The 112,760-nt window shown below is 65.0% G+C and carries 105 protein-coding genes, 3 tRNA genes and 1 other RNA gene; 63 read left to right on the top strand and 46 right to left on the bottom strand.

All coding sequences use genetic code 11. The annotated features are described in order from the left end of the window. Positions 1 to 102: 102 nt before the first annotated feature. Both BH683_RS06015 and BH683_RS06010 read right to left on the bottom strand, forming a co-directional pair. A complete protein-coding gene (locus tag BH683_RS06015; RefSeq protein WP_084834498.1) occupies positions 103 to 1,323 on the bottom strand; it encodes an acetyl-CoA C-acetyltransferase in 1,221 nt (406 codons plus the stop codon). Between the two features lie 334 nt (positions 1,324 to 1,657). After that, positions 1,658 to 2,341: a TetR/AcrR family transcriptional regulator gene (locus BH683_RS06010; RefSeq protein ID WP_084835356.1), complete on the bottom strand. Its 684-nt coding sequence runs from the start codon at positions 2,339 to 2,341 to the stop codon at positions 1,658 to 1,660. Positions 2,342 to 2,473: 132 nt separating this feature from the next. On the opposite strand from BH683_RS06010, the gene BH683_RS06005 reads away from it, so the two are divergent. Further along, positions 2,474 to 4,057: an MFS transporter gene (locus tag BH683_RS06005; protein WP_246833211.1), complete on the top strand. Its 1,584-nt coding sequence runs from the start codon at positions 2,474 to 2,476 to the stop codon at positions 4,055 to 4,057. Positions 4,058 to 4,151: 94 nt separating this feature from the next. On the opposite strand, the gene BH683_RS06000 is transcribed toward BH683_RS06005, so the two are convergent. From BH683_RS06000 to BH683_RS05975, 6 genes are all read right to left on the bottom strand, one after another. Then, a complete protein-coding gene (locus tag BH683_RS06000) occupies positions 4,152 to 4,874 on the bottom strand; it encodes a sirohydrochlorin chelatase (RefSeq protein WP_084835354.1) in 723 nt (240 codons plus the stop codon). Then, positions 4,871 to 6,166, bottom strand: coding sequence for a GTP-binding protein (locus BH683_RS05995; RefSeq protein ID WP_084835353.1), 1,296 nt, complete (start codon positions 6,164 to 6,166; stop codon positions 4,871 to 4,873). Before BH683_RS05995 ends, BH683_RS06000 begins: the two co-directional genes overlap by 4 nt. Beyond that, complete coding sequence (gene cysD, locus BH683_RS05990; RefSeq protein ID WP_084835369.1) at positions 6,166 to 7,104, bottom strand: sulfate adenylyltransferase subunit CysD; 939 nt, start codon at positions 7,102 to 7,104, stop codon at positions 6,166 to 6,168. The genes BH683_RS05995 and cysD overlap by 1 nt, the downstream gene beginning before the upstream one ends. Further along, the gene (locus tag BH683_RS05985; protein WP_084835352.1) at positions 7,101 to 7,832 is read right to left on the bottom strand and encodes a phosphoadenylyl-sulfate reductase; all 732 of its coding nucleotides are present in this window, start codon (positions 7,830 to 7,832) and stop codon (positions 7,101 to 7,103) included. Before BH683_RS05985 ends, cysD begins: the two co-directional genes overlap by 4 nt. Further along, a complete protein-coding gene (locus BH683_RS05980) occupies positions 7,829 to 9,529 on the bottom strand; it encodes a nitrite/sulfite reductase (protein WP_094647277.1) in 1,701 nt (566 codons plus the stop codon). Before BH683_RS05980 ends, BH683_RS05985 begins: the two co-directional genes overlap by 4 nt. Positions 9,530 to 9,875: 346 nt before the next feature. After that, positions 9,876 to 10,433: a potassium channel family protein gene (locus BH683_RS05975; protein WP_084835350.1), complete on the bottom strand. Its 558-nt coding sequence runs from the start codon at positions 10,431 to 10,433 to the stop codon at positions 9,876 to 9,878. A gap of 72 nt (positions 10,434 to 10,505) precedes the next feature. On the opposite strand from BH683_RS05975, the gene hemW reads away from it, so the two are divergent. Next, positions 10,506 to 11,678: a radical SAM family heme chaperone HemW gene (hemW, locus tag BH683_RS05970; RefSeq protein WP_084835349.1), complete on the top strand. Its 1,173-nt coding sequence runs from the start codon at positions 10,506 to 10,508 to the stop codon at positions 11,676 to 11,678. Here hemW and BH683_RS05965 read toward each other — a convergent pair. Continuing rightward, complete coding sequence (locus BH683_RS05965; protein WP_246833210.1) at positions 11,590 to 12,027, bottom strand: type II toxin-antitoxin system VapB family antitoxin; 438 nt, start codon at positions 12,025 to 12,027, stop codon at positions 11,590 to 11,592. The genes hemW and BH683_RS05965 overlap by 89 nt on opposite strands. Before the next feature lie 68 nt (positions 12,028 to 12,095). On the opposite strand from BH683_RS05965, the gene hrcA reads away from it, so the two are divergent. From hrcA to BH683_RS05900, 13 genes are all read left to right on the top strand, one after another. Next, positions 12,096 to 13,130, top strand: a complete 1,035-nt coding sequence (gene hrcA / locus BH683_RS05960) for a heat-inducible transcriptional repressor HrcA (RefSeq protein WP_084835348.1) — start codon at positions 12,096 to 12,098, stop codon at positions 13,128 to 13,130. Between the two features lie 69 nt (positions 13,131 to 13,199). After that, on the top strand, positions 13,200 to 14,354 hold the full coding sequence (gene dnaJ / locus BH683_RS05955) for a molecular chaperone DnaJ (protein WP_084835347.1): 1,155 nt from the start codon (positions 13,200 to 13,202) through the stop codon (positions 14,352 to 14,354). A gap of 9 nt (positions 14,355 to 14,363) precedes the next feature. Further along, a complete protein-coding gene (locus BH683_RS05950) occupies positions 14,364 to 15,137 on the top strand; it encodes a 16S rRNA (uracil(1498)-N(3))-methyltransferase (RefSeq protein ID WP_084835346.1) in 774 nt (257 codons plus the stop codon). Beyond that, entirely contained in the window at positions 15,134 to 15,916 is a 783-nt protein-coding gene (locus BH683_RS05945; RefSeq protein ID WP_084835368.1) for an alpha/beta hydrolase, read from the top strand. Before BH683_RS05950 ends, BH683_RS05945 begins: the two co-directional genes overlap by 4 nt. Positions 15,917 to 16,043: 127 nt before the next feature. Further along, positions 16,044 to 17,057: a PhoH family protein gene (locus BH683_RS05940; protein WP_094647275.1), complete on the top strand. Its 1,014-nt coding sequence runs from the start codon at positions 16,044 to 16,046 to the stop codon at positions 17,055 to 17,057. Between the two features lie 28 nt (positions 17,058 to 17,085). After that, entirely contained in the window at positions 17,086 to 17,640 is a 555-nt protein-coding gene (ybeY, locus tag BH683_RS05935) for an rRNA maturation RNase YbeY (protein ID WP_084835367.1), read from the top strand. Positions 17,641 to 17,646: 6 nt separating this feature from the next. Continuing rightward, complete coding sequence (locus tag BH683_RS05930; protein WP_084835344.1) at positions 17,647 to 19,131, top strand: hemolysin family protein; 1,485 nt, start codon at positions 17,647 to 17,649, stop codon at positions 19,129 to 19,131. Then, on the top strand, positions 19,128 to 19,454 hold the full coding sequence (locus BH683_RS05925; protein ID WP_084835343.1) for a cytidine deaminase: 327 nt from the start codon (positions 19,128 to 19,130) through the stop codon (positions 19,452 to 19,454). Before BH683_RS05930 ends, BH683_RS05925 begins: the two co-directional genes overlap by 4 nt. Continuing rightward, positions 19,451 to 20,365 (top strand): GTPase Era, encoded by a 915-nt coding sequence (era, locus tag BH683_RS05920; RefSeq protein ID WP_084835342.1) that lies wholly within the window; start codon positions 19,451 to 19,453, stop codon positions 20,363 to 20,365. Before BH683_RS05925 ends, era begins: the two co-directional genes overlap by 4 nt. Positions 20,366 to 20,417: 52 nt before the next feature. Next, positions 20,418 to 21,797: a DUF3533 domain-containing protein gene (locus BH683_RS05915; RefSeq protein ID WP_084835341.1), complete on the top strand. Its 1,380-nt coding sequence runs from the start codon at positions 20,418 to 20,420 to the stop codon at positions 21,795 to 21,797. Positions 21,798 to 21,847: 50 nt separating this feature from the next. After that, positions 21,848 to 22,675 (top strand): DNA repair protein RecO, encoded by an 828-nt coding sequence (recO, locus tag BH683_RS05910; protein ID WP_084835340.1) that lies wholly within the window; start codon positions 21,848 to 21,850, stop codon positions 22,673 to 22,675. Further along, positions 22,641 to 23,462: an isoprenyl transferase gene (locus BH683_RS05905; RefSeq protein WP_210405167.1), complete on the top strand. Its 822-nt coding sequence runs from the start codon at positions 22,641 to 22,643 to the stop codon at positions 23,460 to 23,462. The genes recO and BH683_RS05905 overlap by 35 nt, the downstream gene beginning before the upstream one ends. After that, a complete protein-coding gene (locus tag BH683_RS05900; RefSeq protein ID WP_246833209.1) occupies positions 23,455 to 23,859 on the top strand; it encodes a hypothetical protein in 405 nt (134 codons plus the stop codon). Before BH683_RS05905 ends, BH683_RS05900 begins: the two co-directional genes overlap by 8 nt. A gap of 29 nt (positions 23,860 to 23,888) precedes the next feature. On the opposite strand, the gene BH683_RS05895 is transcribed toward BH683_RS05900, so the two are convergent. Together BH683_RS05895 and BH683_RS05890 are read right to left on the bottom strand one after the other, a co-directional pair. Next, positions 23,889 to 24,302 carry a Fur family transcriptional regulator gene (locus BH683_RS05895; RefSeq protein ID WP_084835338.1) on the bottom strand — a complete coding sequence of 138 codons (414 nt, stop codon included), beginning with the start codon at positions 24,300 to 24,302 and terminating at the stop codon, positions 23,889 to 23,891. Continuing rightward, positions 24,299 to 24,655 carry a metalloregulator ArsR/SmtB family transcription factor gene (locus BH683_RS05890; protein WP_246833208.1) on the bottom strand — a complete coding sequence of 119 codons (357 nt, stop codon included), beginning with the start codon at positions 24,653 to 24,655 and terminating at the stop codon, positions 24,299 to 24,301. Before BH683_RS05890 ends, BH683_RS05895 begins: the two co-directional genes overlap by 4 nt. A gap of 151 nt (positions 24,656 to 24,806) precedes the next feature. Here BH683_RS05890 and BH683_RS05885 point away from each other — a divergent pair, with 151 nt between their 5' ends. From BH683_RS05885 to dnaG, 5 genes are all read left to right on the top strand, one after another. Further along, on the top strand, positions 24,807 to 26,195 hold the full coding sequence (locus BH683_RS05885) for a glycine--tRNA ligase (protein WP_084835336.1): 1,389 nt from the start codon (positions 24,807 to 24,809) through the stop codon (positions 26,193 to 26,195). A 63-nt stretch (positions 26,196 to 26,258) separates the two neighbouring features. Continuing rightward, on the top strand, positions 26,259 to 26,759 hold the full coding sequence (locus BH683_RS05880; RefSeq protein WP_084835335.1) for a hypothetical protein: 501 nt from the start codon (positions 26,259 to 26,261) through the stop codon (positions 26,757 to 26,759). Between the two features lie 111 nt (positions 26,760 to 26,870). After that, positions 26,871 to 27,353, top strand: coding sequence for a cold shock domain-containing protein (locus BH683_RS05875; RefSeq protein WP_084835334.1), 483 nt, complete (start codon positions 26,871 to 26,873; stop codon positions 27,351 to 27,353). A gap of 16 nt (positions 27,354 to 27,369) precedes the next feature. Further along, complete coding sequence (locus BH683_RS05870) at positions 27,370 to 28,665, top strand: deoxyguanosinetriphosphate triphosphohydrolase (RefSeq protein ID WP_246833213.1); 1,296 nt, start codon at positions 27,370 to 27,372, stop codon at positions 28,663 to 28,665. Between the two features lie 106 nt (positions 28,666 to 28,771). Beyond that, entirely contained in the window at positions 28,772 to 30,718 is a 1,947-nt protein-coding gene (dnaG, locus tag BH683_RS05865) for a DNA primase (RefSeq protein ID WP_084835332.1), read from the top strand. Between the two features lie 5 nt (positions 30,719 to 30,723). Here dnaG and BH683_RS05860 read toward each other — a convergent pair whose 3' ends face one another. Further along, on the bottom strand, positions 30,724 to 30,969 hold the full coding sequence (locus BH683_RS05860; RefSeq protein ID WP_084835331.1) for a hypothetical protein: 246 nt from the start codon (positions 30,967 to 30,969) through the stop codon (positions 30,724 to 30,726). Between the two features lie 190 nt (positions 30,970 to 31,159). Between BH683_RS05860 and BH683_RS05855 the strand changes: the two genes are divergently transcribed. From BH683_RS05855 to BH683_RS05835, 5 genes are all read left to right on the top strand, one after another. Continuing rightward, positions 31,160 to 31,232 (top strand) — tRNA-Asn (locus BH683_RS05855). Between the two features lie 265 nt (positions 31,233 to 31,497). Beyond that, entirely contained in the window at positions 31,498 to 32,601 is a 1,104-nt protein-coding gene (locus BH683_RS05850; protein ID WP_084835330.1) for an AI-2E family transporter, read from the top strand. A 70-nt stretch (positions 32,602 to 32,671) separates the two neighbouring features. Continuing rightward, positions 32,672 to 32,748, top strand: a tRNA-Ile gene (locus BH683_RS05845). A 173-nt stretch (positions 32,749 to 32,921) separates the two neighbouring features. Next, positions 32,922 to 33,227, top strand: a complete 306-nt coding sequence (locus tag BH683_RS05840; RefSeq protein WP_084835329.1) for a hypothetical protein — start codon at positions 32,922 to 32,924, stop codon at positions 33,225 to 33,227. Then, the gene (locus BH683_RS05835; RefSeq protein ID WP_084835328.1) at positions 33,220 to 33,489 is read left to right on the top strand and encodes a CopG family transcriptional regulator; all 270 of its coding nucleotides are present in this window, start codon (positions 33,220 to 33,222) and stop codon (positions 33,487 to 33,489) included. Before BH683_RS05840 ends, BH683_RS05835 begins: the two co-directional genes overlap by 8 nt. Positions 33,490 to 33,592: 103 nt before the next feature. On the opposite strand, the gene BH683_RS05830 is transcribed toward BH683_RS05835, so the two are convergent. From BH683_RS05830 to BH683_RS05810, 5 genes are all read right to left on the bottom strand, one after another. Continuing rightward, the gene (locus BH683_RS05830; RefSeq protein ID WP_084835327.1) at positions 33,593 to 34,732 is read right to left on the bottom strand and encodes an FAD-dependent oxidoreductase; all 1,140 of its coding nucleotides are present in this window, start codon (positions 34,730 to 34,732) and stop codon (positions 33,593 to 33,595) included. Between the two features lie 161 nt (positions 34,733 to 34,893). Next, the gene (locus tag BH683_RS05825; protein ID WP_084835326.1) at positions 34,894 to 35,499 is read right to left on the bottom strand and encodes a hypothetical protein; all 606 of its coding nucleotides are present in this window, start codon (positions 35,497 to 35,499) and stop codon (positions 34,894 to 34,896) included. 87 nt (positions 35,500 to 35,586) lie between these two features. Beyond that, positions 35,587 to 38,415 carry a BTAD domain-containing putative transcriptional regulator gene (locus tag BH683_RS05820; protein WP_084835325.1) on the bottom strand — a complete coding sequence of 943 codons (2,829 nt, stop codon included), beginning with the start codon at positions 38,413 to 38,415 and terminating at the stop codon, positions 35,587 to 35,589. Between the two features lie 82 nt (positions 38,416 to 38,497). Beyond that, on the bottom strand, positions 38,498 to 39,172 hold the full coding sequence (locus BH683_RS05815) for a GntR family transcriptional regulator (RefSeq protein WP_084835324.1): 675 nt from the start codon (positions 39,170 to 39,172) through the stop codon (positions 38,498 to 38,500). 27 nt (positions 39,173 to 39,199) lie between these two features. Next, positions 39,200 to 40,339: an acyl-CoA dehydrogenase family protein gene (locus tag BH683_RS05810; RefSeq protein ID WP_084835323.1), complete on the bottom strand. Its 1,140-nt coding sequence runs from the start codon at positions 40,337 to 40,339 to the stop codon at positions 39,200 to 39,202. A gap of 142 nt (positions 40,340 to 40,481) precedes the next feature. Here BH683_RS05810 and BH683_RS05805 point away from each other — a divergent pair, with 142 nt between their 5' ends. Further along, positions 40,482 to 41,360 (top strand): hypothetical protein, encoded by an 879-nt coding sequence (locus BH683_RS05805; protein WP_084835322.1) that lies wholly within the window; start codon positions 40,482 to 40,484, stop codon positions 41,358 to 41,360. Here BH683_RS05805 and BH683_RS05800 read toward each other — a convergent pair. Beyond that, entirely contained in the window at positions 41,353 to 42,636 is a 1,284-nt protein-coding gene (locus tag BH683_RS05800; RefSeq protein ID WP_084835321.1) for a TetR/AcrR family transcriptional regulator, read from the bottom strand. The genes BH683_RS05805 and BH683_RS05800 overlap by 8 nt on opposite strands. A gap of 174 nt (positions 42,637 to 42,810) precedes the next feature. Between BH683_RS05800 and BH683_RS05795 the strand changes: the two genes are divergently transcribed. The 6 genes from BH683_RS05795 to BH683_RS05770 all read left to right on the top strand — a co-directional run bounded on the left by BH683_RS05795 (position 42,811) and on the right by BH683_RS05770 (position 49,383). Further along, positions 42,811 to 43,626, top strand: a complete 816-nt coding sequence (locus tag BH683_RS05795; protein ID WP_084835365.1) for an enoyl-CoA hydratase-related protein — start codon at positions 42,811 to 42,813, stop codon at positions 43,624 to 43,626. Positions 43,627 to 43,682: 56 nt separating this feature from the next. Next, positions 43,683 to 45,287 carry a fatty-acid--CoA ligase FadD5 gene (gene fadD5, locus BH683_RS05790; protein ID WP_084835320.1) on the top strand — a complete coding sequence of 535 codons (1,605 nt, stop codon included), beginning with the start codon at positions 43,683 to 43,685 and terminating at the stop codon, positions 45,285 to 45,287. Positions 45,288 to 45,504: 217 nt separating this feature from the next. Further along, entirely contained in the window at positions 45,505 to 46,488 is a 984-nt protein-coding gene (locus BH683_RS05785; protein WP_084835319.1) for an oxygenase MpaB family protein, read from the top strand. Positions 46,489 to 46,671: 183 nt separating this feature from the next. Continuing rightward, complete coding sequence (locus tag BH683_RS05780) at positions 46,672 to 47,802, top strand: NDMA-dependent alcohol dehydrogenase (protein WP_084835318.1); 1,131 nt, start codon at positions 46,672 to 46,674, stop codon at positions 47,800 to 47,802. A gap of 131 nt (positions 47,803 to 47,933) precedes the next feature. Then, positions 47,934 to 48,740 (top strand): serine hydrolase domain-containing protein, encoded by an 807-nt coding sequence (locus BH683_RS05775; RefSeq protein ID WP_084835317.1) that lies wholly within the window; start codon positions 47,934 to 47,936, stop codon positions 48,738 to 48,740. Positions 48,741 to 48,864: 124 nt separating this feature from the next. Next, on the top strand, positions 48,865 to 49,383 hold the full coding sequence (locus tag BH683_RS05770; RefSeq protein WP_084835316.1) for a DUF3145 domain-containing protein: 519 nt from the start codon (positions 48,865 to 48,867) through the stop codon (positions 49,381 to 49,383). Between the two features lie 175 nt (positions 49,384 to 49,558). On the opposite strand, the gene BH683_RS05765 is transcribed toward BH683_RS05770, so the two are convergent. From BH683_RS05765 to aceE, 6 genes are all read right to left on the bottom strand, one after another. Then, positions 49,559 to 51,010: a carboxyl transferase domain-containing protein gene (locus BH683_RS05765; RefSeq protein WP_084835315.1), complete on the bottom strand. Its 1,452-nt coding sequence runs from the start codon at positions 51,008 to 51,010 to the stop codon at positions 49,559 to 49,561. 59 nt (positions 51,011 to 51,069) lie between these two features. Next, positions 51,070 to 52,338: a KasA/KasB family beta-ketoacyl-ACP synthase gene (locus tag BH683_RS05760; RefSeq protein ID WP_084835314.1), complete on the bottom strand. Its 1,269-nt coding sequence runs from the start codon at positions 52,336 to 52,338 to the stop codon at positions 51,070 to 51,072. Positions 52,339 to 52,341: 3 nt separating this feature from the next. Further along, a complete protein-coding gene (gene acpM / locus BH683_RS05755) occupies positions 52,342 to 52,650 on the bottom strand; it encodes a meromycolate extension acyl carrier protein AcpM (RefSeq protein ID WP_062799656.1) in 309 nt (102 codons plus the stop codon). 139 nt (positions 52,651 to 52,789) lie between these two features. Then, positions 52,790 to 53,698, bottom strand: a complete 909-nt coding sequence (locus tag BH683_RS05750) for an ACP S-malonyltransferase (protein ID WP_084835313.1) — start codon at positions 53,696 to 53,698, stop codon at positions 52,790 to 52,792. Positions 53,699 to 53,855: 157 nt separating this feature from the next. Continuing rightward, on the bottom strand, positions 53,856 to 55,160 hold the full coding sequence (locus tag BH683_RS05745) for a helix-turn-helix domain-containing protein (RefSeq protein ID WP_084835312.1): 1,305 nt from the start codon (positions 55,158 to 55,160) through the stop codon (positions 53,856 to 53,858). A 145-nt stretch (positions 55,161 to 55,305) separates the two neighbouring features. Then, positions 55,306 to 58,077, bottom strand: coding sequence for a pyruvate dehydrogenase (acetyl-transferring), homodimeric type (aceE, locus tag BH683_RS05740; RefSeq protein ID WP_084835311.1), 2,772 nt, complete (start codon positions 58,075 to 58,077; stop codon positions 55,306 to 55,308). Positions 58,078 to 58,293: 216 nt separating this feature from the next. Here aceE and BH683_RS05735 point away from each other — a divergent pair, with 216 nt between their 5' ends. From BH683_RS05735 to BH683_RS05720, 4 genes are all read left to right on the top strand, one after another. After that, on the top strand, positions 58,294 to 58,827 hold the full coding sequence (locus BH683_RS05735) for a hypothetical protein (RefSeq protein WP_084835310.1): 534 nt from the start codon (positions 58,294 to 58,296) through the stop codon (positions 58,825 to 58,827). A 107-nt stretch (positions 58,828 to 58,934) separates the two neighbouring features. Then, positions 58,935 to 59,357 (top strand): DUF3052 domain-containing protein, encoded by a 423-nt coding sequence (locus tag BH683_RS05730; protein WP_084835309.1) that lies wholly within the window; start codon positions 58,935 to 58,937, stop codon positions 59,355 to 59,357. After that, a complete protein-coding gene (locus BH683_RS05725; RefSeq protein ID WP_084835308.1) occupies positions 59,354 to 59,836 on the top strand; it encodes a peroxiredoxin in 483 nt (160 codons plus the stop codon). Before BH683_RS05730 ends, BH683_RS05725 begins: the two co-directional genes overlap by 4 nt. A gap of 96 nt (positions 59,837 to 59,932) precedes the next feature. Next, positions 59,933 to 60,004: transfer RNA gene (locus BH683_RS05720), tRNA-Val, on the top strand. 9 nt (positions 60,005 to 60,013) lie between these two features. Here the strand turns inward: BH683_RS05720 and BH683_RS05715 are convergent. The 4 genes from BH683_RS05715 to BH683_RS05700 all read right to left on the bottom strand — a co-directional run bounded on the left by BH683_RS05715 (position 60,014) and on the right by BH683_RS05700 (position 63,030). Then, positions 60,014 to 60,382, bottom strand: coding sequence for a hypothetical protein (locus BH683_RS05715; protein WP_084835307.1), 369 nt, complete (start codon positions 60,380 to 60,382; stop codon positions 60,014 to 60,016). Between the two features lie 36 nt (positions 60,383 to 60,418). Further along, complete coding sequence (locus BH683_RS05710; protein WP_084835306.1) at positions 60,419 to 60,628, bottom strand: hypothetical protein; 210 nt, start codon at positions 60,626 to 60,628, stop codon at positions 60,419 to 60,421. Positions 60,629 to 60,775: 147 nt separating this feature from the next. Further along, on the bottom strand, positions 60,776 to 61,468 hold the full coding sequence (locus BH683_RS05705) for a response regulator (protein WP_084835305.1): 693 nt from the start codon (positions 61,466 to 61,468) through the stop codon (positions 60,776 to 60,778). Further along, a complete protein-coding gene (locus BH683_RS05700) occupies positions 61,465 to 63,030 on the bottom strand; it encodes a sensor histidine kinase (RefSeq protein WP_084835304.1) in 1,566 nt (521 codons plus the stop codon). The genes BH683_RS05705 and BH683_RS05700 overlap by 4 nt, the downstream gene beginning before the upstream one ends. Positions 63,031 to 63,136: 106 nt before the next feature. Here BH683_RS05700 and BH683_RS05695 point away from each other — a divergent pair, with 106 nt between their 5' ends. The 8 genes from BH683_RS05695 (at position 63,137) to BH683_RS05660 (ending at position 70,888) form a co-directional block, all read left to right on the top strand. Then, positions 63,137 to 64,531: a cation:dicarboxylase symporter family transporter gene (locus BH683_RS05695; RefSeq protein WP_084835303.1), complete on the top strand. Its 1,395-nt coding sequence runs from the start codon at positions 63,137 to 63,139 to the stop codon at positions 64,529 to 64,531. Between the two features lie 135 nt (positions 64,532 to 64,666). Further along, complete coding sequence (locus tag BH683_RS05690; protein ID WP_084835302.1) at positions 64,667 to 65,473, top strand: potassium channel family protein; 807 nt, start codon at positions 64,667 to 64,669, stop codon at positions 65,471 to 65,473. Positions 65,474 to 65,637: 164 nt separating this feature from the next. Then, positions 65,638 to 67,155 carry a catalase gene (locus BH683_RS05685; protein WP_084835301.1) on the top strand — a complete coding sequence of 506 codons (1,518 nt, stop codon included), beginning with the start codon at positions 65,638 to 65,640 and terminating at the stop codon, positions 67,153 to 67,155. A gap of 2 nt (positions 67,156 to 67,157) precedes the next feature. Beyond that, positions 67,158 to 67,871 carry an HAD family hydrolase gene (locus BH683_RS05680; protein WP_084835300.1) on the top strand — a complete coding sequence of 238 codons (714 nt, stop codon included), beginning with the start codon at positions 67,158 to 67,160 and terminating at the stop codon, positions 67,869 to 67,871. Beyond that, on the top strand, positions 67,871 to 68,557 hold the full coding sequence (locus BH683_RS05675) for a glycosyltransferase (protein ID WP_084835299.1): 687 nt from the start codon (positions 67,871 to 67,873) through the stop codon (positions 68,555 to 68,557). The genes BH683_RS05680 and BH683_RS05675 overlap by 1 nt, the downstream gene beginning before the upstream one ends. Continuing rightward, complete coding sequence (locus BH683_RS05670) at positions 68,554 to 69,519, top strand: acyl-CoA dehydrogenase family protein (protein ID WP_084835298.1); 966 nt, start codon at positions 68,554 to 68,556, stop codon at positions 69,517 to 69,519. Before BH683_RS05675 ends, BH683_RS05670 begins: the two co-directional genes overlap by 4 nt. After that, positions 69,516 to 70,286 carry a PIG-L family deacetylase gene (locus BH683_RS05665; RefSeq protein ID WP_084835297.1) on the top strand — a complete coding sequence of 257 codons (771 nt, stop codon included), beginning with the start codon at positions 69,516 to 69,518 and terminating at the stop codon, positions 70,284 to 70,286. Before BH683_RS05670 ends, BH683_RS05665 begins: the two co-directional genes overlap by 4 nt. A 29-nt stretch (positions 70,287 to 70,315) precedes the next feature. Further along, a complete protein-coding gene (locus BH683_RS05660) occupies positions 70,316 to 70,888 on the top strand; it encodes a class I SAM-dependent methyltransferase (RefSeq protein ID WP_084835364.1) in 573 nt (190 codons plus the stop codon). Between the two features lie 39 nt (positions 70,889 to 70,927). Here BH683_RS05660 and BH683_RS05655 read toward each other — a convergent pair whose 3' ends face one another. Continuing rightward, positions 70,928 to 71,896: a YafY family protein gene (locus tag BH683_RS05655; protein WP_084835363.1), complete on the bottom strand. Its 969-nt coding sequence runs from the start codon at positions 71,894 to 71,896 to the stop codon at positions 70,928 to 70,930. Positions 71,897 to 71,992: 96 nt separating this feature from the next. Here BH683_RS05655 and BH683_RS05650 point away from each other — a divergent pair, with 96 nt between their 5' ends. Beyond that, positions 71,993 to 72,982: an ABC transporter ATP-binding protein gene (locus BH683_RS05650; RefSeq protein ID WP_084835362.1), complete on the top strand. Its 990-nt coding sequence runs from the start codon at positions 71,993 to 71,995 to the stop codon at positions 72,980 to 72,982. Positions 72,983 to 73,027: 45 nt separating this feature from the next. Further along, positions 73,028 to 73,795, top strand: a complete 768-nt coding sequence (locus BH683_RS05645; protein WP_084835296.1) for an ABC transporter permease — start codon at positions 73,028 to 73,030, stop codon at positions 73,793 to 73,795. Positions 73,796 to 73,871: 76 nt separating this feature from the next. Here the strand turns inward: BH683_RS05645 and BH683_RS05640 are convergent, their stop codons facing one another. Then, positions 73,872 to 75,134: a VWA domain-containing protein gene (locus BH683_RS05640; RefSeq protein WP_084835295.1), complete on the bottom strand. Its 1,263-nt coding sequence runs from the start codon at positions 75,132 to 75,134 to the stop codon at positions 73,872 to 73,874. Between the two features lie 46 nt (positions 75,135 to 75,180). Then, entirely contained in the window at positions 75,181 to 75,633 is a 453-nt protein-coding gene (locus tag BH683_RS05635) for a DUF4262 domain-containing protein (RefSeq protein WP_084835294.1), read from the bottom strand. A 312-nt stretch (positions 75,634 to 75,945) separates the two neighbouring features. Between BH683_RS05635 and BH683_RS05630 the strand changes: the two genes are divergently transcribed. Then, positions 75,946 to 76,632 (top strand): CPBP family intramembrane glutamic endopeptidase, encoded by a 687-nt coding sequence (locus BH683_RS05630; RefSeq protein ID WP_084835293.1) that lies wholly within the window; start codon positions 75,946 to 75,948, stop codon positions 76,630 to 76,632. On the opposite strand, the gene BH683_RS05625 is transcribed toward BH683_RS05630, so the two are convergent. The 4 genes from BH683_RS05625 to BH683_RS05610 are packed head-to-tail and all read right to left on the bottom strand — an operon-like array spanning position 76,624 to position 80,860. Next, complete coding sequence (locus BH683_RS05625; protein WP_084835292.1) at positions 76,624 to 77,556, bottom strand: NAD(P)-dependent oxidoreductase; 933 nt, start codon at positions 77,554 to 77,556, stop codon at positions 76,624 to 76,626. The genes BH683_RS05630 and BH683_RS05625 overlap by 9 nt on opposite strands. Further along, positions 77,556 to 78,560: a 2-oxoglutarate and iron-dependent oxygenase domain-containing protein gene (locus BH683_RS05620; RefSeq protein WP_084835361.1), complete on the bottom strand. Its 1,005-nt coding sequence runs from the start codon at positions 78,558 to 78,560 to the stop codon at positions 77,556 to 77,558. Before BH683_RS05620 ends, BH683_RS05625 begins: the two co-directional genes overlap by 1 nt. Before the next feature lie 26 nt (positions 78,561 to 78,586). Further along, entirely contained in the window at positions 78,587 to 79,435 is an 849-nt protein-coding gene (locus tag BH683_RS05615; RefSeq protein ID WP_084835291.1) for a fused MFS/spermidine synthase, read from the bottom strand. A 6-nt stretch (positions 79,436 to 79,441) separates the two neighbouring features. Continuing rightward, complete coding sequence (locus BH683_RS05610) at positions 79,442 to 80,860, bottom strand: sulfite reductase subunit alpha (protein WP_246833207.1); 1,419 nt, start codon at positions 80,858 to 80,860, stop codon at positions 79,442 to 79,444. 93 nt (positions 80,861 to 80,953) lie between these two features. Between BH683_RS05610 and BH683_RS05605 the strand changes: the two genes are divergently transcribed. Further along, on the top strand, positions 80,954 to 81,883 hold the full coding sequence (locus BH683_RS05605) for a cobalamin biosynthesis protein (protein ID WP_084835289.1): 930 nt from the start codon (positions 80,954 to 80,956) through the stop codon (positions 81,881 to 81,883). Here BH683_RS05605 and BH683_RS05600 read toward each other — a convergent pair. Further along, on the bottom strand, positions 81,815 to 82,735 hold the full coding sequence (locus BH683_RS05600; RefSeq protein WP_084835360.1) for an SURF1 family cytochrome oxidase biogenesis protein: 921 nt from the start codon (positions 82,733 to 82,735) through the stop codon (positions 81,815 to 81,817). The genes BH683_RS05605 and BH683_RS05600 overlap by 69 nt on opposite strands. A gap of 174 nt (positions 82,736 to 82,909) precedes the next feature. Here BH683_RS05600 and BH683_RS05595 point away from each other — a divergent pair, with 174 nt between their 5' ends. Next, positions 82,910 to 83,953 (top strand): putative zinc-binding metallopeptidase, encoded by a 1,044-nt coding sequence (locus BH683_RS05595; protein WP_084835288.1) that lies wholly within the window; start codon positions 82,910 to 82,912, stop codon positions 83,951 to 83,953. An 86-nt stretch (positions 83,954 to 84,039) separates the two neighbouring features. On the opposite strand, the gene BH683_RS05590 is transcribed toward BH683_RS05595, so the two are convergent. Next, positions 84,040 to 84,504 carry a low molecular weight protein-tyrosine-phosphatase gene (locus BH683_RS05590; RefSeq protein WP_084835287.1) on the bottom strand — a complete coding sequence of 155 codons (465 nt, stop codon included), beginning with the start codon at positions 84,502 to 84,504 and terminating at the stop codon, positions 84,040 to 84,042. Beyond that, positions 84,497 to 85,183 (bottom strand): HAD-IA family hydrolase, encoded by a 687-nt coding sequence (locus BH683_RS05585; RefSeq protein ID WP_246833206.1) that lies wholly within the window; start codon positions 85,181 to 85,183, stop codon positions 84,497 to 84,499. Before BH683_RS05585 ends, BH683_RS05590 begins: the two co-directional genes overlap by 8 nt. 31 nt (positions 85,184 to 85,214) lie before the next feature. Here BH683_RS05585 and cobC point away from each other — a divergent pair, with 31 nt between their 5' ends. From cobC to BH683_RS05565, 4 genes are all read left to right on the top strand, one after another. Then, positions 85,215 to 86,273 (top strand): Rv2231c family pyridoxal phosphate-dependent protein CobC, encoded by a 1,059-nt coding sequence (gene cobC / locus BH683_RS05580; protein WP_246833205.1) that lies wholly within the window; start codon positions 85,215 to 85,217, stop codon positions 86,271 to 86,273. Continuing rightward, positions 86,273 to 87,400, top strand: coding sequence for a Nif3-like dinuclear metal center hexameric protein (locus tag BH683_RS05575; RefSeq protein ID WP_084835285.1), 1,128 nt, complete (start codon positions 86,273 to 86,275; stop codon positions 87,398 to 87,400). Before cobC ends, BH683_RS05575 begins: the two co-directional genes overlap by 1 nt. A gap of 137 nt (positions 87,401 to 87,537) precedes the next feature. Further along, positions 87,538 to 88,284 (top strand): C4-type zinc ribbon domain-containing protein, encoded by a 747-nt coding sequence (locus BH683_RS05570; RefSeq protein WP_084835284.1) that lies wholly within the window; start codon positions 87,538 to 87,540, stop codon positions 88,282 to 88,284. Continuing rightward, positions 88,281 to 89,402 carry a bifunctional RNase H/acid phosphatase gene (locus BH683_RS05565; RefSeq protein WP_084835283.1) on the top strand — a complete coding sequence of 374 codons (1,122 nt, stop codon included), beginning with the start codon at positions 88,281 to 88,283 and terminating at the stop codon, positions 89,400 to 89,402. Before BH683_RS05570 ends, BH683_RS05565 begins: the two co-directional genes overlap by 4 nt. Before the next feature lie 67 nt (positions 89,403 to 89,469). Here the strand turns inward: BH683_RS05565 and BH683_RS05560 are convergent, their stop codons facing one another. After that, complete coding sequence (locus BH683_RS05560) at positions 89,470 to 90,780, bottom strand: NAD(P)/FAD-dependent oxidoreductase (protein ID WP_084835282.1); 1,311 nt, start codon at positions 90,778 to 90,780, stop codon at positions 89,470 to 89,472. 133 nt (positions 90,781 to 90,913) lie between these two features. On the opposite strand from BH683_RS05560, the gene BH683_RS05555 reads away from it, so the two are divergent. Further along, on the top strand, positions 90,914 to 91,798 hold the full coding sequence (locus tag BH683_RS05555; protein ID WP_084835281.1) for a LysR family transcriptional regulator: 885 nt from the start codon (positions 90,914 to 90,916) through the stop codon (positions 91,796 to 91,798). Positions 91,799 to 91,805: 7 nt separating this feature from the next. Here the strand turns inward: BH683_RS05555 and BH683_RS05550 are convergent, their stop codons facing one another. Beyond that, on the bottom strand, positions 91,806 to 93,056 hold the full coding sequence (locus BH683_RS05550) for an SLC13 family permease (RefSeq protein ID WP_084835358.1): 1,251 nt from the start codon (positions 93,054 to 93,056) through the stop codon (positions 91,806 to 91,808). A 72-nt stretch (positions 93,057 to 93,128) separates the two neighbouring features. Here BH683_RS05550 and rnpB point away from each other — a divergent pair. Continuing rightward, positions 93,129 to 93,540: RNase P RNA component class A (rnpB, locus tag BH683_RS05545), an RNA gene on the top strand. A 36-nt stretch (positions 93,541 to 93,576) separates the two neighbouring features. Beyond that, positions 93,577 to 94,995, top strand: a complete 1,419-nt coding sequence (locus BH683_RS05540) for an RNB domain-containing ribonuclease (protein ID WP_084835280.1) — start codon at positions 93,577 to 93,579, stop codon at positions 94,993 to 94,995. Here BH683_RS05540 and BH683_RS05535 read toward each other — a convergent pair. The 3 genes from BH683_RS05535 to panB form a co-directional block, all read right to left on the bottom strand. Continuing rightward, entirely contained in the window at positions 94,973 to 96,493 is a 1,521-nt protein-coding gene (locus BH683_RS05535; RefSeq protein ID WP_084835279.1) for a CYTH and CHAD domain-containing protein, read from the bottom strand. The two genes, BH683_RS05540 and BH683_RS05535, sit on opposite strands and share 23 nt — an antisense overlap. Before the next feature lies 1 nt (position 96,494). Beyond that, positions 96,495 to 97,475: a prolyl aminopeptidase gene (gene pip, locus BH683_RS05530; RefSeq protein ID WP_084835278.1), complete on the bottom strand. Its 981-nt coding sequence runs from the start codon at positions 97,473 to 97,475 to the stop codon at positions 96,495 to 96,497. A gap of 107 nt (positions 97,476 to 97,582) precedes the next feature. After that, entirely contained in the window at positions 97,583 to 98,449 is an 867-nt protein-coding gene (gene panB, locus BH683_RS05525) for a 3-methyl-2-oxobutanoate hydroxymethyltransferase (protein WP_084835277.1), read from the bottom strand. 166 nt (positions 98,450 to 98,615) lie between these two features. Here panB and BH683_RS05520 point away from each other — a divergent pair, with 166 nt between their 5' ends. The 4 genes from BH683_RS05520 (at position 98,616) to BH683_RS05505 (ending at position 105,726) form a co-directional block, all read left to right on the top strand. Next, positions 98,616 to 100,205 carry an alpha/beta hydrolase gene (locus BH683_RS05520; protein ID WP_084835276.1) on the top strand — a complete coding sequence of 530 codons (1,590 nt, stop codon included), beginning with the start codon at positions 98,616 to 98,618 and terminating at the stop codon, positions 100,203 to 100,205. 85 nt (positions 100,206 to 100,290) lie between these two features. Then, positions 100,291 to 101,634: a type I glutamate--ammonia ligase gene (gene glnA / locus BH683_RS05515; RefSeq protein ID WP_084835275.1), complete on the top strand. Its 1,344-nt coding sequence runs from the start codon at positions 100,291 to 100,293 to the stop codon at positions 101,632 to 101,634. A gap of 103 nt (positions 101,635 to 101,737) precedes the next feature. Then, on the top strand, positions 101,738 to 104,749 hold the full coding sequence (locus BH683_RS05510; RefSeq protein ID WP_084835274.1) for a bifunctional [glutamine synthetase] adenylyltransferase/[glutamine synthetase]-adenylyl-L-tyrosine phosphorylase: 3,012 nt from the start codon (positions 101,738 to 101,740) through the stop codon (positions 104,747 to 104,749). After that, positions 104,746 to 105,726 carry an endonuclease/exonuclease/phosphatase family protein gene (locus BH683_RS05505; RefSeq protein WP_084835273.1) on the top strand — a complete coding sequence of 327 codons (981 nt, stop codon included), beginning with the start codon at positions 104,746 to 104,748 and terminating at the stop codon, positions 105,724 to 105,726. The genes BH683_RS05510 and BH683_RS05505 overlap by 4 nt, the downstream gene beginning before the upstream one ends. Here BH683_RS05505 and BH683_RS05500 read toward each other — a convergent pair. After that, on the bottom strand, positions 105,701 to 106,291 hold the full coding sequence (locus tag BH683_RS05500) for an FKBP-type peptidyl-prolyl cis-trans isomerase (RefSeq protein WP_084835272.1): 591 nt from the start codon (positions 106,289 to 106,291) through the stop codon (positions 105,701 to 105,703). The genes BH683_RS05505 and BH683_RS05500 overlap by 26 nt on opposite strands. Positions 106,292 to 106,398: 107 nt before the next feature. Here BH683_RS05500 and BH683_RS05495 point away from each other — a divergent pair, with 107 nt between their 5' ends. Together BH683_RS05495 and BH683_RS05490 are read left to right on the top strand one after the other, a co-directional pair. After that, positions 106,399 to 108,594 (top strand): DUF2254 domain-containing protein, encoded by a 2,196-nt coding sequence (locus tag BH683_RS05495; protein ID WP_084835271.1) that lies wholly within the window; start codon positions 106,399 to 106,401, stop codon positions 108,592 to 108,594. A 219-nt stretch (positions 108,595 to 108,813) separates the two neighbouring features. Then, the gene (locus BH683_RS05490) at positions 108,814 to 109,698 is read left to right on the top strand and encodes an extracellular solute-binding protein (protein WP_246833204.1); all 885 of its coding nucleotides are present in this window, start codon (positions 108,814 to 108,816) and stop codon (positions 109,696 to 109,698) included. Positions 109,699 to 109,720: 22 nt separating this feature from the next. Here BH683_RS05490 and idi read toward each other — a convergent pair whose 3' ends face one another. Further along, positions 109,721 to 110,236: an isopentenyl-diphosphate Delta-isomerase gene (idi, locus tag BH683_RS05485; RefSeq protein WP_084835270.1), complete on the bottom strand. Its 516-nt coding sequence runs from the start codon at positions 110,234 to 110,236 to the stop codon at positions 109,721 to 109,723. A gap of 260 nt (positions 110,237 to 110,496) precedes the next feature. After that, positions 110,497 to 111,930 (bottom strand): type I glutamate--ammonia ligase, encoded by a 1,434-nt coding sequence (gene glnA, locus BH683_RS05480; protein WP_084835269.1) that lies wholly within the window; start codon positions 111,928 to 111,930, stop codon positions 110,497 to 110,499. A 255-nt stretch (positions 111,931 to 112,185) separates the two neighbouring features. On the opposite strand from glnA (BH683_RS05480), the gene BH683_RS05475 reads away from it, so the two are divergent. Further along, a complete protein-coding gene (locus BH683_RS05475; protein WP_084835268.1) occupies positions 112,186 to 112,653 on the top strand; it encodes an RDD family protein in 468 nt (155 codons plus the stop codon). Positions 112,654 to 112,760 lie beyond the last annotated feature (107 nt).

Here is a 112,760-nt window from a genome sequence, read left to right as displayed (position 1 = left end):
GTCGAGATCCTGCGCCTGCTGAGTTACTTCAACTCGGACTAGCGATTCCACCAAAAGAGCCCGCGACCATCTGGTCGCGGGCTCTTTTGATTGGGGTCAGGTTCAGCTCAGGCGCTCGAGCACCATGGCCATGCCCTGACCGCCACCGACGCACATGGTTTCGACGCCGAGGGTCTTGTCCTGGGTGGTGAGGTTGTTGAGCAGCGTTGCGGTGATGCGGGCTCCGGTCATGCCGAACGGGTGGCCCAGGGCGATAGCGCCGCCGGAGATGTTGAGTTTGTCGTGGTCGATGCCGAGTTCGTTGGCTGATCCGAGGACCTGGACGGCGAAGGCTTCGTTGATCTCGAACAGGTCGATGTCGGCGATGGACAGGCCGGCGTATTTGAGGGCTTTGCGGACGGCTTCGATGGGGCCCAGGCCCATGATCTCGGGGGACAGGCCGGTCGCGGCGGTGGCCACGATACGTGCCAGCGGGGTGAGTCCGAGGGCTTTGGCTTTGGTGTCGCTCATGATGACCAGTGCGGCAGCGCCGTCGTTGAGGGGGCAGGCGTTGCCGGCGGTGACGGTGCCGTCGGGGCGGAAGACTGGTTTGAGTTGGCTGATCTTGTCGTAGGTGGTGCCTGCGCGGGGGCCGTCGTCGGTGTCGACGACAGTGCCGTCGGCCAGGGTGATCGGTTCGATCTCACGGGCGAAGAAGCCTGATTTGATGGCCTCTTCGGCGCGGTTCTGGCTGCGCACGCCCCAGTGGTCCTGGTCTTCGCGGGAGATGCCGGTGAAGGAGGCGACGTTTTCGGCGGTTTCGCCCATGGGGATGTAGACGTCGGGGAGCAGGCCCTGCTCGCGGGGGTCGGACCACGTGCCGGCGCCGCCTTCGGCGGCCTTGGCGGTGCGGGCCATGGCGTCGGCGAACAGTGGGTTCTTGGTGTTGGGCCAGCCGTCGGCGTTGCCGGTTCCGAAGCTGGAGACGGATTCGACGCCGCCGGAGATGAAGACGTCGCCTTCGCCGGCGCGGATGGCGTGCATGGCCATGCGGGTGGTCTGCAGTGACGAAGAACAGTAGCGGTTGACGGTGACGCCGGGGACGTGGTCGAGGCCGACCTGGACGGCGACGGAGCGGGCGATGTTGAAGCCGGCTTGGCCGCCGGGCTGTCCGGACCCGAGGTGGAGGTCGTCGATGTCGGCGCGGTCGAGTTCGGGGATCTTGTTCAGCACGGCTTCGACCATCTGACGGGCCAATTCGTCCGGACGGACATCTTTGAGTGAGCCCTTACCGGCTCGGCCGATCGGTGAGCGGGCGGTGGCGACGATGACGGCCTCTGGCATGAAAACTCCCTTGAACTGAGGCGATATCACCTCTGCTGACTGCGGGCTCTGAAAAGTGCCCGACTTTCACGAATCCTACCAAGCGCTTGCTTGGCTCGTAGTCATGCCCGGACCCTTTGGGTGACGGTAGAGCTGACCCAAGATTCCAGCGATCTGTCTCACTGCTCTTCTAATATCCGCCAAAAATCGCGCGACCAGCTGGCCCCTTGGGCATCGCCGTCTATGGGACACATGGGGCACCGTTCATGAGGTAGATATGGGGTGCAAATCTTGGATCGCGCGTTGGCTCGTAGTCGTTCGTCCGAGCTCATCCTCCACCATGAACCACCTCGCACTACTGCTGTGACCACCACAGCATGGCTCGGTCGGCGCTTGATTCGGCGCGAGCGCGTTCGTCGCCCATACCGACGAAGTGGTTGACAGCCATGGGCCGCAGCACCATGGACACGGGATCGGCGAAGTGGTCGAAGTGGCCGGCCATCTCGAGGGTGACGAAACCGTGTACTGCGCTCCATAGTTCGGCCGCGATCTGGTTGCTGTCGGTGACCGAGACCCGTCCGGACTGCAGCAATCTTTCGCAGGCGTCGGCGAGTACGGCGTATGCGACGGCGAATCCGCGTGCTGTGTTCTGGACGGGGGATTCGACGTATCGATAGGTACCTCGCGTCGACAACCCGAACATCATGTCGTAGAGGTGGGCGTTGCTTTGCGCCATGCTGCGTGTGGACAGGGCCATGGCGTACAACTGCACCCCGGGGTCCGGATCGGCCTGGGCTGCGGCCGTCAGGACGGCCGCCAGCTCTGAGTATCCTTGCGCCACTACGTTTTGCAGTAACTCCTTCAGTCCACCGAAGTGGTGGTAGACGGCGATGGTGGAGACCCCGGCGGCATCGGTGATGGTCCGGACCTTGAGTTGCTCGGGGCCGGACTCGGCCAGCAGGGTGACGGTCGAGCGGATGAGGCGTTCGCGCACTGTTTGGCCTGCTGCTGGTTCCTGTTGCTCCTGTGCGCCTGCCACCAGGTCATGGTTTCACACTGCCGGTGAAGCGCCTCTTGCTGAGGTATCACGACGTTGGAGGCGGCGCGAAACAACCTGACGCCGTGCTATAACTTCATTATGCTAATGTTTCGCCGGTCGACAACCGGGTCCGTGAACAAGACTGCTGTGCTCATCACGCTCTGTATGGCGGTATTCGTCGTGAACGTCTCGACGACGATCATCAATATCGCGCTGCCGACGCTGGCCACCGAGATCGGGGCGTCGACACGGGATCTGCTGTGGATTGTCGACGCATTCAACTTGGCGTTCGCGGCTCTGGTGCTGGCAGGCGGTTCGCTGAGCGACCGCTTCGGCCGCCGGCCGATGCTGCTCATCGGACTCGGCGTGTTCTTGATCGCGTCGGTGGGAGGGGCGCTGAGCAGCGGTTCCACGGGACTCATCGCGTGGCGCGCGGTGGCAGGCGTTGCAGCAGCGATGGTGTATCCGGTGACCCTGTCGATCCTGGCCAACGTGTTCACCGACCGCTCAGAGCGAGTCAAAGCGCTGGGCCTGTGGGGCGCTGCCACGGGCCTGTCCGTCGCGGTGGGACCGGTGGTCGGTGGCGCGCTGCTCGAATCGTTTTGGTGGGGTTCGATTCTCGTGTTCAACGGCGCGGCCGCAGCGGTGACGCTGCTGTTCGCATTGCGGTTCGTGCCCGATTCCCGCGACCCGGCGACCCCGCCGCTGGACTATGTGGGGCTGGTGTTGTCGACCGTTGCGCTCGGGACCCTGGTCTACTCCATCATCGAGGCGCCTGATCGCGGGTGGGGGTCAATCCCAACGCTGGTCGGGTTCGCGGTCGCCGCACTGGTCATGATCGTGTTCGTGCTGCACGAGATTCGCGTGGAGCACCCGATGCTCGACGTGCGACTGTTCACGAACCTGCGCTTCACCGCCGCGAGTGGTGCAGTCACGAGTGCATTCTTCGCGCTCTTCGGCTTCATCTTCCTGGTGACGCAGTACTTTCAGTCCGTCCGTGACTATGGGGCGCTCGAAACCGGCATACGGATGTTGCCCGTCGCCGGGTCGATCGCGGTCGCATCGATCCTCGGTCCGCGCCTAGCGGTGTTCATCGGCTCGAAGGTGGTTGTCGCGTTGGGTCTGGTGTCGCTCAGCGCGGCCTTCGGGTGGGCGTCGACGCTGTCCGTCGACACCGGATATTGGAGCATCGTCGGACAGATGGTGTTACTCGGTGCGGGTATCGGACTGACGAGTACGCCTGCAACGGAAGCGATCATGGGTGTCGTGTCGCCGGAGAAGGCAGGCATGGGCTCGGCGGTGAACGATGCCACCCGCGAACTGGGTGGAACTTTGGGAGTGGCGGTCATCGGGTCGGTGGCGCTGTCGGTGTATCGCGACCACCTGCACACCGAGTCACTTCCCGAGCAGCTGCAGGAACCGGCGCGCGAGTCGGTGGGAGCGGCACTTGCTGCGTCGGACCAGGCCGCCGCGATGCTCGGCCAACTCGGCGCCGACGTGGGGGCGCGCCTCGCCGACACCGCACGCCTGAGTTTTGTTGACGGCTTCACCACCGGTTGCGTGGTCGCGGGAGTGGTGACAGCCGTCGCGGCGGTGCTCACCCTGATCTATCTGCCCGCTCATCCCACCGCCCCGAACGACCCTGATCTCAACGATACGAGCCCGGCAACGACAACCGAGAAGTCAATGGCCAAGGCGGCGGACGCCACCGAGTGAACTTCCGCGACCTCCAGGCGCTGACCGGCGTGCACAGTATCTTTCGCGATCGGACGCATCAGTCCGACGGACCCGCGTAGAAAAGGGCGTTCTGTCAGACCACGGCGTGAACAGCCGCGCGGTAGCGGTCGCACACGACATCCACCAGCTGCGGATGTGCGCCAAGGGGACCGGCGATCTGTGCCCCCGGGGCGAGCGCATCGACGGCGGCGTCGACGCGTTCGGTCAACAGGCCTGCCGACAAAAAGTACGGGCTCACGACGATGCGCCGTGCCCCACCGCGCCGCAAGCGGCGAACGGCTGCGCGCAGGTTGCCGTTGTCCGCGCCCAATCGGGTGGCGAAGACTGTCTGCACAAGCGGATTGCCCAGTGCAGCAGCGAGTTCGGCTGCGCGTTGGTGGACTCCGCCGTCCGCGGCGTCATCACTCGAGCCCACGGCGGTGAAGAGCACCCCATCGGTGGGCCGCAGTCCGACCTCATCGAGTCGGTCGGCCAAGGCGCCGATCAGGCGGGGGTCGCTACCCAGCGTCGGCGTCTGTCGGACGCTGATCGCCGGGTTCGCCCTGCAGGCCTGATCGATGATCGCAGGCAGGTCGACCTTGCTGTGGAACGCGGCCGACAGCAATAGGGGAGCTACCACGACGTCGCCTTCGCAATCGGCGAGCACCTGATGCACCGTCGGGCTGTTGAGGTCCAGATATGCCAGGCGCACGTCGACGCCGGCGAGTTGCTCACCGACCGCCGTCGCGATGCGCTCGACGGTCACCGCGAACCGCGGATCACGGCTCCCGTGAGCGGCGAGGACAAGTGTTGTCACACAAGTTCTTTCAGGTGCAGCGACGACAGTGCATCACCCACGAGTCCGGCCCCGAGGGTGTTGCCGCCCTGCGGATCGATCAGCAGGAAGCTACCGGTCTCACGATTGGTGTTGTAATCGTCAGCGCTGACCGGTTGCGCGGTCTGGACCGAGATGCGGCCGATCTGGTTCAGCTCCAACGCGTCCGGCGCGTCACGCAGCACCAGTTCCTGCTCGTCGAACAAGACCTCGAGTCCTCCGACGATGGCTTGCGTGGTGCGGGCGCCGTGCTTCAGCAGCAGCCGTGCACCGGGGCGCAGCGGCTTGTCGCCGAGCCAGCAGACGGTGGCACTGAACTGTGAGATCGGTTCGGGCGCATCGGCGACCGCTGCGATCACGTCGCCGCGGGAGACATCGACGTCATCGGCGAGGACCACGGTGATGCTGCGGCCGGTGTGTGCCGACTGCAGAGATCCGTCAGCGGTGTCGATGCGCTCGACCGTGGTGTGCGTACCCGAGGGCAATACGACGACCTCGTCGCCGACGGTGACCCGGCCGGCAGCGACCTGACCGGCGTAACCGCGGTAGTCCGGGTACTCGGCGGTGCGGGGACGGATCACGTACTGGACGGGGAAGCGGAAGCCGACCGGCTTGCGATCTTCGCTGGCCGGAACCGATTCGAGGTGTTCGATGAGTGTTGGACCGTCGTAGAACGGGGTGTTCTCGGAGCGGATCGCGACGTTGTCACCGTGCAGAGCGGACACCGGGATGGACACGACCCGGTCGGCACTCCACCCGAGCGAGGTGGTCATGTCGGTGAACTCGGTACGGATCTCGCCGAAGACCTTCTCGGGATCATCGACGAGGTCGATCTTGTTGACCGCGAGCACGAGACGCGGGACGCCGAGCAACGCCATCACCGCGGCGTGGCGACGGGTCTGGGAGATGACACCCTTACGTGCGTCGACGAGCAGGATCACCAGCCCGGCGGTCGATGCCCCCGAGACGGTGTTGCGGGTGTACTGCACGTGTCCGGGAGTGTCGGCGAGTACGAAAGACCTTGTCGGCGTAGCGAAGTACCGGTAGGCGACGTCGATGGTGATGCCCTGTTCACGCTCGGCGCGCAGGCCGTCGACCAGAAGAGACAGGTCAGGCTGATCCAGCCCCCGGTCGACGGAGGCACGGGTGACCGCGTCGATCTGGTCGGCGAGCACAGACTTGGTGTCGTAGAGCAGCCGACCCACCAGGGTGGACTTGCCGTCGTCGACGCTGCCCGCAGTGGCCAGACGCAGTAGATCCGGAGCATGATTCATCAGAAATAGCCTTCGCGTTTACGGTCTTCCATGGCAGCCTCGGACACCCGGTCGTCGCCGCGGGTGGCGCCGCGCTCGGTCAGGCGGGATGCGGCGACCTCGGCCAGCACCATCTCGTTGTCGATGGCATCGGACAGCACGGCTCCGGTGGTCGATCCGTCGCCCACGGTGCGGTAACGCACCGAAAGGGTCTTCAGCTCTTCGCCTTCGGCGGGACCACCCCAGGGGCCGGGGGTCATCCACATACCGTCGCGCGAGTAGACGGGCCGCTCATGCGCGTAGTAGATGGAGGGAAGGAGCACCTGTTCGCGGGCGATGTACCGCCACACGTCGAGCTCGGTCCAGTTCGACAGCGGGAAGACGCGGACATGCTCGCCCGGTGCGTGCTTGCCGTTGTAGAGGTTCCACAGTTCGGGCCGCTGACGTTTGGGGTCCCACTGGCCGAACGCGTTGCGTAGGGAGAAGATCCGCTCCTTGGCGCGAGAGCGTTCCTCGTCGCGGCGGGCACCACCGAACACCGCATCGAAACGGTTCTCGGTGATCCCGTCGAGAAGAGGCACGGTCTGCAACGGATTGCGGATGCCGTCGGGACGTTCCGACAAACGCCCGTCGGCGAGGTAGTCCTCGACCTTCGCGACATGTAGCCGTAGGTTGTGGCGCTCGACGACGGCGTCGCGGAACTCCAGCACCTCGGGCAGGTTGTGTCCGGTGTCGACGTGCAGCAAGGCGAAGGGCAGTGGCGCGGGCCAGAACGCCTTCAGCGCCACGTGCAGCAGCACGGTGGAGTCCTTACCGCCCGAGAAGAGGATCACGGGGCGCTCGAACTCGCCGGCGACCTCGCGGAAGATGTGGATGGCCTCGGACTCGAGTGCGTCGAGGGTGGTGAACTCGTCGTCTGTGTCCACCGGCAGCAGATCGGTGCTCTGTTCAACGGTCATGAGGCGTGCAACCCGCATTCTGTTTTGGCAAGACCGGCCCAACGGCCGCTTCGAGGATCGGCGCCTTCCACCGGCTTGCTGGTGCACGGCGCGCAGCCGATGGAGGGGTAGCCCTCATCGACAAGGGGATTGACCAGGACGCCGTTGGCGTCGATGTACTCCTGGAACTGCTCGTCCGACCACGCCGCGAGCGGATTGATCTTCACCAGTCCGAAGGCGTCGTCGAAGGAGATCAGCGGTGCGTTGGCGCGGGTGGGCGACTCCACCCGGCGGATACCGCTGACCCAGGCCTGGTAGCCGGACAGCTCACGCTTGAGCGGCACCACCTTACGCAGGCGGCAGCACTCTCCGGGATTGGTGGCGAACAGATTGCGACCGACGGTGGCATCCTGTTGCGCGACAGACTGTTCGGCTTTCGCGTTCACGATCTCGACGCCGTAGACATGCTCGACGGCGTCGCGCGTGCCGAGGGTTTCGGCGAAGTGATATCCCGTGTCGAGGAACAGCACCTTGAGCTTGTCCCCTCCGAGTTGCTCGGAGTCGATCGCCGCGGCCGCGACGTCGATGAGCACGGCATCCTGCATGTTCGACGCGACGATGAAGTCGCTGCCGAACGTGTCGGCGGTCCACCGCAACAGATCCTGCGCCGATGCGTCCGGCCCGAGTTGAGCCGCACCCTGTTCGGCCAGGTCACGCAATTTCGCCTCGTCGCGAATAGCGGTACTCATCGCAATTCCTCCTCATCGGCGCGAACCGCCCATTCGGCAAACCGTTCGCCTTCGTTCCGTTCTTTGATGAAGTTCCGGACCACGCGGTCCATGTAGTCGCCGATCTCGCCCGAGAGCACCTTGTGCTGGCGCAACTTTCGGCCGAAAGCCGAGTCTTGTCCGAGGCTGCCACCGAGGTGGACCTGGAAGCCGTCGACGGTATTGCCGTCGCCGTCCTCGACCAACATCCCTTTGAAGCCGATGTCGGCGATCTGTGCGCGGGCACACGAGTTGGGGCAGCCGTTGATGTTCACGGTGATCGGCACGTCGAGTTGCTCGTTGACGTCGGCAAGCCGCTTCTCGAGCTCGGGCACCAATACCTGCGACCGCTTACGGGTCTCGGTGAACGAGAGCTTGCAGAACTCGATCCCGGAGCAGGCCATCAGGTTCCGGCGCCACGGCGAGGGCCGGGCCTCGAGTCCGTGCGGGGCGATCTCCTCGATGAGCTGCTCGACCTTGTCGTCGGGAACGTCGAGGACAACCAGCTTCTGGTACGGGGTGAAGCGGATCCGATTCGAGCCCGCACGCTCGGCGGCGTCTGCCACCGCAGTCAGCTTCGTCCCGGAGACACGGCCTGCGATCGCGGCGAACCCGACGGAGTTCAGTCCGCTCTTGAGCTTCTGGACACCGATGTGATCGCGCGGCGCCGTCAGCGGGATCGGGGCGGGACCGTCGACCAGTTTGCGGCCGAGGTACTCGTCTTCGAGCACCTGACGGAACTTCTCGATGCCCCAGTCCTTGATCAGGAACTTCAGGCGCGCCTTGGTGCGCAACCGGCGGTAACCGTAGTCGCGGAAGACCGAAACGACGGCCTCCCACACGTCGGGGACCTCATCGAGGGGGATCCAGGCGCCGACCCGTTGCGCGAGCATCGGGTTGGTCGACAATCCGCCGCCGACCCAGAGATCCAGGCCCGGACCATGTTCGGGGTGGTTGACACCGATGAAGGCGACGTCGTTGATCTCGTGCGCAACGTCCTGCAGCCCGGAGATCGCCGTCTTGAACTTGCGGGGGAGATTGGAGTACTTCGGGTCGCCGATGTACCGGCGGACGATCTCGTCGATCGCGGGGGTGGGGTCGAGGACCTCGTCGGTGGCTTCTCCGGCCAGCGGTGAGCCGAGGATGATGCGGGGGCAGTCGCCGCACGCCTCGGTGGTCTTGAGCCCGACGGCCTCTAGACGTTCGAAGATCTCGGGGACGTTCTCGATGTTGATCCAGTGGTACTGGACGTTCTCGCGATCGGACAGATCAGCGGTGTCGCGGGCGAACTCGGTGGACAGTTGCCCGACCGTGCGGAGCTGCTCGGTGCTCAGGGCGCCGCCGTCGCAGCGGACCCGCATCATGAAGTGCCGGGCCTCGAGGATGTCGAGGTTGTCGTCGCCGGTCCACGTGCCGTCGTAACCCTCGGCGCGCTGCGTGTAGAGCCCCCACCAGCGCATCCGGCCGCGCAGATCGCCCTTGTCGATGGAGTCGAAACCCTGCTTGGAGTAGATGTTCTCGATCCGGGCCCGGACGTTGAGCGGATTGTCGTCCTTCTTGGCCTGCTCGTTGGCGTTGAGCGGCTCGCGATATCCGAGAGCCCACTGCCCTTCTGCGCGCCGTTTCGCGGGTCGTGCGCGCTTGGCCGGTTTCCCGGGGGCGTCGGCAGTCGACGTCATGGATGCTCCTGTCTGGCGGACCCGGGGCAGCCGCGAACAAGTGCCGATGGCACCCGGGATCCTGCAAATGGATTTAAGGGGAGGGCGGAAGTCGTACGTGGTCAGACCTGCGCGAACCCGGGCTGCGGGTCGCTAAGGAACGTACGGACTAGTTAAGACACAGCGCGCTGCATGCGCGCTTGAGATCAATGTGCCGCCGCATCGCGAGCCACACCCCTTGAGAAGTCACGTCGCCCATAGTGCCACGGCCTCCCTTGATGCGTCTACTTGGGCTTAGTTCGACTCATGGCGAGTCGAAGTGCTTTGCCGGCTGGTCTTTGCATTTCCAACAACCACGCTGTGAGGCTCATTCCCCGGGCGGTGGAGTTTGTGACTTCTTGAGGTCGCGCCCCCACTTCACCGCGGCCAGGATGATCTTGATCCCTACGCCCACCACGATCAGGTTGAGCACCATCTGCACGGTCACCACCGCGCGCGACAGGTCGACCGAGGCGGTGATGTCGCCGAAACCGACGGTCGCGAACACCGAGATCGTGAAGTACAGCGAGCTCATCCGCGACAGCGGCTCATTGAACTGAGCCGGGTCGTTGATCGAGAGCATGTAGTACCCGAGGGAGAACGCGAGCAGGTAGATCGGCGCGATGATCGCCAATGCCTCGATGGCCTTGACCGCAGGCGTGGCCGACCGCATGATCTGACCGATCTGCCACACCGCGGTCAGCAGGGCAACCCCGAGAAACGCCACCACGATGGCCAATCCCGCCCAGTCGTCGAAGGACTTCCACGGCAGCGCGAAGTACGCCACGAGATACACGACGACCGTGGCGAGCGATCGCAGCGACGTCAGCACGAGAAGCCGCTTCGGCCATTCGATCTTCGTATTCGCCCCGCTGGACACTGTCATCACTGACCCCCGGTCGATCGCGGCCGGCGCATTTGGCGTTGCGAACGGCTCTGCTGGGATGATCGAACCACGATGTCGAACATTCTGATCCCGCGATCGCACACCGCGACGCCTCTCGGGCTCTACATTCACGTCCCGTTCTGCGCGACGCGCTGTGGATACTGCGACTTCAACACCTATACGGCCGGCGAACTCGGCTCGGCTGCGTCGACCGACCAGTGGCTGACCGCGCTCGACGGTGAGCTGGCCATGGCGGCGCGCCAATTGGTGCCCGTGCGTCCGGTGTCCACGATCTTCGTCGGCGGCGGCACCCCGTCGCTGCTGGGCGCCGAGGGGCTCGGCGAGGTCCTGACCTCGGTGCGGCGGTACTTCGACATCGCGCCGGGCGCCGAGATCACCACCGAATCGAATCCGGAGTCGACATCACCGGAGTTTTTCGAGGGGATCGCCGCGAGCGGTTTCACCCGCGTCTCCCTGGGAATGCAGTCGGCCGCGAGTCACGTGCTCAAGGTCCTCGACCGCACGCACACCCCGGGCCGGGCGGTGGCCGCGGCCCTCGAGGCACGTGCCGCAGGCATCGAGCACGTGAACCTCGATCTCATCTACGGAACGCCGGGGGAGCGGGACGAGGATCTCCGCGCATCACTCGATGCGGTCCTGGCGGCCGGAGTGGACCATGTGTCCGCCTACGCGCTGATCGTCGAGGACGGCACGGCGTTGGCCCGCAAGGTCCGCCGCGGCGAGCTACCGGCGCCGGACGACGACGTACTGGCCTCGCGCTACGAGATGATCGACGCAGCCCTCACCGCGGCCGGCATGCAGTGGTATGAGGTGTCGAACTGGGCCAGTGCCGCCGTTCCCGACGCTCTGTGCCGCCACAATCTCGGCTACTGGGACAGCGCGGACTGGTGGGGCGCGGGCCCGGGAGCGCATTCACATGTTGCCGGTATCCGCTGGTGGAATCACAAGCACCCGGCGAAATATGCCGCGGCGGTCGCAGCGGGCGAGCTACCGGTCGCCGGCACCGAAGAGTTGACCACAGACGATCAGCACACCGAACGCGTGATGCTGACCTTGCGCCGCTCCACCGGCCTGCCCTGGGATGAACTCGACGCCGCCGAGCAGGGGCGCGCCAGACAGACCATCGCCGATGGGCTCACCGAACTCGTCGGACAGTCCCTGGTTCTGTCCAGCCGTGGTCGTCTGCTCGCCGATGGGGTGGTTCGAAACCTGTTGGCGGGGTAGCGAAATCGTCGGCCGGAAGCGCCGGTGACGCGCTCTGTTGCGTGAGGGCGGACATGTTGTCGAGGTCGAGCAACCGGGCGTGGATGACGTGCCGGTTACGCAGCGCAGAACGGACGGCTCGGTGGAGACCGTCTTCGAGGTACATGTCGCCGTTCCAGCGCACCGCGTGCGCGAACAGGTCGCCGTAGAACGTCGAGTCCTCGGAGAGGAGCTTGTCCAGAGCCAGCACCGTGGTGACGGTGATCAGTTGGTCGAGTCGCAGTTGCCGCGGCGGGATCTTGGCCCAGTCGCGGATCGACAGCTGATGGTCCGGGTACGGCTTGCCATCGCGGACACCTTTGAAGATCACCGGTTCACCGTATCCGTTCGGGGTCGCCGTAGACTGGATCAACACTGAGGGTTGGAGGTGAACTGCTCATGTCGAGCACTGATGAACGTCGCTTCGAGGTCTTGCGCGCGATCGTCACCGATTACGTGGCGACCCAGGAGCCGATCGGATCGAAAGCTCTCGTAGAACGTCACCATCTCGGCGTGTCCAGTGCCACAGTCCGCAACGACATGGCGGTGCTCGAGGCCGAGGGATACATCACACAGCCGCACACGAGCTCGGGTCGGGTTCCCACCGACAAGGGGTATCGACTGTTCGTCGACCGGATCAGTGAGGTCAAGCCGATCTCGCAGGTCGAACGCCGGGCGATCCTCAGCTTCCTCGACTCCGGTGTCGATCTCGACGATGTCCTCCGCCGCTCGGTGCAACTGCTTGCGCAGCTGACCCGGCAGGTCGCCGTGATTCAGTATCCGGTGCTCTCGTCGTCGGCGGTGCGGCATCTCGAGGTCGTCGCGCTGACCCCGTCCCGGCTGCTCCTGGTGGTCATCACCGACACCGGGCGCGTCGAGCAACGCATGGTCGAATTGGGCGCTGACCTCGGCGACAACGACATCGCACGGTTGCGCGACATGTTCTCGGCAGCGCTGAACGGTCAGCGCCTCGAGGTCGCGTCGCACGCGGTGGCAGAGCTGGCGAACCAGGCTCCCGAAGACCTCCGGCAGCCGTTCATCCGGGTCGCGACCGTCTTGGTCGAGACGCTCGTCGAGCGGTCGGCCGACCGCCTCGTGCTCGGTGGCACCTCGAATCTGACCAGGGCCGCCGCGGACTTCGCGCCCATGGCCGGTGCGATGGGCTCGGTGCTCGAAGCCCTCGAGGAGCAGGTGGTGGTCCTCAAACTGTTGGCCGCCACCCAGAACTCCGGGACCGTCACGGTGCAGATCGGCGAGGAGACCCGCGAAGAGAACCTGCGGGGAACCGCGGTGGTTTCCACCGGGTACGGTGCCTCGGGAACAGTATTCGGTGGTCTCGGGGTACTCGGCCCGACCCGAATGGACTATCCGGGAACGATTGCCTCGGTCGCCGCCGTTGCCAGATATGTCGGCGAGGTCCTGGCCGACCGGTGACGTGCAGAGCCGCACGTACGCCGCAGAAACACAAAACGCTTACGAAGAGAGAACGGACAACACACCGCCGTGGCACGTGATTACTACGGGATTCTTGGGGTGGACAGGGGCGCGAGCGATCAGGAGATCAAACGCGCTTACCGCAAGCTCGCCCGCGAACTGCATCCCGACGTCAACCCTGACGAGTCTGCCCAGACCAGATTCCAGGATGTGTCGGCCGCATATGAGGTGCTGACAGACCCGGACAAACGCCGCATCGTCGACGCCGGCGGGGATCCGCTGGAATCGGCCGGCGCCGGCGGGTTCGGTGGGTTCGGCAACGGCGGTCGCACCGGCGGCCTCGGAGACGTCTTCGAGGCATTCTTCGGTGGGGCCGGCGGAGGCAGCAGAGGACCCCGGGGTCGTGTACAACCCGGCTCGGACGCGCTGCTGCGCATGAAGCTCGATCTCGACGAATGTGCCGCGGGCGTCAGCAAAGAGGTCCGCGTGGACACCGCGGTCCTGTGTGACGTGTGCACGGGTAAGGGAACCAACGGCAACAGCAAGCCGGTGACCTGCAGCACCTGTAAGGGTGCAGGCGAGATCCAATCGGTCCAGCGGTCGTTCCTCGGTCAGGTCATGACCTCGCGCCCGTGCCCGACCTGCAACGGTGCGGGTGAGACCATTCCGGATCCCTGCCACAAATGTGGTGGTGACGGACGCGTGCGGTCCGAGCGCACGCTGACGGTGAAGATCCCCGCCGGCGTCGGTGAAGGCATGCGGGTGCGCCTGGTCGGTCAGGGTGAGGTCGGCCCTGGTGGCGGTGCCGCCGGCGACCTCTACGTCGAGGTGGCGGAGAAACAGCACCCGGTCTTCGTCCGAGATGGTGACGACCTGCATTGCACGGTCCGGGTTCCCTTGGTCGACGCTGCGCTCGGCGGATCGATCGACATCGACACCATCCTCGGAGGGTCCACCAACGTCACGATCGACCCGGGCACGCAGCCCGGTCAGATCGCCAAGGTGCGTGGGCAGGGCATGCCGCATCTGCACACCGGGGTCCGAGGGGCGCTGCACGTGCATCTCGACGTTGTCGTGCCGACGCGCCTCGACGCCCAGCAGGTGGCGAAACTCAAGGAGTATCAGAAGCTCGCGGTCGGCGAACAGATCGAGTTGGTGACCGCAGGATCGTCCAACACCGGTGGACTGTTCTCGCGGCTGCGTAACGCCTTCGCCGGGCGCTGACCACTGTCGATGAGCCCACCGGTGTTCTGGGTCGACGCGGTTCCCGGTGCGGATTCATCGGTGCAACTGGACGGGGACGAGGGTCGGCACGCGGTGACGGTGACCAGACTCGTTGCGGGAGAACGGATCATCGTCTCCGACGGTGCCGGTACCGCTGGGCTTTGCGAAGTGGTCCACACCGCTGGGAAGAGCTCACTCGAGGCCAGGGTTCTCGAGGTCGTGGTGACCCCGATGCCGAAACCGGCCGTGACGATCGTGCAGGCACTGCCGAAGTCGGAGCGTTCAGAGCTGGCGGTCGAGCTCGCCACCGAGGCGGGTGTCGACGCGATCGTGCCGTGGCAGAGTGCGCGCTGTGTGTCGAAATGGGTTGGTCCCAAGGCAGATAAAGGCGTCGCCAAGTGGCAGCTCGCCGCCAGGGCGGCAGCCAAACAGAGCCGACGCGCCTACATCCCCGACATCTCACCGCTTGCCACCACCAAAGACGTTGCCGCGCGAGCGCACTCCGTGATCGGCGGCGGAGGTGTGGTCGCTGTCCTCCATGAGGCTGCGGCGACGAGTTTGTCCGCACTCCCATTGGCGACGGCGACCGAGATCATGCTGGTGATCGGACCGGAAGGTGGACTGGACGATTCGGAGATCGCAGCTCTGACCGCGGTCGGCGCGACCTCGGTCCTGCTCGGTCCCGAGGTGTTGCGTACCTCCAGTGCGGGGGCCGTGGCCCTGGGGGCGATCGGCGCACTGACATCCAGGTGGGACGTCGGGCCAGGCTGGCGGGCGCCGTGAAACGCATCAAAATCGCTTACGGCGAACGTAACTCGCAGTTCGGGCATCTCTACCTCCCGCCCGCCCCTGCTGACGGACCGGTGCCGCTCATCGTGTTGGTGCACGGCGGGTATTGGAGTACCGAGTTCGCCCTGACGATCGAGTCCGCCATCGCCAGGGACCTCGCCGACCGCGGGGCGGTCGTCTGGAACATCGAGTACCGCAGGGTGGGGGAGGACGGCGGCGGGTGGCCGCGCACCGGCAACGACGTGATCGCCGCACTCTCGGCCCTCGACGGGCCCGTCCGACATTCCCTGCCGGAGGACATCGCCGGCCGGGTGGCCTGGTCGGAGGTCAGCGTGATCGGTCATTCCGCAGGCGGGCAGCTGGCCGTCTGGGCGGTGTCCCGCTTGGGGGCGAAGACGAAGCGGGCCGCGGTCGGAACCGTCATCGCTCAGGCCGCGGCGCTGGACCTGTGCTTCGGTGATCGTCCGGCCAGGCCATCGCTGCGGGCACTCATGGGGGCCTCGATCGCGCAGGCGCCCCAGCTCTACGCCGACGCCTCACCGGTGGATCAGCCACCGTTTCCCGCCCACGTGGTGGCCATCCACGGTGACCTCGACACTTCTCTCCCGGTCGAGATCAGCCAGGACTATGTTCGCCGGGCATCGGCCGCCGGTCAGTCGGCGGAATTGATCATCGTCACTGGTGAGGGCCACGACGTGTTCGTCGATCCGCGCAGTCGGGGCCACCTCGAAACCGTCCGTGTACTCGGATTGCCGCGTCGGACGAAATATTGAGGCGAAACAGGGCGTTCGGTGGACGTAGAATCGTGACACATGCATCACTGGCAGAGCAGGAGAAGCAACTTTCGTGAGAGATGACAACAGCGCAACCCGGGCTGATCACAGCGCGGCCGGGACTCAGGTGCGCGGCGCGGTGACCACAACGCTCGAAGTGTCGCCCGATGTCATTTTCGGACTGCTCGGTGCCGGCGACAAGAACCTCCGAGAACTCGAGTCGCATCTCGTGGCCGACATCCACGTGCGCGGCAACGCGGTGAAGTTCACCGGCGAACCGGCTGATGTGGCGATCGCAGAGCGGGTCGTGTCCGAACTGGTGTCTGTGGTCCGTCGCGGTACAGAGCTGAACCCCGATCTCGTGCGGCACAGCGTCCGCATGCTCACCGACGGCTCCGGGGAGTCTCCGGCCGAGGTGCTGAGCCTGGACATCCTGTCCCGGCGCGGTAAGACCATTCGGCCCAAGACGCTCAACCAGAAGCACTACGTCGACGCCATCGACAAGAACACGATCGTGTTCGGAATGGGACCGGCGGGCACCGGTAAGACCTATCTCGCAATGGCGAAGGCCGTGCAGTCGTTGCAGAAGAAAGAGGTCAGCCGCATCATCCTGACCCGGCCGGCCGTGGAGGCGGGCGAGCGCCTCGGATTCCTGCCCGGCACCCTGCACGACAAAATCGACCCCTATCTGCGGCCGCTCCACGATGCCCTGCACGACATGATGGACCCGGAGGCGATCCCGAAGCTGATGGAGGCCGGTGTCATCGAGGTCGCCCCGCTGGCCTACATGCGTGGCCGCACCCTCAACGACGCTTTCATCATCCTCGACGAGGCGCAGAACACGACCGCCGAGCAGATGAAGATGTTCCTCACCAGGCTCGGATTCGGCTCGAAGATCGTCGTCACCGGCGACGTCACCCAGGTCGACCTCCCCTCGGGCGGCTCGGAAAGTGGCTTGCGAGCCGCGGCGCGCATCCTCGAGGGCATCGAGGACATCCAGTTCTCGCAACTGACCAGTGCCGACGTGGTGCGGCACCGCCTGGTCGCCGACATCGTCGACGCGTACGGCAGGGAAGAGGCCACCAACGAGCTGCACGGCAATCGCGCCCAGCGGCGTGCCGGCGGTGGACGCGGCCGATGAGTATCCCTGCCGACGCCAGGAGGCTGCCTTGAGTATTGAGGTTTCCAACGAATCCGGTGTGGACGTGCCGGAGGAGATGTTGATCGACGTCGCGACCTTTGCCCTCGGTCGGATGGACGTACACCCGGCCGCGGAACTGTCGATGGTGCTCGTGGACAACGAGACCATGGCCGAACTCCACATGCGGTGGATGGACCTGCCCGGTCCGACCGACGTGATGAGTTTCCCGATGGACGAACTCAGTCCCGGCGGCCGTCCAGACACCGCCAGTCCCGGGCCGTCGATGCTCGGCGACATCGTGTTGTGTCCCGAGTTCGCGGCAGAGCAGGCCGCGACGGCGCGGCACTCGACAGATCACGAGCTGTCGGTGCTGACCGTGCACGGCGTCCTGCATCTGCTGGGTTTCGATCACGCCGAACCCGAAGAGGAGAAGGCGATGTTCGGCCTGCAGGGGCAGATCATCGAGGACTGGTACGACGACCGTCGCGCCCGCGCCCGCGCCGCACGGATGGCGGAAAAAGACGCAAAACTGCTGCACAGTACTGGTTTCGGAGAGAACAACCCGGACGCCGGGGAGAGCTGATCAACCGTGCTGTCTGACGTGTTACCACTGCTTGCCGCAGTGGCGCTCGTGCCTATCGGCGGGCTGTTCGCCGCCATCGACAACGCCTTGATGACCGTGTCGCCCGCTCGCGTCGACGACCTCATCAAGGACGGCAGGCCGGGTGCGCGCAGACTGCGCGAAGTGCTCTCCGACCGGCCGAAATATGTGGCGCTGACGGTCCTGTTACGCATCGGATGTGAAACGGCAGCAACGGTATTCGCAGCGGTGTACGCGATGGGGGTGCTCGGATCGCCCTGGGGGATCGTGGTGGCGATAGCCGCGATGGCGGTGGTCAGCTACGTGATCATCGGCGTGGGTCCGCGCACTCTCGGCAGTCAGCACGCGTATTCGATCGCGGTGAACTCCGCAGCGGTGCTGCAGGCGATCGGCGTGCTGCTGACGCCGTTGACCCGGTTGCTCATCATGATCGGTAACGCGGTGACGCCGGGTAAGGGGTTTCGCAACGGACCGTTCGCCACCGAAGTGGAGCTCCGCGAGGTGGTCGACATGGCCGAACTCACCGGTGTGGTCGCTGCAGGTGAACGACGAATGATCCAGTCGGTGTTCGACCTCGGCGACACCAGCGCTCGGGAGGTGATGGTGCCCCGCGGCGAGATGGTTTGGATCGAGGCGGACAAGACGGCCGCACAGGCGACCTCGCTCGCGGTGCGCTCCGGCCATTCGCGATTGCCGGTGATCGGTGAGAACCCGGACGACGTCCTCGGCGTCGTCTACCTCAAAGACCTCGTCGAGCGTGGGTTGCCGCCGGCGAAGCCGAGCGCTGTCGAGGTACGCGAATTGATGCGTGAGCCCGAGTTCATCCCGGACTCCAAACCGCTCGACAAGGTGCTCGCCGACATGCAGCGCACCCGAAACCACATGGCGTTGCTGGTGGACGAATACGGCGGCATCGCCGGACTGGTGACCATCGAGGATGTGCTGGAAGAGATCGTCGGCGAGATCAACGACGAGTACGACACCGACGAGGTTCCGCCCATCGAGGCACTCGACGACGAATCCGGTGGCTATCGGGTGTCGTCGCGCCTCCCGATCGATGACCTGGCCGAGTTGTTCGACGTCGAGATCGACGAAGACGAGGTCGAGACGGTCGGGGGCCTGTTCGGCCTGGTGCTGGGCCGGGTGCCGCTGCCCGGCGCGACTGTCACCCTGCACGGACTGCAACTGCTGGCCGAAGGCGGCCCCAATCGCCAAGGGCGGGTGCGCATCACGTCGGTCATCGTGCACAAGGTGGTCGAGAAGGAACAAGAGAAGAAGAAGAAACGCAAGAAGAAGCGCGAGGAGCGTGCCGACGAAGCCGCGGCCGCGAAGGCCGATGCCGACGCTGCGGACGATGAGGAATCGAGCAGCCCGGACGAGCATGAAGACTCCGCGGCGCCGGCGAGTTCCGATCAGCCGGACACCACCGGGACAGCCGAACGAACCACGCACTTACACGAGGAAGCGTCATGAGCACCGAAACAGCCGCACCAGAGCTCGATGACGAGGACCGAAAGCTGTTGACGCTTGCCAAGGGCGCGATGGGTCGCGCCGAGGCGAAGACCGGCGCCGCGGTGCGCGACACCGACGGCCGGACTTACGCTGCGGGCCCGGTGTCGCTGGCCGCGCTCGATCTGTCCGCCCTGCAGGTGGCCGTGGCGATGGCCGTCTCGAGCGGGGCCCCCGGTTTCGAAGCCGCGGTGCTGGTGGGAACTGCGGAAGACGCCGGCGATCCGGGCCTGGCCGCGCTCACCGAGGTCAGCGCCGACGCCTACGCGGTCATGGTCGCCGTATGAGCGACAACGAGTTCCGGTCAGGTTTCGTGTGTTTCGTCGGCAGGCCCAACACGGGCAAGTCGACGCTGACCAACGCACTGGTGGGCGAGAAGATCGCGATCACCTCGAGTCGCCCGCAGACGACCCGGCACACGATCCGCGGCATCGTCAATCGCGATGACACCCAATTGATACTGGTCGACACCCCGGGTCTGCACCGACCCCGGACCCTGCTGGGCAAGCGACTCAACGACCTGGTGCGGGACACGTACTCGGAGGTCGACGCGATCGGGCTCTGCATCCCGGCCGACGAGAAGATCGGCCCCGGGGACCGCTGGATCGCCGAGCAGCTCAAAGAGATGGCGCCCAAGACCCCGATTGTCGGGCTCGTCACCAAGATCGACAAGGTGAAGCCGGAGCGCATCGCGCAGCAGCTGATGGCGATCTCGGCCCTGCTCGGACCGGACGCGGAGGTGGTGCCGGTCTCTGCAGTCAAAGGCAAGCAACTCGACGTCGTCGTGGATGTGCTCCGCAGCCTGATGGAACCGGGCCCGGCGTTCTACCCGGACGGCGAACTCACCGACGAGCCCGAAGAGACGTTGATGGCGGAGTTCATCCGGGAAGCGGCACTCGAGGGCATCCATGACGAGTTGCCGCATTCTCTGGCCGTGGTCATCGAAGAGGTCATCGAGCGCGAGCGCGACGACAACCAGACCCCGATGATCGATGTCCACGCGATTCTCTACGTCGAGCGCAGCAGTCAGAAGGGCATCATCATCGGCAAGCACGGTGCCAGGCTCAAAGAGGTTGGCACCGTTGCCCGCAAGCAGATCGAGAAGGTGCTGGGCGCGAGGGTCTATCTCGATCTCCACGTGAAGATCGCCAAGGACTGGCAACGCGATCCGAAGCAGATGGGCAAGCTCGGTTTCTGAATCCGGCGGGGCGTAGTACAGGGCCGATATCGGCAGGGTTCAATATCTCAGTATGGGAGATCCTGAGCGGGGCGCGACACAGCACAAACACGAACGGCCGCCGGGTGCCCTGGATCTTGGTGTCCAGGCGGCGCTGCGGTCGTGGAAGCTGTGGATTCTGCCGTTGGCAGTCGTCATCGGTGTGATGGGACTGCTCGGCGCGATGTATATGGCACCCGTCGTCAATCCACAAGAGCACCTGACCGACTATCCGATCGTGATCGTCAACGACGACGTCGGGGCGCCGCAACCCGGTGGCGGTGCGGAGCAGAACCTCGGCGCCCAGCTGATCGACGGTTTCACGAGCAGCGTCGAGAAGCAGTATCCCGGGAAGTTCGACCTCGAGGTGGTCGACCGGAACACCGCACTGACCCGCCTGGACAACGCGCAGGCCTACGGCGCCATGATGATTCCGAGCGACTTCAGCGCGTCGAGCTTCGCCTTCCTCGGGTCTGCCATCGGCAACGACAAGGTCCCTCAACCGGTGATCGAGGTGCTGACCAATCCAGGGGTCGGTGCCATCGCGAACGAGATCACCGCGACCTTCTTCACCCAGGCGATGCCGCAGTTGAACGAACAGTTCGGGCAGCAGCTGACGGCGGCACTCACCGCGCAGACCGACGCGGCGGGCGTGACGATCACCGGGGCGGGTCTGACGGCCATCGGGAACCCCATCGACGTGCAGGTCAGCGCGGCCAATCCGCTGCCCGACAACGCCGGTAGCGGTCTGACTGCCTTCTACTACGCCCTGCTGCTGATCCTGGCGGGTTTCACCGGCACCATGATCATCCAGACCATCATCGACGGGCGACTCGGATTCGGCCCCATCGAGTTGGGCCCCGTCTACGAACTCAGAAAGCGCATACCCATCTCCAGGCTGGGGACGCTGGTGGTCAAGTGGTGGACCGTCTTCCTGGTCGCGTTGATCATGTCGGCGCTTTTCGTGGGCATCTGTACGTGGGTGGGCATGTACACCCCGAACAAGATGGCCTTGTGGATGTTCGGTGTCCTGGTCATCACCGCGGTCGGGGTGATGGCGACGTCGATCATCGCGATCTTCGGCAGTGCCGGGCTGATCATCAATCTCGTGTTCTTCGTGATCCTCGGCCTGCCGACCTCCGGTGGCACCGTGCCGCTGGAAGCCGAGGCCGGATTCTTCCGCGGACTGGCGGTGATCGAACCGCTACATCAGGCATTCATGGGTGCGCGCTCGATTCTCTTCTTCGACGCCAACGCCGCCGCAGGCCTGGGCGACGCCCTGATCATGTTCTCGATCTTCCTGGTGGTCGGGCTGGTGATCGGTCCGATCGCCTGCATCTTCTACGACCGCAAAGGGCTGATCCGGCGGCCACCGGAGCCGGTCGCAGCGCCGGCCCACGCCGCGGACGCCTGAGGACGCATGTCGCGGACCACTTCGTCGGTGGTCGGTGGAAGAATGACCCGGTGAGGTTGTATCGGGATGAGGGTGTCGTGCTTCGCCAGCACAAGCTGGGGGAGGCCGACCGCATCATCACGCTCTTGACCAAGGAGCACGGACTCGTCCGCGCGGTCGCCAAAGGTGTGCGGCGTACGCGCTCGAAGTTCGGGGCGCGCCTCGAACCGTTCGCCCACGTCGACGTCCTGCTACATCCGGGCCGCAACCTCGACATCGTCACGCAGGTCTACAGCCTCGACACCTTCGCCTCTGCCATCGTGTCCGACTATGGCCGATACACCACGGCCTGCGCGATCCTGGAAACCGCGGAGCGGCTTGCCGGTGAAGAACGGGCCCCGGCCGCCCGACTCCAGCGGCTGACGGTCGGCGCCCTGCGCGCGGTCGCAGGCGGCGAACGTCCCAAAGAACTGGTCCTCGACGCCTTCCTGCTGCGGGCCATGGATTTCGCCGGCTGGATGCCTGCTCTGGAGAACTGCGCACGCTGTGGCGATCCGGGGCCTCACCGCGCTTTCCACGTCGCCGTCGGGGGAGCGGTGTGTGTGCATTGTCGGCCTCCCGGCGCGGCCACACCGTCACCCGGGGTCCTGGATCTGATGGATGCGCTCTACCGTGGCCAGTGGGAACACACCACCGAGGTGACCGAGTCTGCTCGTCGGCAGGCCAGCGGTCTCACCGCGGCGCATCTGCAGTGGCATCTGGAGCGCCAACTGCGCACGTTGCCGCTGATCGAGCGCGAGGCGCCGCACCGCGGTCTCACCTTCTCCGGTGTGAACGCCGACATCGGAAGGAAGGACGCACGTGATCCAGCGACGGCGCACCACGGCGCAGCGAGCTGAACCGGGGGTACGTCAGGTTCGGCCGCCCGATCCACATCCATCCGGTGCGCGTCCACCTGCCATCCCTGCCGAGTTCGTGCCCAAGCATGTCGCACTGGTGATGGACGGGAACGGTCGCTGGGCCACCGACCGGGGGCTACCCCGCACCGAGGGGCACAAACGCGGCGAGGCGGTCCTGATGGACGCCGTCTGCGGTTGCATCGAACTCGGGGTCGGGTGGCTGTCGGCCTATGCGTTCTCCACCGAGAACTGGAGTCGAAGCCCGGATGAGGTGAAGTTCCTGATGGGCTTCAACCGCGATGTCATCCGCCGTAGGCGAGACGAGATGAACGAGATGGGTGTCCGCGTCCGCTGGGCGGGCCGTCGGCCGAGACTGTGGCGCAGTGTCATCCGCGAACTCGAGGTTGCGGAAGAGCTCACGAAGGACAACACCGTGATGACCCTGACGATGTGCGTCAACTACGGCGGCAGAGCGGAGATCGCCGACGCGGCCAAGGAGATCGCTCGCCGGGCTGCTGCGGGCACCCTCGACCCCGAGCGGATCACCGAGGCGTCGTTCGCGCGCTACCTTGACGAACCCGACATGCCCGATGTCGACCTGTTCCTGCGTCCGTCGGGCGAGCAGCGCATATCCAACTTCCTGCTGTGGCAGTCCGCCTACGCCGAGATGGTGTACCAGCACAAGCTGTTTCCCGACTTCGATCGCCGCGACCTGTGGGATGCCTGCATCGAGTACGCCAGTCGCGACCGACGCTTCGGTGGAGTACCGGGGTCATCCGGTGGCTGATGTCGACGACGGACCAGGCCTGATCGCCCGCACGGCGGCGGTGCTGTCCCCACAGATGTCGGTACAGGCCGGCGAGGACGATTCGCTGACGGTGTACCACCAGGGCACCGTCGTCTCCATCCGTGCGCTGGCGCTCGCTCCCGGCCTCGAGGTGCTCTCGCTGACCCAGGTGCTGGCCTGGGATCTACCCGTCACCGAACAATTGCGATCCGACGTCGAGGTGGCCTCGAGCGCGTCGAACTTCGGGACCATCAAACTCGCGGTCAACGAGGTGACGGCGGATGTGCTATTGCACTACACATTTCCTGCCAGCACACTCAGCGACGAGGCCCTGGCCACGATGCTGCTGATGGTGCTCGGTGCTGGTGCCGATGTGGGTGTGAGCATCCGCGGCTAGCTGTGCCGGGACGGGCGAAATCAACGCCCTCAGGCGCAGGAGTTACAGCGCCCGAAAACCTCGACGGTGTGACTGATTTCGGTGAACCCGTGCTCGGCGGCGACGTCGATCGCCCATTTCTCCACCACATCCGCCTGGACTTCGACGGTGTTCCCGCAGAGGCGGCAGACCAGGTGGTGGTGATGATGTCCGGTGGAGCAGTGCCGATACAGGGACTCGCCGGAATCGGTGCGCAGTACGTCGACCTGGCCGGCATCGGCGAGAGCCTGCAGATTGCGGTAGACGGTGGTGAGCCCGATGGACTGTCCGGCAGCTTTGAGATTGTCGTGCAGGTCCTGCGCCGAGCGGAACTCGTCACTGCCCGAGAGTAATTCGGCGATCGCACTGCGCTGCCGGGTGGAACGTACCCCGGTCACCGGCCGCTGTTGCGTCCCCGAACTCATGACTTGGGCTCTTCGTTGGCGTGAGCTATGGCGTCGGTGACGATGTGGGCGAGGTGGTCGTCGACCAGCGTGTAGAGCACCTCACGACCTGAGCGCCTACCCTCGACGACACCTGCGGACTTCAGGACCCGAAGGTGCTGGCTGATCAGCGGCTGTGGCACCGACAGGGCCCCCACCAATTCGTGGACGCACCGCCCGCCGGTCAGCAGCTCCAGCACGATCGCGATCCGGACCGGAGCGGACAACGCCCGGAGGAGATCGCCTGCTGCGTCCAGGGCTTTCCTGTCGACGGCAGCCGATCCCGAGACATCGGTCGGCGGTTCGCTGTGGACTGGCTGTGTGGTCACGGGCACTCCAGAATGGGAACTGTTTGATCGAGCAGGCTGTTGGTAACCATTTTCATATGCGTTCGAAGCTATGTCAAACGCGTGGCCCGCGTGCCTGCTCGCGGGCAAGTGTCCGGCGGGCGCAAGGTGCGCCCGTGGGGACCGATAGGCTGGGTCCGTGGCAGGCAAAACCAATCTCGTGGATTCCGTGGTCAACCTCTCGAAGCGCCGGGGGTTGGTGTACCAGTGCGGCGAGATCTATGGCGGTACCAAATCGGCGTGGGACTACGGCCCCTTGGGCGTCGAACTCAAGGACAACATCAAGAAACAGTGGTGGCGCAACATGGTCACCTCGCGCGACGACGTCGTCGGACTCGACTCGTCGGTGATCCTGCCCCGTCAGGTGTGGGAGGCCTCCGGTCACGTCGAGACCTTCAGTGACCCCTTGGTGGAGTCGTTGCACACTCACAAGCGCTACCGCGCCGATCATCTGATCGAGGCGTACGAGAACAAGCACGGCCACCTCCCGCCCAACGGCCTGGCCGACATCAACGACCCCGACACCGGTCAGCCGGGCTCGTGGACGGAACCGCGCGCGTTCTCCGGTCTGCTGAAGACCTTCCTCGGCCCCGTCGACGACGAAGCCGGACTGCATTACCTGCGTCCCGAGACCGCGCAGGGCATCTTCATCAACTTCAAGAACGTGATGACGACGGCGCGCAAGAAGCCGCCGTTCGGCATCGGCCAGATCGGCAAGAGCTTCCGGAACGAGATCACCCCGGGCAACTTCATCTTCCGGACCCGTGAGTTCGAGCAGATGGAGATGGAGTTCTTCGTCAAGCCCGGCGACGACGAAGACTGGCACCAGTACTGGATCGACTACCGCCATCAGTGGTACGTCGACCTGGGAATCGACCCCGACAACCTGCGTCTCTTCGATCACCCGAAAGAGAAGCTCTCTCATTACTCCAAGCGCACGGTCGACGTGGAGTACCGGTTCGGATTCGCCGGTGGCGAGTGGGGCGAGCTCGAGGGCGTGGCGAATCGCACCGACTTCGACCTCAGTACTCATATGAAGCACTCCGGCGAGGATCTGTCCTTCTTCGATCAGGCGTCCGGCGAGAAGTACGTGCCGTACGTCATCGAACCGGCTGCGGGCCTGACCCGATCGTTGATGGCATTCCTGTGCGACGCATACACCGAGGAACAGGTTCCGAATGCCAAGGGCGGCACCGACTCCCGCACGGTCCTGAAGCTGGATCGACGGCTCTCGCCGGTCAAGGTCGCGGTCCTTCCGCTCTCTCGCAACGAGCAGCTGTCGCCGAAGGCAAAAGATCTGGCAGCGGAATTGCGAAAGTACTGGAACGTCGACTTCGACGACGCGCAGGGCATCGGCAAGCGGTATCGCCGCCAGGACGAGGTCGGTACCCCGTTCTGCGTGACCGTCGACTTCGACACCCTCGATGATCAGGCCGTCACCGTCCGCGAACGCGACACCATGACGCAGGAACGAGTGGCGCTCGACAAGGTCGTCGAATACCTCGCGCCGCGGCTGATCGGCTGCTGATCACCCACACCGTTGCCTATGATCGGACATAGGCAACGGTGCCTTGGTGAGTCGGGAGCGTAGATGAACGCAGTTCTGAAGTCTTTGTCCGAAGACGAGTACGTGCTGATTCGGAAGACCAAGAAGAAGCAGCTGGCCGATCTCGATGAAGAGCGGTTGATCAAGCTCCACACCAGGGTTCGGCGGGCTCGCAACAAGCATGTGACCAACTACCGCCAGGCCGGTGCCGCGAAGGTCGCGAAGAAGGGCGGTCGGGGTGCTGCTCGACCCGCCAACAAGCACAACGCCGCGAAAGCGGAGGCCTTCGAGGCGGCACTGGGTCGGGTGAGCAAGCGGCTGAGCGCTGTTGCCAAACGCAGTGCCGCAGAACTCAAGGACGCGCGGCTCAAGGCGGCGAGTGGGAAGTCGAGCAAGCCGAGCTCCGGCGCCAAGGGGCAGGGCAAGGTCATCTCCGCAGGCAAAGACCGGGTCGATGCCACCCACAAGTCGCCGGGACGCAAGAAGCACGAGGCGTCGTCGAAAGCGGCAGGCAAGCGTCGGCAGGCCAAGAAAGACAACCGCTGACCAGTTGAACTGTCTCAATCCGGTCAAGTCTGGGATACTCGGCTTTCGTTGTAAGTCGTCGGGTCGCGCATGGGGTGTGGCCACCAGTGGCGGCGAGAGAGTGGGTAAATCGTGTCCGTGAGTGGAAAGATCGTTCATTTCGATGCCAACAAGGGCTTCGGATTCTTGGCACCCGACGCCGGTGGCTCGGATGTCTTCTTGCACATCAATGACATCGACATCGACGAGCATTCGCTCAAGCCCGGTGCCGCAGTCGAATTCGACATCGAAGAGACGGACCGCGGTTCCAAGGCGGTCAATCTGGTCGTGACCGGTGGGGCACCGGCCGGCGCACCCGATCGCCCTCGGCGTACCGAAGGTGCTCGCGACGGCGGACGCCCGGATCGTCGGCATGATGATCGCGGCAGCGCCCGTGACGATCGGCGTAAGCCTGCTCGCAGCGGCGACGCGGCAACACTCGATTCCGGCACGTTCTCCGAGGAGATCACCGAACTGCTCCTCGACGCCTCTGGCACCCTGACCGCGGCACAGATCCTTGCGATCCGGCAGCGCGTCACCGACTTCGCCATCGCCCGGGGTTGGGTGTTTGACTGACCGTCCGGTGACCGACGTGTCCGCGGGGTTGCCGCCGCAGGTCCTTCGCGCCGAGTATGACGAGTCCGACGTCGAACGGCTCGTACCCGAAGGGGCGAAGGTCGCGGGGTTGGCGGGAACCCGAAACGACTACCGCAGTGCCTTTGCGCGCGACCGTGCGCGGGTGCTGCACTGTGCTGCGCTGCGTCGTCTCGCGGACAAGACCCAGGTGGTAGGCCCGCACGAAGGCGACACCCCGCGTACCCGGCTGACCCATTCGCTCGAGGTCGGGCAGATCGGTCGCGGTATTGCGATCGGTGTCGGCTGCGACCCCGACCTGGTCGATCTGGCCGGGCTCGCCCACGACATCGGCCATCCGCCCTACGGACACAACGGCGAACGTGCACTCGATGAGGTCGGCGCCGACTTCGGCGGGTTCGAGGGCAATGCGCAGAATTTGCGTATCCTCACCCGCCTGGAGCCGAAACTCCTTGATGCGCAAGGCCGCAGCGTCGGTCTGAACTTGACCCGCGCGTCGCTCGACGCCACCCTGAAGTACCCGTGGACCCGCCCGAAACCGGGCGCCAAGTTCGGTGCCTATGGCGATGATTCGGAAGTGCTGGCCTGGATTCGCAATGGCCGCACCGACACCAGGCAATCGCTCGAATGCCAGGTGATGGACTGGTCGGACGACGTCGCGTACTCGGTCCACGACGTCGAAGACGGCGTGATGGCCGGGCGCATCGATCTGCGGAGTCTCGGGGATCGCACCGAGCAGCGCGACCTCGCCGCGGTCGGGGTGAAAGAGTTCCCGGGTCTCGAGGAGAACGTCCTGATCGAGGCTGCCGCACGACTCTGGGAGATGGAGATCGTCCACGACGTCGGCGACTATGACGGCACCCTGACCCGGCTGGTCGCGCTCAAACGTCTGACCAGTGAACTCGTCGGCCGGTTTGCGTCGGCGGCGATCACGATGACCCGACGGGAGGCGGGGGAGTGTGGGATCAGCCGCTACCAGGCGGACCTGGTGATCCCACCGATGGTCGCGGCCGAGGTCGCTGTCCTCAAGACGCTGGCCCTGCGCTTCATCTTCTCCGATGCCCGACACCGTGCCCATCAGGCCCGCCAGCGGGACCGGATCCACCGTGTCGCCAACTGGCTACGCCATGCCGCCCCGGGCGGGCTCGATCCGCTTCTGGTACCCGACTGGCATGCCGCCGACGACGACGCCGCTCGGATGCGCGTGATCATCGATCAGATCGCCTCGATGACCGAAGGCCGCCTCGAACGGATGGACCGGCAGAGCATGGGTGCCTCCGCACACCTGGGCTAGCCCGATTTTGGTGGCTTCCGGCGACTGTTTCCGCAGGTCGCGCTCGCCAAGAGCCACCACTTTCGGGGATGCGGGACAGGGATCGACGGGCGGCTAGACTTGAGGTGTGGCAGGCCGAATTCCCGATCGTGACATCACGGCTATTCGTGAACGCGCGCACATCGAGGAGATCGTCGGCGAGTACGTTGCGCTCCGCAAAGCGGGTGCCGATTCCCTCAAGGGCCTGTGCCCGTTCCACGACGAGAAGTCGCCGTCATTTCACGTGCGTCCCAACCACGGGCACTTCCATTGCTTCGGATGCGGTGAAGGCGGCGACGTCTACACGTTCCTGCAGAAGGTCGAGCACGTCAGTTTCGTCGAGGCCGTCGAACAGCTGGCCGATCGGGTGGGCTACTCGATCAGCTTCGAAGGCGGTGGCACCAGCGTTGCCCGCGACCGAGGGACCAGGGCCCGCCTGGTTGCCGCGAATGCCGCAGCGCAGAAGTACTACGCCGAACAGCTCTCCACTCCCGAGGCGCAGACCGCCCGCGACTATCTGACCGAGCGTTCCTTCGACGGCGCGGTGGCCCTGAAGTTCGGCCTGGGCTACGCGCCCGCCGGCTGGGACAAGATGACGAAAGCGCTGCTGGCCCAAGGATTCGAGTTCGCCGAGCTCGAGGCGGCGGGCCTCTCCAAGCAGGGGCAGCGCGGCCCGATCGACCGATTCCACCGTCGGCTCCTGTGGCCCATCAAGAACCTGGGCGGCGACATCATCGGTTTCGGCGCCCGCAAACTGTTCGACGACGACAACATGGGCAAGTACATGAACACCCCGGAGACGATGCTGTACAAGAAGTCTCAGGTGTTGTTCGGGCTCGATCATGCGAAGAAGCACATCGCCAAGGGCCACCAGGCGGTAGTGGTCGAGGGGTACACCGATGTGATGGCCATGCATCTGGCAGGGGTCACCACCGCCATCGCGTCGTGCGGTACCGCATTCGGTGAGGACCATCTCGCATTGCTGCGGCGGTTGATGATGGATGACAGTTACTTCCGCGGTGAGGTCATCTACACCTTCGACGGCGACGACGCGGGAAAAGCGGCGGCGCTGAAGGCTTTCGAGGGCGAGCAGAGCATCGCCGGGCAGACGTTCGTTGCCGTCGCACCCGACGGGATGGATCCGTGTGAGCTACGCCAGAACCATGGCGATGCGGCGGTCCGCGACCTGGTCGCGCGCCGGATACCGATGTTCGAGTTCGCGGTGAAGGCGCTGCTCGACAACTACGACCTCGACACCGCCGAGGGGCGGGTGCACGCGCTGCGTGAAGCGGTGCCCGTGGTCGCCCGCATCCGGGACGTCGCGCTGCGGGACGAGTACGCCCGGCAGCTGGCCGGTTGGGTCGGCTGGGACGAGGTGGCGCAGGTCCTCAAACGGGTGCGCGAAGAGGCAGGCAAGCAAGCCAGGAACGCCCGTAGCGGTGGCCCGGACACCTCCAAGTCACGGGACCGCCGGGTGCAGTCGGTCGGGCCTGTCGCCCCCGTCGTCGATCCTGACTCCAAGACCCCGACTGTGTTGCGACCGCGACCTTCGGATCCGCAGTTGTGGCCGCAGCGCGAGGCGCTCAAGGCCGCACTGCAGTATCCGGCCATCGCGGGCACCGTGTTCGACTCGTTGCCACCCGAGTGCTTCACCGAGCCCGCCTACCAGGTGATCCGCGAGGCGATCGCGACCGCCGGCGGCACCGGAGCCTCCCACGGGGGAGCGCAGTGGGTCGACAACGTCGGTCAGCTGGTGGAGGGCGCGGTTCTGGAGTCCTTGATGACCGAACTGGCCGTCGAACCGATGTCGGTGTCGGAGTACATGATTCCGAGGTACATCGGTAGCGTCCTGGCACGGCTGCAGGAAGTCTGGGTCGGCTCGCAGATAGCGGACCTCAAATCAAAGCTGCGGCGGATGTCGCCGGGCGACGACCCTGATGCCTACAACGCGCTGTTCGGCGATCTGGTGGCACTTGAGGCCTACCGCCGTAGCCTTCTCGAACTGGCCGTGGGCCCGGACGAGAACACCGGCTAGTCCGATCAGTTGTTGCGGCTCTCCTCGGGGCCGAGCACAGTGGTGGCGTCATCGATCTCCCGCAGCTCCGTCAGCTTGGGCTGAGTGCTGAGTTTTTCGGACAGCTTCTGCCTGCCGACGTCCACGGCCTTCTTGGTGGCGGGAGACTCTGCGACGGACCGGTAGGCGCGATTGATCTGCTCGTAGCGCTTGCGCCCGGCTTTGGCCCCGAGGACGTAGCCGACGCCGAGGGCGGCGAGGAATCGAACCATAGGGACTCAGGCCTCCAGTTGCTGTGCGTGACGGACACCGACGTGGCGCCCGCAAATGTGGTTTCCCCATCCTGCCTGATCGAAACCGGAACCGCGGAATCTCGCCCGTTCGGAGCCTCGCCACCAGGGCGATTTGGCATCGGGCCGCCCCAATGCGCTAGAGTCATTCACCGGCCCCAGGGTCAGATATTCCCCCATAGCTCAATTGGCAGAGCTTCCGACTGTTAATCGGACGGTTACTGGTTCGAGTCCAGTTGGGGGAGCAAGAATTACCAGCGTAACGGCACTTTCCGAGACTTCGGAGGGTGCCGTTTCTGCATCTGCCCGCTGGATGCCAGCCCGCAGGTCGACACCGCCGAACGCCGGGTGCCCGGCACGAAACTCGCTTATGGTTCTCCTGAGGTCATGACTCATCCGCGGTGGGTGAGGCACCTGATCGCGGGCTCTTCTAGGTTCAACACGTAGCTTCCGGAGGGGAATCAGTTGAGGTCAGAGACAGCGTCGCCGCCCCCGATTCCGCAGTGGAGCATGCCGCGCGGGGTCATCGTCCTGCTCGCCATCGCGGCCTTGGTGGTGACGGTCGCCGGGATCAAGAGCTTCTCAGGGGTCGTCGGCCCGACCTTTCTCGCACTGATGCTCACCGTGGCCGTGCATCCGCTCCCGGGCTGGTTGCGCCGCAAAGGCTTTCCCGGTTGGCTGGCACTGCTGACGACGCTGCTCGCCGTGTGGGGAATCCTCGTGGCGCTGGTGGTCTCGCTCGTGTACTCCGTCGCAAGGTTGTCGACGATCCTGCCGCAGTACAGCGACAAGTTCGATGACATCGTCAACGACTTGCAAGCCACCCTGAAAGACCACGGCATCGGATCCGACCAGATCCACAAACTGCTGTCGAATGTCGATTCGTCGAAGGTGATCTCCATCGTCAGCGACATCGTCGGCAGTGCTCTCGGAGTCTTCTCGAATCTGGTGTTCGTCCTGGTGCTTCTGCTGTTCATGACGGTGGACGCGATCACGTACGACAAGCGCATGACCATTCTCGGCAACGTGCGCCCGGATGTCGTCACCGCGTTCCAGGGCTTTGCGTCCGGTACGCGCACCTACCTGATCGTGTCGACGATCTTCGGTCTCATCGTCGCGGTCTTGGATGTCGGGGTCCTGTGGGCGATGGGGATACCTCTGCCGTTCCTCTGGGGGCTGCTGGCGTTCATCACCAACTACATCCCCAACATCGGTTTCGTCATCGGTCTCGTACCGCCGGCGCTGCTCGCATTGCTCGACGGAGGCTGGGCGTTGATGCTGTGGGTGATCATCATCTACTCCGCCATCAACGTGATCATCCAATCCATCATCCAGCCGAAGTTCGTCGGCGACGCCGTGGGACTGTCGGTGACGCTGACGTTCCTGTCGCTGGTGTTCTGGGCGTGGGTGCTCGGCCCGCTGGGAGCCATCCTCGCCATCCCGCTGACGTTGATGTGCAAGGCGCTGCTGATCGACATGGATCCCGCGACCCGCTGGGCGGATGTACTGCTCAGTGACGCCCCGCCCAAGGACGACGCATCGCCGCCCGATGACAGTGCCGACAAGGCCGACGGCGAGGCGCCGCCGGGCGATGCCCTCGCCAAACCGGTGTAGGGCCGGTTTCGCCGAGAGCAACTCGGCTCGGTAGCATCAGCGAGGTTTGTGGCGGTCATCCGCCATGACTGGGGCGGTAGCTCAGTTGGTTAGAGCCGTGGACTCATAATCCATTGGTCGCGGGTTCGAGCCCCGCCCGCCCCACCATTCCACATACGTGTTCTTGCCCTCGAAAAGCCGCGAGCTCAGCTTTTTCGCCCTAACTTATTCACGTGACATGTCACGTAATTGTATGAGGCCAGCCGCCTGACGCCGAGGTCGACAAGCCACCGGAGGCAAAACGGTGTTGCCTTTTTTGAAAAGGGTATTACACTTTAGTTGTGCGGATCGAGGTCAAGACCAGCGCCCTCAAGTGGGGGATCACGGCCCATGAGATCGAGACCATCATCGCGTTCCCCGTGCTGCGAGTTGTCCTCGAGCCGCGCTTCTCCGGCACCCAGCCCGTGTTGTTTGTCGGAGCCGTCACTCCCAACGAGCCACACCTCGAAGTCATTGCCGACGTCGCCGCCGATGTGTATGTCGCATTCCACGCAATGGTTCTTCGCCGCAAGCTCGCCAACGATCTCGAACTCGATGAGTTGATCACCATCAACTACGGAACGCAGAGAGGTGCCCACAATGCCTGATTACGACGCCATGGCCGCGGACTACGCCGACCATCCACCGACGGCTGATGAAGTCGTCGACGTAGAAGTCAGCCCGTTCGCGCTCAAGACTGGCCGCCCCCGCAAAGGGGCAACGAAGGGTGGTCGCACCCCGACGATGTCGCTACGCCTACCAGACAACTTGCGCCAGAAGGTCGCTCAGCAGGCCAAGGCAGAGGGCGTCGCTGAGTCCGAACTCATTCGCCGAGCTGTGGATGAGTACGTCACGCACCACACGCGGTGATCGCCCGGCGACAGTAGCGACACTTCCTCCGACATCGGTGACTTCCTCCCGTAGCAGTCGGAGGATGTGGCGAATGTCGGAGGAAGTGAGAATTCCTCCGACTTCAGTGGGCCCAGGCCCCGCGATCCATCTGGAACCGGGGAGTGGGTTGCGCGGTCCCGGTGACCAGGTCGGCGATCATGCTGCCGATGAGAGGTGCGAACTTGGCGCCGTGACCCGAGCACGTCGCTGCGACGACGAGCGGACCACTGCGGTCGAGGATGAAGTCACCGTCGGGGGTCATCGTGATCAGGCCACTGGATTCGGCCAGAGGCGTCGGGTCCAGGGCGGGCATCCATTCGGATACGTAGTCGACGACAGACTGCCGCTGTTCGTCGGTGATGCGTTGGTCGCGGACCTCGGTGGTGGTGACGTCGCCGTCGTGGAAGCACCCGACCTTCATGGCGGGCACCGGAACATCGGATCCTGACGGCATGCCGTACATCTGCTTGCCGTTCTTGTGGACAAAGGTGGGGAGCGAGTCCTCGCCCGGTCGCAGTGCGAAATGGAACGTCTGCTGCTGTCGAATAGTCAAGGGCGGCAACACTGGCTCGGAGTTTCCTGCGAACTCGGCAACGGCGGAGGAGAAGTCGGGGAGCCACGCGCCGGTGGTCAGGACCGCGAAGTCGGCGATGATCTGGTCGCCGCCGGAGCTGTGGAGGGCGACTTCGCCGCTGGGTGCCACGTTGGCGTCGACGACCCTGGTCATCGGCATGATCTCGGCGCCTGCGGCTGCGGCCAGCGACGTCGCCGCGACGATGGTGCTCTCCGGATCGAACACTCCAGCGCAGGCATGAAATATCGCGTCGGTCGTGAATCGCATTCCCGGCCAGCGAATCTCGGCCTGTCGAGCGGACAGCAGTTCGTTGGTCACCCCGTGCGCGGTCATCAGCGATGACAATGTCTCGGCGTCGTAGTCCGGACCGTGGTCGATGCCGCCGGTACCGGTCAGCAGGTGCGTTCCGGACTCGTCCTGCAGCCGTCGCCACTGCTCGAGGGCGAGTCCGGTCATGGCTGCATACAACGGATCGGCATACGCGCGCCGGAAGCTGCGCGAACGGCCGTGCGAACTGCCGTGGTCATGTCCGACCTCGTAGGCCTCGAGGACGGCGACGGACAACCCTCGGGAGGCCAATTGCCAAGCGGCGCATGACCCCATCAGTCCGGCACCGACGATTGCCACGTCAACCCGGTGAATGCTCATCGAGACAGATCCCACTCTGTCTGTGATGTGCCCATCGAAATCCCCACCCTTGTTGTCCTTCGAGGACCGCTATTGGGTCACTACCTAAACAGGATGGAACGCTGGACGATGGTTGTCCACTCGAACGGGTTCGCCCGAATGGTGGTACAGGCAGGACTTGGTCAGGCCGCGGTGCGGAGTGTGCCGCGGCGGTAGAGAACAACTCCCAGGACGCTGTATCCCAGCAGCAGTTGCGCTGCGGGCGCGATCTGTCCGACCGCCGGCACCGCCATCAGAGGGATCGCCCAGAACAGCCAGCTCTGTGCGAACAGAGTCTGCCAGCGCAGGGCACCGGTCCAGCGGCCGGCGATGGCGATCCGGATCCCGATGCCGAACATCCCGAGCATCGACAGCGGCCAGCACACGTCGAACACGGCCCAGACAATGGACCCGTGTGCGAGCCAGAACATGTCGAGTATCGACGACACGATGGCGCCGCCCGTCAGGCCGAACTGCAGATGGTAGAAACCGCGCGCTACCTTGCCCGCCCCCATTGCCCTGGTGCGAACCTGGAGCGTGAGCAGACCGATGAGCGCAGCCTGAAAGGCGAGTGCGGAAGCCCCGCCAACGATCGAACCGAGGCCGAACCCCTCATCGTCGGCCCAGAGCGTCGTCGCGGTCAGCCAGGCGAGGGTGGCAACGGTCAGCGAGATGCCGACCGCGCGGGTGGGGTGGACGGCGGCGGTGCCTGCCGTGAAGGTGGTTCCGGAAGTGAGGCTTGTGGTCATCGAGAGCTCCTTGGTCAGTGGTCGGTACTGCGATCACTGTGAGGTGACTCACTGGGAATGCACTGGGAGGCCGCAGGGAAGCCTTGTTCACCGAACGTCGGTGGGGCCCGCCCATTCGACGACGAGCTCGCGGACCTCGTCGCGGGACAAAGCGCGGCCCTGGCTGCCTTCCTCGGCGAGCAGGGTGGGGTCGATCTCCCTGCGCATGGAGGCTCCGAATCCCGCGAGTTCGACCACGTCCATCTTCTCGGGCGAATACCCGGTCAGGTCGGTCATGCCGTCGACCACACCGATCAGCCTGGCCGCGGGCCTGTGCTCACCGCGACGGAAAAGGACGTACGACAGTGTGAACAGGGCGACCATCCAGGAGGTCAGATCGTAGGCGCGCTCGCAATAGCCGACCATCCGCGCGAGTTTGTTCTCGGCCGGTCCGTCCCACTTTTCCTGCGCTATATCGCTTTTCGCGTGGATCCACAGGATGGACGCGGCGCACCAGTCGTATCCGCAGCTGCGTGCGACCTCAACCGCGGAATCGAAGTACTCGCCCGCGGAGGCGTGGTCACCGGACCGGAAATCAGCCGTACCCAACGACATCAGTGATTCGGCAGCAGTCCACGGTGAGTTGTATCGGCGGGCGATGTCGAGGGAGTCGTGCGCGTGCTGACGGGCAGGTTCGACGAGCCCGGATCCGGCCTCGAAGAAGGCCAGCGTGACCGCGGCGTCGCCGCGCGCGATCTGCACCACCGGATCGGCAGCGTCGACATCGAACTCGGCGTACATCTCACCGAGCCGGGTGAGAGCGGCGAACAGTGCGGGCAGATCGGCGCCCAGATAGCTGGTGATGGCACTGCCCGCGACAGCCCGGACCCGGGTCGCGATCGGCACCTCGGGCGGCGCCGTGAGAGCGGGCGCGAGCATCCGCATACCCTCATCGGCGAATCCTCGGCGGAACCAGAACCAGTAGACGTTCCCGACGATTTCGAGATATGTCTCGGAGTGGGGATCGACGCGATCGAGCGCTGCCCGGACGTTGGCCATGTCGGCGTCGAGCTTGCGGGTCCATGCCAGGCACTGCGGACCCCGGAGCCCTAGATAGGCCTCGGTCGCCATGCCGACGACCCACTCGGTGTGCGCTGCGCGCAATTCTCCCAGCCGCTGTGGGTCCTGTTGCACCGCCGCATAACTGCGCAGGGTTTCGAGCATGAGATAGCGTCGGGGGTCGCCTCCGACTGCTGTGAGCATCGACTTGGCGATCAGCGCGCTCAGGTCTGTGAGCAGACCGCGATGTCCGGTGACCAGGCGCGCCGCCTCCAGGTCGAAGCCGCCCTGGAACACCGCGAGGTCGCAGAACAGACGCCGCTCGCTCTCGGTGAGCGACTGGTACGAACCGTCGATGGCCGCTTGCATGGTGGCGTGGCGTGCGTTGGTGCGGGGCCCGCCTCGGAGGACTTCGAAACGATCGTCGAGCATGTCGATGATCTGGCGAACGGACAGCGCCGACGATTGACCGGCAGCGAGTTCGATCGCCAGGGGCATGTGATCGAGCGCCGCACACAGCTTTTCGACGTCCTCGCGGTTCGCATCCGCGGCTGCCGCGCCGGCACGTTCGAGGAACAACTGCGCAGAGTCCGCGAGCGGCGGCATCTCGAAGACCGTCTCGCCGGCGACCCCGACGGCTTCGCGACTGGTTGCCAGGATCCGGATCTTCGGGCAGCTCCGCAAGATCGCGGTGGCCAGCGTGGCCACCTCGTCGAGGAGGTGCTCGCAGTTGTCGAGTACGAGGACGAAGCTGCGGTCGTGGAGTAGGGAGGTCAGTACCGGGATTCCGCCGTTGATGGTCAAGCCGAGCGACGAGACCACCGTGTCGAGCGTGGCAGCGGCGTTGTGCGCGCCCGCGAGTTCGATCACCCAGGGGCCGTCTGCATCCTTGCGGTCGCGGGCGACCTCCATTGCGGCGCGGGTCTTTCCCATGCCGCCGGGTCCGGTCAGTGTGACCATACGACGGGTGGCCATCAATTCGGCGATCTGGTTGATCTGCTCTTCTCGGCCCACCAGCGAGGTCAACGCCAACGGGATGTTCCCGGTCGGCCGTTCCGGGTTGGCCGTCGGCGCGGGCGCGCCGGTGTGGATGGCGATGTCGGTGTCGGGCATCAGGGTGGGGTCCTGGCGCAGGATCGCGTCTTGTAGATCCAGCAGACTCCGCCGAGGGTCGGCGCCGAGCTCGGTGGCGATCCGGTCACGCGCGGATCGTAGGGTCGCCAGCGCGTCGCCCTGGTTTCCCGCGCGATAGTGCGACAGTGCCAACAGTTCCCAGGCTCGCTCGCGCAGGGGATCGGCGGTGGTGATGGCTTCGAGCTGCGCGATCACGGCGGTGAACTCGCCGCAGTCCGATCGTGCGGCGAGCTGGTCTTCGATGACGTCGGCACGCAGACGCTCGAGCCTGGTGGCCTCGATGGAGGCAAAGTCCCAGTTGGCCGCGTCCGCGTAGGCGGGACCCCACCACAGCTCGAGTGCTTCGGTCAGCGTTCGCCGAGCTCCGTCCGCGTCCCCTGTGATCAGCTGGTCGTGACCGGAGGTGGCAAGCGTCTCGAATCTGCCCGAGTCAACGTGCTCGCGGTCGACGACCAGGGCATATCCCGTGCCCTGTCGGATCAGGATCTGCGGCGCCGAGCGGCCCCGCTCGGGCTCGAGGGCCTTGCGTAGGGACGCCACGTATCCCTGCAAGGTCAACTGCGCCGAGCGTGGGGGCCTGTCTCGCCACAGCTCATCGATGAGGGTTGCGTCGGGCACCATCTGGCCTCGAGCCATGATCAGTCTGGCGAGCAGGGCTCGGGGGAGCGGTCCGCCCAGTGCGACTGGTTCACCGTCCCGGATCACTGTGAGCGCGCCGAGGACTCGCACCGAGATGTCAGGCATAGAAAGACGATAAAGAAATCGGACGCTCCGCGGTATCCGAGTTCACGATCTCGAATCGGGCTGTCCGATCAACGCACAACCGTCAAGGCGGCCCACCCTCCGGGTCAGCCCACAACCCGATGCTCTCCAGGTGTGCCATTAGGCGTTGCGCACCGTCGGTGAACTGCCGGCGTGTCTGTTCGACGACCTCGTCGCGGTCCCCGCGCCGGTAGGCGTCGATGAGCTTGACGTGGCTGTCGTAAGCGACCTGACCCCACTCCGGGTCGTTCGCGTACAGGTCGTGGGGGGTGTACCGCGTGGCGTTCAGCAGAAACCAGGCCAGCTTGCCGTCGGTGGCGATGCGGTTGTGAACTCGGTGGAACTCGAACTCGGCGGTGGTGATGTCCGACGCCCGCCCGGTGGCCAGGACGTCGTGCAACTCCTCGTTGAGCCGCGTCAGTTGGTCGAGCTGGGCGGGGGTGATGATGGCAGCGATCCGGATCGCCAGTTCGACCGCCATGACGCCCTGGAGCCAGAAGATGTCGCGAACATCCTGACGGCTCAGCTCCGCGACCACGTACCCACGATGGGGAGCAAGCTGGACCATGCCCTCACCGCGCAACGTCAGCAGCGCCTCCCGGACCGGTGTGACGCTGACCTCCAGTTCGACGGCGGTCTCATCCATCCTGATGAACTCTCCCGGCCGGATCGCGCCGGACATGATGCGGTTACGCAGCAGCCCGGCGACCTCCTCGGACAGCTGAGGTCGCCGGCGCATCGCCGCGCGCGGTAGGGACGTCAAGGTCTACAAACCGTAGGTCTTGCCGATGATGTCGCGCTGGATCTCGTTGGTTCCGCCATACACGGTGGAAATGATCGCACCCCGCATCAGACTCTCCGCATCGAACTCGGTGGCATAGCCGTATCCACCCATCATCTGCATGCCGTCGATGGTCATCGCCTTCGACACCTCGGTGGCTTTGAGCTTGGCCATCGATGCTTCGCGCGGCAGCATCTTCTGTGGGTTGTCGTCGGATTTCTGGGCGACGCTGTAGACGAGGAGTTTGGTGCACTCGATCTCGGTGGCGTGGTCTGCCAGCCGATGCCGCAGCGACTGGAATGTCCCGATCGGCTTTCCGAATTGCTTGCGCTCAGTGACGAACTCGAGGGTGTTCGCGAAGGATCGTTCGGCGACCCCGAGTTGCATTGCCGCCAGGATGAGGCGTTCTGTGTTCAGTCCGCTCATCAGTTGGGTCCATCCATTGCCCACCTCGCCGACCACGGCGCTGTCGGGAACCTTGACGTTCTCGAAGAACAGGTCGTTGACCTCGCGACCACCCAGGGTGTCGATCCCGTTGATCGAGAGTCCCTCGGTGCCGGCCGGGATGTGGAAGAACGTCAGCCCTTCGTGCTTCTTGCCGGACCGGTCGGTCCGTGCCACGAGCAGGATGCTCTTGGCGAAGTGGGCGTTGGAGCACCAGGTCTTCTGGCCGTTGATGACCCAGCCACCGTCGACCTTCTCGGCCCGGCAGGTCAGCGCAGCAACGTCGGATCCGGCTTCGGGTTCCGACATGGAGATCGACAGGGATTCACCGGCCACCACATCACCGAGGACCTCTTTCTTGAGCTGGTCGTCGGCGAACTTCTGGTACGCGCCCGCGGCGATGAGGGTGGGGCCGATGCCTCCGATGGGTGCGTTGCCGCGCATCGCTTCTTCGAGCAGGATGCACATCTCGACGTTCCCGGCGCCGGCGCCGCCGAACTCCTCGGGGACCAGGATCCCGGCCCAGCCGAGTTCGGCCATCTTCTTGTACAGCTCGACGGAGTGCAGTTCAGCGCCTCCTGCGGTGAGTGCGTCGCGCTGCTCGCGGGTTCCGGCCTCGCGCTGACAGAAGTCGGCGACCGACTTGGCGAAGTCGGTCTGTTCGGGAGTGAAAGTGGTCATGACAGTGCTCCTCAATGAAAAGTGTGGCTCGCTGCCGAAGGTATCAGATCACATATATGTGATGGGATTCTTGCTATGATTAGCCGGCGTCTCAGTACCTGCGAGGGTTGTGGTCCAGGGCACAGCGCCTACATTGTCTGTCATGAGTCCGAAAGCGAAGTTGGGGCGAGCCCGGGACAGCGAAGACGCGACCGCGGCCTACGCGGCGTCCACCAGCCCTGATGCCCACGCGGCCGAGCCTGAACCCGTCGTCGAGACCGCGAAGAAGTCGACCGGAGAGCCGTCGCCGTTCGATGCCGAGGAGTTTCTCGAAGCAAACCGCCGAAACCGGGACAAGATGCGAGCCGCAGCTGCGGCCAGGCGTGCGAAAGAAGAGGCGCGAGCCAGACGGCGTGAGACACCCTGGTGGAGGCGGACCCCCGCGGTCGTCGCCGAGGCCGTCGAATCGCAGCCGCCGGCCCGCGATGCCGACGCGGCCACGGCGCCACCGGTCGACGATGTTCCCACCGCAACCCGCTCCGGGTGGGTGGTACCCGCGCTGTCCGTGTTGCTCGTCGCGGCGCTGGTGGCAGCAGGTGTTTTCGCGTACCTCTACCGGGAGGCGGACGACCGGGCGAACGCCGCGGATCAGGTCAATCAACTCCGCCCCGCGGCGGTCGAGAGCGCGAAACAATATGCCGGCGACCTCATGACCTACGACTCGGCCGACTTCGGCGCCCTCGACTCCCGCATCGCAGACATCTCGACCCCCGAGTTCGCCAAGGACTTCATCGAAGGTTCGCGGCAGGCGCGTGAAGGTTCGGCCAATGCCGAGGCAGTCGCGACCGCAGTCGTGAAAGATGCGGGCGTCGTGTCCATCTCGTCGACCGAGGCGGTGCTCATCGTCGCTCTCGACCAGACCATCACCTCGCCGCAGACCGCCCGCGACCTCCCGGACGGGATCCCGTATCAGTCGAGGGTGAAGATCACGCTGACACGCGACGGCGACCGGTGGGTGATCGCGGATTTCGAGGTCATCTGACCTCGGCGTCCTCGCCGAGCAGGATCACGGACATGACGGCCTGAATGCGGTCGCGGGTTGATGGTCTCGGGTCGTAGCGCTCCCAGTTGCCGAGGTCGAGTACGGCGTTCGACGCGGCGTGCACCAGGTACCGGGCTTCGACCGAGTTCATCCCCGGGCGTACCTGCACGACCAGTTGAGCCCATTCCTCGACGTTTCGCCGCTGCTGGTCGCGAAGGTCGACCCGCAAGGACTCCGGCAGACTGCCGAGTTCCGACAGGTACAGGTTGAGCAGGTCGCTGTTGGCGAATGACAACTCCACGTACCTGGCGACCAAGTTGTCCAGAGCCTGGCGTGGGGTCGCCGATTCCGCCAGCGAATCATGGATGCTCGTCGTGATCCGTTCACTGGCGCGGGCGAAGGCTGCGGTCAGCATCGCGACCTTGGTGTCGAAGTGCCGGTAGACGCCGGATTGATTCATCCCGACCGCCGCGCCGATCTCCTCCATCGTCACGTCGTGGAAGCCGCGACCTCGCATCAGCCTGATGGCTTCGGTGAGCAGCGCTTCGCGTTTCGAGGCCATCTGCAGGCCGACGGATCCGGGTGCGACCGCGGTGGTCGGCGCATCGTCGGCCGGTGGCAGCCGGGTGGACGCGACCGTCATGCTCGTTCCGAGGATGACCGCCTCGATCCTTTTGCGCGGGAGCGATGCCCGGTGAGTGGTGATCGACCCGATGACGCTGAGAATGGAACCGGCCAGGTATTTGGCGTCGTTGTCGAGGCGCCCGCCCGGGGTGTGTCGCGGCGTGGTCAGTTCGGGTCGCAAACGGCCGAGCGGCGCGGCGAATCGATTGTGCAGCCGGGTCACGAGGTCGCCGAGGGCGTGCCGGTCCTCGGGATTGAGATAACGCGCTTCCCACCGGTAGAGCGCTCCGCGGGACCGGTTCTCGATGGTGTTCCGGGTCAACTCGGTGATCAGGGTGCGAAGCTCTCGTTCGGGATCATCGACGAGTTCCGGGACTCCTGCGACCGCACGCTCGAGGCCGCTGCCGAGGGTGCGCACCGTCTCCGAGAACAGCGCATACTTGTTCGGGAAGTGACGATAGAGGGCCGGTCCGCTGATGCCGACCTGGCCGGCGATCTGGTCGACACCGGTAGCGAAATATCCTTGCTCACTGAATGACTCGGCCGCAGCTTTGATGATCTGCTCACGCCGGTCCTTGGGACGCTGGCGAGGTTTCGGCGGCGCGCCGGTGGTCGTGTGGCCGCCATTCGCGCGACCGTCGGCAGATGCCATTTGTCCATGTTAGCGGCAGTGCGCCGCGGCTCGCAGCGTGGTCCGCAATGCCGGCGCGGCCCGCCGAGTGAACGTTCGGTGAGCACTTGACGCAACGCGTCCGAATCTGACAAGTTAATGTGCATTCACGTGATCTGTGTCGCAGTAGCCAGATCTGAGCCGAGGGTGGCATACATGCAAGCGCTGAATGGTCTCATCGCGTCGGTTGACGACAGGGGCGTCGCCAGAGTGCAGATCGACCGCCCGCGCCGTAAGAACGCCATGGACACGGCAACCAGCAACGCATTCATCGAGCTGCTCGGTGAATGGGCGGACAACGAGGCCATCCGGGTGGTGGTGATCGGCGCGGGAGGCCGGGATTTCTGTACCGGTGCCGACATCGTCGACATGGCGAGCGCACCCGCGCCGGAATCGGCGGCCGAGGGCGAGGATCGGGCGACCAAGACCATCGACACCGGGTGCAGGGTCGTTCGGGCGATCCGGGCGCTCGAAGTGCCTGTTGTGGCGGCGGTCGGCGGTCCCGCGGCGGGGATCGGGGCATCGATCGCGTTCGCATCCGATCTGATCTACGCCGCTTCCGATGCGTATTTTTTACTGGCCTTCGTCAACATCGGACTGATGCCGGATGGAGCGGCCACGGCAACAGTCGCGGCTGCGGTAGGCCGCGCCCGCGCGAACGAGCTGGCGTTACTCGGTGAGCGGTTGCCCGCCGCGCAGGCGTACGCCGACGGTCTGGTGACCGCCGTCGTCGACGCAGATGCCCTGGACGCCAAGGTCGATCACGTTGTCGGCAAGTTGCTCGCGGCCTCGCCCCGGGCTCTGAAGATCACCAAGAAGGCGCTCGACGCGCAGACGCTGGCAGGCTTCGACCTCGCGCTGGAACTCGAGAGAGAAGGCCAGATCGAGTTGTTGCAGTCGCCTGAGTTCGCTGCGCTGATCGCGGCATTCGCTCGCGGTAAAACGGCAAAACCGACACCCGCCACTCCGTAGCATTCGACTCATCACCGGCGTTCATGCGCGGGTGGTCAACAACAAGGAAGCGCACCATGACGAGTACCACGCTGACCCAGTCCGATCCCCTCCTGGAAGAGCCTTTCCGCTCACGGCGGAACAACTGGAACACCCACATCCGCAGGCACGCGACGATGAAGCCGAACGCCCCGGCGTTGCGATTCATGGGGAATGAGACCTCCTGGTCGCAGCTCAACGACCGATCCACCGCGTTCGCCGCCGCGTTGTATCGCCGCGGGGTGCGGTTCGGCGATCGGGTTCTGGTCCTGATGCTCAACCGCAGCGAATACGTCGAGGTCATCTTCGGCGCCAACCTGATCGGCGCCATCGCGGTCCCGGTCAACATCAGGATGACGCCGCCCGAGGTCGGATTTCTCGTCAAGGACAGCGGCGCGAAGGTGATCGTCACCGAATCTCTCCTGGCGCCGTTGGCGGATGCGGTCCGCAAGAGCACCGAGGGGGTCGAGAACCTCATCATCGTCGGCGCGTCCGATGTCGAGGATGCGCTGGACTACGACACCCTGGTCGCCGAGGACGCCACCGACCTTCCCCCGATCGACGTGCCCGAGAACTCGATCGCAATGATCATGTACACGTCGGGAACCACCGGAAATCCGAAGGGTTCCATGCTTTCTCACACCAATATGCAGGCCCAGGCCGTCACCTGTATCTCTGCGCTACAGATTCGCAACGACGACGTGGGCTCCTGCGTCGCACCGATGTTCCACATCGCGGCGATGGGCGCGATGGCGCCGCTCTTCTACCTCGGGGTCCCGACCGTCATCCACCCGCTCGGCGCATTCGACCCCGAAGCGTTGCTGGATGTGCTGGAGGCAGAAGGGATCACGTCGATCTTCCTCGTGCCCGCCCAGTGGCAGGTGGTGTGCGCGGTCCAGAAGGCCAAGCCGCGCAACCTCAAACTGCGAGTCATCTCCTGGGGCGCGGCGCCGGCCTCCGATACCGTGCTGCGCGCCATGGCGGAGACGTTCCCGGACGCGATCAACGTCGCCGTCTTCGGGCAGACAGAGATGTCGCCGATCACCTGCGTTCTCGAGGGCAAGGACGCGCTCCGGAAGCTGGGCTCGGTCGGTCAGGTCATCCCATCGGTACAGGCGCGAGTCGTCGATGTGGAGATGAACGACGTGAAGCCGGGCGAGATCGGCGAGATCGTCTATCGCGGACCGAACATGATGGAGGGTTATTGGCAGAACCCGCAGGGCACTGCCGACGCCTTCGCCGGCGGCTGGTTCCACTCCGGCGATCTGGTGCGGATGGATGACGAGGGTTTCGTGTATGTCGTCGACCGCAAGAAGGACATGATCATCTCCGGCGGTGAGAACATCTACTGCGCCGAGGTCGAGAACGCTCTCTTCGCGCATCCGAAGATCCTGGAAGCCGCAGTGGTCGGCAAGGCGGACGATCGCTGGGGTGAGGTGCCGGTGGCCATCGTCGTTCTGAACCCGGGTGAGGAGCTGGCGTTCGAGGAACTGATCGAGTTCTTGAACGAGCATCTCGCGCGGTTCAAGCAGCCCAAGGAATTGATCGTCATCGACGAGTTGCCGCGCAACGCGTCCGGCAAGGTGGTCAAACCGTCACTGCGCAAGGAGTACGGCGGCAAGGATGCCGGTCTGCGGCACTAGGTCTGCCGGAAACTCAGCGAAGCGACGCGATTCGGGCCCGCTCCCGCAAGGGGAGTGGGCCCGAAGCGACGCGATTCGGGCCCGCTCCCGCAAGGGGAGTGGGCCCGTTTTGTTCGTCGCATCCGAGTGTGGAATAAAAGAGCGAATCTGTTCCAAGGTGATCGGTGGGCCGATAGAATCGGGTCCGGTATCAGCATCGGTCGATCGAGAGGCGAACATGGTCACGCAGGCCGCGTCGCGGACCGGACAATCGCGCGGGCGCGCCCGGCGCACGACCGATGTTCGTCCCGAGGTCATCGCCGAGTTCCGGAAACACACGGGAAGCGTGCTCGCCGGAATCTTCGGTGGCGCTGCGTTCGATCAAGTGGCTCTGCCGCCCGTCGCCGCCGCGGTCGACCGCACCGGGCGTTTCGCCGAGAACTTCGCGGACAGGGCGGTGCGCAGCGGATTCTCGGCGTTGTTGGCCGTGTGGGGCGATCCGGCCGATCGAGCAGAAGAAGCGCGATGGCTCAAGATGCGGCATCGCGATGTCCGAGGCCGCGGCACCGGTGATTACAGCGACGTCCGCTACAGCGCGCTCGATCCGGATAATTGGAAGTGGATCGCGGTCAGCGGGATGATGCTGATACTGAACACGTTCACCTTCTGCACGGGCACCGAGATGCGCCGCAGCGAAGAGGAAGCGGCGTACCAGATGGTGCGAGAGAGCTTCGCGGACCTCGAGTTGGAGAGCCGGGCCGGGAAACTTCCCGATACTCTCGCCGACGCCGAGGAGTACTACGAGACGATGGTCGAGACCCGGTTGGCGTCGACGCCGTTCCTCGTCGAACAGTTCGCGGGCCTGAACCGGCTTCCGTTGCCCACGCTGCTGCTGCCTCCGGTCGCGCGCACGGCGCTGACCCCGCTGTGGTGGATGGTGCGACCGGTGGCCGGACACGTCATCCAGGTCTGCTCGTCGAAAGCCATGAACCCTCGGGTTCAAGCGATGACGGGATACCGGCTCAAGCCACGGCACGACGCCGAGTTCGCGCTCTACGTGGTGGCCCTGCAGACGATCTGGCGGATATTTCCCGATTGGATCTTGTTGGCGCCGTTGGCCTATAACCGGCTTCAGTACGAGAAGTTGGTGCGCATGCACCGAAGTGTCTCCCTCGATACCTTCGCCGCTCCGCCTCGCGAGCGGGGCGGTTGCCCGGTCTGACCGACGCCGGGTGGACCTCGCTCGCGTGTTGATCGGGTCCGATCGTTGGAGTTAAAACTGAAACACGTTACAATTCTGGTGAGCGGTGACCGATGTCACTGCGAACTCATAATCCCGGTGAGCTGTTCGCCGGCGACGCAGGTTGTCGGTGCGTGACTCACGTGCCGCGAGTGGAGGGTTTCGATGAAGACAAAAGGCGCTTTGCTCCGGAATTTCAACGAGAAGTGGGCGGTCGAGGAGATCGAGATCGGTGACCCGCGCAAGGGCGAGGTCAAGATCCGGATGGAAGCCGCCGGCATGTGCCACTCGGATCACCACCTGATGACCGGTGGCATCCCGATGGCCGGCTTCCCGGTGCTCGGCGGCCACGAAGGCGCCGGCATCGTCGAGGAACTCGGTGAGGGTGTCACCGACTTCCAGGTCGGCGACCACGTCGTGCTCTCGTTCATCCCGTCGTGTGGCAAATGCCCATCGTGTCGATCCGGTCTGAGCAACCTGTGCGACATGGGTGCGATGCTCTTGCAGGGTGAAGCGGTGTCGGACCACACGTTCCGCGTCCATACCGCCGCCGGCGAAAACGTCTACCCGATGACTCTGCTGGGCACTTTCGCCCCGTACATGGTGGTGCACGAGACGTCGGTGGTGAAGATCGATCCGTCGATTCCCTTCGAGGTGGCGTGCCTGGTCGGCTGCGGTGTGCCGACCGGCTTCGGCTCGGCGACCCACAGCGCGAAGGTGCAGCCGGGTGAAGACGTGGCGATCGTCGGAATCGGCGGCGTCGGGATCTCCGCGCTCCAGGGCACCGTCATCTCGGGCGCCCGGTACATCTTCGCCATCGACCCGATCGAGTGGAAACGAGAGCAGGCGCTGAAGTTCGGTGCGACGCATGCGTTTGCCAGTGTCGAAGAGGCGGCGATGACCATCGCGGAGCTCACCGAGGGGCAGATGGCCAAGAAGGTGATCGTCACCGTCGGCGAGGTCCACGGCAAGGACGTCGACCTGTGGATGGGGATCACGGCCAAGGCCGGAACCTGCGTGCTCACCGGTATGGGCAGCATGATGGAATCCGACGTCACGCTCAACCTGGCGATGCTGACGCTGCTGCAGAAGAACCTGCAGGGGACGATCTTCGGTGGAGCAAGCCCCAAGCTCGACATCCCGCAGCTGCTGTCGCTGTACAAGATGGGAAAGCTGAACCTCGACGACATGGTCACCCGGCAGTACCGCCTCGATCAGATCAACGAGGGCTACCAGGACATGTTGGACGGCAAGAACATCCGCGGAGTCATCCGTTTCACCGACGAAGATCACTGAGCCGATCGACTGATCTATCGGTGTCCCAGCGAAGCCGGCGAGCAATTGGGTGCTCGCCGGCTTTGCTGTCTGTGCTCGCGCTCGACAAGCTGTGTTTGCTCCGCCGGTGCCGCCCGTGATGCGATGAACCGGTGCTGAAAGAACTAGAGAACTGGCCGGTCGACAACGTGTCCGCGGCGATCGTTTCCGACACGGATGTGGCGGAAGAGTTCGGCGATGGGCAGCGGGTCTTCCCGCTCGCCTCGGTCACGAAGCTGCTCACGGCGCACGCCGCGCTCGTCGCTGTCGAGGAGGGCGCGATCGAGCTCGATCAACCGGCCGGTCCACCGGGTGCGACCGTGCGGCACCTCCTGGCCCATGCATCAGGCCTGCCGTTCGAGGGACTCGACGTGGCGGCCGGGGTGGGGGAGCAGCGGATCTATTCGAGTGCCGGGTTCGAGGTGCTGGCCGACCTCATCGCCGCGGAGACCGATATAGGCTTCGATGAGTATCTGACGCAGGCCATCTGCGAGCCGCTCGGGATGATCGCGACATCGCTCCAAGGCTCCGCCGGGCACAGTGCACAGTCCACGGCGGCCGATCTGAGCGTATTCGCACGGGAGCTGTTGTCTCCGAAACTCGTATCCCGAGAGTTGTTGTCCGAGGCCACATCGTTGCAATTCCCGGGACTCGACGGATTTGTACCCGGGTATGGGAAGCATCGCCCCTGCGACTGGGGACTCGGCTACGAGCTGCGGGCCCACAAGAGCCCCCACTGGACGGGGTCGCAGAACAGCCCGCAGACGTTCGGGCACTTCGGTCAGTCCGGCACGTTCCTGTGGGTGGATCCGGCGCTGAACGTGGCGTGTGTGGTGCTCACGGATCGGGCCTTCGGCGCGTGGGCAAAGCCGTTGTGGAGCGACTTCAACAATGCAGTGGTCGAGGCGTTGTCACATTGAAATCATCGTCCACTAGCGCAACACGGGTCACTTAAGGCACAATAAACAACAAGAGTGTGATATCTGCCGTTGGTTTCGCCAGGCCGTTGGGGAAGACGTTCCTCGTCGAAACCGGAGGTGGAAAGTGCGCAACCTTAACCAGTTTGCGGACGTGACAGCAGGTGTGGTGTTCATACACTCCGCGCCTGTCGCGTTGTGCCCACATGTCGAGTGGGCTCTTTCGTCGACCCTAGATGCTCGCGCGAACCTGAAGTGGTCCGCGCAGGATGCAGGGCCGGGGTTGCAGCGTGCCACGGTCGACTGGGTCGGACCCGTCGGGACCGGAGCCCGTCTGGCCAACGCCCTGCGTGAATGGTCGACGCTTCGCTTTGAGGTGACCGAGAACGCCAGCGATGGTGTCGACGGCGAACGCTTCTGCTATGTGCCAGGACTGGGGTTGTGGCGCGGTTCGATGAGCGCCAACGGAGATGTGATCATCGCCGAAATGCAGTTGCGGGCCTTGATGGAAGCGCACTCCAACGGCGCAGAACTGGCGGGAGCGCTCGACGCCGCGCTTGGTACCGCGTGGGACGAAGCGCTCGAAGACTTCCGCATGGGTGGCGACGGCGCCGAGGTCACCTGGCTGCATCAGCGCGTGGGTTGAGATCCAGAGAACAACAAAGCGGGCCCGGACATTGTCCGGGCCCGCTTTCTGTTTTGGTGCCGAGCCGCGCGTGAGCGCAGGGGTGGGCCGCGCGTGATGCAGTGAGGAACGCGAGCGCGCAGCGCTCACGTGACGAGCGAAGAACGCGCAATGAGGCCCACGACGAAGCGAACAGTTATAGCGGTATGTTCTTGTGACGGCCACGTCGGGCGGGTGCCGATGCCAGGGCTTCGGCGACGATGCTGCGGGTCTTCGCGGGATCGATGATCTCGTCGACGACACCAATTGACTGTGCTCGACCCACGCCGCCGGCGATGGCTTCGTGCTCGACGGCGAGGCGTTCGTGCAGTGCCTCGCGCTCGTCATCGGGCGCTGCGGCGAGTGCCTTCTTGTGCAGGATGCCGACGGCAGCCTTGGCGCCCATGACGGCGACCTCAGAACCCGGCCATGCGAACACGGCGGTGGCACCGAGTGCGCGCGAGTTCATCGCGATGTAGGCGCCGCCGTAGATCTTGCGGGTGACCAGGGTGACGCGGGGGACCGAGCACTCGGCGAAGGCGTGCAGGAGTTTGGCGCCGCGGCGGACCACGCCGTCCCATTCCTGCCCGACGCCGGGCAGGTAACCCGGGACGTCGGTCATGACGATGAGCGGGATCCCGAATGCGTCGCACAGTCGCACGAAGCGAGCAGCTTTCTCGGCGCTCTCGGAGTTGAGGCAGCCGCCCATGCGAAGCGGGTTGTTAGCGATGACGCCGACGCTGCGGCCGGACAACCGGCCGAATCCGATGGTGATGTTCGGAGCCCATTTCGCTTGCAGCTCTTCGAAACTCGAGATCTCGGTCTCGCCGTCGGCTGCGATGTCGGTGTCGAGTAGAGCCCGCACGATGGGATGCACGTCGTAGGCGCGCCGGTTCGACTCCGGCATCAGGGCGCGCAGGTCGCTGTCGCCGGCCTCTGCCTTCTGCCTGCTGAAGTGTCCCTGCTGACCGAACGTGCCGATCAGACGCCGTGCCCGCCAGTAGGCGTCGGGCTCGGAGTCGGCGGTGATGTGCGAGACGCCGGACTTCTTGCCGTGGGTGAGCGGCCCGCCGAGCGACTCCATGTCGACGACCTCGCCGGTGACGCTCTTGACCACGTCGGGACCGGTGACGAAAACGCGACCGGCCGGAGCCATGATCACGATGTCGGTCAGGGCCGGTCCGTACGCGGCGCCGCCGGCTGCGAAGCCGACGACGACGGAGATCTGGGGGATGTAACCGGAGGCACGCACCATGGCCTCGAACACCTCACCGACCGCGTGGAGCGCCTCGACGCCCTCCGCGAGTCGGGCACCGCCGGAGTGCCAGATACCGACAACCGGTGCCTGCTCCGCGATGGCGGTGTCGATGGCGTTGACGATGTGCTTACAGCCCACGATCCCCATGGCCCCGCCCATCACGGTGCCATCGGTGCAGTAAGCGACGGTGCGAACACCGTTGACGCGACCGACGGCGGCCTGGACACCGGACTTGTCTCGGGGGTGGAGCAACGACATCGACGCTTCGTCGAAGAAGTTGGTCAACCGCAGCAAGGGGTCCCGGGGATCGATGGACTCTTCGTGTTTGGTGATCGGGGCCATGGTGGTCATGGAATCTCCTAAAGGTAGATCTGCAAGCGCCCTGCTGAACGAGTTCAGAGGCGACGGGATCAGTAGCGCCCAAAGGCGAGCGCAACGTTGTGCCCACCGAATCCGAACGAGTTGTTGATGGCGTAGTCGATCTGGCCGTAACGCGGTTCACCGTGAACCACGTCGAGGTCACATTCCGGATCCTGATTGTCGAGGTTCAGCGTCGGAGGGATGACCCCTTCTTCGATGGACTTGATCGTCAGGACCGATTCCAGTGCGCCCACCGCGCCGATCGAATGCCCGAGGGCAGACTTCGGTGCGTACACCGCGGCGTGGTTGCCCACCGCGATGTTGATGGCCAAGGCCTCGGCGGTGTCGCCGACCGAGGTCGCGGTCGCGTGCGCATTCACGTGCGTGATGTCGGACTTGCCCAGACCGGCGGTCTGGATGGCCCGAGTCATTGCGCGCGCCGCGCCGGTTCCCTCGGGATCCGGTGCGACCAGGTGATAGCCGTCGGAGGTGATCCCTCCGCCGAGCAGGCGTGCGTGGATGTGCGCCCCGCGAGCTCGGGCATGGTCTTCGCGCTCGATGACCATGAGCGCGGCGGCCTCACCCATGACGAATCCGTCGCGATCCTTGTCGAACGGGCGTGACGCCGAGCTCGGATCTTCGTTTCGGGTGCTCATCGCACGCATCATCGCGAAGCTCGCGATGGGCACCGAGTCGATGTGACCCTCGACGCCACCGGTGACGACCATGTCGGCATCACCCATGACGATCTGCCGCCAGGCGTGCGCGATGGCTTCCGACCCCGACGAACACGCCGAGACGGGGGTGATCACGCCGGCCCTGGCACCGATCTCGAGACCCACCACCGCGGCGGGTCCGTTCGGCATGGCCATCGGTACAGCCAACGGCGACACCTTGCGGTAGTTGCCGGTGTTGTGCATCGAGTTGTAGGCCTCGATGAGGGCGTCGCCGCCCCCTAACCCGGTGCCGATGACGACACCGAGACGCTCCTTGTCGACCTCGGGTTCACCGGCCTGGGACCACAAGCGCTTGCCCATGACGTACGCGACCCGCTCGACGTAGGCCATTCGCCGGGCTTGCACCCGGGTGACCTCGTTGGTCGGATCGTTGACCAGCCGCCCACCGAACCGGACCGGGAGATCGAACTCCTCGACCCAGTCATCGGTGAGCGTCTTGATGCCACTCTCTCCGGCGAGCAGACCTTTCCACGTGGAATCGAGGTCTTCGCCGACTGAAGTCGTCGCGACCATGGAGGTCACGACCACGTTCGGGAAATTCCCGCCGAGGGTGGAGTATTCGCGAAGAGAGTCAGTCACTATTGGTCACTCACCGGTCTTGTCGGCGTCCAGCTTGGCGCGGATGGCGTCAGCGGCCTCGGAGTTCTCGGCTTCGAGCTTCTGGATGTAGGACACGGCGTCACCGACGGTGCGCAATCCGGCGAGATCCTCGTCGGGGATCTTCACGCCGTACTTGTCCTCGGTCTGCACGGCGATCTCGACCATCGACAGTGAGTCGATGTCCAGGTCGTCGACGAAAGACTTCTCCACAGTCACCTCAGAGGGTTCAATGCCGGTGACCTCCTCGATGATCTCAGCGAGTCCGGCAATGATTTCTTCCTGGGCGGCGGCCACTATGTGGCTCCCTTCTTGTTCATGTTTCGGGTGTTTCCGGAATCACGACGCTTTCGCGTCGCTTTGGACGGGTGCAGACCAGATGGTGACGCGGTCGTCGCACTTTTCCGGGGACGTCGACGCAGGCGCGTCGACGTCGCTATCCAAGTTCGGTGATGCCCTCGAGATCGTCGGGGGTCTTCAGCGCGCGGGTGGGGGTTCCCTTGAGTTCGCGCTTGGCGATACCGGTGAGGGTACCGGCCGGCGGTAGTTCGATCAGGCCGGTGGTGGCGCTCTCGCGCATCGTCTGTGAACAGAGATCCCAGCGCACCGGGCTGGTGACCTGCGCTACGAGCTTGTCGAGTGCGTCGCGGCCGGAGGTGACCGGACGGCCGTCGGAGTTCGACAGCAGCGTCTTGCCGGGCTGCGCAGGGGTGATGCCGGAGGCGGCCTCGGCAACGGCGTCTTGCGCGGGCGCCATGTACGCGGTGTGGAAGGCGCCTGCCACTGCGAGCTTGCGGATGCGGGCCTTCTCGGGTGGGTTGGCGATCAACTCGTCGATGGCCTCGACGGAGCCGGCGGCAACGATCTGCCCCGCGGCATTGCGGTTGGCCGGGACGAGGTCGAGTTCTGCCAGCCGGGCCAGAACCTCTGTCTCGTCTCCACCGAGGACGGCGGCCATGGTGGTGGGCTCGAGCGCACACGCCTTTGCCATCTCGGCCCCGCGAACTGCGGCGAGCGAGACGGCCTCGTCGGCAGTCAACACACCGGCGATCGCGGCTGCTGCGAGTTCGCCCACCGAATGACCCGCGACGAGCGTGTCTGCCGGTAGCGGCGAGCGCTTGGCCAACTCGTCGTAGGCCAGCAGAGCTAACACGACAACCAGGGGCTGGGTGACTGCGGTGTCGGTGATCTCTTCCGCCGTCGCCGTCGTACCGAGCCGTTCGATGTCGAGCTTGGTCAGTTTCGACCAGGTCGCAACCTGATCGCGTGCGCCGGGTAGCTCGAGCCAAGGGATGAGCATGCCGACGGTCTGGGAGCCCTGTCCGGGCGCAAGCAAGGAGAGCACCTGACAAGAGAACACCCTATTGAGGGTCGGTGAGGGTGTTGGACGCGTTAAACCTCAAGCAATGCCTTTGTAGGGTTCCCACAAAATTGCACGACAGTGTGGCTGCATCGTCACCGCACCGATATCCGTTACCCCACTGTGAATTGATGCACAACCGTCACCTGTCGCCTTCGGAGCCTGTTGCGCGAGTGACTGTTGTGAAAACTGTGCGCATGTCGTGTCTAACTCGTGTCAGTCTTCCTACCGTCGTTGCGATTCTCAGAACGTAGGCGTCTCGCGGATTCATGGGGTCGCGGCCCGTGATGTCCGAAATCCGCTTTAGTCGATATCTAACAGTATTGGGGTGAACGAAGAGCTCGCGAGCGCACGACTCCACCGACCCCCCGGAATCGAGGTAGGCGTCGAGTGTGGTGGTCAGCGTGTCGCCGCCCTTTTCGAGAGGCTTGATCAAAACGTCATTGAGTGTCGCCATCGCTGCCTGATCGCCGAGCAGCGCACGTTCGGGGAGTAGTTCCCAGGAATGCACGGGGCGGGGAGCGCTGGGCCAGCCGGCGACCGCTTCGACACCGGCCATCGCGTCGATCGCACTCGTGTGCGCCATGCCGAGGTTCGGTGTCGTCGGTCCGATGACGACGGGTCCGTCGGCGAAGAGGTTGAGCAGATCGATGATGAACGGCTCGTCCAGGGAGACCGGCCCGCTGACGATGGCGACGAGCAGGCTGCCCTGCACCACCGAGAGCGCCGCGCGATCGTGCTGCCGGGCGGTGTTGTGGACGGCCAGCGGGACCGACACATTGCGCTCGGGCGGCGGCATGCCGACGAGCACGGTCGCTGTCACCTCGGCGTCCCAGTTCAGGGCGGCCGCACGGGACAACAGGGTGGGGCCGGTGTCACCGCGGACCACCGCGTCGACGACCAGGGCTTCGAGTCGTGAGTCCCACGCGCCGCGTGACTCTGCCGCCGAGGCGTAGATCGAGGCGGCCGCGAATCCGATCTCGCGGCCGTAGCGCAACACCGCTTCGGTCAGTGCGCGCAGTTGGGCATCGTTGCGGGCGAGCAGCGGGAGCCACTTCTCGAAGAATTCCATGGCCACGCGGACCATCTCCACCGTCTGCAACAGGCTGATCCGGCGAGCCAGGTCCTGGGGGACCACCTGAAACGCCTGGACTGTGAACTTGACGTTGCCCTCGGGGTCCTGCAACCACTCGACGAAGCTGACGACGGCCGTCTGCACCACCAGCTGGACGCTGGCGCGCTGGCCGGCTTCGAGGTCGGAGAAATAAGGGAGTTGCTCCTCCATCGAATGCACGGCCTCGGTCGCGAGGCGACCGCTGTACTGCTTGACGCGGCGTAGCAACGTATCCGGTAGCGCGTCATGAACGTTGGCCGGTGCCGGTACGTGCGCACCACGTGGCCCGAAGAGGTCGCCCGCGGACGACTCTGCCCCGCGTGACTCAGTCATTGCTTCAATCTATGCCAGAGCCGACCAGGTGGAGGCACATCGTCGGTGCTCGATGACGCAGACACCCACCCGTTTTCTCCAGGTCCGGCGGAGCTATCCGGTGGATCCTGCGAAAACGGGTGGGTGGCGGGCGAGGTCGTGAGCGCTACGCGCCGGGTCCCGGGTCGCTTGTCTGCTTGGGTGCGGCAAGCACGTCGTCGATCTGGTATTTCTCTGCCGCCTCGGCCGCGACCTTGATGTCGATGTGGCCATCGCGGGCCAGCGCCGACAGGACGCCAACCGCTATGGACTCGCCGTCGACATTGAAGTACCGGCGCGCCGCTGGACGGGTGTCGGAGAATCCGAACCCGTCGGTGCCCAGGGTGAGATAGGTGCCCGGCACCCACGGCCGGATCAGTTCCGGTACCCCGCGCATGTAGTCGGTAGCGGCCACGAACGGTCCCTCGACGTCCGCGAGGGTCTCGGTCAGATACGGCTGGGCGTGATCGCCGCCCGGTTCACGCAGCGATGCCTTCTCGAACTCGATTCCGTCGCGGGAGAGCTCGTTCCACGAGGTGACCGAGTAGATCGATGCTCCGACGTTCCAATCCTCGGCGAGCAGTTCCTGCGCCTTGAGTGCGCTCGCCATCGTGATGCCCGAAGCCATGATGTTCGCCGGATACTGCTTCCCTTCCGGGGCGTCGGCGTACCGATAGAGACCCTTGAGGACACCGGCCACGTCGAGGTTGTCGGGCTGCGCCGGCTGACTGATCGGCTCGTTGTAGATGGTGATGTAGTAGTAGATGTTCTCGGGATCATCCCCGTACATTCGGCGCAGGCCATCGGCGATGATGTGCCCGAGCTCGTAACCGAATGCCGGGTCGTAGGCCACGACGGCCGGGTTCGATGCCGCCAGCAGCAGCGAATGTCCGTCGGCGTGCTGCAGACCTTCACCGGTGAGCGTGGTACGACCGGCAGTGGCTCCGAGGACGAATCCCCTGGCCATCTGATCGGCCGCCGCCCACAGACCATCGCCCGTGCGCTGGAATCCGAACATCGAATAGAAGATGTACAGCGGGATCATCGGTTCGTCGTGCGTCGCGTACGACGTGCCGACTGCGGTGAACGACGCCGTCGAACCCGCCTCGTTGATGCCCTCGTGCAGGATCTGGCCGACCGAGCTCTCCTTGTACGCGAGCATGAGCTCGGCATCGACGGAGGTGTAGAGCTGACCGTTGCGGTTGTAGATCTTGAGCGACGGGAACCACGAGTCCATGCCGAACGTGCGGGCCTCGTCGGGGATGATCGGCACCAGGCGTTTGCCGATCTCCTTGTCGCGCATCAGCTCCTTGAAGATGCGGACGACGGCCATGGTCGTGGCGACCTGCTGCTTGCCCGATCCCTTCGCGGCCAGTTTCAGCGCCGGCGCGGTGTCGGGCTTGAGCACCTTGCTCTTGGTGCGGCGAGCAGGCAGGAAACCGCCGAGGGTCTTGCGCCGGTCGAGCATGTACTGGATCTCGGGCGCGTCGTTGCCGGGGTGGTAGTACGGCGGGAGGTAGGGGTCTTTCTCGAGCTCGGCGTCGCTGATCGGGATGCGCGTGCTGTCGCGGAAATCCTTCAGGTCGTCGAGCGTCAACTTCTTCATCTGGTGCGTGGCGTTACGGCCTTCGAAGTGCTTGCCGAGGGTGTAGCCCTTGATGGTGTGGGCCAGGATCACGGTCGGCTGGCCCTTGTGCGCCAGCGCCGAGGCGTAGGCGGCGTGCACCTTCTTGTAGTCGTGACCGCCGCGCTTGAGATTCCAGATCTCGGCGTCGCTGAGATCCTTGACGAGTTCTTTGGTCCGCGGGTCACGGCCGAAGAAGTGGTCGCGGACGTAGGCGCCGTCGTTGGCCTTGTAGGTCTGGAAGTCGCCGTCGGGGGTGCTGTTCATCAGATTCACGAGGGCGCCGTCGCGGTCCTTGTGCAGCAGGGAGTCCCACTCGCGACCCCAGACGACCTTGATGACGTTCCAGCCGGCTCCGCGGAAGAAGGACTCGAGTTCCTGGATGATCTTGCCGTTGCCGCGCACCGGTCCGTCGAGGCGTTGCAGGTTGCAGTTGACGACGAACGTGAGGTTGTCGAGGCCCTCGGTTGCGGCGACGTGCGCCAGACCGCGTGACTCCGGCTCGTCCATCTCGCCGTCGCCGAGGAACGCCCACACGTGCTGATCGCTGGTGTCTTTGATGCCGCGGTCGTTCAGGTAGTGGTTGAACCGCGCCTGGTAGATCGCGTTCATCGGTCCCAGGCCCATCGAGACGGTGGGGAACTGCCAGAAGTCCGGCATCAGGCGAGGGTGGGGGTACGACGGCAATCCGCCGCCTTCCCCGGCGTGGGAGTGCTCTTGGCGGAACCCGTCCATCCGCTTCTCGTCGATACGGCCCTCGAGGAATGCGCGGGCGTAGATGCCGGGGGAGGCGTGACCCTGGATGAAGATCTGATCGCCGCCGCCCGAATGCTCCTGGCCGCGGAAGAAGTGGTTGAAGCCGACCTCGTACAGCGCGGCCGACGAGGCATAGGTGGAGATGTGGCCGCCGACGCCGACGCCGGGACGCTGCGCGCGGTGCACCATGATCGCGGCATTCCAGCGGATGAACGCGCGGAAGCGGCGTTCGACTTCCTCGTCACCGGGGAACCAGGGTTCGCTCTCGGTGGGGATCGTGTTGACGTAGTCGGTGGAGGTCAGCGCAGGTATCGAGACGCGTTTTTCGCCGGCACGTTCGAGCAGACGCAGCATGAGGTAGCGGGCCCGGCCAGGGCCGGCATCTTCGAGGAGACCATCGAATGATTCGAGCCATTCGTTCGTCTCGTCCGGGTCGATGTCGGGGAGGTAGGAGGCCACCCCTTCTCGGATCACCCGGACCCGCGGCTGATTCTTGGGTGCTTGCGTGCTGTCAGTCACTGCGCTGCTCTTTCTCCTCGAGTCACTCGGCAGCGGTGGCTGCCGTAACCGAAATTGCGCCGGAACCGGGGTGTGGTGTCGGCGTTGCCCCAATCGTGCCGTAAGTGATGTGTGTTGGCATCGGCAACCTCCCAAACGGGGATGGGCACGGCAAAGTAACCCTACTCACGGGCGTTTCGCGCGAGGGTTTTCGTACATTTCGTGCAAGATCGGCATGTGAACTGGAAGTGGGTGGGCGCGGCTGCCGTGTGCGGGCTGTTGTTCACCGGCTGTGCGACGACCATCGACGGCTCGAGCACGGTGGACGCCGGTCAGGTGAGCGCGTATCAGAGCGATGTATCTGTCACGGCCGAACAATCGCGGATCGCAGAGTCGTCGCGGGCCGCCCAGGCGGCGCGGACGATCACCCTCGCCCTTTGTTCACAGTTCACGACCACCGTGGTGACCATGCTCAACAGCTACAACCAGTTCGTTACCAAACTCAATGAGGTGCAGTCGTATTCGGCCACCGACGGGGGAGGGCAGGTGGTGATCGACCAGCTCACCGCCGGTGAGCAGGCCATCTCAGCCAAACTGGTGCCCGGCGTCGAAGCTCCCGTCGAGGCGTTGGTCCGTACATTTCTGACCAGGAACACCGAGCTCATCGCCGCCGTACGCGGGGAGTTGCGGTCCGGTTTGAACGATCCCGCAGACCGGTGGATCGACGCGAGGAACAAGGCAGTTCAGGCGTGCGGAAAACTTGCACCTTGAAAAATCCGGCATTCGGCTTGCAACTTGGGGGTTTACCCTGTTCGCTTGAGTGATCAAAGCGGGCACGAACAGTGTTCGCATAATTTCTTTGACAGGAGGTCGTCGCGTTGGTTGCCGCTTCAGATGGTGATCGCGTCCAAAAGCTAGGTGTGAGCGCGGGCATGATCGTGCAGGAGCTGGGGTGGGACGAGGACACCGATGACGACCTGCGTGCCGACATCGAGGATGTGATCGACGCCGAGATGGTGGACGAGGACACCGACGAGGTCATCGACATGGTCGTGCTCTGGTGGCGCGACGGCGATGGCGATCTCGTGGACGCTCTGATGGACGCCATCACCCCGCTCGCCGACGACGGCTTTGTGTGGGTGCTTTCTCCGAAGACCGGAAGTGACGGATACGTCGACCCGAGTGAGGTCGCCGAGGCGGCTCCCACCGCGGGGCTCACCCAGACCAGTGCGGTCAGCTTCGGTGACTGGCTGGGGTCTCGGTTGGTGCAACCGAAGACGCGTGCCGGCAAGAAAGCATGACAACTCTGGTAGGACGGGAGCTTCCGGTGGGTACGGAAGCTCCCGACTTCACGTTGCGTGATCAGAACAATCAACCGCTCACCCTCTCGGATTTTCGGGGCAAGAAGAACGTGCTGCTCGTGTTCTTCCCGATGGCGTTCACCGGGACGTGCGAGGGCGAACTGAGCATGGTGCGCGATCGCCTGCCCGACTTCTCCAACGAGAACTCGGAGTTCGTGGCGGTGTCCGTGGGCAGTTCGCCGACACACAAGGTGTGGTCGTCGGCGCAGGGTTATCTCTTCCCGATCCTCTCGGACTTCTGGCCACACGGCGAGGTGGCACAGAACTACGGCGTCTTCAACGACGACAAGGGCTACGCCAACCGCGGCACCTTCGTGATCGACAAGAACGGCATCATCACCTTTTCGGAGATGATGGGTGCCGGGCAGGTCCGTGACCAGTCGCTTTGGGAGAAAGCTCTGGCCGCGCTAGATTCTTGAAGGTGTCTGACGCCTTCGGGTGGTCGGACGGGCGGCGAGTCCTAACGTTTTCTCTCGCCGTCGCGGCTGGCGAACTCGCCTTCGTTCAGTCGCCCCGCGCGTATAGCTCAGCGGTAGAGCTCTGGTCTTACACACCAGCGGTCGGGGGTTCAAATCCCTCTGCGCGCACCGTATTTCCTACAGCCTCGCGACTAGTGACACGATGGCGTCGCTGAGGAGCCATGCGATCACCCCGAGCACCGGAACGAGTGTGACTGCGGCGGCGACCCGCGGCCGGGGCGGCAGCTTCACGAGGACGTGGCGGAACACAAGATACGCAACGTAGACGATCACCAACGGGATCAGTGCGATCAGCACCCCGCGGATGACTTCGACCGTCTCGGGTCGGCTGATGTACCCGGATCCGAGAGCGAACAGATACGCCAACCCGCCCGCCACCAATGTGGCCAAGGATCGCGCTGCGACATCGCGCCAGAACGAGTCGTCCCGGAACCACTGCGCAGGCCACTCCCACCAGGGCCGCGGGGCGGGCTTCTCAGCGCTCACGGGTTGTCTGCGTACACAGGAGATTCGGTGCCGACGTCAGCCTCGCCGGTTCAACCGGTACAGCTGCACGGCATTGAGGATGGCCACGATCGGCCAGCACACGATGGACAGCCACACGCTGACATTGCGCTCGCCGTTGGCGATGTCGTAGATGGCCATCGCAGTCAGCAGGACAGCGATGATGGTTGCTATCCAGATGAGGTTTCTGCGTAGCGAATCGTTGGTGGCTGAGTTCGTAGTCGACACCGCCTGAATATAACCGGCGTTATTGAAATGGGCTGATCAAACGACGTCAACCAGTTCTGAAACCCCCTGGGATCGTCCACCTGAGCACCCACCGAGGGCGTATTGCCATCCGACCCCACTGAATCGGACGATCTCAGGGCGTTTCGGTCAGCGTCGCCACTGATAACGGATTTTTGGCCGCCCGGCATTGCCGTAGTCGGTGTGGCGCAGGAGTGTCCCGTCGTCGGCGAGGCGTTCGAGATAGCGCCAGGCGGTCACCCTGGACACGCCGACGATCTTGGCTGCGTCGGCGGCGGTGATGCCGTCGAGGGTATCGCGCACAACTCGCGCGATTTCGTCGGTGGTCCCGGGTGCGGCGCCTTTGGGTGCGGCGGATCGATCTGTCCCGGTGCGTAATTCGGCGAACGCGCGGTCGACCTCGGCCTGGCTGGCGGCATCTGTTCCGGCGGGCAGGGCTTCACGGTATCGCTGGTAGCGCTCGAGCCGATCACGGAACGCCGCAAACGTGAATGGCTTGAGCAGATAGGCCAGTGCGCCGTTGGACACTGCGGCCCGGACGACTTCGAGGTCCCGTTCGGAGGTGATGGCGATGATGTCGGGCGCGGGCCGCAGTCCCGACAGTGCGGACGCGAGGTCGATCCCGCTCGCGTCGGGCAACCCGATGTCGAGAAGGACGAGATCGACGGGGGCATCGCTCGCTGCCGCGCCGGCCGCGACGCGCATTGCTTCCTGCGCGGTGTTGACCGTCGCAACGGCGGTGAAACCGGCGATTCTGCCGAGATAGGTCCGGTGTGCCTCGGCGATCAGAGGCTCGTCTTCGACGATGAGGACGTTGATCACCGGTGCTCCTCACCAACTCTCACAGTCACGACCGAACCGTAGGTCATCTCGGCGGTGAGCGTGCCGTGATGGCGATTTACCACTTGCGCGACCAGCGCCAGTCCCAGTCCTCGCCGGCCCTGTTCGCCTCCGGATTTGGTCGAGTACCCACGCTGCATGGCCCGGGCGAACTCATCGGGATCCATTCCGTGTCCGCTGTCGGCGACCTGGATCAGCAGGTCGCCTTCGTCTTGTCGCACAGTCACTTCGACCCACGGGTCGTCGCGGTCGCAGGCGTCGAGTGCGTTGTCGATCAAGTTGCCGACCACAGTGATCAGTTCTTGTCCCGACAACGGCACGTCCTGCGCGTCCGCGGACAGTTCGGTGTCGTCGGTGATGGTCAGATTGATCCCGCGCTCATCGGCCTGGGCACTCTTGCCGAGCAGCAGCGCGGCCAGGGCGGGCTCGCGAACTGCCTCCGACATACGGTCGACGAGGCGTTGGGACAGCTCGAGTTCGGTGGTCGCGAACTTGACGGCCTCGTCGCCGCGGCCCATCTCGACGAGAGTGACGATCGTGTGCAGGCGGTTGGCGGATTCGTGCGCCTGCGAGCGCAGCGATTCGGCGAACACCTTCATCGAATCGAGCTCACCGAGAGCACCCTGCAACTCGGTTCGGTCGCGGATCGTGACGACCTCGGTGTCGGGGGATCGCTCGCCCGGGACGTGTGACCGGTTGACCACCAGAATGCGGTCGCCGGTCACGTGGACTTCGTCGCGCGCGCCGGGGGAGTACGAGCGCAAGAACGGTGGCAGCACGTCCTTGTCGATGTCGCCTTCCGGTAGCGCCAGGAGTCGGCGCGCTTCGTCGTTCGCCAGCGCGACACCACGGCGATCGAGCACGATCAGACCTTCGGACACCGAGTGCAGGATGGCGTCGTGATGCTCGTACATCACCTGCAGTTCCGTCGGTCCGAGGCCGTGGGTCTGCCGAAGCAACCTGCGCCGGATCGCCCAGATGCCGACCAACGAGACCCCCAGCGCGGCAAGGGCGATGAGGATGATCTGCGGGAGCTCATGCTGCCAGCGCTGGGCGAGGGTCTGCTGGGTGATGCCGGCAGACACCAGACCGATGATCTCGCCGGAGGACGATCGGACCGGGGCGACGGCGCGGACGGATGGTCCGAGGGTTCCCGTGTAGACCTCGGTGAACGCCCTGCCCTCCAACGCCGGTTCGATGGTGCCGAGGTAGTCCTGCCCGATGAGAGCGGGGTTGGTGTGGGTGAAGCGGGTGCGGTCGGGCGCCATGATCGTGATGAAGGCGACGTCGGTGTCTTCCCGGACACGTTCGGTGACGGGTTGCAGCACCTGCGGTGCGGTGCCGTCCTCGATGGCGGCAGCAGTCGCCGGCGACTGCGCCAACGCACTCGCGATTCCGATGACCTGCTGGCGGGCGGCGGAGTCGCCGTCGCGACGAGCGTCGAGCAGGGCCAGCGTGCTGCCTGCGATCACGATCACCGCGACCACCACGAGCTGCAGCACGAATGCCTGGCCGGCCAGCGAGCGGGGCACGAACTTCGTCATGAACAACTCCGTCTGAACGAAATGAACTAAAGCGTGACCTGGCTCACTCTGGGGAACACCATTCTTTCAGACCCCGTTCCTTCCGCCTTCACAAAGGAAGTCGATCATGACAACAGCAGCAGATCGTTCGACAGCCGCGCAGCCGCCGGCTCCCAAGAAGAGAGACCGTACGCACTGGCTCTACATAGCGGTGATCGTTGCGGTCGTCGCGGGTGTGATCGTCGGGCTGGTGGCCCCGGGTGTGGGCGAGGACCTCGGCGTCCTCGGCACCATGTTCGTGAGTCTGATCAAGATGATGATCAGTCCCGTGATCTTCTGCACGATCGTGCTCGGTATCGGGTCGGTACGAGCGGCCGCAACGGTGGGCAAGGTGGGCGGACTCGCCTTCGGCTACTTCCTGCTGATGTCGACCGTCGCCCTGGCCATCGGATTGGTGGTGGGCAACCTGCTCAGCCCGGGCAGTGGACTCACGATCGACCCGTCCAAGATGGGCACCGGCGAAGAGCTGGCAGACAAGGCCCATGAGGCCGGCGGCACCCTCGACTTCCTGCAAGGGATCATCCCCACCTCGATGCTGTCTGCATTGACCGAGGGCAGCGTGCTGCAGACCCTGTTCATCGCGTTGCTCGTCGGCTTCGCCATCCAGGCTCTGCCCACCAAGAGTGGCGACCCCATCCTGCGAGCGATCGAGCTGATCCAGAAGGTCGTGTTCAAGGTCCTCGGCATGATCCTGTGGCTGGCGCCGATCGGTGCCTTCGGTGCCATTGCCAACGTCGTCGGGCAGACCGGTTGGAGCGCGATCACCGAGCTGCTGACGCTGATGCTCGGCTTCTACGTGACCTGCGCGATCTTCGTCTTCGTGATCCTCGGCCTGTTGCTGCGCTTCGTGTCGGGTGTCTCGATCTTCAAGCTGGTCCGCTACCTGGCCCGCGAGTACCTGCTGATCTTCGCCACCTCGTCGTCCGAGTCGGCCCTGCCACGACTGATCGCGAAGATGGAGCACCTCGGTGTCGAGCGCACCACCGTCGGTGTCGTGGTGCCCACCGGATATTCGTTCAACCTCGACGGCACCGCGATCTACCTGACGATGGCCTCGCTGTTCGTCGCCGAGGCGATGGGCGACCCGCTGTCGCTGAGTGAGCAGATCTCGCTGCTGGTGTTCATGATCGTCGCGTCCAAGGGCGCAGCCGGGGTCAGCGGTGCCGGGCTGGCCACCCTGGCCGGCGGTTTGCAGAGCCACCGTCCGGAACTGCTGGACGGCGTCGGACTGATCGTCGGTATCGACCGGTTCATGTCCGAGGCTCGCGCGGTCACCAACTTCTCGGGTAATGCCGTAGCCACCATGCTGGTCGGTTCGTGGACCAAGACAGTCGACATGGACAAGGTCAACGGCGTTCTCGCCGGCAAGGATCCGTTCGACGAGTTGTCCATGGTCGACGACGGAGACGACCGGTGGGACAAGGTCGAGACCGACGACAAGAAGACGGTCGCCGCCACCTAGTCGAAGCTCCACTGTGCCGCGGATCCCCCAGGGGTCCGCGGCACAGTGCTGTCTCGGACGTTCACTTCGCCGATCATCGGCAGAAAGGCCCTGAGCTGCGGTTAACTGACGCATCGACAACCGAGGGGAAGACCGATGAGCACCGACACCGATCGTGTCTCGCACACGCGGCCGGCGATGACCCAGGAGCGGTGGATCTCACTCACCGAGTGGCCGCTGGCCGTTGTCGGAGTCGTGTTCATCACGGCGTACGCCGTCGAGGTGCTCGACGAACCGGTCGGTGTCAACGAACGGCTGCTCGAACTCACCATCTGGGCATCGTGGGCCGCTTTCGTGGTCGACTACCTGATCCGGTTGGTGCTGTCTACCAACCGGACTCGGTGGTTTGTCCGACATCTGCCGGAGCTGTTGATCGTTGCGCTGCCGGTACTGCGCCCATTGCGGCTGCTGAGACTGCTCGCGGTGTTGGCGGTACTTCATCGCGTGACCGGACGTGCCATTCGTGGGCGCGTTCTGATGTTCACAGTGGTGACGGTCCTCGTGCTGATCTTTGTCGCCTCGCTCGCCATCCTCGATACCGAACGTGAGCAGGCCGATGCAACGATCCAGACGTTCGGGGATGCGCTGTGGTGGTCGATAACGACGATCACCACGATCGGATACGGCGACTATTCCCCGACGACACTCACCGGTCGGTTCATCGCGGTCGGGTTGATGATCGGTGGGATCAGCCTCATCGGTGTGGTCACCGCGACGATCGCGACCTGGATCGTCGAGCGGGTGAACGAAGAAGACGAGGCCAACATGGTGGCCACTCGCGAGCAGATCAACGCCCTGCATTCTGAGATCAGAGAGTTGCGCGCCGACCTCGCGCGCGGACCGGGAACCAGCGCGTCGGCCGATGATCCTGGGGTGCCGGTGGCCGACGGTCCCACGCCGTAAAGTTCGACGCGGTTTCGACTCAAGCGTCTGCGGGTAAGACCACTGCACGTGGCGGCTGATTCTGGCGTGTCTTGAGTTACACGCCGAACCGGCTGCGGGAGACGTCGGCCCACAGCCCAATCGCCGGCGGTTCCACAACTGGACGATGACGGTCGGAGGCCAACATGTCAGATGAGCAGTTCTACACCACCACGGATGCCGGAGCGCCTGTATCGAGCGACGAACACTCGTTGACCGTGGGTGCCGGTGGACCCATCGTGCTGCACGACCACTATCTGATCGAACAGATGGCACAGTTCAACCGCGAGCGGATCCCGGAGCGCCAACCGCACGCCAAGGGCAGCGGTGCCTTCGGTTCGTTCGAGGTGACGGGCGATGTGTCGGGCTACACCAGCGCCGCAGTGTTCCAGCCCGGCACCACCACGGAGATGGCCGCGAGATTTTCCACGGTCGCCGGTGAACGAGGCAGCCCCGACACCTGGCGAGATCCGCGCGGTTTCGCGTTGAAGTTCTACACCAGCGAGGGCGTGTACGACATGGTCGGCAACAACACGCCGGTCTTCTTCATCAAGGATCCTCTGAAGTTCCAGCACTTCATCCGATCCCAGAAGCGTCGCGCCGACAACAACCTTCGCGACCATGACATGCAATGGGATTTCTGGAGTCTGTCGCCGGAGTCGGCGCACCAGGTCACGTGGTTGATGGGTGATCGCGGTATTCCGCGTACTTGGCGGCACATGAACGGGTACAGCTCGCACACTTATCTCTGGGTCAATGCCGAAGGCGTCAAACACTGGGTGAAGTACCACTTCATCACCGATCAGGGTCATCAGTTCTTCACACAGGACGAAGCCGACCAGATGGCTTCGGCCGACACCGATTACCACACGCGGGACCTGTTCGAGCACATCGACAAAGGCGAATACCCGTCGTGGACGATGAAGGTCCAACTGATGCCCTTCGACGATGCGGCCTCGTACCGGTTCAATCCCTTCGACCTCACCAAGGTGTGGCCGCATGGCGATTACCCGCTGGTCGAGGTGGGCAAGATGACTCTCAACGCGAACCCGACCGATCACCACACCCAGATAGAGCAGTTGGCGTTCGAGCCGAACAACCTCGTCCCGGGTATCGGTCTGAGTCCGGACCGGATGCTGCTCGCCCGCGGATTCGCCTATGCCGATGCCCATCGCTACCGAATCGGCGTCAACTACAAGCAGATTCCGGTGAACGCGTCGAAGTATCCGGTGCACTCGTACTCGAAAGACGGCGCCATGCGAGTGCAGCCGGTCTCCGACCCGGTGTACGCCCCGAACTCCAAGGGTGGCCCTGCGGCGACGCACGCTTACCAGGTGGACCCCGGCTGGGCTGCCGACGGTCAGATCGTCCGCAGCGCGTATGTGGATCACCCGGAGGACGACGACTTCGGCCAGGCAGGCACGCTGGTGCGCGAGGTGCTCGATGATGGTGAGCGGGAGAGGCTGGCCGACAACATCATCGGCCATCTGCTCAACGCTGTCAGTGAACCCGTCCTCGAGCGGGCCTTCGAGTACTGGAATCGTGTCGATCCCGACCTCGGCAAGACCATTCAGGAAGGCGTCCGAGCGAAGGCCGACGAAACCGATCCGAAGGCCGCGGACCAGGGGAACTCTGCGCGGAGCAGCATGCAAGAGAAGGCGTAGACGTGGGCGAGCAGGTCGCGATTCTCTTCGATATCGATGGCACCCTGGTTGATTCGGTGTACGCGCACGTGGTTGCGTGGCGTGATGCCCTGTCCGATGTCGGCCTGACCGTACCCCTGTGGGAGGTGCATCGGCGGATCGGTATGGACGGGTCGCTGCTGATCGATGAGCTGCTGCAGATCGCCGGGGTCAACGACGACGCCCCCGGGCGTTCGGACATCGCGGATGCGGCATCGTCGAAGCACAAGGAGATCTATCTGGCACGAGGCGACACGCTTGCGCTCCTGCCCGGCGCGCGAGAGGTCGTGCGACGTTCCAAGGAACTCGGATTCGTCACGGTGTTGGCAACCTCTGCACCGGAGGATGAGCTCAAGTTGCTCCGCGACCTGCTCGACGTCGAAGAACACGTCGACGCAGTGACATCAGGCGAGGATGTCGACACCGCCAAACCGGATGCGACGGTCGTGAAGATCGCCATCGACCGCGCGGGTGTCTCACCCGCCAATGCTGTCATGGTGGGCGACGCGACGTGGGACTCGATCGCTGCCACGAAGGCGGGGGCTCGCTCGGTGGCGGTGCTGACCGGTGGGATCAGTGGCGACGCACTGCGCGGAGCCGGAGCCAAGCGGGTGTTCCAGGACAGCCTGCATCTCGCGCACGATCTCGACGCGACAGTGGAGAGCCTGACCGGTCAGCCCGGACGAAGTTCACGCTGATGGACAAGGGTCGAAGACCTGAGAAGATCGTCGTCGTGGTGCCTGCTCACAATGAGCAGGCACTACTGCCCTCCTGCCTGGAGTCGATCACCGCCGCGTCTGCCGAGATCAGCTGTCCTGTCGAGGTGATCGTCGTGCTCGACGACTGCACCGACGGCACTGCGGCGTGCGTGTCACCGCCGACCACGGCGGTCACGGTCTCGGGACGATCTGTGGGTCAGGCCCGGAAGGTCGGCTTCGAGTCGAGTACGTGGGACGAGTCGACGTGGTTCGCGACCACCGATGCGGATTCGGTTGTCCCGGCCGATTGGCTCACCACCCAGATCGACGCTGCGTTCGACGGCGCTGACGTGTTCGCCGGCACCGTCGTAGGCGACGACTGGGCGCGGTGGCCCACCGAAGTGGCGGAACGCTTCTCCGCGGAATACCAGGCGAGTGACGGACACCGGCATGTCCACGGTGCCAATCTCGCAATGTGGGCGGCGGTGTACTTCGGCGTCGGCGGTTTTGCGCTTGTCGACCACGACGAAGACGTCGATCTCGTGAATCGGTTACGCATCGCCGGAATGTCGATCGAGTGGAGCGCGCGGGCGCCGGTGATCACCTCGACACGTCCTTTTGGGCGCCTGGCGGGTGGGTTCGCCGACCACCTGCGCGGTCTGGAGAGTGCAGGTGAGGCATCGTGACACCATCGGCGGCCTACCGGGCCCTGCAGATCGTCGACTCGGGCGAACTCGCGGCACCCCTGCCGGGTCATGGTGACACGGCGACCCGCTTCCGAACCCTGGCAGAACTCACCCGATCGGACATCAGTGTCGGGCGGATGGTCGAAGCCCACCTCGATGCCGATGCGATTCTCTCGGAGATCATCGGGGCCGGGACCGGCAACGGCGAGTTGTGGGGCGTGTGGGCCGCAGAGCCGCCGTCTCACGTGCTCAGGGCCCGCCGACACGGTGACCGGTGGCAGCTGTCGGGAATCAAGCCGTGGTGCTCGGGTTCTGTCGGCTGTACGCATGCGCTGGTGACAGCCCGCGACGGCGAGCGACGTCGACTCTTCTCCGTGGACCTGGCCCAGCACGGTGTCCATCCACAATCGGACGGGTGGCACAACACGGGTATGTCCGCAACCGACACCGAGACAGTCGAATTCGAGAACGCCGCCGCACAGGCCATCGGCGAGCCGGGCGACTACCTCGAGCGCGCAGGGTTCTGGCACGGCGGAGTAGGGGTCGCGTCGTGTTGGCTCGGCGGCGCGGCAAAGGTTGCGGACGCGCTGTATGGCAAGGCCGAGGCCGGCAGCGACGACATCCTGATGATGCATCTCGGTGCGGTCGACGCTCTGCTCGCCGACGGTTGGGCACAGTTGCTGTGTGCCGCTGATGCCATCGACAAGGCCCCGGGTGATGTCGCCTCGGCGCAGCGTCGGGCGTTCCGCGTGCGGTGGGGTATCGAGCAGATCGCGACCGCGGTGATCGATCGGGTGAACAGGGCGCTGGGACCGGCACCGCTGGTGCTCTCTCGTGACCACGCCCAAGCGGTCGCCGACCTCGCCGTGTACATCAGGCAATCGCACGCGGACCGCGACCTCGCGGCGCTGGGTCGGCTTGTCGCGGGCAACACTCCAGACGTGTTCGGGGACCGATCATGACCAGCACCGAGCGATTCGGGGCTGCCCCCGTGGCCGACGTCGGCACCAGCGAATCGACCTGGCAGCAGTGGTTTTCGACACGCGGTGAGATCCCGATGCTCGAGGTCGACGTAGAACGCCTCGTGGTGCTCGCCGCGCACCCGGACGACGAGATCCTGGGAGCGGGCGGGATGATGATCGCCGCCGCCGCGGCCGGTATCGAGGTGGTCACCGTGTGCCTGTCCGATGGTTCGGCATCGCACCCGGGGTCGCCCACCCATTCTCCTGAGGATCTGGCGGCCATCCGGCGCGGCGAATTGGACGCCGCGACAGACATCCTGGGTGTGGAACATTCGGTCTGGGGCGGGTTGCCCGACGGCGCGCTCACCACCGCTGACGGCGCGATGACGCGGATCGTCGAATCGGTTCTCGACGAGCGTCCGGACACTATCACCGGGGTGCTCTCGGTCTGGGAGCATGACGGCCATCCCGATCACGAGGCCGTGGGCCGATGCGCCTCCCGGATCACCAGGGAACGCGGTCTGCCGCTGTGGCGCTATCCGATCTGGATGTGGCACTGGGCAATTCCTGGCGAGGACACGATCGAATGGGACGCACTGCGGGCGCATCGCCTCGACGACGGCGCGATGGCAACCAAGAAGGCAGCCGTGGAGGCCTTTGCGTCGCAGATTCACCCGCTGTCCGACGCGGAGGCTGATCAGGTGGTACTGCCTGCGCACATACTCGAACGGCTGCTTCGCCGACACGAATACGTGTTCTCGCGGTGACGCCCATGGAGGAGAGCTACTTTCACGAGATGTATCGCGACAGCGACGATCCGTGGGGTTTCACCAGTCGCTGGTACGAGCAGCGCAAATACCAGTTGACGTTGGCGGCCTTGTCGGCCCCGCGATACGGCACGGCGTTCGAGGCAGGGTGTTCGATCGGCGTGCTCAGCGAGCAGTTGGCGGCTCGATGCGACGAGTTGCTGGCGGTCGACCTCAGTGACAAGGCGGTGCAGATCGCCGCCGAGCGTTTGGAGCCGCTCGGTGAGCGAGTGGTCGTCCAGACGCGTGATTTCGTGGCCGACTGGCCTACAGGGACTTTCGATCTCATCGTTCTCAGCGAGGTCCTCTACTATCTCGACCCCGCGCAACTCGACACCGTCATCGCGAATGCGGCGGCAGCGCTGACCGATGACGGCGAGTTGATCGCGGTGCACTGGCGATGGCCGGTCGAGGAGTATCCGCAAACCGGCGATCAGGTGCATGATCGGTTGCGAGACTCGGAACTGACCCACACGGCCGGATATCTCGACACCGACTTCCGTCTCGATGTCTTCACGCGAAAGGACCGGCAGTCCGTGGCGCAGCGAGAAGGATTGGTCTGACCCCGGACCGACGACGGTCGCGGTGGCAACGGAGCATTCTCAGGCGTTTCGGTAGCGCTCTGCGATCTCGAGGTGACGGTCAGCCAGAGCTGAGCACTCCTCGCGGAGTTCGGCGGGTCCGATCACGGTGAAGTCGGCGTCGAAAGCATGAAGCCATCGCGCAATCGAGCTCACAGATTGTCCGAAAAGTGACACCTCGCAACTGTTCACATCACCCGACTCGACCACGCCCCACTCCGCGTCGACCATCTCGGCCACCCGCTCGAGCGGGCTGTGGATCTCGACGCGCGCGGTGGCCTGCCGATACACCGAACCCAGGCTCCTGGCGACGTACGCGGCGGCACCACCGTCCGGCAGCTCCCGTGGAACGAAGCGGGGTCCGGTCGGGATCTTCGGCGTGAGCCGGTCGACCCGGAACGACCGCCAGTCGTCGCGACCCAGATCCCATGCCACGAGATACCATCGTGAACCGCTGCGCACCAGTCGATATGGTTCGACCTCCCGACGACTCTCCGCGCCACCACGAGCCCGGTAGTCGAAGCGAAGTCGCTCGTGCCGGTGGCAGACCGCAGCGACGTCGGCCAGCACCGCGGCCTCGACTTGAGAGACCGGCGTCCGCGACGGGGTGGCGTCCACCTGGAGCGAGTCGAGCCGGTGGCGCAGTCGTGACGGCATCACCTGGCGGAGTTTGGACATGGCCCGTACCGATGCCTCGTCGAGTCCGGCCACCGAACCGGTGGCTCCCGCACCCAGCCCGAGGGCGACGGCCAGCACCTCCTGATCGTCGAGCAGGAGCGGCGGCATCTCCGCGCCGGCGCCCAGCTGATAACCGCCGCCGACTCCGACACTTGCCTCTACTGGGTAGCCGAGCTCGCGCAACCGGTCGACGTCGCGCCGCACCGTTCTCGTCGTGATGTTCAGCCGCTCCGCCAGATCTGCACCTGACCAGTCCTTACGTGTCTGCAACAGGCTCAGTAGGCGGAGCAGTCGCGCTGAGGTGTCCAACATGTTTTCCACAATGCCAGAGATTGAGGACGGTAACTGTCCTCAATGGGTCATAGCTTCAGGGCACTGCATTTCATGGGCACTCAACGGACGGAAATCATGACAATCACATCCAGCACCACCACGCCGGCCATCGAGGTCGCCGGACTGACCAAGACCTTCAAGCAGGGCAAGAACACTGTGGAAGCCGTCAAGGGCATCGACCTGGCGGTGGCGGAGGGGGAGTTGGTGGCATTTCTCGGCCCCAACGGCGCCGGTAAGTCGACGACACTCCGGATGATCACCACGCTGCTCCGGCCCACCTCGGGATCAGCGTGGTTGGCCGGCCACAACATCGCCGAGGACCCCGACGCCGTCCGCCGCAAGATCGGTTACGTCGGCCAGGGTAACGGCGGCGGAAACAATCAGCGCGTTCGTGAAGAATTGGTGACCCAGGGCCTGTGCTATGGCATCAAGAAGTCTGAAAGTGCCTCGCGTGCTGACGAATTGATCGCCGCATTGGATCTGACGGGTATGGAGAACCGGAAGGTGAGCACGCTGTCGGGCGGGCAGCGTCGCCGCCTCGACATCGCGCTCGGCATCGTGCACCGTCCACCGGTGATCTTCCTCGATGAACCGACCACGGGCATGGACCCGCAGAGTCGAGCAAACCTGTGGACCCATATCCAGCGGCTGCGTGCCGAGACGGGCGCGACGATCGTCCTCACCACGCATTACCTCGATGAGGCCGACGCCATGGCCGAACGGGTGGTGGTCATCGACAAGGGCACGGTGATCGCGGATGACTCGGCGGCAGCGCTGAAAGACAACCTGGCGGGCGACCGTGTCGAATTGTCCGTCGAGTCGGCCTCCGACGCCGACGGGCTCGTGCGCCTCACTTCGGGTTTCGACGGTGTCCACGGAGCGGATATCACCGGAACCTCGGTGAATCTGCAGGTGGCAGGCGCCGACATCATGCTGCCGACCCTGATCACCGCGGCTGCCGAACGCGGCATCACCATCTGCTCCGCCCGGTCCTCCCGGCCGACTCTCGACGATGTCTTCCTGACCCTCACCGGTCGCAGTCTGCGGGAAACCGCAGCGGCCTGACCTCATCCATACCCACTCGAGCAAGAGACTCAGGAGAACCCCCTCATGGCAACCACCATCGTTCGAGACAGTTCCATCGTCCTGGTCCGCGAACTGCGGCCCACCATCCGCGACCCCTTCACCGTCATCTTTTCTCTGGTACAACCGCTGATTCTGCTGGCACTGTTCGGTCCGCTCCTCAAAGATGTTCCGGGCGCCGGGGATTCGGGCAACGTCTGGAACTGGTTCATTCCCGGCGTTCTCGCCATGATCGCCATCTTCGGAACCTCGATGACCGGCGCGAATCTGCTGGACGAGATGCACACCGGATCGCACGAACGGATGCTGGTGACACCTCTGAGCCGCAGTTCGCTGTTGCTCGGCCGAGCGCTCAAGGAGATGGTGCCGCTGGCCGCACAGGCAGTGATCATCCTGCTCATCGGGTTGCCGCTGGGCTTCGACATCAACATCGGCGGCGCGGCGATCGGCATCATCATCCTCGGAGTGTTCGGCGTCGGCCTCGGCGCGCTGTCCTACAGCCTGGCATTGGCCGTCCGCGAACAGGATTGGGTGTTCTGGACCGTTCAGCAGACCCTGATGTTCCCACTGCTCATCCTGTCGGGCACGATGTTGCCGCTCGATGACGCGCCGCGGTGGATGCAGCTCCTCGTCGACATCAATCCCCTCCACTACGTCGTGGAAGCCGAACGAGTGCTGTTCGTCGGGGACTTCGACACCCAGACGATCCTGAGCGGTGTACTCGCCGCGGTATTGATGGCGTGCGCCGGCCTCGCCGTCGGTGTCCGGGCCATGGGCAAGGCCTCCCGCGCCTGACCCCACCCCCCGATAGTGGGGCCTTTTGGCGAACAAATGCCCAGGTGGGCGTCGCCAGAAGGCCCCATCATCGGTGTCAGGGGAGGATGTTTGCGCGTCTCGCTGCGCTGAGCCAATCGGGGAACTCAGAGAGCAGGCGTGTGTAGAGTTCGTCGTCGGACACCTGATCGATGTCGTCGAGGGCAAAGAACCCCGCGTTGTCGACGGTGCGGCCCTCCATCTCGTCGAGTTGTTCGAGGACACCGTAATTGGCCCTGCCGATGCCGACGAACTGCCAGAACACAGGGGCCGTCGACGCCGCGCGCATCAACTGACTGATCGGCCCCTTCTTGCGGAAACCGCCATCGGTGAAGAACAGGACCAGTACGGGTCGACCGGGAACCGCCGAGTTCAGGATCTCGTTCATGATCGGCAGCTCGTCGTTCGAGAGGCCGATCGAGTCGTAGTCGAAACGACCGTGCGTGCCGGACAGATGCAGATATTCCTCGGTCCACGACTCCACGTTCTCGACGCTGATGTCGGGGACCTTCGCGAATCCGCGGGCGTACATGTACGGCTCGAGTTGTCCGTCGTCGTCGATCTGTGTGGCGACCGCCAGCATGCGCTCGACGACCCGGTGCACCACCTTGCGGGAGTACTGCTGGGTCATGCTGCCGGTCTTGTCGATGACGATGACCACCCGGGCGCGTACTCCGGTCGCGTTCTTGCTCAGCAGGACCTTGTGGACCTCGCGCTTGCGCAGGTCGAGGCGCTGACGCTTCTCGAGGGAGAGCTTCTCCTCTCCGGCAACAGTTCTCACGGCCGGTTCAGATGACGGCGACGCCGCCGTGGCCGGCGCGGGATCGTCGTCGACGCTGACACCGTGCTCACGGACCAGATCCGCGAAACCCCGATCCCAACCGGCGCTGACGTTGCGGACCTTCCACTCGCCGCCCCGCCGGTAGATCTCACCCAGCACCGCCGCCCGCTCGGTGGTCAGACCGCTGACCGGCAACTCGACCACGACGCCGGTGCCGGTGATCGATGACCCCAGCCCCGGGAGCGCTGCCAACGTCGAACCGAAGCCCTCGTCGCAGGCGACCGCGAACGCGATGGTCTCGACGTCCGCAGGTACTCGCGCGAGATCGACCGACAGCGTGGTCCCCGCAGACAGCACCACACCACCCTCCGGCGACTGCGGCTGATTGAAGAAGATGAAATCGGCGTCGGTACGAGTCTTGCGGTTGCCCGCCAACTGAAACGCCATCACATCCACGGAACCGGGCGCAGCACCCGACACCGCGACATCGAGGAGGCCAGTGGGAATGGTGGCGTTGGCGCCGCGCGACAGAGAGACCATTGCCCCATTATCTATCGGCAATCGACCGGTGCACCTGCGATGTCATTCAGGCGGCAGGCAGACCAGCGAGCGGTTGCACCGTCTTCGCGATGCCATAGCCGGCACTCCACGGGTACTGGCCCGCAGCATCCGGCCACACCAGCTGCAATGCCGACACCGACCCATACACGGAAAGGGCGACCCGCAGATCGGAGGTGGTCAGTGCTTCGATCACCATCAGATCCCGCTCACCGTCGATGAACCCGGCGAGGAGCTCACCGACCACGAGACGCCCACCGGCGCGGGCGATTCGATGACCCACCGTGTTGAGGATCGACCCGGCGACACCGGGCTCGAGACCATAGATGATCAGCTCGGGATGACCCAGCGAGGTCAGTCCGGTGGTGTAGGCAAACGACGGGAACCCGACCCGCTGAGCTGCGCGGACAGCGGTGACGGTCCAGTAGCGCTTGGCGATCGCCCGATGAGCGAACTCGACGGGATCGGACTGTGTGCGCATGATGCCCCCTTGTGGCTGGTGGTGCAGAAATCAACTGTGACGGGAGGCTAGCCCGAGCCACCGACAGTGTTTGATTGTTCGCTCCGTCGTGGGCCTTATTGCGCGTTCTTCGCTCGTCACGTGGCCGCTCCGCGTCCGCGTTCCTCACTGCATCACGCGCGGCCCACCCCTGCGCTCACGGGCGCTCCGCGTCCGCGTTCCTCACTGCATCACGCGCGGCCCACCCCTGCGCTCACGGGCGCTGCGCGCTCGCGTTCCTCACTGCATCACGCGCGGCCCACCCATACGCTCACGTGCCGATACAGTTTTCTGATGCGCGATGTGGCGGTGGTGGTCGGGCTACTGACACTGATCAACGTGCTGGCGCACTTCACCGTCGAGCATGCGATCTCGGTCGCGGTGCCTCTCGGCGCACTCGTGGCTCTGCTCTATGCGCGCCGGCGGGGGTTCTCGTGGGCCGAACTCGGTCTTGCGCGCAGTCAGCACCGCCGAGGACTGAGGTACGCGGCAGTGATCCTGGTCCCGGTGGTTGTCATCGCGATCGGCGGTGCGCTGCTGCCGCTGACCAGATCGCTGTACCTGTCCGACCGGTACGACAGTGTGTCCGTGGCACTGTGGGGCGCCCTCGTCATCATTCCGCTGCAAACGGTGATCCCGGAAGAACTGCTGTTCCGCGGAGTCCTCAACGCGACGCTCGTCAGGGTGGCGTCGGTGCGGGTGGTCTATCTCGCGGGCGCCGGCTTGTTCGGGCTGTGGCATGTCGCGTCGTCCACCGGGCTCACCGCGGGGAACGGTGGTCTGACCGATCTGCTGGGTTCGGGAATCGCTGCCCAGATTGCGGGGATCGCGGGAGCGGTGGTGGTGACGGGAGCGTCGGGGCTGCTGTTCATCTGGCTTCGGCGGCGCAGCAACAGCCTGCTCGCCCCGATGGCACTGCACTGGGCTGTCAACGCAAGCGGGGCGTTGGCCGCGGCGCTCGCCTGGCACCTGTCAGGCTGAGCTTGCTCGCGAGCCGGTCAGCACCCGGGCTGTGGCAGCCCAGCCCTCGCGAGCACTCGGGTGGGTGGGACGCCAGCTCGTTTCGTCGCGGAATCGGGTGTTCGCGGCCCGCACCGACCTGGTCAGCGAGGTGAGCCGGTCGCCGGCCAACAATCCTGCCCGTCCCGGTCCCCGGACCCACATCGCCGCGCCTGCGGCATCAGCGCAGGCTTGAGCGTGGTCGAGCTTCGTCAGTGGCTCGTCGTCGACGATGTTGTAGGTACCCGGGTGTGCGCCGAGCGCCGCGGCGACCGCATCGGCGCCGTCGGCGACGTGGATGCACGACAGGTACGAATCCGGGCGTCCAGACACGAATCCGATGTGCCGCCGGGCGAGGGCGAAGATCTGCTCGCTGTGTGCTGCGCCCGGACCGTAGAACAGCCCGAACCGCAGGATGATCGGCGTCCCACCGGTTCGCGCGAAGCCACGGATATTGGCCTCCGCCGTGAGATTGGTACGGGCAATCGGATAGGCCTCGACCGGAGCGTCCTCGTCGGTCCAGTTCGCGCCGTTGTCGCGATAGATCATCGTGACCGATTCCTGGATGATCCGCTCGACCCCGGCCGCGGTTGCGGCCGCCGCGACGGTCGCCGAACCCTCGCCCCGGACTCGTGCGCAGTCGCGCCACGCCCTCGAACTCGCGAAGCGCGTCGTGCTGGGTAGTGCGGAGGCGAGATTGACCACGGTGTCATGACCGGCGAAGGCTCGCGCGAGAGCTTCCCGTTCGAAGAGGGAGACGGCGACGGGTGTAGCGCCCTGGCGGGTGAGCCAGTCGGCTTTCTCAGCTGACCGTGCCAGCGCTGTCACGGCATGACCGCCACGGATCAACGCCGGGACGGTGTATCGCCCGATGGCACCCGTACCGCCGGTGACGAATACCCGCATCAGGTTCGCGCATCCGCCGTGCGGGCGGCGGCCTCTACCGGATACCACCGCTCGAACACGTCGGGGTGAGCGCGGGTCCGGCTCTTCCAGGTGTTCTCGCCGTACGTGGTGAACAGGGGATTGGCCGGATCTTGTTCGACGCCACGGGCTTTGTCCGCCAACGTCTTCGGCAATCGGATGGTGGGAATCACCGCGTCGAGGGCGGGGCTGTAGAAATAGGGGATCGACAGACGTTCGGCCGCACCCGGTGGGGTGAGTACCCGGTGTTTGGTCGCCCGGAGGTAACCGCCGGTGGCCACTTCGAGCATCTCGCCGACGTTCACCACAAACGCTCCTTCCCGCGGCGGTGCGTCGATCCAGCTGCCGTCGCCGGCCTCGACCTGCAGTCCTGCCGACCCTGGTTCGAGGAGCAGGAGTGTCAGCACGCCCGAGTCCTTGTGCGCGCCAACCCCCTGATCGCCTGCCACCGTTGCCTCCGTCCGCGCGGGATAACGAACGAGTTTGATCAGGGTCGCGGGTAACTCGGCGAACGCGCTGTCGAAGACGTGCGGGTCAGCGCCGAGGCCCGCCGCCCAGTTCTGCAGCAGCCGCAGCGCGACCCCCGCGAGTGCATCGTTGTATTCGCTCACCGCACTGCGTAATTCGGGAAGCGAGGCAGGCCACTGATTGGGGCCCTGCAGGCGCATGTACCCGTCGGCATCGGGGACGGGTTCGCGTTCGGGACCGATGTCTATCTGCTCTCGCCAGTCGATCTCGCCATTCGTGAACTCGCCACCAAGTCGGTTGTAGCCGCGGAAATGTGGACTGTTGATCATCGCGATCGAGAGCTTGTCGCGCTCGGGCAGCGCGAAAAATGCCCGGGCGGCAGCGCGCACCCGCGAGATCAGTTCTTCATCGACGCCATGGCCGACCAGATAGAAGAAGCCGACCTCGTGCGTCACATCACGGAGCAGTGCCCGGCCCTCGGCGGTGGCCAGCTCATCGAGATCTATCACTGGTAGCACGGCTTCCACCGTAGCCCCATGACCCGTCAGTCCCGCAGGACCTTGCCTGCCGCGGCGAAGCTGCGCACCTTGGGATCGAGCCAGACCTGGGCGGGGACACCGCCGAGGAGATTGCGTGTCAGCGCGGGGGAGTCGCCGAACGGCACGTCGCTGCCCGCGATGACGATGTTGCCGTACCGGCGGCCTTTGAGCATGGCGGGATCGGCTATGACGGTCAGCTGCTCGAAGACGGTGCCGAGGGTCGCGGCCTCGGAGCGGGCAAGCGAGAGATCTCGTGTGTCACCGCAATTGACCACGTAGATGCCGCCGGGTGCGAGGACCCTGCGCACCTGCTGGGTGAACTCGAGAGTGGTCAGGGCTGGTGGGGTTTGTGTGCCGGCGAAGACGTCGCGGATGATCAGATCGCGGGTGGACTCGGTCAGCGATTCTGTGACGGCGCGGGCGTCGCCGACCCGGAGCCGCAGCAGTGGGGCACGCGGCAGGTCGAACCACTCACGGACGAGTTCGGTCAGCCGCTGATCGATGTCGACTGCCACCTGCCGCGCTGCGGGGTACGTCGCAGCGAAGTACCGGGCCAGGGTGCACGCCCCGGCGCCGAGATGCAGGACCCGCAACCGGGCGTCGGGGTCCCAGTGTTCCTTCGCGATCTCGGCGATCCACTGCATGTACTCGAAATCGAGCTGGGCCGGGTCGGTGAGGTTGATGTGTGAACTCTGCGCCCCGTTGACGGTGATGATCCAGCCGTCGGTGAGGTGGTCGCGTATCAGCTCACAGGTACCGGTGTCGATCGCGTACGTGCCGGCCTCGGGTCCGGCAGCGGCCTCGCTGCCGGCACCGGCGTTTCGCGATCGTGTCTGCCTGCGTCCTTTTGCCACCGGGAATCAGTACACGTCGCGCAGGTAACGCTTTTCGCGTTTGAGGGTGTTCACGTAGTCTTCTGCGGCTTCCTCGTCGAGGCCACCGTGCTCGGCGATCACGTCATGAAGCGCGGTGTCCACGTCTCGCGCCATCTGTGCGGCGTCACCGCACACGTAGAAGTAGGCGCCGACGTCCAGCCAGCGGAACAGCTCCTGCCCGTGCTCCCGCATTCTGTCCTGCACGTAGATCTTCTGCTCCTGATCGCGCGAGAACGCGAGATCCAGGCGGTGCAGGACACCGTCGCGCTGAAACTGCACGAGCTCGTCTTCGTACATGAAATCTGTTGCGCGGTACTGGTCCCCGAAGAACAGCCAGTTGGTTCCGGTGGCCCCTCGGGCCTTCCGTTCGTAGAGGAACGAGCGGAAGGGCGCGACACCGGTCCCGGGCCCGACCATGATCACCGGCGCCGCATCGTCGGCAGGCAGGCGGAACGAACGGTTCTTGGACAAGAACACACCGGCGGTGTTGCCTGCGCCGACCCGATCAGCGAGATACGTCGAGCACTGTCCGCGTCTGTCGCGCTGCGCGGAACGATGCCGCACCGCGGCCACTGTCAGATGCACCATGCCTTTGTGGGTGAGCGGAGACGACGAGATCGAGTACACGCGATGGGCCAGCGGACGCAGCAACTCGAGGAGTTGGGCTGCGGTGATCTCCAGGTTCGGATCCAGGTCCAGCAGGTCGAGGACATCCTTGCCCCACAGCCAGCCTTCGAGGGCTTCGCGTTCTTCGGTGGAGAGCACGTGCACCAACTCGGCGTCGCCGGTCCGGTCGGCCACGTGGTCGAGGAGCTCACGGGTCGGTAGCGAGATCTCGTACTCGTAGGTCAGCAGATCGAGCAGTGTCGACTCGCCCGTCCGTGTCGTGATCGACTCACCGGGATCGGCGCCGATGCGCTCGATCAGCGCGGCGACGAGTTCCGGATCGTTGACCGGCCGGACACCGAGTCCATCGCCGGCCTCGTAGTCGATGTCACTGTCGCCGAGGTCGAACACCACGTGACGCACGTCTTTGCCTGATCCGGAGCCACGCAATGGCCGGTTGGCCACGAGCTTGGCACCATATGGATTCTTCCGGGTCCAGGGTGATCGTTTCGGTTTGTCCGACGTGCCCGGAGCCTCCTGGGCAGGAGGTACCTCGGGAGCGGTGACGGTGTCGAGTTCGCGGAGTGCCTCCAGCGCGGTGGCGAGCACGTCGTCACGCGTGGTCCCGGCGACTGCGGAATCGAAACCTGCCAGGAATCCCGACAGCCACAACCGCTGGTCCCCGGTGTACTGGGCATCGCCGGGCAGATTGGAAGTTTTCATATGCCTGCCATTGTTCTCGATGTGCTCGCCCGCATCTGCAGTGGGCCGGGCACCGCTGCGACGTTGAAGCGGCACCTGGCGAGGATGAGGGTACCCTCACCAGCTGTCGGTGCCGCTGGCACCCGTGGCGGTCGTCGCAGGTGTTCGCCGTCTGAGATATTGACCTACATGGCATCAGATGTGTGGACGCGGGCCGCGGGCCTGAGCGCGGGCTACCTGCTGGACCGCGTGTTCGGTGATCCCGTGCGCCTGCATCCGGTGGCCGGCATGGGAAACGTCGCCGGCTCCCTCGAGAAGCTGCTTTACCGCGATTCGCGCTGGGCCGGTGCGGCTTTCACCACGATCTGCGTAGGCGGGGCGATCGGCACCGGATATCTGTGCCGACGCGGCGGAGCCGTGTCCGTGGCGGTGGCGACATGGATCGCGCTCGGCGGAACCTCGCTCGCTGCGGTCGGCGAGCGCCTCGGTGAGGCGCTCGCGGCGGACGACGTCGAATCTGCCCGTGCACTGATCCCGAGCCTGTGCGGGCGCGACCCGGCGAGCCTGGACAGCGCAGGAATGGCGCGGGCGACCATCGAGTCCGTCGCAGAAAACACCTCCGACGCCGCTGTTGCACCCTTGTTCTGGGGTGCCGTCGCCGGCGTGCCCGGACTGCTGGGCTACCGGATGGCCAACACCCTCGACGCGATGGTCGGCTACCGAAGTGACCGGTACCTCCGATTCGGGTGGGCCAGTGCCCGACTCGATGACGTTGCCAACTACCTGCCGGCCCGGTTGACCATGGTCCTGGTGCTCGCCATCGGGCCCGACCGCCGGTCCGGGACGACAGCCGTCCGACGCGATGCCGCGGCCCATCCGAGTCCCAACGCCGGCGTGGTGGAGGCGTCGTTCGCCGGCGTCCTGGGGGTGAGTCTGGGAGGGATCACCGTCTACCGGCACGGCACGGATTCGCGACCCGTCCTGGGCCGGGGAGCGGCGCCGACCGTTCGCGATGTGCAGCGTGCGACGACGCTGTCACGCCAGGTGCAGCTAGGTGCGCTCGCGGCCGTAGCGATCGGTCAGCTTCTGGTTCGAACCGCTGTCGCCCGTCGGTCCTGAACCGATGACACCCCGCGCAGACGCGCTCTCGCGGTGCGTCGACGAGGCCGCGAGCGCCTCCCTCGTCTGCTTGCCCCGTTCACGCGGCTTGCGCGGCGGCACGTCGGTGCCGCTTGCGTTCGCGCGACGTTGCTTGATCTCCGACCACGCGAAGTAGCCCAGTCCGAGGGGGGCCATCAACCCGAAGGCCAGCCACTGTAATCCGTAGGAAAGATAGGGCCCGGTCTCGAGTTGCGGCAGCGAGATCACTCCGAGCGCGCCCGGCTGCCCTTCGGTCAACTGCAGATAACCGGCGGTCAACGGTACGTCCACTGTGCGGCTGATCAATACGGGATCGATCGAGTAGACCTGTATGGCACCTGCTTCGGTACGGGGTTCTCGACCGGGCATGGTGCTCTCCGACGCCCGGATCCGGGCCTGGACTGTCACCTGTCCGGTCGGCGCCGGCGTGATGGGTGGCAGCGCTGTGCCCTGTTCCGGGTTCACATACCCCCGATTGACCAGGTATGTGCTGCCGGAGGTCTCGGCAAATGGCGTGAGCACCTCGTAGGCGGGGGAGCCGTCCACCGAACGCAGCCGGACGACGACTTCCTTGTCCGGCAAGTAGGTGCCGGTGAGCTCGACCCGGCTCCACTCGGCGTCGGTGATCGGCCGGCCATCTCGGTACAGCTCGTCCACCGGCACCGGTTCCGCCGATTCGGCCCGCTTGATCAGATCGTTCTGATGCTCGTTCTGCGAGTTCTTGCCGAGTTGCCAAGGTGCCAGCACCCAGAAGCAGGCGGCGGCGAAGCCCAGAACCACCAGAGCGAGCGCAATCCAGCCCGGACGTAGGAAGTTCCGCAGGATTCGCACACCCACACGGTACCGAGCGCTCCGAGATGAAGTTCTGGGGTGGCCGTCGCAGCGACGTCGGATGCGCGGGAGGGCATGGTTATTGTTGACCGTAGCGGGGCGGTTGAGACACTGCGGTCCCCAGGCGGCGGGCCTTCGCTGCGCCGCCCATCATCATCTGATCGGAGAGTCCTGATGCGCGATCTGGTCTGCCGCAAATGTGGCCAGAAGTTGTCCTTTGAAAACACCCTGTGCCTCAACTGCAAGAGTCCTCTCGGGTTCCACCTTCCCGCCCGGACCATGTACGTGCTCGACGAGAACGCCACCACCGAAGTAGACGGCGAAACCCTGGTGCGCTGCGCCAACTTCGACCTCATCGCCTGCAACTGGCTGATCCCTCCGGTTGAACCAGGCGCGAGTACCCCTGCCGGAGAACCGGATCCGTCTGCGCTGTGCGAGTCGTGCCGATTGACCCGGACCCGTCCGGCCGACACCGATGTCGATGCGATCGCCGTGTTCGGAGACGCCGAGACCAACAAGCGCAGGGTGATCCTCGAACTCGACGAGCTGGGCCTGCCGATCCGGGGACGCGACGTCGACCCGCAGACCGGCCTGGCGTTCGACCTGCTCTCGAGTGCGAACAACCCGGTGATCACCGGCCACGCCGACGGGGTCGTCACCCTCGACCTCGCGGAAGGCGACGACGTCCACCGGGAACAACTGCGGGTGTCGATGGATGAGCCATATCGCACCCTGATCGGGCACTTCCGCCATGAGATCGGGCACTACTACCAGATGGTGCTGGTCGGGACCGGCGAACACCGGCCGCGTTTCGAAGAACTCTTCGGGAACCCCGACGACGACTATCAGGCCGCACTCGATCGTCATTACAGTGAGGGACCGCCCGACAACTGGAAGAGCGATTACGTCTCTTCGTACGCCACGATGCATCCGGCGGAAGACTGGGCCGAGACGTTCGCGCACTACCTGCACATCCGCGACACCCTCGACACCGCCGCGGCCTTCGCCATGGCGCCCAGCGGGGCGACGCTCGACAGCGTGCTGCTCGGCGACGTGGGCTTCGACCAGATCATCGATCTGTGGCTACCCCTGACCTGGGCGTTGAACCAGATCAACCGCTCGATGGGTCACCAGGACCTCTACCCGTTCGTTCTGCCCGCGAAGGTGCTCGACAAGATGCGGTTCATTCACGGACTCATCTCACCGGCGATTCTCTGACCGACCACGAACCCACTCGTTCCGGGCACGGCCAGGTGCTGCAGCAGCTGGTTGTGGCGCGGACGGGTGGGTTTGTCGGCGTGGGTCTACAGGCGGGTGCGAACCCACTCGATCAGGCCGGGCATCGCCGCCTCGATCTGCATCCGGACGTCGGTGAAGTCGGAGTCCGCCCCGTAATAGGGGTCGGCCACGTCATCGCTGTCGGCGTCGGGATCGAAGCTGCGCAGGAGTGCCGAACGGTCGGCGACACCGGCGTCCCGCAGCGCGGCGAGGTGCCCGGTATCCATGGCGAGCAACAGATCCGCCGACAGGTGCTCGCTGCCGAGCTGGGCCGCGACGTGTTCGTCGTCGTACCCCGCGGAGGTTAGTTCGGTACGGGCACGGACGTCGGCGGCCTCGCCGACATGCCAGTCACCGATCCCGCAGCTGCTCACGCGGACCTGGTCTGTGAGGCCCGCGTCCTCGAGCGCGTGCCGGAAGATGTTCTGGCCCATCGGCGATCGGCAGATGTTGCCGGTGCAGACGAAGGTGACGTGCAGCCGATCAGGCATGGATGAGTTCCCGCAGCGCCGACACCGACTCGACGGTCCAGGCCGCGTCGGAATCCTCCTCGTCCAGTGCGTAACCCCAGGTGACGAAGACCGCCGGGATGCCGAACTCGGCAGACCCGTGCACGTCGTGGTGGCGGTCACCGATCATGACGACCGGTCGCTCGGCGACGTCGGTGATACCCAGTGATTTCAGTGCGTGTTCGATGACGTCGGATTTCGTCCGTCGGCTTCCGTCGTCGGAGGCGCCCGCGATGTACTGGAAGTGGCCGTCGAGCCCGAAATGCTCGAGGATGCGGCGGGCTGTCGTCTGGTTCTTGGACGTGGCCACGGCCATCGGCCGGCCGGAGTCGGACAACTCGGCCAACAGCGCCGCCATCCCGTCGAACACCGAGTTCTCGAGCCATCCGGTCGCCACATACCGTTCGCGGTAGGCGAGCATCGCCGCTTCCACGTCTGCGTCGGAGAGCTGCATGCCACGCAAGCTGTCGACCATCGGCGGGCCTGCGATCCCCGCAACCAGGGCAGGGTCGGGCTCGGGTGCCCCGACCGAGGCCAGCGCGTGACGGAAGCTGTTTTCGATGCCTGCGAACGAATCGGTGATGGTGCCATCCAGATCGAACAACAGGACGGTGGCAGGGTCGGCGGGATCGGGTAGGGGAGAAACGTTGGGCGAGCTCACCTGGTCCATCCTGCCCGTAGGCTCGACAACTGTGAAATCAGGAATCCGAACCGTGGGATCGGAATGGACGCGGTCGTCACTGGCAGACCTCGGGCGGCACGGCGACGTCGACGCCGAGCCCGGGTTGGTCGACTTCGCGGTGAACGTGCGTGGTTCGACGCCCCGGTTTGTGCGGGAGGTGCTCGCGAGCCGCCTCGATGACCTGGCCGGATATCCCTCCGCCGACGACGAATACAGAGCGGTCGCGGCCATCGCAGACCGTCACGGGCGCGACCCTGCCGAGGTGTTGCTGCTGTCCGGGGCAGCGGAGGGTTTCGCGCTGCTGCCGCAGCTCGCGCCCCGGCGGGCCGCCCTCATCCAGCCGTCGTTCACCGAGCCCGAACGCGCGTTGCGGGCGGCCGGGATCGAGATGGATCACGTCGTTCTCCCAGAGCCGTGGGAACTCGATCCGCGTCTGGTGCCGGACACCGCAGACCTGGTGGTGCTCGGGAATCCGACGAATCCGACGTCGGTGCTGCACCCGCGCGCGGCCATCGAGTCCCTTCTGCGGCCGGGCCGGGTCGTGGTGGTCGACGAGGCCTTCGCGGACGTCGTGCCGGGAGAACCGGAGAGTTTCGCCGGCGTTCGCCACAGCGGAGTGCTGGTGTTGCGCAGCATCACCAAGACCTTTGCGCTGGCCGGCCTACGTGCCGGGTACCTACTCGGGGATCCGGCTCTGCTGCGACGGCTGTCGGCCCGTCGTCCGCACTGGCCGCTGGGAACCCTGCAGCTGGCGGCGCTGGAGCTGTGTGCGGGCCCACAGGCGGCACGCTACGCCCACGAACAGGCGGTATCGGTTGCCACGCAACGAGCTTCGATGATCGAGGCGTTGCGATCAGCCGGTCTCGAGGTGATCGGGTCACCGCAGGGTTCGTTTGTGTTGGTCGCAGTTGCCGACGGCACCGCCGTCAAGAACGGGCTGCGTGAACACGGCTATGCGGTGCGCAGCTGCGCCAACTTCGTCGGATTGGATGCCGACCACCTACGGTTTGCCGTCCGAGACGAGGACACCGTCGCCGGATTGATCGCAGCTTTGAGGAAGGTGATCTGATGACCACACTCGCCGAGGTGATCGACGTTCTCGAGCGCGCCTACCCGCCTCGGCTCGCCGAGAGTTGGGATTCGATCGGCCTGGTGTGCGGCGATCCGGCCGAATCGGTCGACTCGGTGCTCTGCTGCGTCGACGTGACCGAGGAGGTGGTCGATCGGGCGATCGCCGCCGGCGTCACCCTCATCGTGGCGCATCACCCCCTATTGCTGCGAGGTGTGGACACGGTGGGTGTCCACACCTCGAAGGGACGTCTCGTGCACCGCCTGATCCGCGGCGGATGTGCGCTGTACACCGCGCACACCAACGCGGACTCGGCGAATCCGGGAGTATCCGACGCGTTGGCCGACCTGCTCGGACTCACCGCATTACGTCCGCTCGACCCCAAACCCGCTGTTGCGATGGACAAGTGGGCGGTGTTCGTGCCGACCGCCGACGCCCACACCGTTCGCGAGGCGATGTTCGAGGCCGGGGCCGGTCGAATCGGGGACTACAGCCACTGCTGTTGGAGTACGGCAGGCACCGGTCAGTTCCTGCCGGGGACGAGTGCCGATCCGGCCGTGGGATCGATCGGGGAAGTGACCCGGGTCGTCGAGGACCGCATCGAGATGGTGGCTCATCGTGCGGTTCGCAACGACGTCCTCGCCGCGCTGCGCGCTGCGCATCCCTATGAGGAGCCCGCCTTCGACCTCGTGGAGATGGCGGCGGCGAACAGCGATGAGGGTTTGGGCAGGGTCGGGGAACTCACCGAGGCGATGACGCTCACCGAGTTCACCCATCTCGTGTCCCGTTCGCTGCCGGCGGCGCCGGTCGGGGTCCGTGCCGCGGGCGATCCGCAGCAGATGGTCCGGACGGTGGCGGTGTGCGGTGGGGCGGGCGATTCGCTGCTCGACACCGCGCGCGGCAGCGGGGTCGATGTCTATGTCACCGGTGATCTTCGACATCACCCCGTGGACGAGCACCTGCGCGCCGGTCCGCCCGCACTGATCGACGCCGGTCACTGGGCCACGGAGTTCCCGTGGTGCGCGCAGGTGAGCCGGTTGTTGGAGGCGACCCTGCCCGGACTGTCGACCGACGTGTTCGGCGAGCCGACAGACCCGTGGACGATCCATGCCCAGCGAGGGTCCTGACGTGCGCCGCGAGCGCCGCGGTGATCGGGCGGGGGCGCAGACCGCGTACCGTTGCACAATGTCATCCTGGCGATAGATGCGGGACTTGGCGAGGATCCGGCCACGGGGCCGGACAGCAGAGGAATGAAGAGACACTGGTGAAAGCAGACCCGGCCGCCCAACGATTGATGTTGGACATCGCCGACATCGATTCCGAACTCTTGCGTATCGATCACCGGCGGGCGATGCTGCCCGAGAACGCCGAGTTGGCGGCGCTCGGCGAGCAGTTGCAGACGCAGCGCGACGAAGCGGTGCGTGCGCAGATCGCGGCCGAGGATCTGCTTCGCGAGTCGCGTCGGCTCGACAACGAGATCACGTCGATGTCGTTGCGTGAGCAGAAAGACAACCAGCAGCTCGCAGCGGGCAACCTTCCGGCGAAAGCGTTGAGCGAGTTGGAACATGAGGTCGCCGGTCTGATCAGGCGGCGCTCGATGCTCGAAGACGAGATGCTCGAGGTGATGGAGCAGCAGGAGGCGGTGTCGGCCGACGAGCAACGTGCCTCGGCGATGACCAACCATTCGGAGCGGCAGATCGAGGATGCCACCGCGCGACGCGACGTCGCCCTCGAGAAGATTGCTCAGGACGAGGCCGAGGCGACGGCCAAGCGCGCCGCTCTGATCGCGAATGTCGACCCTGCCCTCCTGGCCATCTACGAACGCCAGGTGAGTCATGGTCAAGTAGGGGCCGGATTACTGCGTGCCGGGCGCTGCGGCGCGTGCCGGATGGAACTGGACCGCGGCCTGATCGGTCGTATCACCGCGACAGCGAGCGACGAGGTCGTCCGGTGCGACGAGTGCGGCGCCATCCTGGTCCGGACCCACGAATCCGGTCTGACGTCGAAATGAGAGCCGTGGTCGAGGCCGATGGCGGCTCGCGGGGCAACCCCGGCCCGGCCGGATACGGCGCTGTGGTCTTCTCTGGAGATCGTTCGGCGGTTCTGGCCGAGCGCAAGGAAGCGCTGGGCATCGCGACGAACAACGTTGCCGAGTACCGCGGACTGATCGCAGGCCTGGCCGCCGCCGCCGAGGTCGGGGCCGACGAGGTGCAGGTCCGCATGGACTCCAAACTCGTGGTCGAACAGATGTCCGGACGATGGAAGATCAAGCATCCGGACATGATTCCGCTCGCGGCGGAGGCCAGGCAGTTGGTCGGCAGGTTCGCGAGCGTCGATTTCCACTGGATCCCCAGAGCTCAGAACTCGCATGCCGACCGGCTGGCGAACGAGGCCATGGATGCGGCGGCAGGGTTGGTGAGTCCGGCAGCCGAAGCTCCGCAACCGGACGAGAAGGTCAAGCCCTCTCCGGGGTGGACCGGGGCGCGCGGCGAACCCACGCGACTGCTGCTGCTGCGGCACGGTCAGACGCCACTGTCGGTGGAACGACGCTATTCCGGCCGTGGCAATCCGGAGTTGACGGAGCTGGGTCGTGAGCAGGTCGCTCGCGCAGCGAAGCGGCTCGCCGCCCGCGCGCAGCGCGACGCCGGTGGTCCCGGTATCGCCGCGGTCGTGTCCTCGCCGTTGTCCCGCGCACGTGCGACGGCTGAGGCCGCCGCTGCCGAGCTGGGCCTGCCGGTGCAGATCCACGAGGGACTCACCGAGACTGACTTCGGCTCCTGGGAGGGTCTAACGTTCGGTGAGGCGGCAGAGCGCGATCGTGAGCTGCACACCACGTGGATGGGTGACACCTCTGTGGCGCCGCCGGGTGGCGAGAGCTTCGACGCCGTCACGCAGCGCGTGTTGGACGTGCGATCTGAACTGATCGATCGTTACGCCGGGGGTGAGGTGCTCGTCGTCTCTCACGTCACGCCGATCAAGGTGACGCTGCGTGATGCACTGGGTGTCGGTTCGTCGTTCTTGTATCGCATGCACCTGGACCTGGCGTCGTTGAGTGTTGCCGAGTTCTACCCCGACGGTGGTGCGTCGGTCCGCCTCGTCAACGACACCAGCCATCTCGGCGAGTTCTGACCTCACACGCCGACGCGCCCGCACCCGAGGGAAACTCGAGTGCGGGCGCGCCGGTTGAGCGTCGGTGTCAGCTCGCCTTGGGCTGGCGTCTGGACTCCGCTTCGATCTTGTCGGCCTGTGCGAAGCCCGGCCGGTTGCTGCCGATGAAGGCGAACAACCACGACGCGATGGCGGCGAAGCGGTTGCGGAAGCCCACCAGATAGAACAGGTGCACGGCCAGCCAGGTCAGCCACGCGATGAATCCACCGAAGCGAACCCGTTCATTGAGCGCGACGACTGCGCTGAACCGGTTGATCACCGACATGCTGCCCTTGTCGAAGTACTCGAAGGCGGTGCCCGGGAGCTTCTTTCGGCTGATCACATCTGCTGCATGGCGGGCCTGCTGCATCGCGACCGGGCTCTGGCCCGGGTATCCGTTCAGCGAGGTCATGTCACCGATCGCGTAGACGTTGGCGTATCCGCCCACGGTCAGATCCTGGTTGATCAGGAGTCTGCCCGCCCTGTCGGTCTCGCTGCCGGTTGCCTTCGCAAGTACCGCCGCGAACGGGCTCGCCTGCACGCCGGCCGACCAGACGACGGTGTCCGCGGCGATGCGCCGGGTGGCCGCGCCGCCGACCTTGATGGTGACGCCGTCTGAATCCATCTCTGTGACAAGCGAATCGAGTAGTACCTCGACACCGCCGCGTTCGAGTGCCTTCTTGGCGTAGGCGGAGAGCGAACCACCGTAGACAGGAAGGGCGTTGCCTGCGCCTTCTACGAGATACACCGACACATCGTCGAGTTTGTAGTACCGCGTGGCGAGTTCGCGGATCTGGCCTGCGACCTCGACTCCGGTCGGGCCTGCGCCGACGACGACGAAGCTCAGTAGGCGACGACGCAGGTCGGCGTCGTCGGTCTTGGCCGCCTCCTCGAAGCATCGGCGGATCTGGGTGCGCAAGTTCGTGGCGTCGTCGATCGTCTTGAGCGAATACGAGTAGTGCGCGAACTCGTCGCGTCCGAAGTACGACTGCGTGGCACCGGTCGAGGCGATCAGATAACGAAACGAGATGGTCTGGGTCGGGCCTTCGTGGCGGTACCGCAGAATCCCGGCATCGGGATCCACCTCGGTGACGGTGCCGAGGACGACCTCGACGTTGCGGTGCTTGCGCAGGATCCCGGCGACATCCGGTGCGATCTCTTCACTGTTCAACACACCGGTCGCCACCTGGTAGAGCAGCGGTTGGAACAGATGCTCAGGGGTGCTGGAGATCAACGCGACGCGCAGGCCGGTCTTGGCCAGCTTCTGAGCAGCTGTCAACCCGCCGAATCCCGATCCGACGATGGCCACGTCGACGTCCAGCTGGGTGGGAACGCTGTGAGGTGCGGGCATTGTGTTCATGATCCTTTTATCTCCTGTTGGCGACTACTGCCTAGTACAGCGCGCACCTAACAACAAGTAATCCCTTATCAGCGCCTGATCAAACACATTGTTCAGATAGAACTTATCTGCATCGCTCATATATCCTGGTGGCGTGGAACTACGCCAGCTGACCTACTTCGTCACCGTCGCCGAGGAGCTGAGCTTCAGCAGGGCTGCGGCGCGATGCTTCATCTCGCAATCGGCGATTAGTCACCAGGTGGCGCGCCTGGAGCACGAACTCGGCGCCAAACTGATCGAGCGTTCGACCAGGCTCGTGCGGCTCACCGACCTCGGGGCCCAGGTGCTTCCGCTGGCGCAGCAGATGCTGCAGATCGAGTCGATGATCACCGCCACCGCCCGTACCCCCAGCGGCCGCGTCCGGATGGCGGCGAACATGTCGTTCGCCCAGCAGTCGCTGGCAGCCATCGCGCAATTGCGGAATGAGCACCTCGACGTCGAGATCGAGTTCATCATCAAGAGCTTCGACCAACGTATCGAAGCGGTCCTGGGTGGCGACGTCGACCTGGCACTCATCCGCGGTGGTCTCGATCGGCCTGGTCTGGCGGTACAGCAACTCTGGGTCGACGACCTCGTGGTGGCGATGTCGCAGAGTCATCCCCTTGCCGGTGCCGATGAGGTGGGGTTGGCAGAACTCGGTGGTTACCCGTTGCTGCTGCCCTCGGCCCGCGACCAGGTGCTGTTGCACAACGTGATTCGCGACGCCTTCGATCGACATGGGCTCGAACGGCCGCGGCAGGCGCCACCGTTGCCGGTTGATCACACCGCGACCATGGAACTGCTCAATCACCCCGAGGAGTGGACGGTCCTCTATGAGCGCACCCCGTTGGCGGGGATCGCGTTCACCCGCGATCGGGAGCGCGCGCTGCGGGTGTCGGTCTCAGCGGTCGTGAGATCGCCCGCCGCGCACTCGGAGATCGTCGGCGACCTGATCGCGGCGCTGCAGTCGGTGCGCAGCGCGATGCCGGGTCACGACTGATCCACGCTCAGGTCACGGCCCACAACGCGACCACCGACATCACCAGGGTGACCGGCACGGTGGCCAGTCCGACGACCGTGAACTCCCGCACGGTGACCTGCTGTCCATCATGCTGAACCAATTTGAGCCACAACAGATTTGCCAACGAACCCAGGTAGGTCAGGGTAGGTCCGATGTTGACCCCGAGGAGCATGGCCAGCACCAGCGGTGCCGGGGCGCCCGATCCCAACGCGGCCAGCATCAGCAATGCAGCGGGGATGTTGTTGATCAGATTCGCGATGACCGCCGAGATCGCGGCCACAACGAGGAGATCGGACAACCCGGTGCCGCTCGGCAAGATGTCTGCGAGGCCGCTGCCGATCCCGCCGTCGGAGATGCCCGCGACCAGGACGCCGAGTGCGAACACGAACAGCAGGAAGCCGGGTTTGGCCGACAGGGCGAGTGTCAGCGGTGAACTCGTCTTTGCGTGCAGCGCCAGGGCGGCCATCACGACGGCTCCGACCACCGCGCACCACACCGGCTCGATGCCGACCACCGAGCTGAGCCCGAAGGAGACGAGGGTGATGGCCAGCAGCGCCAACGGCAACCGGGGTGCGGGACCGGGATCTTCGATGTGATCGGGATGCGGGCGCTCACGGAGATCGCCGCGGAAGAAGAGGCAGAACACCACGAACTCGACCGCGAGGGTGATCAGCCACGGTAGCGCCATCAGCAGGGTGAACTCGACGAACCCGAGCCCGGTGGCCGCGAATGCGAGCAGGTTGGTGAGGTTGGAGACAGGCATCAACGTCGACGCCGAATTGGCCAGGGTCACCGTGGCGTAGCTGTATGGCCGCGCCGAGACCCGCAGGGTGCGTGTCATCGACAGCAGCACCGGGGTCAGCAGCAGTACGGTCGCGTCGAGACTGAGCGCAGCGGTGGTCAGCGCCGCGGCGCCGAACACCAAGGCCAGCAGCCGATGACGGTTCGGGCGTGTGTCGCCGGGCGATGGTGAGGCCCGCCGGGCGATCACCGCTGCGAGCCAGGTGAACACGCCCAGGACCGAACAGGCATAAGACAGCACCAGCAGCGCCGCGAGGAACAGCACCGTCGACGCGAGTGCGGAGATCTCGGACCAGGCCCGATCGACATCCACGACCCCGGCAGCGACGACAGCGAGGGCCGCGGGCACCGCGACCGTCGCCTCGGGAAGGCCTCGTGGACGCCACACGGCAAATCCCAGGGCCGCCACCAGCAGCACCAATGACACGACATCCACGCGTTGATTGTTCACTGCGCCGGGTCGCGGGTGCGAACCGCAGTCGGGGAGAACGTAGAGTGATGGAGCGAACGAGCCGGCCGGGCGGCCGCGATCGTGGGAACAGTCGCTTCAAAGCGCACCTGCCCACGGTCGAGGAAAGTCCGGACTCCACAGAGCAGGGTGGTTGCCAACAGCAACCCGGGGTGACCCGCGGGACAGTGCCACAGAAAACAGACCGCCGGTGCAAGTCGGTAAGGGTGAAACGGTGCGGTAAGAGCGCACCAGCACCACGGGTGACCGTGGTGGCTCGGTAAACCCCACCCGGAGCAAGGTCGAAGGCCGCACCCAACCGGTGCGGCTGCGCAGGCGTTCGAGGGCTGCTCGCCCGAGCCTGCGGGTGGACCGCTCGAGGTACCCGGTGACGGTGTGCCCAGATGGATGGCCGCTACCGCCCACCGTGAGGTGGGCGGCACAGGATCCGGCTTACAGGTCGGCTCGTTCGCCCCGGACCGATTCCGCGCCCGATAGTCTGGGGCCTGTGCAACGCAGACTTCGCGCCGCAGACATAGATTTCGGCTCCATTCGGACCGACCTGGGGCTGTCCGAGGAGTTCGGTGCCGCGGCCCAGCACGAGGCAGAGACCGCCGTCGACCGCTTCGCCGACAGTCGAATCGATCGCACCGACCTCGCATTGGTGACCATCGATCCACCCGGTTCGGTGGACCTCGATCAGGCCGTGCACATCGCCCGGGATGGCGACGGTTTCGTCGTGCACTACGCGATCGCAGATGTGGCGGCTCTTGTGGTGCCGCAGGGCGCCCTCGACCAGGAGACCAGGCGACGCGGACAGACCATCTACTTCCCGGACGGCAACGTGCCCCTGCACCCTCGGGCCCTGTCGGAGAACACCGGTTCGTTGCTCCCCGAACAGGTCCGACCCGCGGTGCTCTGGCGCATCGTCGTCGATGCCGAGGCGACCCCGGTGTCGGTGGACCTGGCCAGGGCGCGGGTGAAGTCGGTGGCGCGACTGGACTATGCGGGCGTCATGGCCGACCACGCCGCCGGCACCCTGCACCCCTCGATCGCGGCGCTGCCCGATTTCGGTGAGCTGAGGCAGAGGTTGTCGATCAGCCGGGGAGCCATCGAGCTCGGTCTGCCCGAGCAGGATGTGGTTCGCGACGCCGACGGCAATTGGGAGCTGTCGGTGCAACCGAGGACTCGTGCAGACATGTGGAACTCGCAGGTCTCCTTGCTGACGGGTATGTGCGCGGGCGCACTCATGCTCGGCCACGCGGTCGGCTTGCTCCGAACGCTGCCCGACGCGCAGGACGGCGAGGTCGCGGCTCTGCGCACAGCGGCGGCCGCCCTGGGCGTGCCGTGGTCCGAATCGGTCTCTCCCGGAGCATTCCTGGCGGGGCTCGATCCCCAGGCCCCCACTACGCTCGCGCTGATGTCAGACGCCACCACGCTGCTCCGCGGCAGTGACTATCTGGCTCTATTGGGGGAGATCCCGGCGGACGCGGTGACCACCCACGGCGGAATCGCGGGAGTGTATGCCCACGTCACCGCACCTCTGCGCCGGTTGGCGGACCGCTTCGCCACGGAGGTGTGTCTGGCGTTGCATGCGGGCGAGCCGGTGCCCGAGTGGGTGCTCGCGGCGTTGCCGACCCTGCCCGAGATCATGCGCAGTTCGGGTGCCGTTGCAGGACGGGCGGACCGGGCGGGACTAGACCTCGCCGAGGCGATCCTGCTCGCAGACCGGGTGGGCGAGACGTTCTCGGCCACCGTCCTGCACCCGAAACGGGGCAAACGCCCCGCCCGGATCTTCATCGCCGAACCCCCCGTTTTCGCAACCTGCATCGGGGACCCGGCCGAGGGCAGTCAGATCTCGGTGCGACTGACCAGCGCCGATACGCATGGCCCCACTCTTGTGTTCACAGCCGAGACTTCGCCTTGAGGTATTCACGCATCGCGGTCTCGGCAGCCGCCTGCTCGCGGGCATCCAGGCGGCCGTAGACGAACGCGTCGGCCACCGAGATGCCGGAACCCCCGGCCAATTGAGCGAGGTGTTCGCGACTGACCTCGGCATCGTGGAAGTCGCCGAGAGCGGCCTGCTCCTGCTTGGCCTGCTTCGCGATCTTGCTGTATTTCTTGGTGCCCAGCCGGTCAGCCGAATCTGTGGTGTAACGCAACTGTTTTGCCCGCTTGCGGATGGTGTGCAACTGCTCGATCCACTCCGCGGACTCGACAGCGAGCCCCTGGAGCTTTCGCTGCGCTTTACGCACCCGCTTGGCACTGCGCGCGACCGCTTCGTCGAGGGCCTTCGCAGCAGTGAGATCGGCGTCCGGTCCTGGCTGGGGTTCGGCCACGGTGCTGTCGAGTTCGTTGAGGAGCTCGTAGTACCTGGTGGACCTGAGGTATTCGAGAACCACCTCGACGGTGGATCCGCAGGTCCTGATCTGGTCGTCGATCAACGCCGCGACGATGGTGGCGGGTGCGGACTCACCTTCGAGCAGGTGGCGATTGCGCTCGAGCTGGACTTCGGCATCACGAGCGTCGCCGAGAATGCTTGCCAGGTGCTTCAACTCGCCTTCGAGGTGTCCGATCACGTCGCCGTGCAGCACTTCGGGGAAGGATCGCAGAACGCTGCGGGCGCGCCGGGTCGCAACCCGCATCTGGTGCACCGAGTCCGGCGCGTCGACCCGCACCAGCGGGTCCTGGGCGATGAGATGGTCCCGGTGTTCGGCGAGCTCCGAGATCACCAACTCGAGCGCCGACAGCTTCTTCGCTGACGACTTCTTTCCTTGCTTGGTCGAGTCGCTGCCGGTCGGGGTCGGTCCAATGGCTCGAGCCAGTTTCGACGCACTCGACGCGGTTCGCGCTCCACTGCTCCGCAGCACCTTGTCCGCTGCCTTCAGCAACTTCTCGTCGCCTGCCACGAGTTCGAGTTCCCACTCGTTCCAGGTCTGTGCGTGACCACCCGGCAACAGCGACTGGGTGGCGACGCTGTCCTCACAGAGAACGGCGAGGACCTCGCCGGCGGCATCGTGCAGTTCGGTGATGCGCCGGACGGTCGAGATCGTGGCAATAGGGGACAGCCGTCGACCACGCACATGGACCTGGACATGGTCGGTGAGCTCGGTCGGGACCAATACCTCGGAAAATGGGTCGGCGGCCGTTTCCAATCCGACCTGCATCTCTCGGCGTCCGGGCCCTGCGGAGGTGGCCGGACGTTTGAGATGCCATCCCTCGTCGTGGCCGCCCTCGCGGCGTCGGAGGGTGATCTTGTTGCCCGCGAGGTCGAGGGCGTCGGTGTCGTAGTACGTGGCGTCCAGATGCTCGACGACCGGACCTGTAACCGAATGCACCGCTTCGAGAACGGTGAGATCCGGCACCGACGCGCCGGCGTTCAAGTCGTATTTGAGCTCGATCTCCAGGGCCTCGTGCGCGGTCAACTCAGTGTCCTTTCTCAGCGGCGGCAAGACCTGCAAAGCGGTCCGTCGCCTCGATCAGATGATGGCGGATCCCGACCTCGAACGACGCATGCCCGGCGTCGTCCACGATGTGCAGGTCGGCGATGGGCCACGCGCGGTGCAGGTCCCAGGCGCTGCGGGCGGGGCACACCACGTCGTAGCGCCCCTGCACGATCACGCCGGGGATGTCCTTGATCAGATGCGCATCGGTGAGCAGCTGTCCTTCGTCGAGGAAGCCTCGATTCTGGAAGTAGTGATTCTCGATCCCGGCGAACGCCAGTGCGTACCGATCGGATTCGGACCCGTCGTCGTCTTGGGCTTGCGGCAGAAGATAACTCGTGGACTTCTCCCAGGTCGTCCAGGCCACCGCGGCTCGAGTTGCCGCAGTCCGGTCGCTGCCGGTGAGCAGTCGGTGGTAGGCCTCGACGAGATCACCCTCACGATCGCCGGTCGGGATGGGCTCGAGATAGCCCTCCCAGAGATCGGGATAAATGTTGGCAGCGCCTCCGTTGTAGTACCAGTCGATCTCGCTGCGGCGCAGCAGGAAGATCCCGCGCAGTACCAGCTCGGTGACCCGCTCGGGATGGCGTTGGGCGTAGGCGAGACCAAGGGTCGAGCCCCAGGATCCACCGAAGACCTGCCAGCGCTCGATGGAGAACTCCGCGCGCAGCTTTTCCATGTCGGAGATCAAGTGGTCGGTGGTGTTGACCGAGAGGTCGGCGCCGTCGGCGATGTGAGGCGTCGACTTACCGCAGCCGCGCTGGTCGAAGAGGATGATCCGGTAGGCGTCGGGGTTGAAGAATCGCCGTTGGGCCGGCGCCGTGCCGCCGCCTGGTCCGCCGTGCACGAAGATCGCAGGCTTACCGGCAGGGTTGCCGCTCTGTTCCCAGTAGATCTGTTGTCCGTCACCGACATCGAGGTGGCCGGCGGCGAAGGGTTCGATCGGTGGATAGAAGTCGCGCATGTGTCCACTATGCCCGTCCCGTGATCCACGGACCCGAAAGTGGTGGGTTCTGGTGATGCCGAGCTGGGTGAACGCTCGCCGGAACCCACCACGATCGGGCTTCCGGGTCAGTAGCTGTGCTCGGGTCCCGGGAAGGCGCCGCGACGCACCTCGTCGTTGTATTGTTCTGCCGCACGGCGCAATTCGCCGCCGACGTCGGCGTACCGCTTGACGAACCTGGCGGTCTTGCCGTGGGTGAAGCCGGCCATGTCCTGCCAGACGAGGACCTGGGCATCGGTTTCGTTGCCTGCCCCGATGCCGACGGTGGGGATGGTGAGCTTGCGGCTGATCTGGCCCGCGAGATCGGCGGGGACCATCTCCATGACGACGGCGAAGGCGCCGGCCTCCTGCACGGCGATCGCGTCGTTGATCAGCTGGTCGCCGGCGTCGCCGCGGCCTTGGACCCGGAAGCCCCCGAGCCCGTTGACGCTCTGCGGGGTGAAGCCGATGTGGGCCATGACCGGGATACCGGCGGCGGTGAGGGTCGCGATCTGGTCGGCAACCCGCTCTCCACCTTCGAGCTTGACGGCGTGGGCGCCGCCTTCTTTGAAGAATCGGATGGACGATTCCAGAGCCTGCTGCGGACCTGCTTCATAGCTGCCGAAGGGCAGGTCGGCGACGACCAGGGCATGCGGGGCGCCCTTGACGACTCCGCGGACGAGCGGGAGGAGCTCGTCGATGCTGACGGGGATGGTGGTGTCGTACCCGTAGACGACGTTGGCGGCGGAGTCTCCGACCAGAAGGACCGGGATCTGCGCCTCGTCGAAGATGCGGGCACTGGAGAAGTCGTAGGCGGTGAGCATGGACCACTTCTCACCTTCGGCCTTCATCTGGGCCAGATGGTGCACGCGGGTCACGCGGCGTCGGGCGGAATCGGCTGCGCCGGCCGAATCACTTGCCGAATGCGCAGCACCATAAACCGGATTCTCAGACATCGTTGTCTCTTTCGTGCCTCGAGTCCTGCATCAGCAGGTACCCGGGTGGGTGGATGACCCCACCAGTGTGGCACCGGGATGTCCACCGGGAAACAGCAGGTAGCTGTGCAATTTGTCACATCATGGGACGCGATCGGTCGACCGCGCCGGCGGGCCCCGTGGCACGATGTGCCTGGTGAGCAGGCGAAGGCGACCGCGGGTGCGGCAATGGTTGGGCGTGACCGGTGCCGTGCTGGTGGTGATGGTGGGATCGGCGTGTACCGAGAGCGTCGACGGGCAGCCCGAGGACGCCACGTTCAGTGTCGGCGCCGGGCCGGCCCCGAACCTCGACCCGTTCTACGGTCAGACGATCCGCTGGGAATCGTGTGCCGACTATGCAGACCAGGAGACGACCGGCTACCCGGAGGACCGCAGCGACTGCGCGACGATCACCGTGCCCGTGGACTACGAGAACCCCGACGGCGGCGCCGCGGAGATCGCGGTCTTCCGGGTCCGCGCGTCCGGTGACAAGGTGGGGTCGCTGTTGATGAATCCCGGTGGTCCCGGAGCGTCAGGAGTCGAGTTCATGGCCGGGCAGGCGCAGACCTTCGGAGACCTCGACCTCGGCGAACGATTCGACCTGATCGGCTTCGATCCTCGAGGGATCGGCAAGTCGACGCCGCAGATCCGTTGCTTCACTGCGCAGGAGCGCGATGACGAGCGAGCCGAGACGTTGGTCGACATGAGCCCTGCCGGCATCGCCGAGATCGAAGCGCAGAACAAGGCTGACGCCGACAAGTGCGCGCAGCGGGTCGGTACCGACTTTCTCGCGCATGTCGGAACCGTCGACGTGGCCAAGGACATGGACGTGCTGAGGGCGGCGCTCGGCGACGACCAACTCAATTACCTCGGTTATTCCTACGGCACCAGGATCGGGGCTGCATACGCCGAGCAGTTCCCGACCCGGGTCCGGGCGATGGTCAACGACGGCGCGGTCGACCCCTCCGCCAACCCGGTCGACGAGAACATCCGGCAACTCGCCGGCTTCCAGTCGACGTTCGACGCATTCGCGGCCGACTGCATCACGCGCGGCGGTTGTGCCCTCGGCGACGACCCCGCCACGGCGACCGCACGGTTCCAGGAACTGACCAGGCCGCTCATCGACAGGCCCGCGCGCACGGCAGACGGCCGTTCCCTGACCTACGACGACGCGATGACCGGAGTCGCGCAGGCCATGTACTCGGGCGCGTTGTGGGAGCCGTTGCGCGAAGCGCTGACCGAACTCGCAGGCGGTCGGGGAGACACCCTGCTGCGATTGGCGGACCTCTACGAGGGACGGGACGCGGCCGGCGAATACAGCAACAGCTCGGACGCGTTCACGGCGATCCGTTGCGTCGACGACCCGCGACTGACCGAACAGGCCGAGATCGACCGGCTCGAGGTCGAGGGTCGCCGCGCCGCGCCGTTCACCGATGACGGACGCGGCACCGGCACGGGTGCCCGCGATGTGTGCGCATTCTGGGCCGTACCGCCCACCAGCACTCCGCACGATCTGAACATCCCGAATCTGCCCACGACTGTTGTCATCTCGACAACCAACGACCCCGCGACCCCTTACCAGGCCGGGGTTGATCTCGCAGCGCAGTTGGGGGCCCGACTGATCACTTTCGAGGGTGCTCAGCACACGGCGTCTCTGGAGGGCCACGAATGTGTCGACGACGCAGTCACCGACTACTTCGTGAATCTCACACTGCCGGACGAGGGCCTCAAATGCTGAGATTTTCGCCAGAAATGCGCAGGATATTCTGGTTGAAGCGCGCACGTAACATGCATTTAACAGGGCGCTCCTAGGCTCCGATGTCATGGATCGCCAAAAAGAATTCGTGCTCCGGACGCTCGAAGAGCGCGACATTCGTTTTGTTCGTCTGTGGTTCACCGACGTACTCGGATATCTGAAGTCGGTTGCCATCGCACCGGCCGAGCTCGAGGGCGCTTTCGCCGAGGGCATCGGCTTCGACGGATCCGCCATCGAGGGCTTCTCGCGGGTCTCGGAGGCGGACACCATCGCCAAGCCAGACCCCTCGACCTTCCAGATCCTGCCGTGGACGACCAGCACGGGCAGGCACCATTCCGCCAGGATGTTCTGCGACATCGTGATGCCCGACGGGGAACCGTCGTGGGCGGACTCTCGGCACGTGCTCCGGCGTCAGCTCAACAAGGCGGCCGACCAGGGCTTCAGCTGCTACGTCCATCCCGAGATCGAGTTCTTCCTGCTCAAGAACCCGCCGACCACCGACGGTTCGGTCCCGATCCCCGCCGACAACGGCGGTTACTTCGATCAGGCCGTCCACGACTCGGCACCGAACTTCCGTCGGCACGCCATCGAGGCCCTCGAGTCGATGGGCATCTCCGTCGAGTTCTCACACCACGAGGGAGCACCCGGTCAGCAGGAGATCGACCTCCGCTATGCCGACGCGTTGTCGATGGCCGACAACGTGATGACCTTCCGCTACGTGGTCAAAGAGGTCGCGATCGCAGAGAACGTCTGGGCGACGTTCATGCCGAAGCCCTTCAGCGAATACGCCGGGTCGGCAATGCACACCCACATGAGCCTGTTCGAAGGCGACACCAACGCCTTCCACAACCCGGACGATCCGATGGCGCTGTCGGACACGGGTAAGCAGTTCATCGCGGGCATCCTGCATCACGCCGACGAATTGAGTGCCATCACCAACCAGTGGGTCAACAGCTACAAGCGTCTGATCCACGGTGGGGAGGCCCCGACAGCGGCGAGCTGGGGTGCGGCGAATCGTTCCGCGCTGATCCGGTTGCCGCTCTACACCCCGAACAAGGCGTCGTCGCGGCGTATCGAGGTCCGCAGCCCAGACTCGGCCTGCAACCCCTACCTGACCTTCGCGGTGCTGCTCGCTGCCGGACTCAAGGGCATCAAAGAGGGATACGAACTCCCCGAGCACGCCGAGGACGACGTCTTCTCGCTCACCTCGGCCGAGCGTCGGGCGATGGGCTACAAGGAACTGCCCGGCTCCCTGGCCGAGGCGTTGACCAAGATGGAGAAGTCCGAACTGGTCGCCGAGGCGGTGGGCGAGCACGTCTTCGAGTACTTCCTGCGGAACAAGTGGGCGGAGTGGACCGAATACCGTAGCCACGTGACGCCGTTCGAGCTCAAGAACTACCTGTCCCTGTAGTCGCTGCCTCTTATCGGTCACTGGCGGTCCCGGCCCGGAATCGGTGCTGCCGGGTTGGTGGGTTGATGGTGCTCGTCAGAACCAGACCAGTACCTTTACACCTGTGACACCACCTGCGTCCCGCTCTCGCGTACCCGGCGTCGGCCGGTTGGGTCTTCTCGAGTCGACCGCTCCGAATGACCTGGCCACACTCGGCTGGAACGAGGAGAAGTGCGTCGACCTGCTGTGGTCGCTGTCGCGGGCACCCAGCGCCGACATCGCGTTGCGTGCGTTGGTCCGGTTGCGGGCGGCCGTGGGCCCCGACTGGAACGAGATCGACGACCTCCTGCGCACCGATCGCCGATTCCGCGGACGTCTGTTCGCGGTGCTGGGATCCTCGACCGCACTGGGTGATCATCTCGTCGCCGAAACCCACGCGTGGCGGCTGTTGACCCGTGAAGACCTGCTCGATGTCGATGAAGTGCGGAGCACGATGCTGGGCGCGGTCTCGGCGCAGCCCGAACCGGGCCACGAAGACAACGACAATTTGATCTACCGGGCAGAACTGACCGGCCCCAAGGCCATCATCGCGCTGCGGCTGGCTTATCGCGATCTGCTGCTGCAGGTCGCTGCCCGGGATCTCGCACCCACCGTCGAGGACGAGCCGGTGCTGCGGTTCGGCGAGGTCAGCAACTTCTTGGCCGAGCTCGCCGACGCAGCACTCACCGCAGCGCTGGCGGTGGCGATCGCCGAGGTCTGCGGCGACAAACCGTTGACGGTCAGGCTTGCCGTCATCGCGATGGGCAAATGCGGTGCACGCGAACTCAATTACGTCAGTGACGTCGACGTCATCTTCGTCAGCGAACCAGCCGATGGCCAGACCAGCCGCATCGCGGGAGAGATGATGCGGGTCGGGTCGATGGCGTTCTTCGAGGTCGACGCGGCGCTGCGACCGGAAGGCAAGGCCGGCGCCCTGACCCGCACCCTCGAGTCGCACCTGACCTATTACCGGCGCTGGGCCAAGACCTGGGAGTTCCAGGCGTTGCTGAAAGCCCGCCCGATGACCGGTGACATGGAGCTCGGGCGCGCCTACGTCGACGCGGTGAGCCCGATGGTCTGGGAGGCCTCCGAGCGCGAGGACTTCGTCATCGATGTCCAGGCGATGCGTCGTCGCGTCGAGGAGATGCTGCCCGAAGACCTTCGTGAGCGCGAGATCAAGCTCGGCCGGGGCGGCCTGCGCGATGTCGAGTTCGCGGTGCAACTCCTGCAGATGGTGCATGGCCGCGTCGACGAGACGCTACGGGTGAAGAGCACGGTCGAAGCGCTCACGGTCTTACGCGATGGCGGTTACATCGGTCGCGATGACGGTGCCAATCTTGTTGCCTCGTACGAGTTCTTGCGTCTGCTCGAGCATTGCTTGCAGCTCCAGCGGCTCAAGAGGACTCACACCCTGCCCGAGTTCGACGACATCGAGGCGATGCGGTGGCTGGCGCGTGCGGCACACATCCGCCCGACCGGTGACCTCGATGCGGGTGGGGTCCTGCGGGAAGAGATCCGCAGGCAATCCCACCGGGTCCGTCGCCTCCACGAGAAGCTGTTCTATCGCCCGTTGCTCGAGGCGGTGACCCGTTTCGACAAAGACGAATTGCGACTGTCCGACACCTCGGCGATTCGCCGGCTGGGGGCCCTCGGATACGGCAAACCGGAGAACGCTCTCGGGCACCTCAAGGCACTCGTGTCCGAGGCGGGCCGAAAAGGCCAGATCCAGGAGCTGTTGCTCCCGACCTTGCTCGAATGGTTGAGTCGCACACCCGATCCCGACGCAGGGCTACTGAACTACCGCAGGCTCTGTGATGCCGCGGCCGACCGGGACTGGTTCCTGCGACTGCTGCGTGACGAAGGCGTTGTGGCAGAACGGCTCATGACCGTGCTGGGTACGTCTGCGTACGCGGCCGAACTTCTCATGCGCTCGCCGGATGTGATCCGGCTGTACGCCGACGGAGCACGGGGACCGAAGCTCGTCGAGGTCGATCCACAGGACGTCGTGGGAGGCATGGTCGCCTCGGCCATCCGCCAGCGCGACCTCAAGGCCTCCATCTCGGTCGCGCGTTCTCATCGGCGTTTCGAACTCGCCAGGGTCGCGTCTGCGGACATCCTCGGCATGCTCGACGTACCCGAGGTCTGCCGAGCCCTGTCGCTGGTCTGGGCCGGTGTGCTCAATGCTGCGTTGACGGTCGTCACCAATGCCTCTGTCGCCGAACGCAAGTCGCCCGCACCCGCCACGATGGCGGTGATCGGGATGGGTCGTCTCGGCGGCGGTGAACTCGGCTACGGTTCCGACGCCGACGTGCTCTTCGTCTGCGATCCCGTCGAGGGCGCCGATGACGCCGAAGCCGTTCGCTGGGCCAACACCATCGCCGAGCGGGTGCGGTCGCTGCTCGGAACACCCAGCTCCGATCCGCCCCTCGAGGTCGACACCGGACTGCGGCCGGAAGGGCGCAATGGCCCGGTGGTACGTACGTTGGCCGCCTACGCGGCCTACTACGAGCAGTGGGCGCAGGCCTGGGAAATCCAGGCGCTGTTGCGGGCACACCAGGTCGCGGGCGACGAAGAGCTCGGAGTCGCGTTTCTGCACATGGCCGATCAGATTCGTTACCCGGCCGGGGGAGTGTCCGCGGACGCGGTGCGCGAGATCCGCAGGATCAAGGCCAGAGTCGACTCGGAACGTCTGCCGCGCGGCGCCGATCCGGCCACTCACACCAAACTGGGCCGCGGTGGTCTGGCAGACGTCGAATGGACCGTGCAGCTTCTTCAATTGCGGCACGCACACAGGCTGCCGGCGCTGCACAACACGTCGACGCTCCAATGTCTCGACGCGATCGGTTCGGCTGAACTGCTGGCCCAGGACGACGTCCTCTTGCTGAAAGAGGCGTGGCTTACCGCCACCAAGGCGCGTAACGCGCTGGTGTTGGTGCGTGGCAAGCCGGTCGACCAGTTACCCGCACCCGGCAAGACCTTGCGAGCCGTGGCGTTCGTCGCCGGCTGGCATGACGACGACTCGGGGGAGTTCCTGGACAACTATCTGCGGGTCACTCGCAGAGCCAAGGCAGTGGTCCTCAAGGTATTCGGCGGGTGAAGCAGCGTCTCGCTCAGCGCGGAGCTGCCTTCAAGGTCTTCTACTTCATCGCGGTCGTGCTGGGGTGGGCGTTGCTCGCCGCGGTCATCGTCGCGATCTGGTTGCACTACTACCCCGGTAAAGGTCGCGCGTCGACGGCGTTCGCCAGCGCGGTGCCGTGGTTACTGCTGGCCGCGATCCCGGCGGTGATCATCCTCGCCGTCACCCGGCGCTGGATCTCCACCGTGCTGGCGGTGATCCTCCTCGGCGTCGGGATCTGGACTCAGGCACCTCTGCTCAAGGCCGCCGACGCGCCCGCCGGCGAGCGGATCACCGTGGTCACATCGAACATCACCTTGGGGGAGGGCAATGTCGATGACGTCGTCGCCGAGGTCAGATCGAGCGGCGCCGACCTGCTCACGGTGCAGGAGATCACTCCGGCGGCATTGGCCAGATTCGAGCAGACCGAACTGCGGAGCATGCTGCCCTATGAGTTCGTGGTGCCGGACGTCGGCGGCGTGGGCACCGGCATCTTCAGCCGCTTCCCGCTGCGTGATACCGCGCAGCTCAACGAATTCGGTCTGAACAACCTGCGAGCGGAGGTCGACCTGCCTGGTGCGCCGTCGACCACCGTGTATGCGGTGCATCCCATTCCGCCCTACCCATACGACCCCGATCGATGGGTGGGGGAGATGAAGCGGCTGCGCCAGACCGTCCACGCCACGACGACCGACCGGGTGATCGTCAGCGGCGATTTCAATTCGACCTGGGACCACGCCCAGTACCGGGCGTTGTTGGAGAACGGTTTTCGGGATGCCACCGAGCAGTCCGGCGGCATGTGGAAGATGACCTACCCGGCCGATCGCACTTTTCCGCCGGTCATCGCGATCGACCACGTGATCTCCCGCGGTTTCGTCGCAGCCGACCTGAATACTTTCGGAATAGGCGGTTCAGATCACCGCGGGCTGGTTGTCAGCCTTGTGCCGACAAGATCTTGATGGCGAAGATCAGGCTGTCGCCGGCTTCGATGCCTGCGGCGGGTTGCCCGGTGGCGTACCCGTCTGCCGATGACATGGCCACGCCGACGGTGGAGCCGACCTTCTGTCCGGCGATGGCCTTCTGGAAGCCGGGAATGACACCCGTGAGGGGGAAGTCGACGGGTGAACCGGTCTCGTAGCTGCTGTCGAACACATTGCCGTCGCGGCCGTTGACGCCCATGTAGCAGACGGAGACCTCTGCGGTCTCGGGTACGACAGCGCCGGTGCCCTCGGTCAGGGTCTGGACCTGGGTGGCGTCGACCGAGAACGGAGAGGACACGGTGACCTTGGGCGCGGCGGAGTCGGTGGACCCGGTGACCTCGACCGAACCGGTGGTGCCCTGAAGCGTCCATTCCGGCGCGACGTCGCCCGCGGGAGCTGCGGTCGGGCAGGTTGCCGCCGCGGCGGTGCCGGTCGCACCCGCGGTCGTCGACTCGGTGGTGTCCGAGGACTCGTCGGATCCGCAGGCGGCGAGAAAGAGCGCCGAGGAGGCGACGATGGTCAGGGACAGGCGCTTGAGAGTCATGATCGCAACTTACTTGAGCGTCCGTTGCCCAAACCAATCGCAGTCCTCGGCGATAGTGTTCACACAGTTGGCTGTCGTCGATGTGGTCCCGTGCGCGAGAGGTGAGCATGTACGAGTGGTTTGACCGCACCATCGTCGACACCGGCCGCCTGCCCCTGTTCTTCCTGTTGGTCGCGTTCGTACTGACGTTCCTGTTCATCCGGTTCAGCGTGCGGATGATCCGCGCCCAGGTGTCGTGGTGGCCAGGCAACGTGACACCCGGCGGCGTGCACATGCATCACGAGTTCTTCGGCGTCATCATGATGATGATCTCGGGGTTTTGCTTCGTCGCACTCGCCAGCTTTCACACCCCGATCGCCAACTGCGTTCTCGCTTCGATCTTCGGTATCGGAGCAGCACTGGTTCTCGACGAGTTCGCGCTGGTGCTGCATCTGCGGGATGTGTACTGGGAGGAAGAGGGACGGTCATCGATCGATGCGGTGTTCGTGGCGATCGCCGTGATCACCCTGTTCCTGATGGGATTGCGGCCCTTCGGGTTCGGTGGCGAACTCAACGACTACGAGAATGCGCCGGACACCGTTACTCGAGTGGTGGTGATCGTGGCGCTGGCCTTGTCGGCGGTATTGGCGACCATCACACTGCTCAAAGGCAAGCTCTGGACCGGTTTGATCGGCCTGTTCTTCCTGCCCTTGCTGATCATCGGTTCCATCCGGATCGGCAGGCCGGCGTCGCCGTGGGCCCGGTGGCGATACACCACCCGGCCTGGAAAACGGGAAAAAGCGATCCGCCGCGAGCAGCGTTATCGCGAGCCGATCGTACGGTGGAAGATCGTTGTGCAGGAGGCGGTCGCGGGTCGGTTCGGAATCCCGGACCATCCCGCGCCGATCCCTGTCGAGGTGGCGGTGCGCGAGCCGGGCGCCGGCGCCCCGAACCGAATGGCCACCGCGATCCGGTGGCGGCGCACCCGACACCGCCTGGGCATGATCCCGGTCTGGCGACTTCCCGCGGTATTGGTCTCGTTGTCGATCCTGGCGGCGCTGGTCGTCACCACCGTCGACGACACGTTTGTGATCGAGGGGATGGATGCGGGTTCGACGTCGACACTCCTCGGTGTGATCGCCGGCGCCATGGCCACCCTGACGGGTCTGGTCTTCACGGCGATCACCCTGGCCATGCAATTCGGTGCCTCGCAGATATCTGTCCGGGTGATCCCGGTGCTGCAGCAGGATCCCATCATGCGGTGGTCGATCGGAACGTTCTTGGCTACGTTCGTCTTCACCCTCATCACTGCCCTCGACATCGCCGAAGACAGCAATGATGTGCCGGCGCCCGGTCTGTCGACACTCTTGGCGCTCCTTGTCACGATCGCGAGTGTCTTCATGTTCATCGCACTCGTCGTCAAGGTGGGCAGTGTTTTGAATTCGTCGCAATTGTTGCGATGGATCGCCAACGAGGGACGCGGTGCGATCCGGCGGGTGTATCCCGTCGAGGCGACAGGGGATGTGGGCGACGAGCTACCGGTGGGGGTCGAACCGGAACCCGGTTCGCAGACAACCTTGATCCAGCTTCGTGAGATACCCAGTCAGGGAAGGGTCTTGATGGCCGTCGACCTGCAGCGACTGCAACGGCTGGCCATCGACTGGAATGTTCGCGTCGATCTGCTGATCGGGATCGGGGATTTTGTTGCGCACAATGCCGATGTGTTCGAGGTGCACGGTCCCGGCGATCGAGTGCGACCACACCACCTGCTCGGCACCCTGCTGTTCGGGGACACCCACAGGCCCTCGGTGAGTCCAGCTGCTGCGCTGCAATCGATCTCGGATATCGCGCTCAAGGCGCTGTCCCCGGCCATCAATGACCCCGGTCGTGCGGTGCAGGCCCTCGATCACGTCGAAGACCTCCTGCTGATGCTCGCTCCGCGGCTGCGCGTCGACCAGCAGTACGCGTCGTTGACTCTCGTCGGGGGCTACCGCCGTACGTGGGACGACTTCGTCGCCGTGGGCACCGACGAGATCCGTCATTACTCGTCGAATGCGGCGCAGGTGCAGCGCCGACTTCGGGCCCTGCTGCAGACCCTGCGAGAGCAATGTCCGCCCGATCAGCACGAACCCATCGACAACAGACTCCGGGCACTCGATGAGCAACTGGACCGCGACTGGGCATCGTCGTTCGATCGGTGGCTGGCCGGTGCTGCCGATCGGCAGGGGTATGGCTCGGAGGCGGGTTCTTCGGCGACGCGAAAAAGGTTGATCATAAAAACTCCGCCGCGCAATGACGCTCCATCTTGGGTCAACGACAAATAAATTCGCTACGGTGTATTTGTTGGTCTGAAAAGCCCGGAAAATCCCTTTTGAAGGATTGGAGATCGTGTGCCGCTGTTCAGGCGAGTCGTGTCGTTCGTAATTGTTTCGGGGTTACTCGCGGTCGCGGTTGCCTGCGGTGCCTCAGACAAGAATTCGGATGCGGAGGGCCGAGGATCGATACTCGTGTACTCGGGACGGGATGAAGGTCTGGTTGCCCCGATGATCGATCTGTTGAGTGGTGACCTGGATTTCACGGTGGACGTCGACTACACAGGCAACACCCATACGCAGGTGGGAAGAATGCTTGCCGAAGGCGACGACACTCCCGCGGAGGTCTTCTTCGGTCAAGATGCGGCCGCTCTCGGAATGCTGGATGAAAACGAGATGCTCGAGACGCTGCCTGACGACATCCTCGGAATGGTCCCTGCGCGATATCGATCCAGTAAGGGGACCTGGATCGCAACCTCCGCGCGGGAGCGGGTGCTCATCTTCAATTCTGCGCGGGTGACCGACGCCCAATTACCCGCAGGGATCGATGGACTGCTCGATCCGCGCTGGCGGGGCCAGATCACCTACGCACCGACGAACCCATCGTTCCAGTCGTTCGTCACGGCGCTGCGGGTCATGCGAGGCGACGATGCGGCTCGCCGATGGTTGACAAACTTCTTGGCCAACGACCCGATTGCTCTGCCCGACAACGGGTCTGTGGTGCAGGCGGTGACCTCCGGACAGGCAACCCTGGGGCTCACGAACCACTACTACTGGTATCCGCTCGCCCTCACCGGTGGCGCTGCCTCGTCAGTCGGACTCCACCGGTTCGCCGCCGGAGATCCGGGCGCACTCGTCAACGTCGCCGGTGCCGGAGTCGTCAAACATTCCGACAACAAAGCCCAGGCGATCGAGTTCCTGCGGGCGTTGCTGTCGGAGGGCGCGCAGGAGTACTTCGCGGACGAGGCGGCCGAATATCCCGTGGTGTCGGGGGTGACCTCGACGACCTACGAGCTGCCCCCGCTGGCGGAGGTTGCGGGGCTCGACATCGACCTAGACGAACTCGCGTCTGTGGCGCAGACCCGGACCATGTTGTCCGAGGTGGGGATGGTGTGACCTCGGCGGGTCGACGCCGAGCTCAGTAGAGTTCGCGGGCCTGCAGAACGAGCCAGGGACTGAATGCCCATGGTGCTGCGTCGATTGCGGTACGAAGCGCCGACGTGTGTACCCACCGGGTCTCCACGACTTCGTCCGGATTGGGCCGGAGGTCGCCTGCCAGGTCGGCTCGATAGACAGGACAGATCTCGTTCTCGACGATTCCCGACCCGTCGACCGCCCGATACCGGAAATCGGGAAGGGTCAGTGCGATCCGGTCGGTGCGGATGCCCAACTCGAACGAGGCTCGACGCACGACTGCGTCTTCCATGGCTTCTCCCGGTCCGGGATGCCCGCAGAACGAGTTCGTCCAGACCCCGGGCCAGGTGCTCTTGGCCAGAGCCCGCCGCGTCACCAGGACGCGGCCTTCCCCGTCGAACACATGACAGGAAAACGCAAGGTGCAGGGGAGTGGCACCGTCGTGGACGGTCGCCTTGGGGGCAACACCGATCGGCGTGCCGTCATCGGACACCAGGACGACCTGTTCGGCGGCCTGCATACGGTTGTACCTCTATCCGTTCGTTGATCGTCCCGGCCGACCCATCCGGTGATCGCCCCCCTGTGTACCCACCGTAGCGATGTCGGCACGCTCGTGCTCCGGGCGACTCCGTGAAGAGGTCAGTGGCGATGCCGCCGAAAGATCTGGAGAAAACAAATCCGCCCGCCTGGCCGAAGCCAAGCGGGCGGATTGTGTCTGGTCTACTGCAGATCAGACGTCCTTCGCCGGAGGCGGATCAGACGTCCTTCGCCGGAGGCGGATCAGACGTCGTAGTAGAGCGAGAACTCGTACGGGTGGGGGCGGATCTGCACCGGCTCGATTTCGTTCTCACGCTTGAACGAGATCCAGGTCTCGATCAGGTCCTCGGTGAACACGCCACCCTCGGTGAGGTATTCGTGATCCTCTTCGAGGCGATCGATGACCGCACCGAGTGACGTGGGGGCCTGCGGGATGCCCTTTGCTTCCTCGGGCGGGAGCTCGTAGAGATCTTTGTCGACGGGCTCGTGCGGCTCGATCTTGTTCTTGATGCCGTCCAGGCCGGCCATCATCATCGCGGCGAACGCCAGGTACGGGTTGCCCGAGCTGTCCGGGCAGCGGAACTCGAGGCGCTTGGCCTTCGGGTTGTTGCCGGTGATCGGAATACGCACGCAGGCACTGCGGTTGCGCTGGCTGTAGACCAGGTTGATGGGTGCCTCGTAGCCGGGCACCAGACGCTTGTACGAGTTCACCGTCGGGTTCGTGAACGCCAACAGTGACGGCGCGTGGTGCAGGATGCCGCCGATGTAGTGGCGGGCCAGATCCGACAGTCCCGCGTAGCCGGCCTCATCGTGGAAGAGCGGCTTGCCGTCCTTCCACAGCGACTGATGGGCGTGCATGCCCGAGCCGTTGTCACCGAAGAGTGGCTTGGGCATGAAGGTGACGGTCTTGCCGTTCTGCCATGCGGTGTTCTTCACGATGTACTTGAACAGCTGAACGTCGTCGGCTGCGTGCAGCAAGGTGTTGAACTTGTAGTTGATCTCGGCCTGTCCGGCGGTGCCGACCTCGTGGTGGCCGCGCTCGAGGATGAACCCTGCGGTCTGCAGGTTGGTCGAGATCTCGTCACGCAGGTCCACGTAGTGGTCGTACGGGGCGACCGGGAAGTAGCCACCTTTTTGGCGGACCTTGTAGCCGAGGTTCGGGCTGCCGTCGGGGTTGGTCTGCGAGCCGGTGTTCCACCAGCCCGACTCCGACTCGACGCGGTAATGGGTCTCGTTGATCTCAGAACTGAACGAGACGGAGTCGAAGATGTAGAACTCGGCTTCGGCACCGAAGAAGCAGGTGTCGGCGATGCCGGTGCTGGCCAGGTAGTCCTCGGCCTTGCGCGCGATGTTGCGCGGGTCGCGGCTGTAGGCCTCGCGGGTGAACGGGTCGTGCACGAAGAACGTGACGTTCATCGTCTTCGCCTTACGGAAAGGATCGATGCGCGCGGTCGCGGGGTCGGGCAGCAGCATCATGTCCGACTCGTCGATCGACTGGAATCCACGGACAGACGATCCGTCGAATGCCAGACCGTCTTCGAAGACGCTCTCGTCGAACGCCGATGCCGGGATCGAGAAGTGCTGCATCACTCCCGGGAGATCACAGAACCGGATGTCGACGTACTCGACTCCCTCGGCCTTGATGCCCTCGAGCAGTTCTTCCTTTGAGTTGTACACCTGCGGGTGGCTCCTTCACTTGTGCCCAATTGCTGCCAGCACCCCATGTTGATGGATGTTGCAAGGCCTGGCGATTGTCCTTCTCCACTCTAGAGTGGCGGATCATCAACGCTGACCGTATTGACGCCAGGTTGCTGGCCAGATACTTCGGTGTTTCGCCTGTGTTACGTACGCAAATCGCCACGGCAACGATTGTGAGATCGCGCACGACGACATCGCAGTGTCTCACTCTGTGCGACACCTATCATTGATGGCATGGGAAGAATCACCGGATCGTGGCTGTCGGGTCCGCAGGCGGCGCTGCAAGACGGCGCCGACGTCGGCGAGTACCGCGGAGAGAAACTCGGTCTGCCCGAATCCGGCGCAGGCGCGCTGGCCTCGTCCTGGCATCGCTGTCTCGGACTTCTTGCGGACTGGTTGATGTGCGGCGGCATCTCGCTGCTGTTCGTCCAGGACCTACAGTCGTCGTCGTTGTCGACGATCGTGTTGGGCGTCTGGTTCATCATCGGCGTCGGTACCGTCACCACCTTCGGCTTCACGCCGGGACAATTCCTCACCGGTATGCGCGTGGCCCGCGTGGACGGCGGGGAGAGGGTCGGTTTCGTACGGGCCTTGATTCGTCAGGCACTGATCGTCTTCCTGGTGCCCCCGCTGATCAACGATCAGGACGGTCGCGGCATGCACGACCGGGCGACCGGAACCGCGCTCCTACGCACACGCTGAAGCCGGCACAGACAGAAACACCCGTTCGAGTCAAAAACACCTGCTTGACGGAAGTTGTCAACCTGTCTGAGACAGGTGTGGGTTCGATTGTTCGGCCTGTTCGGCCG

The sequence above is a fragment of the Williamsia sp. 1138 genome, from assembly GCF_002095435.2.
Classification (GTDB): Bacteria; Actinomycetota; Actinomycetes; order Mycobacteriales; family Mycobacteriaceae; genus Williamsia.
The sequence above is the reverse complement of the archived record's forward strand: the minus strand, read 5'-3'. Positions and strand labels throughout refer to the sequence as shown.

What these genes read in the sequence shown, in the direction of transcription:
- BH683_RS06015 (WP_084834498.1), bottom strand. Translation starts at nt 1,323, where the DNA reads ATGCCAGAGGCCGTCATCGTCGCCACCGCCCGCTCACCGATCGGCCGA.
- BH683_RS05995 (WP_084835353.1), bottom strand. Translation starts at nt 6,166, where the DNA reads ATGAATCATGCTCCGGATCTACTGCGTCTGGCCACTGCGGGCAGCGTC.
- cysD (WP_084835369.1), bottom strand. Translation starts at nt 7,104, where the DNA reads ATGACCGTTGAACAGAGCACCGATCTGCTGCCGGTGGACACAGACGAC.
- BH683_RS05985 (WP_084835352.1), bottom strand. Translation starts at nt 7,832, where the DNA reads ATGAGTACCGCTATTCGCGACGAGGCGAAATTGCGTGACCTGGCCGAA.
- BH683_RS05980 (WP_094647277.1), bottom strand. Translation starts at nt 9,529, where the DNA reads ATGACGTCGACTGCCGACGCCCCCGGGAAACCGGCCAAGCGCGCACGA.
- BH683_RS05975 (WP_084835350.1), bottom strand. Translation starts at nt 10,433, where the DNA reads ATGACAGTGTCCAGCGGGGCGAATACGAAGATCGAATGGCCGAAGCGG.
- hemW (WP_084835349.1), top strand. Translation starts at nt 10,506, where the DNA reads ATGTCGAACATTCTGATCCCGCGATCGCACACCGCGACGCCTCTCGGG.
- hrcA (WP_084835348.1), top strand. Translation starts at nt 12,096, where the DNA reads ATGTCGAGCACTGATGAACGTCGCTTCGAGGTCTTGCGCGCGATCGTC.
- BH683_RS05950 (WP_084835346.1), top strand. Translation starts at nt 14,364, where the DNA reads ATGAGCCCACCGGTGTTCTGGGTCGACGCGGTTCCCGGTGCGGATTCA.
- BH683_RS05925 (WP_084835343.1), top strand. Translation starts at nt 19,128, where the DNA reads ATGAGCACCGAAACAGCCGCACCAGAGCTCGATGACGAGGACCGAAAG.
- era (WP_084835342.1), top strand. Translation starts at nt 19,451, where the DNA reads ATGAGCGACAACGAGTTCCGGTCAGGTTTCGTGTGTTTCGTCGGCAGG.
- BH683_RS05915 (WP_084835341.1), top strand. Translation starts at nt 20,418, where the DNA reads ATGGGAGATCCTGAGCGGGGCGCGACACAGCACAAACACGAACGGCCG.
- BH683_RS05895 (WP_084835338.1), bottom strand. Translation starts at nt 24,302, where the DNA reads ATGAGTTCGGGGACGCAACAGCGGCCGGTGACCGGGGTACGTTCCACC.
- BH683_RS05880 (WP_084835335.1), top strand. Translation starts at nt 26,259, where the DNA reads ATGAACGCAGTTCTGAAGTCTTTGTCCGAAGACGAGTACGTGCTGATT.
- BH683_RS05860 (WP_084835331.1), bottom strand. Translation starts at nt 30,969, where the DNA reads ATGGTTCGATTCCTCGCCGCCCTCGGCGTCGGCTACGTCCTCGGGGCC.
- BH683_RS05850 (WP_084835330.1), top strand. Translation starts at nt 31,498, where the DNA reads ATGCCGCGCGGGGTCATCGTCCTGCTCGCCATCGCGGCCTTGGTGGTG.
- BH683_RS05835 (WP_084835328.1), top strand. Translation starts at nt 33,220, where the DNA reads ATGCCTGATTACGACGCCATGGCCGCGGACTACGCCGACCATCCACCG.
- BH683_RS05830 (WP_084835327.1), bottom strand. Translation starts at nt 34,732, where the DNA reads ATGAGCATTCACCGGGTTGACGTGGCAATCGTCGGTGCCGGACTGATG.
- BH683_RS05825 (WP_084835326.1), bottom strand. Translation starts at nt 35,499, where the DNA reads ATGACCACAAGCCTCACTTCCGGAACCACCTTCACGGCAGGCACCGCC.
- BH683_RS05820 (WP_084835325.1), bottom strand. Translation starts at nt 38,415, where the DNA reads ATGCCTGACATCTCGGTGCGAGTCCTCGGCGCGCTCACAGTGATCCGG.
- BH683_RS05815 (WP_084835324.1), bottom strand. Translation starts at nt 39,172, where the DNA reads ATGCGCCGGCGACCTCAGCTGTCCGAGGAGGTCGCCGGGCTGCTGCGT.
- BH683_RS05810 (WP_084835323.1), bottom strand. Translation starts at nt 40,339, where the DNA reads ATGACCACTTTCACTCCCGAACAGACCGACTTCGCCAAGTCGGTCGCC.
- BH683_RS05805 (WP_084835322.1), top strand. Translation starts at nt 40,482, where the DNA reads ATGAGTCCGAAAGCGAAGTTGGGGCGAGCCCGGGACAGCGAAGACGCG.
- BH683_RS05800 (WP_084835321.1), bottom strand. Translation starts at nt 42,636, where the DNA reads ATGGCATCTGCCGACGGTCGCGCGAATGGCGGCCACACGACCACCGGC.
- BH683_RS05795 (WP_084835365.1), top strand. Translation starts at nt 42,811, where the DNA reads ATGCAAGCGCTGAATGGTCTCATCGCGTCGGTTGACGACAGGGGCGTC.
- fadD5 (WP_084835320.1), top strand. Translation starts at nt 43,683, where the DNA reads ATGACGAGTACCACGCTGACCCAGTCCGATCCCCTCCTGGAAGAGCCT.
- BH683_RS05785 (WP_084835319.1), top strand. Translation starts at nt 45,505, where the DNA reads ATGGTCACGCAGGCCGCGTCGCGGACCGGACAATCGCGCGGGCGCGCC.
- BH683_RS05780 (WP_084835318.1), top strand. Translation starts at nt 46,672, where the DNA reads ATGAAGACAAAAGGCGCTTTGCTCCGGAATTTCAACGAGAAGTGGGCG.
- BH683_RS05765 (WP_084835315.1), bottom strand. Translation starts at nt 51,010, where the DNA reads ATGACCACCATGGCCCCGATCACCAAACACGAAGAGTCCATCGATCCC.
- BH683_RS05745 (WP_084835312.1), bottom strand. Translation starts at nt 55,160, where the DNA reads ATGACTGAGTCACGCGGGGCAGAGTCGTCCGCGGGCGACCTCTTCGGG.
- BH683_RS05725 (WP_084835308.1), top strand. Translation starts at nt 59,354, where the DNA reads ATGACAACTCTGGTAGGACGGGAGCTTCCGGTGGGTACGGAAGCTCCC.
- BH683_RS05700 (WP_084835304.1), bottom strand. Translation starts at nt 63,030, where the DNA reads ATGACGAAGTTCGTGCCCCGCTCGCTGGCCGGCCAGGCATTCGTGCTG.
- BH683_RS05695 (WP_084835303.1), top strand. Translation starts at nt 63,137, where the DNA reads ATGACAACAGCAGCAGATCGTTCGACAGCCGCGCAGCCGCCGGCTCCC.
- BH683_RS05690 (WP_084835302.1), top strand. Translation starts at nt 64,667, where the DNA reads ATGAGCACCGACACCGATCGTGTCTCGCACACGCGGCCGGCGATGACC.
- BH683_RS05685 (WP_084835301.1), top strand. Translation starts at nt 65,638, where the DNA reads ATGTCAGATGAGCAGTTCTACACCACCACGGATGCCGGAGCGCCTGTA.
- BH683_RS05675 (WP_084835299.1), top strand. Translation starts at nt 67,871, where the DNA reads ATGGACAAGGGTCGAAGACCTGAGAAGATCGTCGTCGTGGTGCCTGCT.
- BH683_RS05665 (WP_084835297.1), top strand. Translation starts at nt 69,516, where the DNA reads ATGACCAGCACCGAGCGATTCGGGGCTGCCCCCGTGGCCGACGTCGGC.
- BH683_RS05660 (WP_084835364.1), top strand. Translation starts at nt 70,316, where the DNA reads ATGTATCGCGACAGCGACGATCCGTGGGGTTTCACCAGTCGCTGGTAC.
- BH683_RS05655 (WP_084835363.1), bottom strand. Translation starts at nt 71,896, where the DNA reads ATGTTGGACACCTCAGCGCGACTGCTCCGCCTACTGAGCCTGTTGCAG.
- BH683_RS05650 (WP_084835362.1), top strand. Translation starts at nt 71,993, where the DNA reads ATGACAATCACATCCAGCACCACCACGCCGGCCATCGAGGTCGCCGGA.
- BH683_RS05645 (WP_084835296.1), top strand. Translation starts at nt 73,028, where the DNA reads ATGGCAACCACCATCGTTCGAGACAGTTCCATCGTCCTGGTCCGCGAA.
- BH683_RS05640 (WP_084835295.1), bottom strand. Translation starts at nt 75,134, where the DNA reads ATGGTCTCTCTGTCGCGCGGCGCCAACGCCACCATTCCCACTGGCCTC.
- BH683_RS05635 (WP_084835294.1), bottom strand. Translation starts at nt 75,633, where the DNA reads ATGCGCACACAGTCCGATCCCGTCGAGTTCGCTCATCGGGCGATCGCC.
- BH683_RS05630 (WP_084835293.1), top strand. Translation starts at nt 75,946, where the DNA reads ATGCGCGATGTGGCGGTGGTGGTCGGGCTACTGACACTGATCAACGTG.
- BH683_RS05625 (WP_084835292.1), bottom strand. Translation starts at nt 77,556, where the DNA reads ATGCGGGTATTCGTCACCGGCGGTACGGGTGCCATCGGGCGATACACC.
- BH683_RS05605 (WP_084835289.1), top strand. Translation starts at nt 80,954, where the DNA reads ATGGCATCAGATGTGTGGACGCGGGCCGCGGGCCTGAGCGCGGGCTAC.
- BH683_RS05595 (WP_084835288.1), top strand. Translation starts at nt 82,910, where the DNA reads ATGCGCGATCTGGTCTGCCGCAAATGTGGCCAGAAGTTGTCCTTTGAA.
- BH683_RS05590 (WP_084835287.1), bottom strand. Translation starts at nt 84,504, where the DNA reads ATGCCTGATCGGCTGCACGTCACCTTCGTCTGCACCGGCAACATCTGC.
- BH683_RS05575 (WP_084835285.1), top strand. Translation starts at nt 86,273, where the DNA reads ATGACCACACTCGCCGAGGTGATCGACGTTCTCGAGCGCGCCTACCCG.
- BH683_RS05565 (WP_084835283.1), top strand. Translation starts at nt 88,281, where the DNA reads ATGAGAGCCGTGGTCGAGGCCGATGGCGGCTCGCGGGGCAACCCCGGC.
- BH683_RS05560 (WP_084835282.1), bottom strand. Translation starts at nt 90,780, where the DNA reads ATGAACACAATGCCCGCACCTCACAGCGTTCCCACCCAGCTGGACGTC.
- pip (WP_084835278.1), bottom strand. Translation starts at nt 97,475, where the DNA reads ATGCGCGACTTCTATCCACCGATCGAACCCTTCGCCGCCGGCCACCTC.
- panB (WP_084835277.1), bottom strand. Translation starts at nt 98,449, where the DNA reads ATGTCTGAGAATCCGGTTTATGGTGCTGCGCATTCGGCAAGTGATTCG.
- BH683_RS05520 (WP_084835276.1), top strand. Translation starts at nt 98,616, where the DNA reads ATGTGCCTGGTGAGCAGGCGAAGGCGACCGCGGGTGCGGCAATGGTTG.
- glnA (WP_084835275.1), top strand. Translation starts at nt 100,291, where the DNA reads ATGGATCGCCAAAAAGAATTCGTGCTCCGGACGCTCGAAGAGCGCGAC.
- BH683_RS05500 (WP_084835272.1), bottom strand. Translation starts at nt 106,291, where the DNA reads ATGACTCTCAAGCGCCTGTCCCTGACCATCGTCGCCTCCTCGGCGCTC.
- BH683_RS05495 (WP_084835271.1), top strand. Translation starts at nt 106,399, where the DNA reads ATGTACGAGTGGTTTGACCGCACCATCGTCGACACCGGCCGCCTGCCC.
- BH683_RS05490 (WP_246833204.1), top strand. Translation starts at nt 108,814, where the DNA reads ATGATCGATCTGTTGAGTGGTGACCTGGATTTCACGGTGGACGTCGAC.
- idi (WP_084835270.1), bottom strand. Translation starts at nt 110,236, where the DNA reads ATGCAGGCCGCCGAACAGGTCGTCCTGGTGTCCGATGACGGCACGCCG.
- BH683_RS05475 (WP_084835268.1), top strand. Translation starts at nt 112,186, where the DNA reads ATGGGAAGAATCACCGGATCGTGGCTGTCGGGTCCGCAGGCGGCGCTG.